Source organism: Marinimicrobium agarilyticum DSM 16975 (genome assembly GCF_000423345.1).
Lineage (GTDB): Bacteria > Pseudomonadota > Gammaproteobacteria > Pseudomonadales > Cellvibrionaceae > Marinimicrobium > Marinimicrobium agarilyticum.
In genome coordinates, this window is the sequence record NZ_AUHU01000005.1 from 115,343 (window position 1) to 230,685 (window position 115,343).

Here is a 115,343-nt window from a genome sequence, read left to right on the forward strand (position 1 = left end):
GCAATCTTCCACAAGAACTTAAGGCGCAGGAAGGTCGCGTGCTGTCGCGCTGGAGGGATGCCGGCTGGGGTACAGCCGTGGCGGATCATAAGCATGCAGGCCACTTTGGTGATGAGCTGGTAATGGCCATGGCCGAAATGATTCAACAGCGCTGGCAGCCAGGCCCAGCCCCAACATGGGTTTGCTGCGTACCATCACGCAACCACACAGAGTTGGTGCCGGACTTTGCCCGCCGAGTGGCGGCACACCTGGGCCTGCCTTTTGTCGATGTGGTCCACAAGGTAAAGGATAATCAACCCCAAAAAGGCCAGCAAAACCGTTATCATCAATGCCGTAACCTCGATGGTGCCTTTGCCATCCAACAACCGGTACCCGAAGGCCCGGTATTGTTGGTGGATGACATAGTTGACTCCGGCTGGACGCTTACTGTCATTGCTGCCCTGTTACAACAAGCGGGTAGCGGCCTTGTTTACCCTGCCGCGCTCGCTTCTTCTTCGGTGAATGACTCATGACTATATCGGCTGCATTATCGGTAAACGCACAGGCGACGCTGCTGCTGACCAGCTATTTCAATAAGGCGGGCAGTGAAGATGCCCGACCACTCAGTACCGGTGAATGGGGGCGTTTCGCCGTCTGGTTAAAAGAGAACTCCATCGCCCCTGCGGATTTACTGGCATCGGAACCAGGGAGCATGCTCAGTAGCTGGCATGACTCACGTATTTCCACAGACCGCATTTTACAATTGTTGAAACGGGGTCACAGCCTGGCACTAGCGGTGGAAAAGTGGCAGCGAGCGGGCTTGTGGGTTATCACCCGTTCTGACCCGGAGTACCCGAAACGGCTGAAATACCGCCTGAAAACTGCTTCACCGCCAGTCTTGTTTGGTTGTGGAGAGAAATCTCTACTTAATGCAGGTGGCTTGGCGGTGGTTGGTTCGCGCAAGGCTAACGAACTGGATTTGGCTTTTACCGAACAAGTAGGCGCTAAAGCCGCCTCGGAAGGTGTTGCAATCGTATCGGGCGGTGCCCGTGGCGTGGATGAAACAGCCATGCAAGGGGCAATAAACAGTGGAGGAGCCGTCATCGGCGTGATGGCCGACAGCCTGTTACGTGCAGCAACCAGTTCAAAATGGCGAAAGGGGCTGATGGACGGTCATGTCGTCCTGGTTTCGCCCTTTTACCCAGAGGCAGGTTTTAATGCGGGCAATGCCATGGCCCGGAATAAATACATCTACTGCTTGGCAGACAGTGCACTGGTAATTCACTCTGGCAAAAAAGGGGGCACCCTCAACGGTGCTGAAGAGAACCTGAAAAAAAGCTGGGTACCACTATGGGTAAAACCAACGGACGACCGTGACGCCGCCAACCATGATCTGGTCGCCAAGGGCGGAAGCTGGTGTGAGGGGGATATTCAGGCGCTGAGCATAAATCATTTATTGACCGCGACCTATCATGCAGACTATGCCATAAAAAAAGAGCAACCAGACTTGTTCTCTGTCGGTGAAGCTGCCCGGCCAGAACCTCAGACAGGCCTGTTTGATACCGTCGCTGAGACTTCCCAGCAGAATATTCCGGACAGCAAAAGCACAACAAAAGAGCCGGTAAACGATGCTCCCCAGGAAGGGACGCCGCCCGATTTTTATCAAACATTTCTGGATGCGTTGCCACAACTGGCTCAATCCCCCGTGACGCTGGAACAATTGCTGAACGACACGGGTTTGCACAAATCGCAATTGAATGACTGGTTAAAACGCGCCTTAAGCGATGGCGTGGTGAAAAAGTTGAACCGACCGGTACGCTATCTGGCCATCAACAAGAAACAAGGAGAAGCGTACAGTGATAAATGACTTGATCCGCAGCAAGGGCGATACAGCGCTATTCGGCAACAGTACCACGGCGATGAAAGCCCAGTGGCGGGTGCCGGGCAGCCGCCCGCTGGCCGACTTTGCCCCGACCATTGTTCTTAAAGCTAAAGATTTCGCCACCGAAATTACCATCCACAATGCCCGCGAACAGGCCATGAGCCGGGAGCAACAAATCTCGCAAGAGCATGTCACCAACAACGAAGCCGTGCGCCAAACACTGCTAAGCCGGGGGATCCGCCCGGAAAGCCTGCCACCCGCCGAGGATGTGAAGAAGGTTGAGCGACGCTTGGACTCGGTGAACAAAAAAGCGCTGAAAAACCCTGACGGGTTGGAAGAGTGATGGACGAGAAACAAGCATTGGTGCCCCGGTTGCGCTTTCCTGAGTTTCGGGAGGAGGGGGAGTGGCAAGAAAGAAAGCTTGGGGAGAAAGATATAGCAAGCTTTGTAAAAAAGCGAGTCTCACGCAGTGACCTCCGGCTTGAAAGCTACATCAGCACCGAGAACTTGCTCCCCAATTTTGGCGGAAAAAAACGTGCATCTAAGTTGCCTCCTTCCGGGTCGTTCACTAGCTTCAAGACGGGGGACATACTTATTGCCAACATTCGTCCCTACTTGAAAAAGGTTTGGGTGGCTGATTTTTATGGAGCCGCATCTAACGATGTAATTGTTATTCGCCCAATGGGTGGCATTCGTGGATCATTTCTATCAGCATTACTTAAAAACGATGCATTTATCGGTTATGTGATGGAAGGGGCAAAAGGCGTAAAAATGCCAAGAGGCGATGTTTCCTTGATGAAGGAATACTCTCTCGCAGTACCTTGCCCCGGAGAACAACAAAAAATCGCCGACTGCCTCTCGTCCCTCGATGCTCTGATCGCCGCACAGGCGGACAAGATCGACGCCCTCAAGATCCATAAAAAAGGCCTGATGCAGCTGCTCTTTCCCCGCGACGGCGAAACCGTCCCCCGCCTGCGCTTTCCCGAGTTTTGGGGTGCGGGTGAGTGGCAATATAGGAAGGCGGGGTTGCTCTTTTCTAATCGAACGGAACAAGGCCAAGATGGACTGCCCATCTACTCCGTCACGATGAACGATGGAGTGGCGAGGCGAGATAGCCTTGATAGGAAAATCGACAATATCTCAGAGTCATCAGGCAACAAGAAGGCTCACAGGCATGACATTATTTACAATATGATGCGGATGTGGCAGGGCGCGTCAGGTGTCGCGGATGAAGATTGCATGGTTAGTCCAGCATATGTTGTCTTGGCACCAAGAGAGTTCGTTAGCTCTGCCTTTTTCGGTTACTTGTTCAAGACTCATCAATTCTTGCATATATTGACCGCCCATTCACAAGGGTTGACCAAAGACAGATTACGTCTCTATTTCAAAGACTTTGCCCAGATTCCATTGCCAATCCCACCCGTGGGAGAGCAGAAGAAAATTGGGGGTTGCCTTTTGTCCCTCGACGAAGCGATCACTGTTCAGACGGAAAAGCTCGGCACTCTCAACGCCCATAAAAAAGGCCTGATGCAGCAGCTCTTTCCAAGTCTGGGATCGCGGGTAGACAACAGTGGGTAAAGGACTGCAAGAACTATCCTCGCCTGACGCACTAGAGTTTATCGGGGGGCTGATTGATAGCGCGACTGATAAGGCGTTGCCCGAGCAAGCACGACAAGCACTTGACCATTGCGATGCCTTGGAGGAGCGCCTTGGTGGGACTCAACGGGTTGAGCTTGACTATTTCCGAGCCAATGCCTGGTCGGTCATTCGACAGGCAAAGCACAGTGACGAATCAGCGGTCTGGGAATGGGATCAACCGGAGATTTTGAACGAGATCTTCTATTTACGGTCCGCAGTTCGCTCTACCCAGTTCTCCTCGCTCGGTACCTTCAGGCAGTGCCAAATGCTTGTCAATCTGGGCAATATACTGAGCCACATAGGGCGCCCAATAGAAGCGATTGAGTATTGGGCACGAGCGCTCACGCGAATGCCAAAATTTGCAATGGCACTTGGAAACCTCGGTTTCGGGCTGGAGACCTTTGCGAAGTATCTTTATGACCCGGGCCATCAGGTTGTGATTCTGAAAGAAGCCTGTGGTTTCCTAAAGTCGGTTGCTGAGCCAGGCGCTGTTTGGGATAGAGAGGATTATCGGACAGTGGCGCAGAGCATGCTGAAGAAGGCTGAAGCCATAGAGGCTCATGTTGATTTCAGCCGCGTGGAGAGTATTTCACTGAGTGAACATTCGCTGGGTCGCTCAAAAATGGAGCGCCAATATCGCGTATGGGCATTAGATAACGGATTATTTCTGTCGCCACTCAATGACCTGGGCGCGTATCCCATTGCCGCGCACGATGTGTTACATCTACCGGCGATGGTTCGACCACTTTCAGAACCACCACATTATATTGGATTTTTTAATCAGCTCAAGCAAGAATATGCAACAGCACGTTTTTTTTGCTGGCAAGGCATAACGTCAACTGAATCCTATAAGAAGCACTATTCAGACAAAGGTGTTTTTCTCCTCGACACGCTGGATTATCCGGTATATTCAAAAGCCTCAGAAGAGATCAAAGTCGCATTTCGGATGGCGTATTCGTTGTTCGATAAAATTGCCTTCTTTATTAACGAGTACTGGACACTGGGTCTGCAGGAGCGCTCGATTAACTTTCAGTCAGTCTGGCTCGAAGGAGGAACTAAAGGGAAACCAAAGCGCCTGCGCGTTAAATTCCAAGGTCACCAGAATCTACCTCTTCGGGGACTTTACTGGCTAAGTAAGGACTTTGTGGAGTCCGGACGGGATACTGATGCTCCAGTATTGGGCGAAACAATGGAGCCGGATGCATACAAGCTTCGATCCACTCGAAACCATTTAGAGCATAAGTACCTCAAGGTTCATGACGATATGTGGGGCTATACGGATCGTTCAGGCAACTCAATGTTTGACGACCAGTGGGCCGCCCACTTGTCGATGCAAGAGCTTCAACAAAAAGCGCTAAGAATATTGAAAATGGCCAGGTGTGGACTGACCTATTTGTCATTGGCGGTACACCGAGAAGAAGGTCTTCGCCGTTCTCAATCGCCAGATGGGATTGCCGTTCCTATGTCGCTGCCGAGATGGGAGTGATTCTGTGATAAACTTTGACACTTTGAACGATATCGCTGAACACCTACGCGAGCGACTGGAGCTGAAGAAGTACATCCTGCTATTCGCCTTCAACGGCACCGGTAAGACGCGTCTGTCCATGGCCTTCAAAGAACTGGGTAAGCAAGGCGGTGGTGACGAAGAAACGCGGGACACTCTCTACTTCAACGCCTTCACCGAAGACCTGTTCTACTGGGATAACGACCTGGAGCATGGCGCCAAGCGGGTGCTGCGGCTGAACCGTGATTCCCACTTTTTTGACGGCTTGCAAGAGCTGGAGATGGAAAACCGCATTGGCCCGCTGCTGGCACGCTATGCGGATTTTGACTTCCTCATCGACTACGAAACCTGGGAAATCAGCTTTTTTCGGGACACAGACTCCGACGGCGCGCCCATCCCCATCAAAGTGTCACGCGGCGAGGAGAATATCTTCGTTTGGTGCTTCTTTCTCGCTGTCGCCCAATTGGCGGTGGACCAGGAGGAAGGCTCACCCTATGCCTGGGTGAGGTACCTCTATATCGACGATCCCATCTCATCGCTGGACGACAATAACGCCATCGCTGTAGCCAGTCATCTGGCGCAACTGCTTAAGAATGCTAATGGGCAGATCAGAACAGTGATCTCCACGCACCATCATCTATTTTTCAACGTGATGTGCAATGAGCTGAGCAAGGCGGTTAAAGGCTTCCTGAGCAAGGAGGCCGACCATTTCCGGCTGGCGGATACCGGCGAGACGCCGCGCTACCATCATGTCGCCCTGCTGAAACATCTGCATGAGGTGGCTGAATCGGGAGAGGTCTATACCCACCACTTCAATATCCTGCGCAACATTCTGGAAAAAACGGCCACCTTCCATGGCTTTCGCAACTTTTCCGCCTGCATCAAGCAGGACAGCAACGACCCGGACGGCATTCTTCATGCCCGGCTGGTCAATGTGCTCAGTCACGGCAATTACTCCCTGTATGAGCCCCAAGAAATGCTGCCGGAGAACAAGGAGTATTTCCGTAAGATTCTACGGGATTTCATGAACAATTATCGCTTTAATCCGGAACTCTTCCCGGAGCTGACTCAAGAGAGTACCAACGCATGACCAAAGACCAACTGAGCCAACTGGGTAAGACCCTCTGGGCCATCGCCGACGACCTGCGCGGGGCGATGAATGCCGACGACTTCCGCGACTATATGCTGTCGTTCCTGTTTTTGCGCTACCTCTCCGATAACTTTGAGACGGCGGCTAAGAAGGAGCTGGGGCCGGACTACCCCAATCTGGAAGAGGAAGACCGGCGCGCGCCGTTGGCGGTCTGGTACGCCGATAACGCCGGGGATGTGCCCGCTTTCGAAAAGCAGATGCGCCGCAAGGTGCACTATGTGATCCACCCGGACTACCTGTGGAGCAGCATCTACGAGCGCGCCCGCACCCAGGACGCCGAGCTTCTGCAAACCCTGGAGAGCGGTTTCAGTTACATTGAGAACCAGTCCTTCGCCAGCACCTTCCAGGGGCTGTTTTCCGAGATCAACCTCAACTCGGAAAAGCTGGGCCGGACGCCCAAGGCACGCAACGATAAGCTCTGCACCATCATTACCAAGATTGCTGAGGGGATCGCGCAGTTCTCCACCGACAGCGATATCTTGGGTGATGCCTACGAGTATTTGATTGGCCAGTTCGCGGCCGGCTCCGGGAAGAAGGCCGGGGAGTTCTACACCCCGCAGAGCGTCTCCACCATCCTCTCGCGCATCGTCACTCTGGACAGCCAGGACCCAAGCACCGGCAAGAAGAAAAAGCTCAACAATGTGCTGGACTTCGCCTGCGGCTCGGGCTCGCTGCTGCTCAATGTGCGCAACCAGATGGGGCCGCACGGCATCGGCAAGATCTACGGCCAGGAAAAGAACATCACCACCTATAACCTGGCGCGCATGAACATGCTGCTGCACGGCGTCAAGGACAGTGAGTTCGAGATCCACCACGGCGACTCCCTGACCAATGACTGGGAGCTGCTCAATGAGATGAACCCGGCTAAAAAGCTCCAGTGCGACGCTGTGGTGGCCAATCCGCCGTTCAGCTACCGTTGGCAGCCCAATGAGGCGCTGGGCGAGGACTTCCGCTTCAAAAATTACGGACTGGCGCCCAAATCAGCCGCCGACTTCGCCTTCCTGCTGCACGGTTTCCACTTCCTCGGCGACGAAGGCACTATGGCCATCATTCTGCCCCACGGCGTGCTGTTCCGGGGCGGCGTGGAGAACCGGATCCGCACCAAGCTGCTCAAGGACGGCCATGTCGACACCGTCATTGGCCTGCCGTCCAACCTGTTTTTCTCCACCGGCATCCCGGTCTGCATCCTGGTACTGAAAAAGTGCAAAAAGCCCGATGATGTGCTCTTTATCAATGCCAGCGAGCATTACAAGAAGGGCAAGCGGCAGAATCAGCTATTGCCGGCGCATATCGACGAGATCATCGATACCTATCAGAAGCGGCCGGAGTCGATCGAGCGCTATGCCCGGCGCGTCAGCATGGAAGAGATCGAGAAGAATGAATACAACCTCAACATCTCCCGCTATGTCAGCACCGCCAAGCCCGAAGAGGAAATCGACTTGGCAGCTGTTCATGCGCAACTGTCGGACATAGAAAAACGCATTGGCGAAGCGTCAGAGAAGCACAATCAATACCTGAAACAGCTCAATTTACCTCCAGTGGGATAGCGGACACTAGACCCAAAGGTACCGGAGCTTTCGACAGCCTGCTAACTCATTTGCCTCGGTTGCTGGGGTAGCAATAAAAATAGGAATGAAAACAATGAACCGATTCACGATTACACTGGCGGCGCTAGCTGTCGCGGGATGTGGAATAACCGATTCTCCCAGCGGCAACTCCATGGTTGCCGAAAGCTCCTGCGCAGCCTTGACCGGGCTTGAAATAGCCAACACCAAAATCACCAGTGCTGAAAGAAAACCGGCCGGTTCATTCAGCTTCGGCTCCGGTCCCGACAGTGCTGGGATAGAGTTGCCCACTCATTGCTATGTCGAAGGCATGAGCAATGAACGCGTGGGTGCGGATGGTAAGACCTATGGTCTCGGTTTCGCGCTGGCCATGCCGGTGGATTGGAACGGGCGCTTCCTGTTTCAGGGCGGCGGTGGGCTGAATGGAACACTGCATCCGCCGCTTGGCGGCAACGCGGCCGGCGACACGCCGGCTCTGGCGCGCGGTTTTGCGGTGATTTCCACCGATGGCGGGCACAAGGGCGAGCACGGTTTCGACGCCTCCTTTATGGCCGATCAGCAGGCCGCGCTAGATTTTGCCGGACAGTCCGTGGCCAAGGTCACCCGGCTGGGCAAGGAGATCCTGAGCGCTCATTACGGGCAGGCGGCGCATCATACCTATATTTCCGGCTGCTCGACCGGTGGGCGCGAGAGCATGCTGGCCGCGCAGCGCTACCCCATGCTGTTCGACGGCGCCGTTGTCGGCGCGCCGGCCATGCGCACGGGGCATTCGAATTTCGCCCTGCGCAAGGCGGTCGTGGCCTTTAACGAGATAGCGCCCCGTGACGAGGAAGGCAATCCGCAGATCGGCCGCGCCTTTTCTCCGGCCGAGCGCCGCGCGGTGCATGACGGGCTTCTGGCGCAATGCGACGGCCTGGATGGCCTTGAAGACGGGGTGGTCGCCAATGTCCGTGGCTGCGACTTCGACCCCGGCCTGCTGGTGTGCGAGGCGGGGGAGGGCGATTCGTGTCTATCCCAGGCGCAGGCCGACGCGATCGACAAGGCATTCGCGCCGCTGGTCAACAGCGCCGGCTACGAGATCTATCCCGCCTTTCCCGTCGACACCGGCATGATCGAAGGGGGTATGACCTTTATCCCGGGTGAGAACTTCTTCTCGCCCGGCGCCAGCGCCGACCAGACCGAGCTCGACATCGACGCTGACGATGCGCGGCTGCGCAATGATCCGATGCAGGCGCGCACCGACAGCTACGGCTGGACCAACTTTTCGACCTTCCTCAATCGCGGTGGGAAGATCCTGTTCTATCACGGGGTCAGCGACGCTTGGTTCTCCGCCTACGACACGCTCGGCTTTTATCAGCGGGCGGACGAAGCCAATGAAGGCTGGAGCGATGCCAGCCGCTACTATCACGTGCCCGGCATGGGCCATTGCGCCGGCGGGGCCAATACCTACGATTCCTTTGACCTGCTGAGCGCGGTCGTCGACTGGGTGGAAAATGGCGAAGCGCCGGGCGATGTCATCGCTTCGCGTACGAATCCTGAGCCCGCCAACACCAAGCTTTGTGCCTATCCGGAGCACCCGCATTATGTTGGTGGGGATGAGGCGTCGGCCGATAGCTATGAGTGCCGATAGAGACTAGCGGTTCCGGGATCAGCCTCCCGGTGACTGTTCAAAGTTGCGAAAATCTGAGCAGGTGCTGACCGACGCGCTCAGAAAAGGTGATTTTTGAGCGTGTTACTGCTGTTACAGTCAGGATCAGGGCGCTGTTTTAGCTACAGCGAACGCGGCCTCTATAGCGGCATCACGAGCGTTCGCTAATACCCCATTATTTGCGGGCTCCCCGGTCACGGCGTTGTCGCTCGCCACCACAATAGCTGAACTGGCCATATTACGCATTCCAGCCACCTGAAATAGCGTTGCGCACTCCATATCGACCCCCAAAGCGCCTGTACTTGCCCAACGATTGATCGCTTCGGACGTTTCAAGCATGATCGCGTCAGTGCTCCACAACGCTGCCCGAATCGGGTTGACTGCCTGCTGCTGCAGCTGATGGTAGAGCTGTTCGGATAACGTTGAGTCAGAACGTATTCCCGAAGCGTCGGCTCCGTAGCGCAGCGGTAGGTGATCGTCCGTGTAACAGTGGGTGGGGACTAGTATGCTGCCTGCGGTACATGTTTTCTTCAGGCTCCCACAGTAGCCAACGCCAATGATTCGGCGTACCCCCATCATCGCCAAACATTCAGTCGCCAGGGCCACTGCCGGGCCACCGAGTTTGCTGCGCATGACACCAACAGTGACCCCGTTCTTGCGGCCTATGGAAATACTGGTAAGGTGTTTGAGCCTACCGCCAAGTTGAGTCATAAAAGATTCGTGGTCGTGAAGATCAGGGTTCTCCAGTGGCAGAATTACCGTTTCCGGGAAACGCTCCGCTGCAGGAAAATCGCCAAATAGCCAATTCCTCGCAATGCTTCTTATGCGGTCATTCCATTCGAAAGACATCAATCTTGCCCGTTGATTAAAGAATGCTGGCCGCCGCGATCAGTTTGCTTGAGGACCGTTCCTCGACAACGGGTGACCTGACTGTAGCCGTACCGAATGCCTTATTGATATGGTGTTCGATGTAGCGTTCGAACCAATACTTTCTGACCTCACAGAATAAGTCTTTCTCATCCATGTGGCCGTACTCCGCATAAGTGTGGCCGGGCGACCCTGATTCACACAACTCTCTCCAGGCACACGCTTTGCACTCGCTAATTTTATCTGAACGCGTGTACATCTGGTATAGCTGTTCGTAGAATTGAGGTTTTCGGAAGCACATGTCCAGCGTCTCGTTCTTGACATTGCCGAGCATCCAGCTCTGATCTACCCACATCTGATCCGCAAGCACGTCCCCTTGTGGGGTAATGCGAGGGAACGCGTTATAGTAATAAACGTGTTTGGGAAACTTTTGGCTGTCCAGGCTAAACCTACCAATCTCGTTGTTTCCCAGATCCCCGTAGAAATTGCCATGGACCTGTAATGTCGGACTACGATAGTTCGCAATAATGTCTCCTGCTCGAACCCAATCCTTGTTTGCCGGCGCTATGGATTCCCAGGGTGTGTCCTCGGCATTGCCCTGGCGCTGCCATTGCGAGAACACAAGCATCCCGGCACTATATTCTTCCGCCAGCGCAATAATCTGCTCTACCTGGTGAATGTTGTGTTTGGTTAGGCAAACGAAAAGGACAACCTGCGGCCCTAGCCCAAGCTCCTGAAACATGGCCAGCGATTCACAGGCATCCTTAAATGAACCCGTTCCCCGAACCAGGTCGTTCGTTATTTCATTAGCGCCTTCAAGGCTGACTTGCAAACGAATCTGCGCCGAATGCCTCTTGTTTAGGTCCGAAATCTGTTCGGCGAATCTCTTTGGAAATTTTCTTCCATTAGTATAGAGGTCTACGTCGTGGCCGCAGTCGCGAACGCAATATTCCACCAAGCTCATACAGCCTTTGCGGACGATGGGTTCGCCCCCCGAGATCGCGATACGCCGCCCGGAGTGTGGTGGAAGCGAGTCCACGGTATCGTAAATGGTATCCCAGTCCATTTCGTTGGCCATCGGCTTACCAGACGATACGTAGCAATGGGTACAGGTCATGTTGCACGCGTTGGTTATCTCAATGTGCAGACCAGTGAAATCGCAGGTATTGTAGACGGGACGGCCACTTAACTTGTGGTCATTTGCATTGCAAAACAGAATTTCTCTTTTGCGTAGCTGAAGCGCAAGTTCGGACAGGTCAAACGATTCGGCATTTTCGTTTTCGTTCTCGAGCTTTCGCATGATTTCGGAAAACCGCCGTTTCCCATTACACATTGCCAAAAGCTCGTCGGCCACAGGTTCAGTAATCACCCAATTTTGCGTCCAGGGGTCGATGATGAAGCGGTAGTGGCACGTATCGGGGCCCGTAAAAGCTCTTGAAATTAAGCCAGGGTTGGCATAAGGCCGCCAGGAATACGCGTATTCCGGTATTGGTTGCATGACTGGCTCCTTTAACGGGGACCGGGGAAAACCACAGGGGGAACAAAAGCAGGATCTATGTAGGTTGGCGTTGGCCTGGCAAAGGCTGTTGGTGTGGGGCGAGCGAACGCCGTGGGTGTGGGCCGGGCGAATGCTGTCGGGGCGGGTGCGGAAAAGTTCGCCGGCATGGGTCCTGAAAAACTCCCCGGCGTGGGGCGGGCAAAGGCCGTAGGAGTCGGGTAAAAACCTGGCATGGTCGGCCAAGAATACATGGGAGGGGGCGCATAATTTTGTGTCGGTGTTGGTCTGGCAAAAGCTGTAGGATATCCGCCTGGCTGTTGCCGAGCTGCTTGTTCCTGAGCTACCTTTTGCTGGCGTTCCGCTTCTGAACCACTGGCTTTGATTAGCGCTTCGACTTCCTCATCGGACATTGCGTACTTCTTTAGCTCTTCAGGAAGAATCTTGTAGTAAACACCCTGGTGGATGATGTAAAGGGCGTCCTTCTTTTCTTGTGTTCTTTCTTCGCCCTCTGCTCGGTTTTTGTCAGTGCGCTTCGTAGCCATGAAATGTCTCCTTATTTATTGGATAACTGCAACTTCAATGTATAGCATATCCTGTCGGACCCTGACTAGAGATTACGACGCCAAGTGCTCGGTAGCAGAATTCTGGTTTAAATGACGAGACTATTCAGACGAAACCTTGTTGAAGGTTTAAGCGACACGGAAAGCGGTGATCGGGTAAAGGGCTCAGAAGCTATCAGGGGCACACAGCTGGATTCACTTTCGACACGGGCCTCCGCCTCAGCGTGGTGTCTTATTACCAGCGGAACTTTTGAACGCCGACGACATTCAAAAATGGCCTATTGGCTGCGTCGAATTTTATATAAAGGTGCTGAAGCACCAGGACCGAAATCACCTGTTCGGCATTGATCGGGGCTGAAACTGCACACACCGAAATTGCCCGCGCTGAGGAAAAACCCGCCGGTTCTTTCAGCGTCGGTGGTGACAATGCCGCTGGTGACACGCCGGCCATGCGTTCGGGGTATTCGAATTTCGGCCAGCGCTAGCGCCGACCAGACCGAGCTCGACATCGACGCCGAGGATGCCCGGCTGCGCAATGACCCGATACAGGCGCGCACCGACAGCTACCGCTGGACCAACTTTTCGACCTTCCTCGATCGCGGCGGGAAGATTCTGTTCTATCACGGGGTCAGCGACGCTCGGTTCTCCGCCTACGACACGCTTGGGTTTTATCTGCGGGCGGGCGAAGCCAATGAAGGCTGGGGCGACGCCAGCCGCTTTTATTTCGTGCCCTGCATGGGCCATTGCGCCGGCGGGGCCAATACCTACCATTCCTTTGACCTGCTGAGCGCGGTCGTCGACTGGGTGGAAAATGGAGAAGCGCCGAGCGCTATAACTGGCAATAGTCGGTAGGCTAGCGGTGACAGGGGGTGTGGGGCATGTTATAACGAATGCCGGAGAAACATAGGAAGCTTTCTTGTTTTAAATAAGGAAAATTTCCTGCTAATAATATTGTTAAGGAGACTCCGTGACAAAAGGACCATCCCAATATCGCCCCGGGAGAGGCACCTTGCTGCGTTTTGGTGTCATTTTTTTAATAATCGTCGCCTACTATCTGGGATGGTTCTGGCTGACTGGCTTTACGAGTGGCCAGGAAGAGCCTGGATTGGTGGATAGGTTGTTGTGTCCACTTACTTTCGTTTGCTCTGACGTTTCCAGTTGGAGGGTGATGTTGGTGGTTAACGGAGTGGTTTTCGTTGTATGGATGCTGTTTCTGATGGGCGCACGGGGTTTCGTTGTGGGGAAATCGTTCGGCGGGAAGCTGTTGGGGCTGTCGGTCAGTTTGTTGGTTCCTTTGGCTATAATAGCGATATTCTTTATGGGGCTCGCAATTTCGAGCATCCATTAACAGAGAGCGTCAATGGGCTTTTTCTTGAAGACAACGTTGGGCCTGGTGCTACTGCTGGGCATAGCCGATTATCGAACTTGGCGAGAAGTTGCCAAGCGGTATGAGTTCCCCCAAGCGGTACTTGATGAGGCGCTCTTGCAGCAAATGTCTGATAGACCGCAGTTTGTGAGGATTCAATCCGTCCAACAGATTCCCGGCAGCGAACCCGATGAACTGGGGCTTCGGTTGGGGGTCAGTACGGTGTTCGATCCTGATAAAGTGCGGACGGTCGAGGTGGACCTGAAAGCCTATCTGGTAGATAACGTAATGACATTCACTCACCCCTGCCTGCGCCCTTCGCCACCCGAACCGGGGACTGTCTATAAAGCTGAATTGCAGGAACAGTTGGTTGGGGCCCGGTACAATATCCCTGTTCCTGGCATGCAGCCAAGGTATGATCATTTTCCGGTCCGGCCGGTCAGGAAAATAGATTGGAGTGCTGACTCTGTCACGCTGCAAGTGGGCCTGGTGACCACATACAACAGAGGGCAGGATATGATAACCGGTCAGGCCTGGCCAGAATGTAAGAGTTAGCCTGGGGCCTTTCAGCCTCGGCCCGAGTGCGTATTTTTTGCACAACCGACCCAGACAAAAAAGTGACGCTGGGTGCAGAAAATAAGGTCCACCTCAAGGGCGCGACAAGATACCGGCGGAAAAATTATTAATTAAACCAGCAAACATAAAAAACCGTGATCCAGTCCACATTTTTATTGAATCCGAAACATACCCGTGTATAAACTCCATTTGGCATGCCGCTCAACACCGAGCTTGGAACAACGCTTCGCGTGCAAGCAACAAGGACCCCAATGGAGAACAACATGGTCAAACTCAAGACTCCCCTTACGTACCTTTCCGTCGCGACACTGGTGGCCCTCGTCGGCTGTGGTGGCAGTTCAGGCGGTGGTGATAACACCCCCCCTCCGACGACTGAACCGCCCGTTACCGAGCCGGGCCCCGTTGATGAAGGCAGTGGCGTCACACTGGCCGGTGTGGCCACCAAAGGGGTCCTGAAAAACGCCCGCGTAACCGCCTACGAGCTGGATGATGCCGGCGAGCGCCTCGAAGGCTCGGTAGGTAGCACCGAGACCGACGGCGAGGGCAGCTATGAGCTGGAGCTGACCAGCGACTACCAAGGCGGCCCGGTTGAAGTGGAAGTGACTGTCGTTGAAGGCACCACCAAAATGGTGTGCGATGCAAGCCGCTGTGGCGATGGCGAACGCTTCTCGGACATCGACCTGCCCGTGGACTTCGTATTAAACGCCATCGTCGACAAGCCCGTTGAAAGCGACCGTATTGAAGCGGCGGTTACCGCCTGGTCCAGCATGGCCGCCAAGCGCGCCAAGGCCCTGATCGCCGAAGGCGGCAAAGACCTGGCCGCCGCTCGCAAGCAGGCCTCGGCCGAAGTCAGCCAACTGGTTGGCTTTGATATTGAGCGCACCGGCTCTAAAGGTCTGTCCCAGATTTCCGGTGCCAGCGCCGAGGAAACCCAGTACGCAGTGATGAACGCCGCCGTGGCCGAGCTTCTGTTCAAAGAAGACGGTGAGGTCAGCCTGGGTGAAAAACTGCAGAAATTCACCGCCGCCCTGCAAGATGGCAGCGCCGGAGACGCCGATGACAGTTTCAACATGGCGAACCTGTCTCAGGCGATCAACGACGTCATCAACAGCTCCGACGGCCTCGACACCGACGCGTTGGATGCGCTGAGCAATCAGTCTGCCCAGTACGATGCGGCGGGCGAAGCAGGGTTCTCACCGGACTACGATGAAGACCTGGTGGTTGATGAAAATACCACCACCGAACAGAAAATTGCCGCTTATAAATCATTCGTTGCCGATGCCCGCACTTGGGTGTCCACGCTCGAAGCCACCGACACCGACAGCATCGCGGCGGCTGCTGAAGTTGATGCTGAAGCCATCAAGGCCAGCGTAGACGGTAAAGTCCAAAGCCAATTCCAGTTTGTTGGTGAAGTGCTGAATCAGGTAGGCCTGTTTGCTGACGCCAACCCGGAGAAACTGGTGGCCCTGTTGAATGACGGCGGCTCCGAGCCAATCACCATCACCAACACCAATGGCGACACCGTGGGCACCGCCCACATTGAAGCCACCTATGATCAGGGCCTGGTTCTGTCTCTGTCCGGCACCGTGGCGGGTGACTCCGGCGATGCTTTCGCACCCTTTGCATTGGCATTGCACACCAGCATCACGAAAGGCGCTCTGGAAGCGTTCGTTACCGATGACGGTCAGGTAAGCGGACTCTTGAACGAACTGGCGCAAAATACTGAGCTCAGCCTGGTCGGGCACGTTGGCGATCTGTCATCCGATCACTTTATCCAGTTGCGCGACCTGTCCGTATCGGTTGAACTCGCGAATGCCCTCCAGGCCTCCGAAGACGGCCTGTTCGACGCAGACGAAGCTGATGCGGCCTTCCGCTCAGCAGCGCTATCGGGTGGTGTGACAGTGTTCAGCGCCGGCAATGAACTCACAGGCGATGTAGAAGCCTCGATGGTTCGCCTGAACGACGACGCGCGCCTTCTGGGCGACTACAACAGCGGCCCGATGAACCTGGAGCGCCTGCGCTTTACTGGTGACCTGCAATCCGCCGACGGTCGCTACGCGGCAGGCGTTACCATTGCTGCTCGGTTGAACAACGCCGCCAGCTTTGATGCGTTTACCTGGTCGGATTACTCCGGGGCACGGCTTGCCGTCAATGGTGAGATGACTTTTTCACCCATTGAGGCGCTGAGCACACCGGTCGCGAGCGACGCGGATGCCACTGTTGTCTACTACAACGACGACTGGGAAGGCAGCTACACTCCCTCTATTCGGGACCTGTATGAGACCGGTGAGCCGACTTCGTACTTCTACGTGTTGGATCAGGAGTCCGCCGATGCCTTGAGGGAAACGTTGGCGGCAAATGTGCGCGATGCATTGCCGGAAGTGGTCACTCTGAGGTACTACGACTACTCCATAAGTGATTATCAAGAGTTTGACTACAATCTTACCGGATTCAAGACTGATGCAGTGCTGAAATCATTGGATACCTTCTGGGTAGAAGGCGATCTTTCCGTATCGCTGAACCTTGCAGAGGTCGTCGACATCCCGGGAAATGATTACCAGTATTACACGGTCGTTCCGTTGTCGGATAATATCTTGTCTGGTTCTCTGGATAAAAATGGCTACGAACGTGGAACGTCTCTCACGTTAGATTTAGCTGATGCCGATCTGTTGAATGACGTGGCTGCGGCCTTTCAGGCTCAAACCAATCGTGTCGGAGACGACCTGCACGCCTTCTACTTGTCGACCAACAACGGCGGCTACTACGACGTCCGTAACATCGACACCGACGAGTACAACCTGTGCCTGGCAGACCGCGAAGCGTATGTGAACCACCGTTACGGAGATACCCAATTTCCTACGGTGATGCCGGGCTGTGCGGAGTTCGCGTTGAAGGGAGAGGGAATCGAAGGTGATCCTCTCGCCGAGGCAGATGCTGAGCTGCTTGAGCAGGGTGTGATCGATGGAATCCAGCAGCGCTTGTCGTTGAATGATACGCAAATGCAGGAGTTGAATGTCACGTCAATCCGTGCGTCAGCCTCGACGGAAGTGAGCGGTGGTGGCTTCTGGGCCGATATGTACCTCCCGGACCTCGAAACCGCTGACAATTTCCTCAAGGGCTCCGTCACCGTCTCGGCGCGCCTGGCTCTACCAGAGCTGCCCGAAGCCCGGCTGACCGCAACCTTCAATCGTTCCGCGTACGAAGGCGGTATGGTGCGCATCAACACCGACTGGGACGGCGGTAACTACACCCTGGAAGCCAGCGGTGATATGGCCGAATCCGAGTCTCTGGACCTGCGCTTGTTCAACCCCCAGGGTTATGAGCTGAAGTTGAACGCCAGCACCAACGAAGCGGGTGAACCCATCATAACCGGCGAGGCGCTGATCGATGGAGAAGTCATCGGCACCGTCGAAAGCCGCGATGGCGTGCCCGTGATTGTTTACCCCAATGGTGATGCCAACGAAGTCGAATCGCTTATTTAATGGAAGAGCGTAATACGCGTCGCGTTAGCACAAGGTTGGGCTCCGGCCTGGCCTTGTTGCTTTTTATTTTTGCACCGCTGCCGACTCTAGCCGACAGCGGTGTTTTTGTATCCGTCACCCTGGATGGGTACAGCGAGCCAGAACCCTTACTGGACACCGTGGAGGAGTGGGGCGAGTCCTTCGATAAAGGCGAGCGCCAATGGCTGCTCAATGAGTTCGAAGTTGGCTACCGGCTGAACAACGGCCTATCCATTGCCGTTGTTCAAAGAGGGCTGGCGTCAACTCGCATCAATGAGCGAGCGGCACAATACTACGGTCGCATCGAGCGCAACGAACCGTTGACTGACGCAAATGTACCCATTGAACTGACCGTCTCTGGCTTTACAGGGCAGGGCGCCAGGCTCGGTTACACTCACCGCCAGGATCGTTGGAGTGCATCGGTCGATGTGTCGGTTTTTGAAGCCCAACACCTGATGGATGGTGGCCTATCCGGAAGCTTGACCACAAATACTGACGGCAGCTACCACATCGCCGCCGATGTGGATTACCATTATTACCGGGACAGCCTGTTCAATCGCCCCAACATCGACCGCCCAACGGGCGTCGGTCACGCGCTGGACCTGAAGCTGGACTATCAAGTCACCGATCGCTGGCAGCTATCCGTGCAGGCTGAGGATGTGTGGGCCGCCGTTGAATGGAATCGAGCCCCTTACACCGTCGCATCCGCCAACAGTCAGCGGCAGACTTATGACGAAGCAGGTTTTGTGTCCTTTAATCCATTATTCGAGGGCACCGAAGGTTATCGGGAGGAGTACCGACAAACCATCGAGCCCCGATACCTCCTCTCCTCCGAATTCAAAAGCGGCCCTTGGTCCTTCAACACCCACCTGAAACACCAGTTCGGCACCTTGATGCCCGTTCTCGGTGTAGCCCGCCGTTGGCGGCCCGATACCGAATGGGGGCTGAGCTATGATCTGGAACGTCGCGTACTTGGCTTGAGTGCCAGCCATCACCGCTGGGTGTTAGCGTTTGCTACTGATGCTCTAGAGCTAGAGAAGGCCAAAGCGCTCTACCTGACACTGAGCTACAACCCCAGCTAAGTAATTCTGCCCCCGGCGCCAGCGCCAACCAGGCCGAGCTCGACACCGAAGAGCTTGCAAGTGTCGGTAGGAAGCTCGTATTTATCGAAGGAATAAATCTCCCGCTAAGACGTTAACTGATTGAAACCCAATCAGTAGGAGGTCTTAGTCATGAAAAAATCAACACTTGTACTCGCCATCGCTTCCGTTCTGGCTCTGCCAAGTTCGGCCCAATCCATCAATGCTGACGCCGAGTCTGATGCTCGCGTTAACGCCAACGCCCAGATGCAGACCTCTGGCGCTCGTGAAGCCAGTGAGCCAACCGACGAACAGGGACAGGGCGCGGCTCAGGCTGCCGTTCAGAGTGGCGTTGAGACTGCTTCGGAGGTTCGCACCCAGGCTGAGTCGCAAGCTGCTGCTGCGGTGGAGTCGGCCAGTGTTGCCGCAGCGACTGGCGCGGATGTGGCCGCCGAAGTCAGCCAGACGGTGAGCAATGAAGTGTCCAATTCCGTGAGCGCGGCAGCGGCGACGGCGGTGGATGCGGAAGTGGCTCAGCAGGTGAGTGCCGCCGTGGCCGACCAGGTGGCCACTGAAGCGGCCGGGGCCGTTGAAGCCTCCGTCAATCAGGCACTCAACGCCAATATCACTCGCTAACATCCCTGTTAATTGACACCGGCGGGCATCAGCCCGACCGGTGTTTTTTTTGGAGTCATTGCCATGAATACACTACCCCGAATTGCGTTAACCCTTGCCGCCGCTTTGTCCAGCGTTGCCACCTTTGCTCAGGAGGGTGGGACGTCGGATAAAAAGGCTGATTTCAATGTGAAACTCCAGGCCGGCGGTGCCTATGATTCGACGCTGTCGGTTGCGTCGCTGGACCAGATATCCAACCAGGGCGACTGGGCGAATGTATTGTACGGCCGGGTCGGTGGTGAGCTTTATCCGACCGAGCGAATCACCTTGAAAGGCAGCTACAGCCTATCCTCGCGCCGCTATCACGAGGTCAGCGAATTCGATCAGGACCTGGGTATCGCGTCGCTGGATGCCGCCATCGACCTGGCGGGCATCACCTGGGGCCTGAGCCGCCATATGGCCGACGCCGAGCTTGCGTCCGAGCCCTTGCTGGATCTGACTCAAAACAGCCTCTACGCCGCTAAATTGTTTAGCTCGGGTGTTTATGTTCGCGGGGCTTACACCGACAGCGAAAAGCGGTTCGAGAACAATCGTGACCGCAATGCCGATGACGAGGAGCTGGCTGCCGATGTGTATTATTTTCTCAATGAGTCACGCACGTTCTGGTCATTGGGTGTGGGTCGTCAGGTGGAGCACGCCCATTCGCCGGCGTTCGATAACACCGCGCTTAAATTGCGTGCTCGCTATTCCCACACCGGTTCGATAGCGGGTCAGGAAAGCAGGATTCAGCTGGGCTGGCGCTATCAGGATCGGGACTACGGCAACGAGGAGTCGCTGCCTGTCACCGACAGCGGAACCGAACAAGGGCTGCCTGGAACCGGTAGCGCCATGTCACCAACCGGCAGGGGCACCCGGCATGACCGCAGTCATGTGGTCGAAGCGATCTGGACACTGAGTTTTCTGGAGTGGCTGGCACTGGAAACCAAAGTGGAGCACGGGAACTACCGCTCGAATTTCGATGCGGCGGATTACCGGGAAACCGGCGTATCGGCGCTATTGAGTGTGGAGTTCTAATTCCTGTTACTGCAGCAGGCCGTGGCCGAAAATCGGGTCGCGGCCCGCCTCTCCAAGGTCTTTCGCTTGCCCGGCCAGATACTGCACCACGTTTTCACTTGAGGCCAGTTGCCTGGCCAATGCACAGGCCACATGGGCGGTCACCGTCGGTGCCGCCATGGAAGTGCCGCTCTCATGACCAAACTCCCCGGTGCCCCGGGTGGTGCGTACCGACACGCCGGGGCCGGCGAAATCGATGTGCTCCCCCCGATTGGCCCAGCGATACACCTGCCCGTCGGCATCCACGGCGGTACTGGCGATCACGCCACTGTAGGCCGCTGGGTAAAGCGGCGGGGCGGCCGGGCCTTCATTACCTGCTGCCGCGACCACGACGGTACCGCCAGCGATAATCCGCTCCATGGCGGTGGCGAGTACGCGATTGTCGGGCCCCGTGAGGCTCATATTGATCACGCTTACGTCCTGCTCGGTCAGCCATTCCAGGCCCGATACTAAATGCATCATGGTGGCGCCCTGGGCGTATTGGTTGCGGCTGTAGAACACCGAGGCGTTATAGAGTGTCGCCCCCGGTAAGCGCGCGGGTACTCCGTCAATAATTCCCAGCATCAGCCCGGCTACGGCCGTGCCATGTCCGGTGGGCGGCCCTGTCTGTGCCGTGCCCTCGGGGTCCGGTAAAAAGTTTCGCTCCACAATGCGGCTGTTGATCAGCCCGGGATGCTCGGTGGCGATGGCGGTATCGATCATGCCCACCTTCACTGCCTGTGCGCACACCGGTTGACGTGGGCGCTCGGCGGATTCCGGCGATGAATTGTCGGCCTGAGGCCTGTAGATGTGATTGCGGTCCAGTCGTTCGGCCAGGTCGGCCGGCAAGGCGCTTTGCAGCGCGGCGTAGGAATCCAGTTGCGGGGGCACCCGGAAGCGCACCATCTCCAGCCCCAGCTTGGGTAGGCGCTTCTGCTCCAGAATCTCGACGTTCAGCGGTTCCAGCAGCGACAGTTCCCCGGGCGCAAGCATCAGCAGCCACTCGTGCTGCACGGCGCGCCAGCCGTCTTCCACCTCCACGTCCATAAACAGCAGGACGCCCCGGGAGTCCAGTATCGGCATACGGCTGGGAAGGGCGCCCAGGGGTTCTGCCGGTGGGCGCAGGGTGTCGGGCAGTTGCTCCGGCAACGGGGCCGTGAGTCGGCGCTCCAGGGCACTGGTGACATCAGGGAGGGAATCCCGGTGCACGCGCTCTATGGAGTCAATAGAGCGGTCCACCCGGTCGGTCACCGCGGAGGGCAAATCCAGTTGCGCCTGGGCGACGGTGCCCAGGCCCAGCAGGCATAGCACCAGCGGGCGCAACCGGGTCAGTCTGGCCGGTCGGGGGTTGGCTTTCATAATGACGTATCCGGTGAGGGTGAGCGCTTGGCCCGAGGGCCACCTGTTACTATAACGGCCTCACCCGATAAAAAATTCCTGGGGTCGGGAATAAAAAAACCGCTGGCCCGTTAACAGGGTACAACAGAAAGGTGCTGTCTATGAAAAGTGATTTGACCGAGGTGTTGCCTCAGCTCAGGCGGTTTGCTTACTCGCTCACCGGGTCGATGGACGATGCCGACGACCTGCTACAGAGCACGGTAGAGCGAGCGCTGAACCGTACTGTACCCGAAGGCGTGGAATTGACGAAGTGGCTGTTCCGGGTCTGCCGGAATTTGTGGATCGACGGTTACCGCTCTCAGAAGGTCCGCCAGGAAGCGACTTTGCAGCCGCAACTGCAGGAGCGCGAAATTGTCGACGGAGAGCGGGCCATGTCGAGCGAAGTCGAGCTCGATCAGGTCAGCCGCGCCATGGATAAACTGCCGGACGACCAGCGTTTGGTGCTGTCGTTGGTGGCCGTCCAGGGCCTGTCCTACAAGGAGGCAGCCGCCACGCTGGAAATACCCCCGGGAACCGTGATGAGCCGCCTGGCTCGCGCCCGAACCGCTCTCATACAAAGCCTGAACTTACCTGTAGCGAGGACCCGCTCATGAACATCAACGATGAAACCCTGTCGGCCTTTCTGGATGGCGAACTGCCCCCGGCCGAAATGGAGCAGGTTCGCGCCCGGCTGGCTGAAGATCCGGCACTGGCGGACCGCCTGGCGGAGCTGAGCGCCGTGGACGAACTGGTCAGCGAACGGGCCCGGGCCATTGATGAAAGGCCACTGCCGAGTGCCGTTCAAAAGATGCTGTCGGAAGAGGATGCCAGGCCTGAATCCGCCCAGGTGATTGCCTTTCCCTTGTGGCGACGCGCCCGTCAGGCCCTGAACGCGCAAACCGGCATTGCGGCCGCTATTGCGTTGGCGTTCGGGTTCGGACTGGCCGAGGTCACCGACAATGCCGGGAGTCCGCAAGTCGACGCTTTTCAGCCGGTCGCCGAGCGTCTGGAAACGCTGCCCAGCGGCACCACCGAAACCCTGCCCGATGGCCGGGAAATTACCCCCCGTCTCACCTTTGTGAATCGGGACGGGCAGCACTGCCGGCAGTACCGGGTAACCGGCGCGGGCGAGCGGTCGGAGAACATCGCCTGCCGCGCCCAACAGACCGAGGCCGGCTGGGAAGAGTTGGCCAGTATTCGGCAGCGGGCCGTGGAGCCCGGCAGCTATCAGACCGCCAGCGGTGGCTCATTGCTGGACAGCGCGCTCGACCAGATGATGGCCGGCGACATCATTGAGCCGGAGCAGGAAAAGCAATTGATTGAGCGCAATTGGCAGCAGTAACCATGCTCAGTCGTTTACCAGACAATCGGGAGGTAACGTATGAAAAAGCCAATAGTCGCCCTGATGATGGTTCTGTTGATCAGCGCCTGTGCGGCACCCAAGGTTTACCAACCCGCCTCAGACGGCGGCTACGGCTACCGGGAAAGTCAGATTGCCGATAACCGGTACCGTGTGTCGTTCAAAATGCGCGGTGACACCCAGTTTGAGGCCATGGATTACGCTCTGCTTCGGGCCGCCGAACTGACGTTGATGGCGGACTACGACTGGTTTGTGGTTGCCGATCGGCACGTCGATGGTGAGAAGCGGGAGCCAAGCACTGGCGTAAACGCGAGCCGCACCCGGGAGGTAGAGCGCCACTGCGGTTTGCTCGGCTGCACCACAAGCTCCCGTCCCTCCACCACTTACGGCGCCGAGATCAGTTCGGGTAACCGGGCCGAGTCGGAAGTGATTCTGGAAATCCGCTTGGGCAAGGGTGTACGCCCCACGGAGGTCGACAGCTATGACGCCCTGGAGGTGCGGAACAATCTGCGAAAGCGTGCGAATTAAAAAAGCGGCGGCTGCAATCCTGGCTTAACAGGGGGGCCGCCGAGTCTGAGGTTGGGCGGAATCGCGAATCGGTTGCTCTTGATCTTTCACATTTCAGCGACTTTTTAGTCACATTGGCGCTGTTAACCTCCCACCGTTTGATCAACTAACTACGGTCGATTCTCGGAGGGATAGCAACATGAGCAGGCGATTTAGCAATATGGGCAGGTATTTGAGGCAGGTATCGTGGTTGACTCTGTCGATACTCCTGATTGGCTTTCCCATTTTCACCCACGCTGCAGAAGCGCCTGGTGCGCTGACTATCGTGGTGAAAGATCAGACTGAACGGCCTCTCTCAAGCGTGCAGATCACGATCACGGAACGGGAAACCAATTCCACGCGATCAGTAGAAACCGACGCCCAAGGTCGCGTCGTCGTTGATCAGCTTGACCCCGGCCTCTACTCGGTGAACATAGCCAAAGATGGGTTCGCTACATCGTATGAGCCAAGCATACGCGTGATTACGCGCAAAAATGTCCAGATTGACTTCGAACTCAGGCCGCAGACCATTGAGGAAGTGCTGGTTCGGGCTCGGCAAGCTGATAGATTTTCAGCGGCATCAGCATCCAGCACCTATCTCGATAGGGAAGCGCTGCGAAGTGCTGTAGGCGGTGGCGCCGATCCACTCCTCTCGCTGGACGGGTTACCTGGCCTGGCATCCACCGGTGAATTCGCAAACTTTAGCGTGCGCGGCCGTGGCCCGAGAGACAATCTGTTATTCGTCGATGACTTTCCCTTTGATAAAGCGGTGCATTTTGATGCATCACTGGGCGAAGAGGAGGATGTCGGTGGCGGCGGTCGCTTCTCGATTTTCGCACCGAACGTTATCAGTGGGGCCGAGTTCTCACCGGGTGGATGGGGTCCGGCTTATGGTGGCCGGGCGGCATCGCTTCTCAAGCTGGAGGTCGCCGATGGCAATCCAAGCCCTTCAGCGAGTCTGCGTCTTGACCTGGCGGGCTATGAAGTGGGCTATGACGGCCCTTCAGGTATCACTGAAGATTCTACGATGCTCGTTTCTGCCCGACGACTGGATTTCGGCGCCTTGTTTGAAACCATCGAAGAGCTGGATATTGGCGAACCTGTTTTAAGAGATATCATCGTGAAGTCGGTTGTACCCATCAACGAGACCCACACGTTCGAAGTCCTACTGATGGATACACACGAAGAGTATACGCGCGGCGTCACTCACGTTTTTGCGTCGCCCAATTTCGAAGATGCGGCACTTCAGGACTCTGAACAAGATAGCGATTTGTACGGGCTGACGTTGCGATCATTGATCGGTGAAGAAGCCGTTTTGACCAACAAGGTTTACTACCGGAAAAGCGACAAGATCAGCTCAGAGGGCGAAGCATTCCCTGATCTCGTACCTGAAGGATCACCCGCGTCCAGCTTTCCAGTGCGGGAGGACATTATTACCATCGGTGAAGATGAAACGGAGATCGGCTGGCGAAGTGATTTTGAGACGATGAATCAATGGGGTGTGTTCAGTGCCGGTGCTCGGTTAACGCAAATGGAACTGGACTACAATACTGTTCTGGATGGTGATTGGAACCGGTTTGTCTACGACAGTGATGATTTCAGACCAGACCCCGAACAGCGTTATATTGTGCTGACTCCCGAGAATATCAACTCTTCAATAAAGCGGAAAGAAACGAGCTATGCGGGCTACGTAGATCAGGTTTTCGAAATCGGCGATTGGGATGTTGGCACCGGATTGCGATTCGAGCGGGACGGCTTTGCCGACGAAAGCTTCGCGTCGCCCCGGTTCAGCGTCAACTGGCAGCCGGGTAAAGCGGTTCGATATTTTGCGACCGCAGGACTCTTTCATCAGTCGCCACGGTTTTTAGAGCTTGCCGCCAACGAGTCGAACGACCTGGAGAACGAAGAAATCACGCATAAAAGTATCGGTTTAAAGTACTTTCTGAACAATAATTGGTCGGTGTTAACGGAGGCCTATCATCAAAATCTCGACAACCTGGTGGTAGACCTTGATCGGACAAGCGGTACTTTTTCCAACATGGGTGACGGCACATCGTACGGTGTCGATTTCGTGGTCAACGGCATGATTCGAGAAGGTCTTTACACTACCGCCACCTACTCCTACAACGATATCGTCATAGATCGGAAGGATGGCCGCGGTGAAGTCGCCGCCAACTTCAGCCGAAAGCATGTCGCGACCCTCGGCCTGACCTGGGAAATCAACGATCGCTGGAAGGTGGCCGGGCGCTACAAATATCTTTCTGGCAGGCCAGACGAAGAATTCATTATTCATTCAGACGTACTGGGACCCGGGGAACCGCTACGGTACTCAAAAGAGATCACTGAGCGTAATATTGGTCGCAAAGACGGTTACAGCCTGGTGAACGTTCGTGTTGACTATCGGCGCGCATTCGGCGCTATAGATGTAACATCCTTTCTCGATGTCATCAACGTAACGGCGGCGGGCTCAAGCGACGACAGTGAGTTTGACTACCGCCGAGGCGTTGAAGTGGAAGACAGTGGCGAAGCCGAACCACTGATTGGCCTGAGACTGGACTACGCTTGGTAAATTGTGCCTGGTAAGGGAGGGCAACGGATGGTACGCAAATTCGGTGACGTGCCGATTAGAGCGTTGATTGTCGAAGACAACCGTGATATTTGCGGGAACATTGCCGCGTACCTTGAAAAGCACAGCTATGTTCTGGATTTTGCTTATGACGGTATTAGAGCCATGCACCTGGCGTTATCGAATAGGTACGACGTTATTGTTCTGGACCTGATGCTTCCGGGGATGGATGGCCTGAGTTTCTGCCGGAAACTGCGAGCGGAGGGCTCAGAAGGTACCCCCGTACTGATGCTGACGGCGCGAGACACGCTTGACGATAAGCTTAAGGGGTTCGAGGCCGGAGCCGATGACTATCTGGTCAAGCCGTTCGCCTTGCAAGAGTTGCATGCGCGACTTCAGGCGCTGTATAAACGCAGTCACCGAAATACTGAGAACCTGCTGACGGTTGGTGACCTGACCATGAACCGGTCCACGCTGCAAGTGTACCGTGCGGGGCAGCGCGTCGACCTCACCCCTGCCGGGATGAGGCTGCTGGAACGACTGATGGAAGAAGCCCCTTCTGTTGTGGCTCGCGAGGATCTCGAAACCTTGTTGTGGGCCGACGAGCGCCCCGATGGTGATGCGCTTCGCTCTCACTTGTACAGGCTTCGGCAGGCTATCGATGGTCCGTTCGATACCCGGCTGGTTCACACGGTGCATCGCATCGGGTACCGAATAGCAGAGGATGATCACTGATGTATCGGCGAAGTTTGCGCAATCGGGTCGCCATTGCATTTGCGATATGTGTAGCGTCGCTCAGCGTGGTCTGGGGGTTGGCTTTCTTCGCGGCGATCAGGTTGAGCGAAGATCGTGTGCTGGTGACTCAGCTCCAGCGTGCCGCCGAACGTTATCCCTCCCTGACGGAGAACCCTCGCGGATACGATGAGGCTGGTAGCTTGCCGGAGCCAATCAGGGCGTGGGGGGAGGCGAACCCCGAAGAGGGGTTGTACGAATTCACTGCCGAGGAGTTGCACGTCGCGGTAGTGCCTCTCGGCGATAAAAAGCAACACGCCTTTGTGGTTTTCGACGTTGCCGGGATTGAGGCTTCATCGTCAGAGGACTGGTGGTTGCTACTCCTTATCACCGGTGTTGTGGGTACGCTCGGTGTTCTTGGTTTCGGGTTGGGAATTATTGTGATGCGTAGGGCTGTCGCTCCTGTTTCGCAACTCGCCAAAATGGTCGAGAACATCGACCTGGAAAATCTATCGGCTGGAGATCATAAACGCATAGAGTCCCGCCGGTTTGGTGATGATGAGGTTGGCATGCTCGCTGAGACCATTGAGAAGACTCTTGAGCGTATCAGCGCCTTTGTGGCGAGGGAGCGATACTTTACCGCTTCGGCCAGCCATGAGTTGCGCACGCCGATCACAGTGATAACAGGAGCACTTGAGCTTCTGGAGCAAAGTGATCTGTCAACGACCGATGTGGAGGTGGTGGATCGAATAAGGCGTGCGACACTCGAGATGAAAACCACGATTGAAATGTTCTTGTGTCTCGCTCGGGAAACCGACGATGGGTTGTGCGAGGAGCAGTTTTTAGTGATGCCGCTGGTAAGGCAAGCGATAGACCAGCAGCGTTACCTGTTAAACGGAAGGTCCGTCGATGTTGAAATCGATTTGATTGATGTTGAAATCGGTGATCGCTCAAAACCCGTAGCCTGCGGACACGCACAGGCTTTTTCTATCGCGGTCAATAATCTGGTGCGTAATGCCTTCGAGCACACGCTCGACGGGCAGGGACCGATCACGATTCACGTCGAAGAGGGGGTGCTGTTTATCACCAATCAGGTGCGCGGTGAAGCTGATGCGCAGTACGAGCCGACCGAGGCGTCGCAGCCAAATGGGTATGGTCTGGGTCTGGGCATCGTTCAACGGCTCTGTGAGCGCAATGGCTGGTCGTTTTCATTGCACGCTGATGAGGCGCGCGTAGCCGCCCGGCTTTCGTGGTGACGATGCTGAGATACTTCACCTTCCTTGCTGGCGGCGGGGTAGCACTCACTCTGGTACCGAGGCTGCTCAATGGTGGCCATATCTCTGCCCCAGGCCAATGTAACCACTGCCACCGGTCAGAAAGTTGTCTTGTTTAGTCGCCCGATTTCATATTATTCAGCTCTTCAGATGATTATTCAGAAATTCGCGAATAACCGGGATGATCACGTTGCCGTGGGTTTCCAGGGCGAAGTGCCCGGTGTCGTAGAAGCGAATATCCGCGTGCGGTATATCCCGCTTCCATGCCTCCGCGCCTGGGGGGAGAAAGAATGGATCGTGTTTCCCCCAGACGGCGAGCAGCGGCGGTTGGTGTTCCCGGAAATATGCCTGAAATTCCGGGTACTGCTCAACATTGCTCGCGTAATCCAGCAACAGGTCAAGCTGGATATCTGCCATGCCGGGACGAGAGATCTGGGCGCCTTCCAGCGTGTAGGCATCCGGCGCGACCAGGCTGGTATCGCTGACCCCCTCTACATATTGCCACTTGATGGATTCTGGCCTCGGGAAGTCGCTGAGTGCGTCGCGGTTCTCTTTAGTGGGATTGTTCCAGTACTTGCGGATCGGTTCCCACCCGTTTGAGAGCCCTTCTTCGTAGGCGTTGCCATTCTGAGAAATGATCGCAGTCACCTTGGAGGGGTGGGCCAGAGCCAAACGCCACCCGACGGGCGCGCCGTAGTCGTGAACCGCAATGGCATAGCGGTTGATCGTTAACTGATGGGTGAATTGATCAATCGTTTCCGTCAGGTTGGCGAATGTGTACTCGTATTCTCCGCGCTCCGGTGACTCCGTATAGCCAAAAGCGGGCAGATCCGGAGCAATCACATGATAGCGGTCTGCAAGGGCGTCGATAACATCCCGCCACATATAGGACGAGGCTGCGAACCCGTGCAGCAGCAAAACCGTTGGTGCTGCCGGATCCCCGGCCTCGCGATAGAAGAGATTGACATCACGGACCTCCTCAAAGCGGTGGTGGATCTGACGCTTTGCCTGTGAGGACGCCTTGGTGGCTGCCTTGCCCTCGGAAAGTGGGGCTTCCGCAGTACTAACCGGTATGTTCGGGTCTTGGTATGTCATAACGAATCTCCTGAGTAACCACTAAAGTTTATTTTTGAAGGTTATCCTTGGTCGTGGTAACCTGTCAACACCAATATTAAAGGTTACTTTTCTATGTCGTCAGAAGTTGCGCCGCCGTTTGTCGCTGGCAACCTCGCTCTCGATTTCATCAACACGCTGTTTGGTACAGGGGCGGATCAGCATGAATGCCTGGAAGAAGACGCCAGTGTGGTTGAGTGGCTCTGCCAGGCGGGTGTGTTGACGGAAGCGGTTACGCCCCCGCCGGCCGGATTGTTACAACGTTCCCGCGCACTTCGTGAGGAGATGAGGCGGCTGGTCATTTCCGCCAAAGACGGGCGGGCTGCCGACCCCGATCTCGTTAACGAGGTACTCGAACGCGGTCATCCCGTGGAGAGGCTTGAATGGGAGCCTGAGAAGGCCGCGTTCAGTAAAAAAGAGGAAAGGCGGGACCTGAGCGCGGAAAGCCTGTTACAGCCAGTGGTGCAGGCTTTGGTCAAGTTGTTGACAGAAGAAAACCTGCCGCTTGTTAAAGAGTGTGAAGCCTGCGACTGCGTCTTATTGTTCCATGACCAAACGAAGTCACACCGCCGTCGCTGGTGCAGCATGGCCTCCTGTGGTAATCGGGCGAAGGCTCTCGCATATCGTGCAAAGAGAAAAGCCAAATAGTTTTTCAAAAGGAGGCGCGCATCCTTTGTGTTGCGTTGGGAACTGGTGCGGAATTCTCCTATTTGGTTGAAAAATTTCCGAGTTGACGATTTGCTGCTTACGACCCAGCAGCCTGTTGGTTAGCGCTAACCTGTCGTCGGATGACGGGGCTTTCGGGACGTGGTATAAACCCGTTCCAGGCATCAAACCTGAAAATATTGATGAATGGTTTTTCTTAGGTGCATCGGTAGGCCACGGATATCCTGCGGAAGGAACTGGAAGCCAGTTTGGTGTGAATAATCCGGGACAAATACAAGTTGTTCAAATGGAGCCAGCTGCGTATGAGTATTTCAAACGGTGGGGGCAGGGTGTTGTGTAAATTCATGCCGAGCATGAAAGACGGTTATGTGTGGTCAATACTTAACTCTGAAAACTCATTGTGGAGGTGGCTAATTGTTTGACACTTGGACGTTAATTCTAGGTCTGATATTTAGCTCCATAGGTTTAGGGTACTTTATATATGGCGGTAAACAAAAAAACGTGGTGATGCGCTATAGTGGCTTAGCGTTAATAATTTATCCTTACTTTATTTACAATGTATACGTAATTTTACTGGTAGGTTTTGTATTAATGGCGCTCCCTAAATTTATCGATTTATAGATAAGGAATCGGTAAAGAGTATTGCTTTTCTGATACATCCGAAAAGAACACATAACAAACAAGGCCACAGAAGTTGTGGGCGGCTTTCCAGTATGTCCGGCGAAAGCGGCGCTGAACCCGCATGCCCGAGCTTTGGCGCAGAAAAACTTGTGAAAATCAGTCCAGCCGCTTACTGAACCGCAGCGTCGCGACGATCATGAAAACCGTAAAGAATACCAGCATCGGCCAGATCTCCGCGTGCAGCTCTCCGAGCTCCGCGCCCCGGACCAGAATCCCCCGCGACAGCCGGACAAAATGAGTCAGCGGAATCGCCTCCCCGATCCATTGCGCCACGCGCGGCATGCCCTCGAATGGAAACATGAACCCCGACAACAGAATCGACGGCAGGAAAGTGAACACCGTGAGCTGGATGGCCTGAAACTGCGTCTTCGCCAGCGTCGACACCGTCAGGCCCAGCGCCAGCGCGGCGAGAATGAAGAAGGCGGACGCCAGGTAGAGATCGAGCACATGGCCCCGCACCGGCACGTCAAACAGCCACTGACTGACCCATAGGATGAGGGTGACTTGAATCAGGCCGATGATGACGTAGGGAATGATCTTGCCGAGCATCAGCTCTGATGATGTTACCGGCGTGGTGATCAGCAGCTCCAGATTGCCGCGCTCGCGCTCGCGCACGATGGCAATGGCCGTAAACAACACCATGGTCAAGTGCAGGATGACGCCGATCAGGGCCGGGACTATGTTGACTGGTGAGCGGCGTTCGGGGTTGTAGTAGGTGCGCGCCTCGAACAGGGGCGGCGGCTGCGCCCGGCCCGGCAGGGGCATCTGTGTGAGCCGCCGGGCAATGCTTTCCACCGTCGGGTCGGAACCGTTGATCAGCAGTTGACCGGCGGGCCGGTCGGCGTCCATCACCCGCCGCTCAAAGTCGTGCGGGATGTAGATGCCGACATCAATCTCGCCCGCATCGAGCAGCGCTTCCAGCTCCTCGGGACCGGCGGCCGATCGGGTTATCCGCACCACCTGGCTGGCTTCGGTTGATGCTACCAACTGCCGGGACAGACTGGTGTTGGCATGGTCTGCCACAGCCGCGCTGACATTGCGCACGTCCAGGTCGATGGCGTAACCAAAGAGCAGTATCTGCAACAACGGCACGCCGACAATCATACCGAAGGTCAGTCGGTCGCGCTTGAGTTGGCGCACTTCCTTGCCGGCGATGGCGAGCAGTCTACGCAGCATGGGTCTCGCGGCCTCCGTGGCGGTTCAGGCGCGTGGCGGCCACAAAGACATCCTCCAGGTTGGCCGTAACGGAGTCGACCTCGCTGTCGATATGTGCTTTCTCCAAGGCTCGGCGGATCAGCCCGGCGGGGTCTTCGACCGCCTTGTCTGTGAGTGCGTGCAGGCGCGTGCCGAGCTGGGCAACGCTCTGTACCCCGTCGGTCGCTTCCAGGCAGTCGCGCGCCGCGCGGGGTGAGGCTGTCTCGATTTCCACGACACCAGCATTGATGTTGCGGATGAGATCACGCGGGCGGCCCTCAGCCACCAGGCGGCCTCGGTCCAGGATGGCCAGATTGTGGCAGCGCTCGGCCTCATCCATGTAGTGAGTGGAAACCAGTACCGTGGTGCCGTGCTCGACCAGTGCGAACAGGATGTCCCAGAAATCGCGGCGGCTCTGTGGGTCGACGGCCGATGTGGGCTCGTCCAGAATCAGCAGGCGAGGGCGGTGGAGAGTGGCGCCCGCCAGGGCCAGACGCTGCTTTTGGCCGCCGCTCATGGTGCCGGCAAATTGCTTTCGCTGCTCGGTCAGCCAGTATTCCTCCAGCGCCCCATCAATGCGCTGTTTCAGGTCGCGCCGCGGCAGACCGTAGACGGCGGCCAGAAAGCGCAGGTTCTCCTCCACAGTGAGGTCTTCATACAGCGAGAACTTCTGCGTCATGTAGCCAATGTGTCGCTTCAGCTCCTCGGCCTGACCCTTGACGCGAAAGCCCAGCACCTCCACCTCGCCGGCGGTGGGTGTGAGCAGGCCACAGAGCATGCGGATGGCGGTGGACTTACCCGAGCCGTTGGGGCCCAGGAAGCCGTAGATGGCCGCCTCGGGAATCTGTAGGTGGAGATCATCGACCGCCGTGAGTGAACCGAAGCGCTTGGTCAGGCCTTTGGCGTCGATAGCGATGGAGTCACTCATCGTTGCCTCCTCCCGATGCATCGGGTGCGACCGCACGCACCGGGATGCCACTGGGCAGCGCTTGCGCATTCTCCAGGTCGATCTCAGCCAGATAGCTGAGTCGGCCGGCGTCGTGTTCGGTCAGGGCAAAGTACGGGGTGTAGGCCGCTTCGCTGGCAATGTAGCGCACCCGGCCCGTCCGGTCGCCGTGGCCGTCGATACGCACTCGTACTCTGACACCCGGCTGGAACTGATGGTGCAATGCGGCTGGCACGTAGACACGGGCATAAGGCGGCTGGTCGGTTGCGCGCAGCAGGACCAGGGCCTCGCCCGGCTGAGGTGTTTCCCCCTGCTCAAACGGTAGCGATTCAACCAGGGCGGCGCGCGGGGCGGTGAGCGTAAGCCGCTCCAGCGTCAGCCGCTGCCCTTCGGCCGCAGCCTTGGCCTCGCGCACGGCGGCCCGGGCCTGTTCCAGTTCCTCAGCGGTGGTGCCCTCGACCAGCGCCGCCAGCGCAGCGCGGGCGGCGTCCACCTCGCCCCGGGCCTGATTCCGGGCATTGCGCGCGGCATCAAGCTGACTGGCGCTGGCCAGGTTGCGGGCCTGGAGGGGGGCGATGCGCTGCAGCTCGTTGCGGGCCGTCTCCAGAGCCGCCTCGGCGGCAATCAGGCGGGCGCGCGCTTCGTCGATGACTTCCTGCCGGGGGCCGCGCAGCAGTTCATCCAGCCGGCGGCGGTTGCGGTCGGTGGCGGCCTCCAGGCGCGCCAATTCGGCTTCAAGGCGCCGGGTGTCCTGTTCCAGCAACAGTGCTCCGGCCTTGACCGTCTGGCCTTCACGCACATGAATGGTGGTGACCGGTTCGGCCCGCTCGGCCGCCAGGGCGACGCGGTCGCGCTCCAGCGTGCCCACCACGGGGTATTCGTCCGTCTCGTTGCAGCCGGCCAGTGCTAACAGCATCAGCAGGACACAGGTTCTGGAAACAGAAGGGGTCATGTGCCGGCTCCGTGATAGAAAAGTTGCAGGGTGTGTTCGGCCAGTTCGTCGATACGCTCGGGCTCGATGTTGTAATCCAGTACCTGCCCGGCCACCGGCCGGCCGACGAAGGGGAAGACGGCCATGCTCAACAGCGACAGCGCGATCAGGTCGGGATCGAGGTCAGTGCGCAGGGTGCCGAGTTTCTGGGCGCTCTGCACCAGCTCGCGCAGCCCACGGCCACCGCGGCCGGCAAAGCCCTGCACAAAAGTGTCGCGCATCTGGCCGCCGGGTGTCAGTACATCACGCACGATCAAGGACGGTACTTGGGGGTTGTCTGCCAGCAGGCGCATGTAATTGTGAACAAAACGCGGCAGCCGATCCTCGCCGTCGGGCGGGTGTCTGGTCGCGGACTCCAACTGGGCCAGGATAGGCCCCAACGCGTGCTGCAGCACGGCCTCATACAGCCCCTGCTTGTTGCCGAAGTAGTAGTGGATCATCGCCGGTGTGGCGCCGGCCTCCTTCGCAATGGCAGTCACCGACACACCGCGGAAACCGTGCGCGGAAAACTCGCGCAGGGCGACATCAAGCATACGATCGCGGATCGCCGGATCGTCGCTGGGCCGGCCGGGGCTGCGCAGCGGAGGAGGTCTTTCGGTTTGCTGCGGTGGTTTTTGAGTGCTCATGCTTTATATTAATAAACCATTTAATTAAATAGTGCAAGGCTGGCTCAGTCGCCAGATTAATCTTAGAGGACACCATTATTGATGCGGAATCTGGAAGTAGGGGACGAACTGGAATGTTTGGTCATGAGGCACCTGTTAATTGCCTCAAAACCTTTGAATACTCCACCTGGCAGTATTATAGTACAAATAATAAACTTACCATCCTGTCCCCACCAACAATAAGTCCCTTTGGAGTCGTCGTGAAAAACCTCTTATTCCTCTGTCTGTGCCTGACGTCCAGCCTCTCTTTTGCCCAAGTTATTGATTCCAAAGTCCTTGATGAGGGCGGTAGTGGCCCCTACAAGGCGATCGCGGCGACTGAGAAGTCTCTGCCTGAGTATGTCGTATACCGTCCGGAGAACCTGGCCCAGGCCGCCAAGAGCGAAGGTCCGCTGCCGGTGGTGGTGTTTGCCAACGGCGGTTGCAACGACACATCCTTCCCATTTGAGCGCATGCTCTCCGAAGTCGCCTCTCATGGTTACGTGGTGATTGCCCTGGGCAAGATGCAGCGCAGCCTGGATGATCGGCCGCTGAAGAAGGCCGGTAACGAGATGATGACCGCCGCGGTCGACTGGGTGACCGCTCAGGCGGCCGCCAAACAGAGCGATTACTACGAGAAAGTGGCGCTGGAGCATATAGCCTCAGCCGGTCAGTCCTGCGGGGGTGCTCAGGTGCTGGCAACGGCGTCCGACCCGCGTTTTACCACCTTCATGATGTTCAACTCCGGCATTGGCGATATGACCATGGCGGAAGCCTCCCGCAGCTCGCTGGCCAATCTTCACGCCCCAGTCATCTACCTGGTGGGCGGGGAGACCGATGTGGCCACTGAAAACGCGATTTTGGATTACGAGCGCATTGACCATGTTCCGGTCGTGCTTGCCAACCACCAGACCGCCGGGCATTCCGGAACGTTTGAGCAGGCGAACGGCGGCTCATTTGCGGCACTGGCGTTGAAGTGGCTGGACTGGCAGTTGAAGGGCCAGAGCGACCAGGCGAAAGTGTTTATGCAGGAAGAGCCCGAAGCCTTCCCCGAATGGAAACTGCGGTCAAAGAATTTCACGATGGACCGGGTAACGGTAGAGCAGGGGACCTTGCAGGGTAAAACCGAAGGCGAGTTAACGGTGTTTAAAGGGGTGCCCTTTGCCAAGCCGCCGGTGGGCGAGCTGCGCTGGAAGGCTCCGCAACCGCCTGAAAGCTGGTCCGGCATCCGCCAGGCGCTGGAATATGCCCCCTCGCCGATACAGGCTGGAGAACCACCGGCCGGTAAGAGTGAAGACAGCCTTTACCTGAATATCTGGACGCCAGCCGATGCCGACACAGACGAGTTGCCCGTGCTGGTGTGGATTTACGGCGGGGGCTTCAGCTTTGGCTCTTCGGCGGACCCTCTGACCGAGGGCTCCACGCTTGCCAAGAAGGGCGTGGTGCTGGTGACCATCAGCTATCGCGTCGGGCCGCTGGGTTTCCTTGCGCATCCGGAGCTGAGCGCCGAAAGCCCGAATAACGTCTCGGGTAACTACGGCCTGTTGGATCAGATTGCGGCGCTGAAGTGGATCAAGAGTAACATTGGCGCCTTCGGCGGTGACCCGGACCAGGTGACCATCTTCGGGGAATCGGCCGGCGGCATCTCCGTCAGTATGCTGACGGCCTCGCCCTTGGCCGAAGGCCTGTTTCAAGGGGCGATCTCGCAAAGCGGCGGTTCGTTCGGCCCGACCCGCAAACCCAATTACCCCGGTGAGAACATGAACACGCTGGCTCAGGCCGAGGCGGACGGCGTGAAGTATGTTGAGAGCTTTGGCGTCTCATCCATTGACGAGTTGCGCGAGATGGACGCCGAAGCGCTTATTCCTCAGCAGTGGTCCATGCCCGGGGGCTGGCCCATTGTGGATGGCCATGTGATACCGGACGACCAGTACAAGCTGTATCAGAAGGGGGACTATAATGATGTGCCGGTCATCGTCGGCTATAACTCCGATGAAGGATTGAGCTTTGTTCGAAGCGACGACCCCAAGGCCTTTGTTGAGGGCATTGAGACCCGTTTTGGCCCCTTCGCTGAACCCTTGATGGATGCTTACGGCATCAGTGAAACGGAGGTGACCCGCAACGCCCGAAACCTGATTCGGGACGCCGCCTTCGGCTGGCATACCTGGAGCTGGGCGCGTTTGCAGGCCCAGCAGGACGGGGCGCCGGCCTATCTGTACTATTTTGATCAGAACCCCTCCTTCCCTGAGGATTCCCCGAGACACAATCACGGCTCTCCTCACGGGCAAGAGATTGCCTATGTATTCCAACGGGTGGACCCCAACAGCCCGGACGCGATGGCGTCGGACCCGGTAATAGCCGAGGCCATGGCGACCTACTGGACCAATTTCGCCAAATCCGGAAACCCCAATGGCGAGGGCCTCCCCAAGTGGCCTGAATTCGAGCCCGGCTCTTCCAGTGTCATGTACTTCCAGCAGGAACCCAAGCTGGGGCCCGTGCCGGATAGAAAGGCGCTGAAAGTACTGAATGAGTATTTCCAATGGCGCCGCACGCCCGAAGGGGAAGAGTGGGCGAATCAATGAGACCGTTTTAGGTGCCGGGCCCCACCCGGTACCGCGATCGAGCGGATGGGTGTTCGTTACGTTGGGTCAAAACTGACGGAGAAATAGGATGGGTAGTCACTCCCCTCACACAGAAATCGACGTTTTGGCGGCTTGACCGCCTATTTGTACCCGGCTTATTCGATGGGGAACATCATTTCATTATTGAGATGATCTCGTGCCACAAAGTCCGATTTGAACAAGGGGAGCGGTTCAGTGGCCTACCGCGTTCCCTTGTTACTTGCTGGCGACGCGAAAGTTCGAGGGGCTATTATTGACGCTAGGCTTTTTAGCTATCTGGGCTGAACCTTGGTTTGCGGGGCTCGTTGCCTATGTTTACTTCTACTAGTAAAGCCGCTTACCAACAAAGGAGAGTCAATTGAGCGCAATCGTAAGAGTCTTTTTGGCAGTGTGCTGCCTGTTTGCCGCTATCGCGTGCTATGCCTTCGGTATTCCCGCGGGAGGGGTTATTTTCCTGATCTTAGGCATATTTCTCGAAGGTCTGTTCTGGTTTGGCCTGTTCGGTCGGAGGAAACGGAAGCATTCTGTAGGCTAGGTTTTTAGTGAGGCCTGTGTGGTTGTATCGAACTTTTTCGGTGTTTGGAAGCGCTGGGCGACCCATGCATGAGGGCACTACGGGATAGGGATCGAACGGGCTATACATAAAAGAAGTGGTACCAGAGGCCGGACTCGAACCGGCACACCCTCGCGGGCGGGGGATTTTGAATCCCCTGCGTCTACCAATTTCGCCACTCTGGCATTGCGGGGCGGGATTATAGCAGCGTGCGAGGGTTCGTCAACCAAGGATTTGTGTTTTATCGGAGCTGGCGGTGGTTTTGGCGGATGCTCTTCGTTTATCCGCCCTACGCGGGCTTGTGCGCTATCTTTTGGGGCTGGTACGGCGCACCGGCGTTGGGGGCGTCTCCGACGCAAAGGCCGCTGATTTGGTGGTCATTTTAGGGGGTTTCGGGTACCCTTGCGGGCTTTTAACCCCCGACCAATTCCGATTTTTATGCGCCGCCAGGATTTTGACTACCATTTACCCGAATCACTGATTGCCCGTGAGCCCGCGTCCGAGCGACGGGGCAGTCGGCTGCTGTGTCTGGACGGGCCCACCGGTGAGCTTGAACACGCCCAGTTTCCCGACATTCTGGACCGGGTTCGGCCCGGGGACCTGATGGTGTTTAATGACACCAAAGTCATCCCTGCGCGCCTGTTCGGTGCCAAAGAGACCGGTGGTCAGGTGGAGATCCTGATTGAGCGCCTGCTGAGTGAACAGCGGGTGTTGGCCCATACCCGGGCCAGTAAGTCCCCCAAAATTGGCAGTTTCATCCTCTTGGAAGACGGTACCCGCCTGGCGGTGACCGGCCGGCGGGATGACCTGTTTGAGCTGAACTTCCCGTCGGATGAGCCCGCCCTCAAGGTTCTGGAGCGGCTCGGCCATATGCCTCTGCCGCCCTATATTGAGCGCGAGGATGAGGAACTTGATCGGGAGCGTTACCAGACCGTTTATGGGCGCCATGCCGGAGCGGTGGCAGCACCGACCGCCGGCCTGCATTTTGATGCGGATTTGCTGGAACAGCTGCAGAAAAAAGGCGTGACCCTGGCGTTCGTGACCCTGCACGTTGGGGCCGGTACCTTTCAGCCGGTGCGGGTGGAGAACATTGCCGAGCATCGCATGCACAGCGAAGTCATGGAAATTGACGAAGAGGTGTGCCGGAAGGTGCGCGCGACCCGCATCGGCGGTGGCCGGGTGATTGCGGTGGGCACCACCAGTGTTCGCTGCCTGGAAACCGCCGCCATGCATGCCCAGGAAGAGGGAATAGAGGAGGGGATTGCTCCGTATCGCGGCGAGACCGATATCTTCATTACCCCGGGCTATGAATTTCGTGCGGTCGATGCCCTGCTGACCAATTTCCACCTGCCCGAATCCACGCTCCTGATGCTGGTGTCCGCCTTTGCCGGTTATCGCCATACGTTGGCGGCCTATCGGGAGGCGGTCGAGCAGGAATACCGCTTTTTCAGCTACGGCGATGCCATGTTCATTACCCGAGACCCCGAGGCTCCGAAGGAGACGGTGGGCGCATCGTCATCCGAGGATTGATCCATGTCTTTTATGCAGTTTGAGCTGGACCGCCAGGACGGCCATGCACGCCGGGGTCGGCTGAAATTCCCGCGCGGCACGGTGGAAACGCCGGCGTTTATGCCGGTGGGCACCTACGGAACCGTCAAAGGCATGCTGCCGAGGGATATTGAAGGCATCGGCGCCCAGATCATTCTGGGTAACACCTTCCACCTGATGCTGCGCCCCGGCACCGAGGTCATCAAGGCGCACGGCGATCTGCACGATTTTATGCAGTGGTCCGGCCCCATCCTCACGGATTCCGGTGGCTTTCAGGTGTTCAGCCTGGGCGATATCCGCAAGATTACCGAGGAGGGCGTCTCCTTTCGTTCGCCCATCGACGGCAGCCCGGTGTTTCTGGGGCCGGAAGAGGCGATGCAGGTGCAGCGGGATCTGGGCTCCGACATCGTGATGATTTTCGATGAGTGCACGCCTTACCCGGCCACCGAAGATGAAGCCCGCAAGTCCATGGAGCTGTCCCTGCGCTGGGCGGCCCGCTCCAAGACCGCTCACGGAGACAGCCCGTCGGCGCTGTTTGGTATTGTGCAGGGCGGCATGTACGAATCCCTGCGGCGGGAGTCGCTCGCCGGGCTTACAGATATCGGTTTTGACGGTTACGCCATCGGCGGTCTGTCGGTCGGTGAGCCGAAGGACGACATGTTGCGGGTTCTGAGCGCGCTTGCGCCGCACATGCCGACGGAAAAGCCCCGCTACCTGATGGGTGTGGGCAAGCCGGAGGACCTGGTGGAGGGCGTGCGTCGTGGCGTGGACATGTTCGACTGCGTCATGCCGACCCGCAATGCCCGCAACGGTCACTTCTTCACCCGTGAAGGCGTGATCAAGATCCGTAACGCCCGGCATCGTCACGATACCGGGCCTCTGGACCCGCATTGTGACTGTTACACCTGCCAGAACTTCAGCCGCAGCTACCTGCACCACCTCGATAAGTGCGGCGAAATGTTGGGCGCTCAGCTCGGCACCATCCATAACCTGCGCCACTATCAATCCTTGATGGCCGGTTTGCGTGCGGCCCTGGATAAGGGTGAACTGGAGTCATTTGTCGCGGATTTTTACCAGGCCAAAGGCCTCCCAGTCCCCGCAGTTGAGGGCTGAGTCACAAAAGGGCGCCCTTGAGCGCCCCTTTCATTGTTGTGCTTTGATTGTTGTCTAGGGGGAAATCGGTATAATCCGGGCCTTCATTTGTATCCGATACCGTCGAATAAGTCACGGAACTGTCTATGCTTAACCGCTACCCGCTTTGGAAGTACCTGCTGATTCTCGTGGTCGTTGCCCTGGGCTTCGTCTACGCCTTGCCCAACCTTTATACCCCGGATCCGGCGGTACAGATCTCCGGCCAGTCCGGCTCCGTTGAAGTGGATCAGGCGCTGGTCGATCGGGTGCGAGAGCAGCTCAATCAGGCCGACATCGATATCAAGAATATCGAACTGGGCGAGAACAACATTCTGGTGCGCCTGCGCCACGAAGACGCTCAAATGCAGGCTCGGCGCAAATTGCAAGAGGCGTTGGGTTTTGATTATGTGGTCGCCCTGAACCTGGCGCCGACCACCCCCGAGTGGTTGGAAGCCCTGGGGGCGTCTCCCATGCGCCTGGGTCTGGACCTGTCCGGCGGTGTGCACTTCCTGATGGAGGTGGATGTCGAGTCGGCGATCGAGACCCGTCAGGAAATCAACGCCGATGAGATGAAAAGCACCCTGCGGGAAGAGGGGCTCCGTTACAGCAGTGTGGACGTCAATGATGAACAGAGCATCGTCGCCCGGTTCCGTTCCGCCGAGCTGCGTGATCAGGCCGTTGAGTTGCTTCAGGACGAGTACAGTACCCTGGTTTTTACCCAAGACCAGAACGAAGAGGGCGATTATCGCTTTGTCGCGAGGCTGAGTGAAACGGCCGTGGCTGAAGTGGAAGATTATGCGCTCGGCCAGAATCTGGTCACGCTGCGCAACCGCGTGAACGAGCTCGGTGTCTCCGAGCCGGTGGTACAGCGTCAGGGGGGCAGTCGGATTATCGTTCAACTGCCCGGCGTGCAGGATACGGCGGAAGCCAAGCGCGTTATCGGTAAGACCGCCAACCTGGAGTTCCGCCTGGAAGCGGGGCCGGACACCATGGTGTCCATGAAAGAGTCGTTTCCCTACCGCAGCGAAACCGATCGGCAACGCTTCGGCTCAGCCGAGCTTGAGCGACAGATCATCCTGACCGGCGATCATGTCGCCAACGCCACCAGCAGTTTTGATGCCGAAACCAATATGCCCCAGGTGAACATCACCCTCGACGGCCTGGGTGGCACCAAAATGCATCGTGCCACTCGGGACAATATCGGCCGTCGCATGGGGGTACTCTTTATCGAGCACAAAACCCGCACCGACTACGAGATCAATGAGGCGGGCGAGCGTGTCGAAGTTCGAGAGAACTATGTCGAGCGTGAGGTAATCAGCCTGGCGACCATTCAGAGCGCCCTGGGCAAACAGTTCCGGATTACTGGCCTGGAGTCCCCGGCCGAGGCCTCGGAGTTGGCGCTGCTGCTGCGCGCGGGTGCCCTGGCCGCGCCCATGTACTTTGTTGAAGAACGCACCATTGGCCCATCGCTCGGCGCTGAAAATATTCAGACCGGTCTGAAATCCGTGGTCATCGGTTTGGGCTTGGTGCTCGCCTTTATGCTGGTGTATTACAAGGTATTCGGCATTTTTGCCAACCTGGCCCTGGCCGCCAACATTCTGTTGCTGGTGGCGGTGATGTCATTGTTGGGCGCGACCCTGACGCTGCCCGGTATTGCCGGTATTGTGTTGACCGTCGGCATGGCGGTGGATGCCAACGTGCTGATTTTCTCGCGCATCCGCGAAGAGCTCAAAGCCGGAATGCCGCCGCAGTCAGCCATCTACAAAGGGTATGAGCAGGCGTTTGTCAGTATTCTCGATGCCAACATCACGACCTTGTTGGTGGCCGTCATTCTGTACGCGATTGGTACCGGCCCGGTACAGGGCTTCGCGGTGACGCTGTCGATTGGTATTCTGACCTCCATGTTTACCGCCATCATGGGCACCCGGGCACTGGCCAATCTGGTCTATGGCCGTCGTCGCAACCTGAAAAAGATCTGGATTTAAGAGAGCAGCCCTATGTCACAGGAAGCGAAAATCATCAATTTCATGGGGTGGCGCAAAACCGCCGCCACCATTTCCATTGTGCTGCTGGTCGGGTCGATCCTTGCCCTGGCGGTGCGCGGTATCGAATTCGGGCTGGATTTTACCGGCGGCTCCCAGATTGAGTTGGGCTTTGATCAGCCCGCTGACTTGGGCACCATTCGCGACGTGCTCTCGGATGAGGGGCTGGAGAATCCGGTAGCGGTGTTTTTTGGCTCCGACTCCGAGGTGCTGATCCGCACCCAGGACGCCTTGAGCGACGGTGTTGTCGAACAATTGGAGGAGGACGTGGCCGCATTGTCCTCCGGAGCCACTCTGGTTGATGTGCGCAACGCGCCCAGCAATGAGGTGCAATTTTCCGAAGTGCTGGTGTTCGCCGGGGTGGATGAGCAGACCCTCAGAAACGCCAACCTGTTTGACGCCGATTACTTCGGCAAGACGCGAATCACCACAGAGGGGGATCAGGTCAAAGTATTTGTTCAGAACGCACTGGACAATGTCTACTCCCGTTACCTGATTCGCTCTCTCGAAGAGGCTACCGGGGCGAGCATTGAGCTGCGCCGCAGCGAGTTTGTCGGCCCGCAAGTGGGTGCCGAGCTGCGTGACCAGGGCGGCCTGGGGATGTTGTTTGCCTTGGCAGTGGTGATGATCTACGTCGCCATTCGTTTCCAGTACAAGTTCTCCATTGGTGCCGTGGCGGCCCTGATTCACGATGTGATCATCGTTCTGGGCTTTTTCGCGCTGCTGGGGCTCGACTTTGACTTGACGGTCCTCGCGGCGGTGCTGGCCGTGATTGGCTACTCGCTCAACGATACCATTGTGGTGTTCGACCGGATTCGCGAGAACTTCCGGAAAATGCGTCGAGGCACGACGAACGAGGTTATCAACACCTCGTTGACCCAGACCCTGGAGCGGACCCTGCTGACTTCATTGACCACCTTGCTGGTTCTGGTGGTTTTGTTTATCTTTGGTGGCGAGCTGATCAGTGGTTTTGCCACGGCGCTGATTGTCGGCGTTGTTGTGGGGACTTACTCGTCCATTTACGTCTCGGCCAATACCCTGGCGGTGATGCACTTGACGAAAGAGGACCTTATGCCCCCACCGAAAGAGGGGGAAGACCAGGAAGAGGTACTGCCGTAGGATTCGGTGCAGACTCAATCAATGAGCGGAATCGGAATGGCCGGTTCCGCATGATCCATGAGCGCACGTTATGTCGAATCGAGTCACCTTTAGCGGGGAAGAAGACCTGGAGTCACTGGATGCTGCGCAACTGCGCGATCTGGTAGCCCGTTACCGCCGGATATTCAACGGCAGTGGCTATGGTTTCTGGGAATGGGACCTCAACTCCCACCGTATCGATTGGTCCGGGGGGTTCTGGGAGTCCCTTGGCTTTGATAATGACGACAAGCTGCGTATCAGTGACGCCCACCAGCTTCCGGACTACATCCATCCCGAAGACCGAGAAGGCATGCTTGAAGCGGTGCGTGAGCACCTGCGCAGCGGCGAGCAGCTGAACACCTCCTACCGAATACTGACCAAAAGCGGCGACTACGTATGGACTCAGGTGCGAGCCAACTCCATCCGTGATGAGTATGGTCGGGCGCTTTATATCTCCGGCGTCAACTTCGATATCACCGAGCTTAAAAACGTCGAAGCGGCCCTGCGTGAGAGTGAAGCCCGCCAGGCACGCATCATTCAGGCCTCTAATGACGGTATCTGGGAGTGGTACTCCGACCGCAAGGGCTTCCACTTTTCAAACCGCTGCTGGGAACACGCCGGCTACGATGAAAAGGACGATGTTGTTATCCGGGGGCAGAACCGCATTTCGGTGTGGCGCTCCCACATTCACCCGCAGGACCTGCCCAAGTTCGACCAGACTCTGGCGGACCACATGGCCGGCCGCGCCCCGTTTGATATCGAGTACCGCATTTTCGGTAAAGACGGAGACATCCGTTGGATTCGCGCTCGCGGTCGCGCCAGCTTTGACCTGGAAGGCAACCCGGTGCGGATGTCTGGCACCAATATGGATATTACCGATATCAAGCGCGCGGAAGAGCGGGTGGTGCAGGCCAAGGAAACCGCGGAAAAGGCCAACCAGGCCAAATCCGATTTCCTCTCCAGCATGAGCCACGAATTGCGCACACCGCTCAATGCCATCCTTGGCTACGCGCAGCTGTTCCAGTACGAAGATAACCTGACCACCAGCCAGGTCGACAACGCCCGGGAAATTCGCAAGGCCGGGGAGCACCTGCTGCAGTTGATCAATGACGTTCTGGACCTGGCCAAGATCGAGTCGGGGCGCATGACGTTCTCCCTCGAGCCAGTGCTGGTTTCGCGCGTGGTGGCGGAGTGCTTTACCCTGATCCAGCCCCAGGCGGATACCATGGGCGTACAGTTCAATGCGGATATGAACCGCCTGGAGAGCACTTACGTTGTCGCCGATAACGTGCGGCTGAAACAGGCGTTGCTCAATCTGATCAGCAACGCGGTCAAATACAACCGGGTCGGGGGCGATGTGGAAGTTCGCCTCACGGAGCAGGAGGGCAACCGTCTGCGCATTACGGTTCGTGATACCGGCGAGGGTATTCCGGCCAGCCGCCAGAGTGAAGTGTTCCAGCCGTTTAACCGACTGAATGCGGAGTACTCGAAGATTGAGGGCTCCGGGGTGGGTCTGGTCATCACCAAGCAGTTGGTGGAGATGATGAATGGCAAGCTGGCCTTCGAGAGCACCGAAGGCGTGGGCACGGAGTTCTGGATGGATTTGCCGCTGTCCAATGAGTGGAATCAGGATCTGGTGGTGGACCGCCACGCCCGTGGCTCTCACTCGGTGGATCAACCGGAGCATTTGGCGGTGCAGCGCCCGTGCAGTATTTTGTATGTGGAGGATAATCCCTCGAATATCCGTCTGATGCAGCAGGTGTTGAGCCGCTATCCGCAGTTGACGCTGGAGGTGGCTGAGGAGGCGTTCCTGGGTATTTATAAGGCTCGAAGCGAGTGTCCGGATGTGATTATTCTGGATATTAATTTGCCGGGGATGGATGGTTACGAGGCGTTGTCGGTGTTGAAGCGTGACCCGGTGACGATGAATATTCCGGTGGTGGGTCTGTCGGCAAATGCGATGCCTTATGATGTGGAGCGCGGCAAGAACGCGGGCTTCTACGATTACCTCACCAAGCCGGTGGAAATTAACCACCTGATGCATACCCTAAACGCGCTTCTTTCTGACTAATTGTTTTTCTGAGAGTCCGGTACACCGGCTCCCCGCACCTCAGTGCCACTCGTGGACATCGAAGTGTAGGGCAGGTAAGCGCAAGCGCCACCTTCCAGAAAAATTATGGGAAGCCGGGGTTGATGGAATGGTAGGTGGCGCTTGCGCTTACCTACCCTACGTCTTTTTTGGCACTGAGGCGGATGCGGCGTGTCCCGGCAGGGGGCACGCCGTAGCCGCCGGACTGGACGTTACTACGAAACCGAAAACCTACTTAACGTGACCGAGGTGCTTCTCAATCACCTGCAAAACAGGCTTGAACACCTTCGGTGTGCCACACACGATATGCCCGGTTTCCATATACGTTGAACCGCCACGGAAATCACTGATCAGGCCGCCGGCCTCCTTCACCAACAACACACCCGCCGCGAAATCCCACTCGTTCAAATGCATTTCCCAAAAGGCGTCGTAACGGCCCGCCGCCACATACGCCAGATCCAACGCGGCCGAACCGGCGCGGCGAATGCCCGAAGTCTGACCGGCCAATTCTGCGACCGATGCCAAAAACGGCTGAATCTTCGCATAGGCGGGACCATCAAAGGGAATGCCAGTGCCAAGCAGGGCGCCTTCCAGGCCGCGACGGCTGGACACCCGAATTCGACGGCCATTCAAAGCCGCTCCACGACCGCGGCTGGCGGTGAATTCTTCGCGTTTGATCGGGTCCAGCACCACGGCGTGCTCTACCTGGCCCTTGTACAGGCAGGCGATGGAGACTGAAAACTGGGGCATGCCGTGGACAAAGTTCGTGGTGCCGTCGAGCGGGTCGATGATCCAGACGTAGTCCGGGTTCTTGCCCTCGATGGTGCCGCCTTCTTCACCGCGGAAGCTGTGGTCCGGGTAAGCCTTGCGCAGGATCTGGATAATCGCCTGCTCCGCGCCGCGGTCGACTTCGGTCACGAAGTCATTGGGGCGTTTGGTCTCGACTTTGATCGTATCCGGGCGCTCGTAGGCGCGTTCAATCAGTTCGCCAGCCTTGCGCGCCGCGCGCAAAGCCATGTTCAGCATGGGTTCCATAGGGCAATCAGTCTTTTCTTGAGAAATGGGAAAGAACGGGGCGAGGGCCAGCCTCGCGAAGGGCGCACAGTATACCGACATGCGCGAGGCCTCGCCAGCCGCGAAGGGGAAATAGCCGCCCCGGGGCGAGGTCACCGGCGGGCCGGGTTCGTGCTAGAATGCGCGCCTTTTCGTCGCGCCAACATCACGAGACATGAGAGACCGCTATGAGCAGCAACCGTTTCGATAACATCCGAATCGTTCTGGTGAACACCTCCCACCCCGGCAATATTGGCGGGGCGGCCCGGGCCATGAAAAACATGGGGTTGTCGCGGCTGTATCTGGTGGCCCCGAAGGAGTACCCCTCGGAGAAGTCCGTCTGGCGCGCGGCCGGGGCGCTCGATGTGCTCGATAACGCCGTGGTGGTTGAAACCCTGGAAGAAGCCATTGAAGGCTGCGGTCTCGTGGTGGGTACCAGCGCCCGGGAGCGCCGGATTCCCTGGCCGCTGGTGGATCCGCGCCAGTGTGGCGAACGCTGCTGGCAGGAGGCGGGCGACCATGAGATCGCGCTGCTGTTCGGTCGCGAGGACCGGGGCCTGACCAATGAAGAGCTGCACAAGTGTCAGTACCACGTGCACATCCCCGCCAACCCGGACTACAGTTCGCTGAACCTGGCCACCGCCGTGCAGGTGCTGTGCTATGAGCTGCGAATGGCCCACCTGTCCGAACAGGAGGGCGGCCCGCTGGGGAAAACCGAATGGGATATGCCTCCCGCCAAGAGCGAAGCGCTGGAGCGGTATTTTGAACATCTGCAGCAAACCCTGGAAACGCTGGGCTTCCTCGAGCCGGATAACCCTCGTCAGACCATGACCCGACTGCGACGGCTGTACCACCGCATTCGCCCGGACGAAATGGAACTGAGTATTCTCAGGGGCGTTTTGACCGCCACCCAGAACTACGTTTACCACACCGATAAGCGCCTCAAAGCCTTACAGGACGCCGCCGACAGGGAAAAGTGAGTGGACAAATGGAAATAGTTGAGTAAAATACTCGGTTATAGGGGCGGGGCTCCGAATTTCGTCGCAGCCCGCCAAAACCGAGGAAAGAGGCGCAAAACCAGCCATGAGACTGACAACCAAAGGTCGATACGCGGTCACCGCGATGCTCGACTTGGCGCTGCACAGTGAGCAGGGGCCGGTCAGCCTTGCGGATATTTCCAATCGGCAGGGCATCTCGCTCTCGTATCTGGAGCAGTTGTTTGCCAAGTTGAGACGGCAACAGCTGGTCAGCAGTGTACGCGGCCCCGGCGGCGGTTACCGCCTGGCCGGTGAGCTGAAGACCATATCCGTGGCCCAGGTGGTCGATGCGGTCAGCGAGTCGCTCGATGCCACCCGCTGCGAGGGAAAAGGCGACTGTCAGCACGGCGAGGTCTGCCTGACGCACCATTTATGGGAAGACCTGAGCGCCCAGATTCATCGGTTTTTGAGCGATATTTCCCTGGCAGACCTTGTCCAGCGCCGCGATATCCAGAGCGTGCGTGACCGCCAGGACAACCAGCAGCGTATAACCGCTGAGCAGATCGCCTGCAGCCAGATTTAACCCGCCCGAGAGATTGAATGACGGAGGTGAAGCCGCCCATGACGCCCGCAGAGAAACCCGGCGCCCCGCGCCAACCGGTTTATCTCGACTATGCCGCCACCACACCGGTCGACCCGGCAGTGGCGGAGCGGATGGCGGCGTGTCTGACCCGGGAGGGTAACTTTGCCAACCCGGCCTCCCGGTCCCACCTTTATGGTTGGCAGGCCGAGGAGGCGGTGGAAACCGCCCGTCAACAGGTGGCGGACCTGATTGGGGCGGACTCGCGGGAAATTGTCTGGACCAGCGGCGCCACAGAGGCCGACAACCTGGCCCTGAAAGGTGCGTGGGACGCCCGCCGCCACGGGGAAAAACGCGGCGGCCACCTGATCGTCTCCTCGATCGAGCACAAAGCGGTGTTGGACCCGGCGAAATGGCTGGCCGACCGGGGCGTGGAGGTCACGTTTCTGGAGCCTGACAGCGCCGGACGAATTCGCCCGGGCGCGCTGGAAGCGGCCCTGCGGGAAGACACCTTTCTGGTCAGCGTCATGCATGTGAACAACGAGCTGGGCAGTATCAATGACATCGGCGCCCTCGGGGCGCTCTGTCGGGAGCGGGGCATTCTGTTTCATGTGGACGCGGCCCAGAGCGCCGGCAAACTGCCGCTGTCCGTCACCGAGCAGTTCGTGGACCTGATGTCCCTGTCCGCCCACAAAATGTATGGCCCCAAAGGCATTGGCGCGCTCTATGTGCGTCGCCACCCGGATGTACGGATCGAATCCCAGATCCACGGCGGCGGCCACGAGCGAGGCATGCGCTCGGGCACCTTGCCCACTCACCAATGCGTGGGCATGGGAGCGGCTGCGGAACTGGCCGCCGAGCGCCTGGAATCTGATACCGCCCGCATTACCGGGCTGCGGGACCGGCTCTGGCAGGGCATCCGCGACTTGCCGGGTATTCAGGTCAACAGTGACCTTGAGCACACGGTAGGCGGCCATTTGAACCTGGCGTTCAGCGGCTGTGATGGCGAAATGCTGCTGTTGTCCCTGCGCCAGATTGCGGTGGCAACCGGTTCGGCCTGCACTTCGGCCAGCCTCGAGCCGAGCTATGTATTGAAGGCAATCGGCCTGAGCGACGATCTGGCCCAGTCCTCCCTGCGTATCAGTTTGGGGCGGCTGACGACGGAAGAAGACGTCGCATTCACGATTCAACACATTCGGGACGTGGTCACCAAGCTGCGGCGCAAAAGCGCATGAACAGCGGGCGCATGATTATTGAAAGTGCCCGGCCAACAGGGCACCCGGTTTCACCGGTATAACGACACGAACACACACTGATTAGCTAACTCACTCCGATAACCGGAGACAGAGGTGAAGTGATGGCAGAGCAACAAGTTGAAAAGATGATCAAGCGGGAGTACGCCGCTGGTTTCCATACCCAGATCGACACGGATACTTTGCCGCCCGGTCTGAACGAAGACGTGGTGCGGTTTATTTCCGCCAAAAAAGGCGAGCCCGAGTGGATGCTGGAGTGGCGTCTGCAGGCCTTTCGCGCCTGGGAGAAAATGGAAGAGCCCAGCTGGGCTCACGTGAATTATCCCAAAGTGGATTTTCAGTCCCTGTCTTACTTTTCTCAGCCGAAAAGTATGGAAGACCGTCCCAAGAGCCTGGACGAAGTTGATCCGGAGCTGTTGCGTACCTATGAAAAGCTGGGCATTCCGGTTCACGAGCAGGAAATGCTCGCCGGCGTGGCCGTGGACATGGTGTTCGATTCGGTCTCGGTCGTGACCACCTTCCGGGAAAAACTGAAAGAAGCCGGCGTGATTTTCTGCTCCATCAGCGAAGCGGTGCACGAGTACCCGGAGCTGATCAAAAAATACCTGGGCACGGTTGTCCCACAGAAAGACAACTACTACGCCGCGCTCAACTCGGCGGTCTTCTCCGACGGCTCCTTCGTGTACATCCCCAAGGGCGTGCGTTGCCCGATGGAGCTGTCCACTTATTTCCGGATCAACGAACAGAACACCGGGCAGTTTGAGCGGACCTTGATTATCGCCGAAGAGGGTTCCCACGTGAGCTACCTCGAAGGCTGCACCGCGCCCATGCGTGATGAAAACCAGCTACACGCGGCGGTGGTGGAGCTGGTGGCACTGGACAATGCGGAGATCAAATACTCCACCGTCCAGAACTGGTACCCCGGCGACGAAGAAGGCAAGGGCGGCATCTTCAACTTCGTCACCAAGCGCGGTATCTGCCACACCAACTCCAAAATCTCCTGGACCCAGGTAGAAACCGGCTCGGCCGTGACCTGGAAGTACCCCAGCTGCATCCTGCGCGGTGATAACAGTGTGGGCGAGTTTTACTCGGTGGCCCTGACCAACAATCATCAGCAGGCCGATACCGGCACCAAGATGATTCACATTGGTAAGAACACCCGCTCGACCATTATTTCCAAGGGGATTTCGGCCGGGCAGAGTTCCAACGCCTATCGCGGCCTGGTGCGGATGAACCCGGGGGCCGAGGGCGCCCGCAACTACACTCAGTGTGATTCGCTGCTGATCGGCGATCGTTGCGGGGCGCACACCTTCCCCTACATCGAAAGCAAAAACCCCTCGGCGGTGATTGAACACGAGGCCACCACCTCCAAGGTGAGTGAGGATCAGATGTTCCTCTGCCAGCAGCGCGGCCTGGATCCGGAGAAAGCCGTTTCCATGATCGTCAACGGCTTCTGCCGGGAAGTGTTCAAAGAGCTGCCCATGGAGTTCGCCGTGGAAGCCGGCAAGCTGCTTGAAGTGAGCCTTGAAGGCTCCGTGGGTTAATCATCGAATTTACGTTTTAAGACATTGGAAACCGACACTATGCTGACCATTAAAGACCTTCGTGCCAGTATCGAAAACGAAGAGATCCTCAAAGGCCTGAGCCTGGACATCAAACCGGGCGAAGTGCACGCCATCATGGGCCCCAACGGTTCCGGTAAAAGCACCCTGGGCAACGTCCTTACCGGCCGTGAAGCCTACAAAGTGACCGGCGGCAGCGTCGACTTCAATGGTAAAAACCTGTTCGACCTTGAGCCGGAAGAGCGCGCCCGGGAAGGACTTTTTCTGGCGTTCCAGTATCCGGTGGAAATTCCCGGCGTCAGCAACATGGAATTCCTGAAAGCGGCGGTGGATGCGCATCGCGAGCACCGCGGGGAAGACGCCATCTCCTCCGTGGACTTTCTCAAGCTCGCGCGGGAAACCTGTAAAGAAGTGGATCTGGACCCGTCGTTCCTCAAGCGCGGCGTCAACGAAGGCTTCTCCGGGGGCGAGAAAAAGCGCAATGAAATTCTGCAGATGATGTTGCTCAAACCTACGCTGTGCATTCTCGATGAAACCGACTCGGGCCTGGATATCGACGCCCTGCAGGTCGTCGCCAAAGGCGTGAACGCCATGCGCGCCGAAGATCGCAGCTTTGTGGTGGTGACTCACTACCAGCGCCTGCTCAACTACATCGTGCCCGATAAGGTCCACGTTCTGGCCGGTGGTCGCATTGTCAAAACCGGTGGTAAGGAACTGGCGGAAGAACTGGAAGCCAAAGGTTATAGTTGGGTTGAAGAGGAGGTGGCCTAAGCCATGAGCGATTTTCAGCAACAGGCACTCCAGTTGGCCGGGCAGCAAGACAACCCGGACTGGTTGGCCCAGGTGCGCAAGACCGGCGCTCAGCAGTGGCTGAAGTCTCCCTGGCCCACCCGCAAAACCGAGAACTGGAAATACACCCCGCTGGCGCCGCTGCAGCGCTCCGAGTTTCAACAGTGGGCGGCGAAAACGTCAGGCTGGCAGGACCGGATTGAATTTCTGGAGCTCGATGCCACGCGCCTGGTTTTCGTCAACGGAGAGTTCGACGCGGACGCCTCGGATTCGGAGTTGCCCGCCGAAGTCGTTCGGTTTGGTGACGCCACGGCAGACCAGCATGCGGTGATCGCCGAGCACCTGGGCCACATTGTCGACAGTGAACAGCACCTGTTTGCGGCCTTGAGCAATGCCTGGGCCTCGGAAGACGGCGTGCTGGTGCATGTGCCCAAGAATGGCGAGCTGAGCAAGCCGTTGTACATTGTTCACGTCTCCACGCCCACCGGCGTGCCCGCGACGGCGAACCAGCGTCTGTTGGTGGTACTTGAGACCGGCGCGCGCGCCAGCGTGATTGAGCATTTCGCCTCGACCGACGATGAGCAGGACGGCTTCGTCAACAGCCTGACCGAAGTCAATGTGGGAGAGAACGCCGAGCTGCGTCACTACCGCATTAACCTGGAAGAGGAAAACCTGCTGCATGTGGGCGGTATCCACGCCAACCTGCAGCGCAGCGCGCGCTTGCGCGGGTTTACCGTTTCCCTGGGCAGCAAACTCAAGCGGATTGACTACCAGATCAATCATTGCGGCGAAGGGGCGCACCTGGATCTGCAGGGCGTGTACCTGCCCAAGAACAAGCAGTTTGTGGACTACCACACCAACGTGCAGCACAAGGTGCCGCACTGCACCAGCAACGAGGTCTTTCGCGGCATTATCAGCGATTCCGCCCACGCGGTATTTAACGGTCGTATCCACATTCACAAGGACGCCCAGAAAACCCTGGCGGAGCTCAGTAACAAGAACCTGCTGACCTCGTCCAAGGCGGAAATAGATACCAAGCCGGAGCTGGAAATTTACGCCGACGATGTGAAGTGTGCCCACGGGGCCACCGTCAGTCAGTTGAACAAAGACGCCATGTATTATCTGCAGGCGCGCGGTATTTCCCGGGATGAAGCCCAGGTGATGCTCAGTTTCGGCTTTATCAACGAGTTGTTGCAGGATGTGGCCGAACCCGCCGTGCGGGATTACCTGGCGCCCCGGTTGGCCGGCCTGTTCAGTTCCAATAAAGAACTGTTGCAACACCTCCAGTACGAATAGGGCCGAGGCCTTAACGTGATGAGACTTGAAGAGAGCTTATGAACAACGCGGAACGCGCAGACCCGACCACGCATTTTGACGTCGAAGCGGTTCGACAGGACTTCCCCATCCTGCACCAGCAGGTGAACGGGCATCCGTTGGTGTATCTGGATAACGCCGCTACGACGCAAAAGCCCCGGGCCGTGATTGACGCCATCAGCGACTATTACCTGTACGACAACAGTAATGTGCATCGCGGTGCGCACGCCTTGGCCGAGCGCGCCACCGCCAAGTTCGAAGGCGCGCGGGAAACTGTCGCCCAGTTTCTGAATGCGCCGGGTCGCGAGCAGATTCTCTGGACGCGCGGCACCACCGAGAGCGTCAACCTGGTGGCCCACAGTTGGGGGCGCACCGAACTCAAGCCCGGTGACCGGATTCTGGTCTCCGCCATGGAGCATCACTCCAACATCGTGCCCTGGCAGATGATCGCCGAGGCGACCGGAGCGCGGGTCGAAGCCATTCCGGTGGACAAGACCGGTACCCTGGATATGGAGGCGTTCGAGTCGAAGCTCAAAGAGGGCAGGGTGCGAATGGTTTCCGTCGGGCATGTGTCCAATGCCCTCGGTACCGTCAACCCGATTGAGCAGATCATTCAAGCCGCTCACGAGGCGGGCGCGCTGGTCATGATCGACGGGGCCCAGGCCGTGAGCCACTGGCCCGTGGATGTTCAGGCGCTCGATTGTGATTTCTATGCGTTTTCCGCTCACAAGCTGTTCGGGCCAACGGGTATCGGTGTTCTCTACGGCCGGCGTGAACTGCTCGAGGCCATGCCACCCTATCAGGGCGGCGGTGAGATGATTCAACACGTCAGCTTCGAGGGCACCTCTTTTGGCCCCTTGCCCTACAAGTTTGAGGCGGGCACGCCGGACATTGCCGGCGCCATCGGCCTGGCTGCCGCCATTGATTATGTCAACGGTCTGGACCGGGCGGCTGCGGTGGCCTATGAGCGCGTGCTGCTGGCCTACGCGGAAGAGAAGGCCCAGGCCACCGAAGGGGTGACGCTGGTGGGCACGGCAGCCCACAAAGTCAGCGTGCTGAGCTTTCTGGTGGAGGGTACCCACCCCAATGACCTCGGCTTTTTGCTGGATCAGCAGGGCGTGGCGGTACGCACTGGGAACCACTGTGCGGAACCCATCATGGAGCAGTACGGAATACCCGGTACCGTCCGGGCCAGTTTCAGTTTTTACAACACCTTTGACGAGGTGGACCGACTGTTCGAGGCGCTGGACAAGGCCCGGCAGTTTTTTTGATGAATACAGGAGCAGAGTGAGATGCCAGTAGAATCCTATGATCCCGCTCGGCAGGCCGTTACGGTCACTCCGGCTGCCGTCGAGCACTTCCGTCGGCAGATCGCTACGAATGACGATGCGACGGCCGTGCGCTTGAGCGTGAAAGAAAGCGGCTGCACCGGTTTTATGTACGTGGTGGATCTGGTTCAGGAGCCCCGCGAGGGGGACGTATACTACGCCCTTGATGAAGACGTGGCACTGTATGTGGACCCGGACAGCCTGACCGTGGTGACCGGCACCGAAATTGACTACGTCGTGGAAGGCGTCAATCGCCAACTCAAATTCCTCAATCCCAACGCCCAGGATTACTGTGGCTGTGGTGAAAGCTTTAGCGTGAACTGACTCCATGATCGAACGACGTATGGTGGTGGCCCAGGCGGACTGTCCCGCCCGCCGGGTGCCGGACGGTACACCATTAACCATCCCCAAAGACACTTTCGTGACGATCACCCAGTCCCTGGGGGGCAATTACACGCTGACCTACCACGGCCAGATGGTGCGGGTCGACGGCACCGACGCCGGCGCCCTCGGGCTGGAAGAGCAGGTGCTCGACTTCCCCGCACCGCCCGACGGCCGCATCCATGAGGAGCAGGTCTGGGAGGCATTGCGCACGGTCTATGACCCGGAAATTCCCGTGGACCTGGTGAACCTGGGGCTCATTTACCGCCTGGATGTCGACCAGCAACGAAAGCGCGTGGAAGTCGAGATGACCTTGACCGCCCCCGCATGCGGCATGGGGCCGGTGTTGGTTGGTGATGTTGAGCGGCGTGTCGCCAAGGTGCCCCATGTTGAGGTCGTGGCCGTCAAGCTGGTGTTTGACCCGCCCTGGCACCGCGAAATGATGAGCGAAGAAGCCCAGCTTGAAACCGGAATGTTCTTTTAGGAAGTTGTATGTCTACGTTTGGTACCGAAATCACCGCCGATGATATCGTCGAGACCCTCAGTTTTTTCGACACCTGGGAGGATCGCTACAAATATATCATTGATCTGGGCAAAGAGGTCCCGTCCCTGGACCCGTCCCAGCAAGTGGAACAGAATCTGGTGCGCGGCTGCCAGAGCCAGGTCTGGCTGGTTCACCGGGAAGAGGGTGGCCGCCTGTACTTTGATGCCGACAGCGATGCCTTTATTGTGCGCGGTCTGTTGGGCGTGGTGTTGGCGGCCTATAACGCCAAGACCCCGAAAGAGGTGCTGGACTTTGATATTGAAGGCTATTTCGATGAGCTCAACCTGCTGAAACACCTCAGTGCCACTCGGGGGAATGGCCTGCGCGCCATGGTCGCGCGCATCCAGGAAATTGCCCGCAACGCCTGACGCCCGCTCCTCGGCCCTCTCGGGGTGCGGCAGAGTGCACAATCAGCGCCGAATCGCGCCATTCCGGGGTGGTTTATGGCCGCAACCCGCGTATAATTCCCGCATTTCTCCGACCCCGCGAGGGCTGGAGCCCTGACAGACGCGATTGGACCATTGGAGCAAGCAATGCCAGAACAACAAACCCTCTCCATCATCAAGCCGGATGCGGTGAAGAAAAACCTGATCGGTGCCATTGAGAGCCGTTTCGAGCAGGCTGGCCTCAAAATCGTGGCACTTAAAATGGTTCACCTGACCCGGGAACAGGCCGAGGGCTTCTACGCCGAGCACAAGGGCAAGCCGTTTTTTGACGGTCTGGTGGACTTTATGACCTCCGGCCCGGTCTGTGTTCAGGTACTCTCCGGTGAAGACGCCATCGCGCGCAACCGGGAGCTGATGGGCGCTACCAATCCCAAGGAAGCCGCCCCCGGCACCATTCGTGCGGACTACGCCGAGAGTGTGGGCGTCAATACCGCTCACGGCTCTGACTCACCGGAGTCGGCGGAGCGGGAAATCGCATACTTTTTTGAACCCGGCGAGATTTTCGTCCGCTGAAACCGCCGGGCTCTGTTTATCCAGGTTATGACCATGACTGCTGCAACTGCTGACAATACCACCGAATCCGCCCCCGAAACGGCGCGGGTGAACCTCCTCGGCATGCCCGAGGCCAAGCTGGTGGCCTTCTTTGAAACCCTGGGCGAGAAACGCTTTCGCGCCACCCAGGTGCTCAAATGGATTCATCAGCGCGGGGCGGACAACTTCGATGAGATGACCAACGTCAGCAAGGCGTTGCGGGAAAAACTCAAGGCCCACGCCGAAATCCGTGCGCCCGAAGTCATCCAGCAGTTGGACTCCACCGATGGCACCCGCAAGTTCCTGATCCGGGTCACCGGTGGCAGTGTCGTGGAAACCGTGTTCATTCCCGAGGGCGACCGGGGGACGCTTTGTGTCTCCTCCCAGGTGGGCTGTTCCCTGGACTGCAGTTTCTGCGCCACGGGCAAGCAGGGCTTTGACCGGGATCTGACCGCGGCGGAAATCATCGGCCAGGTCTGGATTGCGGCGAAATCCTTCGACCAGCTTCAGCCCAACGGGCCGCGTAAAGTGACCAACGTGGTGATGATGGGCATGGGCGAGCCGCTGATGAACTTCGACAACGTGGTCGACGCCATGAACCTCATGATGGAGGACAATGCCTACGGCATCTCCAAGCGTCGGGTAACGCTCAGCACCTCCGGTGTGGTTCCCGCGCTGGATAAACTCGGTCAGTACACCGATGCCTGCCTTGCGATCTCGTTACATGCCCCCAACGATGAATTGCGCAACGAGCTGGTGCCGATCAACAGAAAGTATCCGATCGCCGTCCTGCTGGACTCGGCCAAGCGTTATATCGCGGGCCTGCCGGATACCCACCGGCGCATCACCATTGAGTACACCCTGATTGACCACGTCAATGATCGCCCCGAACACGCTCATCAGCTTGCGGAGCTTTTGAAGGATGTGCCGGTCAAAATCAATCTGATCCCGTTCAATCCGTTCAAACTGTCGAATTACAAGCGGGTCAGCAACAACGCCATGCGACGCTTCCAGACGATTCTGATGGAAGCGGGATTCATCACCACGATTCGAACCACCCGTGGTGAAGATATTGACGCGGCCTGCGGGCAACTGGCGGGCACGGTCAATGATGTGACCAAGCGCAGTGAGCGCTATCGGGCCAAGTTCGATGAACTGCAAACGGTCAAGATTATTGCGCCATCACCCTGAGGTGATGGCCGGGGCAACGAGGGTCACCATGATAAGAACAGCCACCAATTTGCTTACTCTGATTCGGACATTCTGTCTGGCGGTCTTCTGCCTGGGCCTGTTCGGTTGTGTGACCCAGACCACGGGGGGCGACATTGACCGGGAAGCTGCGCTCGAGACCCACTACAAACTTGCGCTGGCCTACCTCGATAATCGCAACCGAGATTCCGCCCGTCACCATATTCAGAAAATTTTCGAGCTGAATGACGACTCAGCCAAAGGCTTTGCCGCCCAGGCGGTTCTATTTCAACTGGAAGGCGAAGTTGAGCTGGCGGAGACCCGTTTCAAGCGGGCCCTGAAGGAGGATCCCAACTTCTCCCAGGCGCGCAACAACTACGCGGCGTTTCTGTATCAGCAGGGGCGCTACGAAGACGCCTTCGAGCAATTTGCAATTGTCAGTCGGGACCTCAACTACGACAATCGCGCCCGGGCGCTATTGAGCCTGGGCCGCGCCGCGCTGGAGCTGGGCCGGGACGAGAGAGCCAAGGCCGCCTTTGAACATGCCTACAACCTGGACCCCAAAATGGCAGCGGTGTTAGTGGAGTTGGCCGCAATCAGTTTCCAGGAGCAGGAATACTCCAAGACTAAGGAATACCTGGATCAGTATTCGCAGATCGCTCGACAGTCCGCGAGAACACTGTTACTCGGTATCAAAATCGAACGCATTTTTGGCAACAAGGACAAAGAGGCCAGCTATGCCAATGCGTTAAAAAACCGCTTCCCGTATTCCGATGAGTATCTGGAATACAAGCGTGAATTGAGTCAATGAGGTCCCGATGTCAGCCGACGAACCATTAGAGAACAACGAGCCGGCCAGCGCCCCTGGCGAACGCCCCGGCGCGTTGCTGAAGTCCGCTCGCGAACAGGCGAAACTGAGCGAGGAAGACGTTGCCCGCGAACTGCGGATGACCGTCACCAAGGTTCGTGCCCTGGAAGCGGACGAGTACGAGAAACTGCACTCGGATACGTTTATCCGTGGCTATCTGCGCACCTATTCCAAGCTGCTGAACCTCGACCCGAACACCATACTCGATGCCTACAAACAGACGCGCCGCGAGGCGGGCCTGGGGGACGAGCCGGAAGAGAGTCCGCTGCAGATCAACGTGCCCGCTCCGGCCCGGTCAATGGGCAAGTTCATTATCTGGATTATTGTGCTCTTGGCGGGCATCTGGGCGCTGTCGGTCTGGTTTTTGGGGAACCGGCAGGACACTGTCGAGCCAGCGCCGGTAATGGACCCGGTCTCGGACGTGGCGCCCAATGGCCCGGCGAACGATGGTGAGCCGACGCAAACCGGTGCTTTTCAGGATACGCCGGCCGACCCGGTTGCCACCCAGAGTGAGTCGCCCGGAAATGCGCCGGTCGGAAGTAGCGCCGAAGGCCCTGACGCCGCATTGGCACAGCCCACACCTGGCGCCGGCGACACTCAAGCCCCGCAAACCCAGGCCTCTGTGGCGGCTGCTGAATCGGGGAATTCCCTGGAAGAAGCCGCCTCCCTCAATGAGCCCGAGGCCGGGACCGAGAACGACAATCTCGACCAGATGCGGCTGAGTTTTACCGAAGAGTGTTGGCTCGAAGTGACCGACAGCCGCGGCGATGTGCTCGAAACCGATCTGATGCAGCCCGGCCAGACGCTGGAGCTGCAGGGCGAGGCCCCGTTTACCGTCAAGCTGGGTAATGCTGCTGGCGCAAACATCCAGCTCAATGGCGAGCCATTCGAGTTTGATCGTCCGCCCAGCGGCCGCTACATGGCCGTGACCGTCAATTAATGTTTTTGTACTGACAACTCCGACAGGATCGCATCATGCACACCGAGTCACCGATTAAACGCCGTCAATCCCGCCAGATTATGGTCGGCCAGGTGCCTGTGGGCGGAGGGGCTCCCATCTCCGTGCAGAGCATGACCAACACCGACACCAATGATGTGGCGGCGACTGTTGAACAGATTCAACGTCTGCAACTCGCCGGCGCTGACATTGTGCGAGTGTCCGTCCCCACCATGGACGCCGCCGAAGCCTTCGGAGAAATCCGGAAGCAGGTCGATCTGCCGCTGGTGGCGGATATCCATTTTGATTACCGCATCGCCCTGCGCGTCGCCGACCTGGGCGTAGACTGCCTGCGCATCAACCCGGGCAATATCGGCCGGGAAAAGCGCATCCGCGCGGTGGTGGACAAGGCGCGCGACCTCAATATTCCGATCCGCATCGGCGTCAACGCCGGCTCTCTGGAAAAAGACCTGCAGAAAAAATACGGCGAGCCCACCCCCGATGCGTTGGTCGAATCCGCCCTGCGCCACGTCGAGATTCTGGACCGGCTCAACTTTTACGACTTCAAGGTCAGCGTCAAGGCCTCGGACGTTTTCATGGCGGTTGCGGCCTATCGCAAACTGGCCGCCCAGATTGACCAACCGCTGCACCTCGGTATCACCGAGGCCGGCGGCCTGCGCTCGGGCACCGTCAAATCCTCCGTCGGGTTGGGCGCTCTGCTCATGGACGGCATCGGCGATACCATCCGCATCTCCCTGGCGGCTGATCCGGTGGAAGAAGTCAAAGTCGCGTGGGACCTGCTCAAGAGTCTGAAGCTTCGCAACAAAGGCGTGAACTTCATCGCCTGCCCGAGTTGCTCGCGGCAGAACTTTGATGTGATCAAAACCATGAATGAACTGGAACAGCGGGTAGAGGACATCACCGTGCCGCTGGATGTCGCCGTCATCGGCTGCGTGGTCAACGGCCCGGGCGAAGCGAAAGAAGCGGACCTGGGCCTCGCGGGCGGAACGCCCAACAACCTGATCTACATCGACGGCAAGCCCAGCCAGAAGCTGAACAACGACACCCTGGTTGATGACCTTGAGCGGTTGATCCGGGAAAAAGCTGAGCAGAAAAAGGCGCTTCTCGCCAAAGAAGAAGAGAACATGATTATCCGGGCCTGATGGCAAACCGGGCAATTTTATTGGCACAGTAGATTACGAGAAAAGAGACTTAGGATAGCCCCTTGAAAAAACTCCAAGCCATACGAGGAATGAACGACCTGCTGCCGGACGACTCCGGCCAGTGGCAATACCTGGAGAGCACCCTCAAACGCATTCTCCAGCAATACAGCTACCGGGAAATACGCTTCCCCATCCTCGAAAACACCGAACTGTTCAAGCGCTCCATCGGCGAAGTGACCGACATTGTCGAAAAAGAAATGTACACCTTCGATGACCGCAACGGCGATAGCCTCACCCTGCGGCCCGAAGGCACCGCCTCCTGCGTGCGCGCCTGCGAACAGCACGGCCTGCTCTACAATCAGACCCAACGGTTGTGGTACATGGGCCCCATGTTCCGCCACGAACGTCCGCAGAAAGGCCGTTATCGTCAGTTCCACCAGGTAGGCGTGGAAGTGTTCGGCATGACCGGCCCCGACATCGACGCCGAAGTACTGTTGCTGAGCGCGCGTATTCTGCGTGAGCTGGGTGTGGCTGACAGAGTGACGCTGCAACTGAACAGCCTGGGCAGCGCCGAGGCCCGGGCCAACTACAAGAGCGCCCTGGTTGACTACCTGAGCCAGTACAAGGAGCAGTTGGACGAAGACAGCCAACGGCGTCTCGGTAGTAACCCGCTACGCATCCTCGACAGTAAAAGCCCGGATACCCAAAAACTGCTCGATGGCGCGCCGATGCTGATAGATCACCTGGATGACGAATCCCGCGAGCACTTCGAGCGGTTGCAGGATATTCTGAACGCCGCCGGCGTTCCGTTTGAGGTCAACCCCCGGCTGGTGCGCGGCCTGGACTACTATGGCAAGACCGCGTTCGAGTGGGTCACCGACGCCCTGGGCGCCCAGGGCACCATCTGCGCCGGAGGCCGCTACGACGGCCTGGTCGAACAACTGGGCGGCAAGCCCACCCCCGCGATCGGCTTTGGAATCGGGCTGGAGCGGCTGCTGTTGTTGCTCCAGGCCACAGAACAGTTACCCGCAGGGCTGGATCGACACACACAGGTCTATCTTGTGGCGGTGGGTGAGGTACAATCCACCGCACTGTCGCTGGCGGAGCAGCTGCGCGATGCCTTGCCGGGGCTTCAGTTGCTGAGCCACTGCGGCGGCGGCAGCCTCAAGAGTCAAATGAAAAAAGCGGATAAGAGCGGGGCCGAAGTGGCGCTGATCCTCGGTGAGGACGAAGCCCAGTCCGGGTTGCTGAGCGTGAAATACCTGCGCGAGGATCAGCCCCAGGAAACGCTGTCCGTGCCCGAGGTGGCTGACCGGCTTCGGTCTCGTTGGCCGGCACTGAATACCCAGAACTGAGTTTTATACGACAAGATCGACAATAACAGGAGCACATCGTGAGTGATTTGACCGAAGAAGAACAGCTTGAGGCACTCAAACGCTGGTGGAAAGAAAACGGCAAATGGGTCGTCACCGCCGTCGTGGTTGCGGTGGGGGGCTATTTTGGCTGGACCACCTATCAGGACCAACAACTGGCCAAAGCCACCTCCGGTTCCGCGCTTTATTCGGAACTGTTGGACACTTTGCGGGTCCAGAGTGGCGAGGCGATTTCGGACGAAGCGCGTGCCGAAGTCGCCGAGCTGGTCAGCCAGCTCAAGGAGAACCACGCCGACAGCGCTTACGGTATTAACGCGGCTCTGATTCATGCCGGCCAAGCCGTGAAGGACGGGGACCTCGAAACCGCCGAGAGCGAGCTGCGTTGGGTGCTGGATCAACAGCCCAGCGAAGAAACCCGGCAGCTGGCTCAGGTACGGCTGGCGCGGGTCATCGCCGCGCAGGGTGAGCTTGACGATGCGTTGGCGGCACTGGAGGCGGGTAACCCGTCCAAGGCCATGCAAGCCGAATACGCCGAAGTGAGAGGCGATATTCTCAGTCAGCAGGGCAACACCGATGGGGCAATTGAAGCCTATCAGTCCGCGTTGGAATCACTGGATATGCAGCAGCAAAATCGTCAGCGGTTGCTGCAGATGAAACTCGACAATTTGCAACCGGCCACCGCGAATGACAGCGAAGCGCCGGGCCCCGAGGAGAATGCTTCATGAGGTTATGCGCACTGGCGCTATGTAGTTTGTTATTTTCCGGCTGTGCCCTGTTTTCCAAGGACGACGGGACCGAGCCGGTTGAATTGGTGGAATTCGAGCCGACCGTCGAGCTCGATGTCCGCTGGAAAACCGGTGTCGGGGATGGCACCGAGGGCAAAGTGGTCAAACTGAGCCCGAGCCTTCAGGACGGCGCGCTTTATGCGGCCAGTTTTGACGGTGTGGTGGTTGCCGTTGATACCGAGTCCGGTGATCGCCTTTGGCGGCGGAAAACTGACGACGCCATTTCCGGCGGCGTAGGAACCGGTGCTGAACGGGTGCTGTACGGCACTCGTAGTGGTGAAGTGGTGGCCCTGTCCCGGGATAACGGGGAAGAGCTCTGGCGACAGCAGTTGACGAGTGAGGTTGTCTCCTCGCCACAAACCGACGGCGAGCGGGTGGCGGTGCAGTCCATCGATGGCAAGCTCTTTGCGCTGAACGCTCAGAGCGGTGAGATCCTCTGGCAGTACGAAAACCAGCCTCCGGTGCTGACTCTGCGCGGTACGGCGTCGCCCCTGATGACGGGCTCTGCCGTTATCGCGGCATTTGCCAATGGCAAGGTAATGGCGTTCGATCCAGACAACGGGTTGACGTTGTGGGAACGCCGGGTAGCGCTGCCACAGGGGCGCTCGGAAATCGAACGCATGGTTGACGTGGACGCCACGCCTGTCCTGGTCAACTCCACGGTTTACCTGGCTTCCTATCAGGGCAATGTCATGGCGGTCAGCGCCTCCAGTGGCCGGCCCTTGTGGAGTCAGGAAGCCTCCACCCACAATGACGTCGCGGTGGCCGACCGGACCCTGTTCCTGTCCCAGGCGGACAGCGTGGTCCGTGCACTGAGTACCACTACCGGCGAAACCCGTTGGGAGAACGACCAGTTGCTGCGCCGTCACATCAATGGCCCGCAGGTTATGGGCGACTACATCGCCGTGGGCGACTACGATGGTTACCTGCACCTGCTGAACCAGTCCGACGGTGCCTTTGCGGCCCGGGATCGCCTGGATCGTGGCGGTATTTCCGGCCAGATGGTCACCGACGGCTCGGCCCTGTATGTGCAGACCGACGACGGCGACCTTTTTGCGCTGGAAATCAAACCCCTGGACTGACATTTCGTTGGCGGCTGGTTTGTCAGCCGCCCGAGGCAAAACCGCCGGAGCGACGACCCACAGGGTCGCCATTCCGGCGGTTTTTCGTTTCAGGCACTTTTTAGGTAGTATAAAAGCGTGGCCAGGTGGCATAAAATGCGGCCAGGCTGTTTAAAAGGGCCGCAATCCGCTATCCTAGGCGCCTTCGCGTTGCCCGCAACGCCTCTTAATCCTCTGCACCCGTGATACCGTCGTTATGATTCCAGTCATCGCCCTGGTGGGCCGCCCCAATGTGGGCAAATCCACGCTGTTCAACCGCCTGACGCGCAGCCGCGACGCCCTGGTAGCCAACTACCCGGGCCTGACGCGGGACCGCAAGTACGGCGAGGCCGAAGTGGAAGGCCGCCGGGTTATGCTCATCGACACCGGGGGCATCAGCGGAGAAGAAGAGGGCATCGATAGTGCCATGGCGGGCCAGTCCCTGCTGGCCATTCAGGAGGCCGATGTGGTGCTGTTCATCCTTGATGCGCGTGTTGGCCTGACCGCCGCCGATGAGATGATCGCCCGCCACCTGCGGGTGGAAAACAAGAAAACCTACCTGGTCGCCAACAAGATCGACGGCGTCGACCCGGACCTGGCACTGTCGCCCTTCTACGAGCTGGGGCTGGGGGAAATTTTCCCGACTACGGCCACCCACGGCCGGGGTGTGAAAACCATGATGTCCGAGGTGGTGGAGCAGTTGCCACCGCCAGAGGAAGAAGCGCCACCCCTCATCGCCCAGGGCATCAAGATTGCCGTGGTGGGTCGCCCCAACGTGGGCAAGTCCACCCTGGTGAACCGCATGCTCGGGGAAGAGCGGGTAGTGGTCTACGACCAGCCCGGCACGACCCGGGACAGCGTTTACATTCACTACGAGCGGTTCGAGAAACCCTACACCCTGATCGATACCGCCGGGGTGCGTCGCCGGAAGAACGTCTCTGAATCGGTGGAGAAGTTTTCCATCGTCAAGACCCTGCAGGCCATCGACGATGCCCATGTGGCGATCCTGGTGATGGATGCGAGCGAGGGCGTGGTGGACCAGGACCTGCACCTGATGGGCAGCGTGCTGGACGCCGGTCGCGGGCTGGTGATCGCGCTCAATAAATGGGATGGCCTGGAAGACGGCCACAAGCAGTATGTGCGCAATGAGCTGGAGCGCCGCCTGCGGTTTGTCGACTTTGCCAAGATTCATTTTATCTCGGCGCTTCATGGCACGGGCGTGGGGCATCTGTACGAGTCCGTGGAAGGCGCCTATCGCTCGGCCACGGACAAGTTCTCCACCAACTTCCTGACCCGGGTGTTGCAGGACGCGGTGCGCGAACACCAGCCCCCGATGATCAATGGCCGTCGCATCAAACTGCGATACGCTCACCCTGGTGGCCACAACCCGCCCATCATTGTGATTCACGGCAACCAGACCGCCGCCGTGCCCAATCACTACGCGCGCTATCTGGAAAAAACGTTCCGACAGGTGCTGGACCTGGAAGGCACGCCGGTGCGCATCGAATTCAAGTCCAGTGAAAACCCGTTCGCCGGTCGGAAAAAACCGAAAGAGCAGGGCGGGCGTGGGAAAACTCAACGCAAAGGGGCCGCCAAGGGAACGAGCAAAAAGCCGGGAGGAGCCTCGGGTAAAAAGCCGGCGGGTGCACCCGGGAAAGACTCCGGTGGCCGCGGAAGGAATGACAAAAGCGGACGCCGCTCCTAAGGTCGGTTCATGAGCCACCTGTTCCTGATTGTCGCCTGCCTCGGAATTGGCCTGCTGCTGCAGCGGGTCAAACGGATGCCGGCGGACGCCGGAACGGCTCTCAATATTTATGTACTTTACGTCGCCTTGCCGGCGATGATTCTTACCGAAATTCCCAAGCTCACTCTGGATCAGCGCGCCCTCTTGCCGGTGATCAGCACCTGGGTCGTGATGACCTTCACCGCGCTGTTGGTCTGGGTCACCGCCCGTTGGCTACACTGGTCGCGGTCAGTGACCGGTGCGCTGATGCTGATCATCGTTCTGGGCAATACTTCTTTTGTTGGCATTCCCCTGATTCAGGCATTACTGCCGCCGGAAGCGCTGGCCTATGCCTTGCTTTACGATCAGACCGGAACGGTGATCGCGCTCAATACATATGCTGTAGTGGTGGCAGCCTGGTACAGCGGTCAAGACATGTCGTTGAAGCAGGTGGGCAAAGCCATCGTTACCTTTCCACCGTTGGTGGTGTTGGCGATAGCCTTTCTGACCTATCCGTTGGAGTATCCCGAGTGGTTAAGTTACACCACGGCCCGTATCAGTGAGAGTCTGGTGCCGGTCGTGATGGTGGCTGTGGGGCTGCAGTGGCAGTTGAAACTTGATCGCGAACACATGGTGCCCCTGGGCGTGGGGCTTGGGTACAAGCTGGTACTGATTCCGGCGGTGGTTTTCGGCGTGTTTGCCCTGGTCGGGTTGGACTCCATTGCCGCCGATGCGGTTGCCCTCCAGACGGCGATGCCGTCCATGATTTCCGCCGGGGTGGTGGCCATGGCCCACGGCCTGGCGCCGCGGCTGGTGTCGACGGTAGTGGGTTACGGCCTGTTGCTTTCCCTGGTGACAGTTCCTCTCTGGAGCCAGTTGCTTTAATGGCGGGTGCGCTTCGCTTACCACGCCCTACGTGCTGCTTATGGCCCGGTCACGCGTAGGGCACGGTAAGCCGAAGGCGCCACCTGCCGTGAATGACCGGATGAACGCTCCTTTGGTGATAGCGAGGCGGGTGCGCCGCGCCCTACGCGGCATTGAGCTTCACTCTCCGCCAACCACGCTCTAGGACTGATGCCAGAACGGTTGGCCGATGGTCGGCGTACTCGGACTCGCCGTCTGGCGCCGCTCCATCAATCCGGCGTGGTAGGCTTTGCGTCCGGCATCAATGGCATCGGCAAAGGCTTCGGCCATTAACGGCGGTTGGTGCGCCTTGGCCACCGCGGTGTTCAACAGAATGCCGTCGAATCCCATTTCCATCGCTTCCGCCGCTTGCGACGGAGCCCCCAGGCCCGCATCGATGATCATCGGTATGTTCGGCAGACGTTCCCGTAACGTGCGCAGGTTGTAGCGATTCAACAACCCCTGACCGGTGCCGATGGGGGAGCCCCAGGGCATCAAGACTTCGCAACCCACATCGACCAGGCGCTGACCCACAATCAAGTCATCGGTGCAGTAGGGTAGAACCTTGAACCCTTTTTTCGTCAGCTCATCGGCGGCCTCCACCAAACCGAAGGGGTCCGGCTGCAGATTGTAATCATCGCCCACCACTTCGAGTTTCACCCAGGGGGTGTCGAACATTTCCCGGGACATTTCTGCGAGGGTCACGGCTTCCTTCACTGATTTGCAACCGGCGGTATTGGGGAGCAGCTTACAACCGCTGTCCTTGATGTATTGCCAGAAGGCATCGCCGCTGCGATCCCCGGGGTTCTGTCGGCGCAGTCCCAGCGTGACAATGTCGCAGCGCGAGGCTCGAAGGGCGTCGCGCATAATGGTGGGCGAGGTGTACAACGCCGTTCCTAAAAGAAAACGGCTGTCGAATGTTTCGCCGTAAAGCGTTAACGGATCCGGGTGCATTTAACCTCCTCCCACCGGTTTGACGATGTCCAGGCGATCGCCTTCTCGCAAAGCGACCTCACCGTAGCGGGAGCGGGGCACGAATTCCCCGTTGATGGCCACGGCCAGTTTCTGCTCGCCGTAGTCCCATTGCGCCAGGGCCTCGCTCAGGAGGGTCTGGTCGGGGATTTCAGCGGCCTCGTTGTTCAGGCTGACGTTAATCATAGACGGGCTTCTATGGTGAATGTCTGAATGGATGTTCTGGGGCGGACGACATCTCCGGCAGGGGGCGTTGCAGGAACGGCGCAAACGGCGTGCCTTCGGCGCCTTCAACGTCGGCCAGAACCTGCTTGACCACTGCCGGCGCCAACAGGTAACCGTGGCGGAACAGACCATTGACGCGGATCAATCCGTCCGAGGTCTGGATGTGCGGATTGTTGTCGAGGTAGGTGGGTCGCAGATTGACCGACTGCTCCACAATGCGCGCTTCGGCAAACGCCGGTGACAGGGTGTAAAGCGCACTACTCAGCTCCAGCGATGACTGCAATGACATGGGCGAGCGGTCCTCGCTTTCAATCTGGGTGGCACCTATGACAAAGCGGTGGTCGGGCTTGGGTACGATGTACAACTGATAACGCGGATGCATCAGCCGCACCGGTCGGTGCAGGGCGAGCTCTCGCGTTCGCACATGAAGGACTTCCCCGCGCACACCGCGCACCGCTGGCTGTTGGGGTTTCGCCCCTACGCCGCGACAGTCGATCACTCGATCAAAACGGTAGCGTCGCTCAGCGTTGTAGAGCGTATTGGGTTCGACATCCACCGGGCACTCGAAGTGGCACTCGCCGCCGAGCCGCTCGATGGTCGCCAACAGTTGGTTCAACAGCTCGCGATTATTGAGGAAGCCTTCGGTTTCCAGCAGCAGGCCGCGTTGGAAGCGGTCACTCAGGTCCGGCTCCAGGTTTTGCAGTGCCGGGCGGTCCAGCCATTGATAACCGTCGGCGCTGCCGATGATGTATTGCAACTCCCGGTGGAACTGGGCCAGCTCCGCCTCGTCCTGCGGGTGGGAGACCACCAGGCTGCCTTGCTGATGCCACAGGGTCCGCTCGCTCTCCAGTTGGTTGATCCACAGCGGCCACTGGGTGAGGGCAAACAGTCCCATATCGTAGATCGGGCGTTCGGAGACCACCGCTTCGCTGAGCGGAGCCACCATGCCCGCAGCGGTCCAGGCCGCGGAGTCGATGCCTTCGCGCGTGCCCGCGTCAAACAGGCTGACGCGGTGGCCCCGCAGCAGCAATTGCCAGGCGAGCAGTCGCCCGAGCAGGCCGGCGCCGGCAATACCGATGGATTCAGTGTGATTTCCCATAGGACCTTATTCCCCCGCTTGTGAGCAGCGTGCCAGGGTTTGCGGGATCAGGCGATGGGGGAAGCGGGAAGGGTGCCAAAGCGTGGCTTTCATGGCTTTCATGCTTGTTTCCTCCGCAGGCATCAACCTGATCAGGTTCAACGGGTTTCGGATGTTCCGATCTCAGCCTCTACGCACATGACGCAAGGCACCCCGACAAGTGGCCCCAATAGTAACGAGAGCGGATGATAGAATCAATGGCATTGCGCAGAGATTAAGGAGTACCCCATGGCGAAACCGAGAATTGAAATCGAATTTTGTACCCAGTGCCGTTGGCTGTTACGAGCGGCCTGGCTTGCCCAGGAATTGTTGAGCACCTTTGATGGTGGCGAGCTGAGTGAGGTCGCGTTGGTGCCCGGCACCGGTGGTATTTTCGAGATCCGGTGCGACGGCGAATTGTTGTGGTCACGCAAGGCCGAAGGGCGATTTCCCGAGGCGAAGGAGGTCAAGCAGTTGGTGCGGGATAAGGTGGAGCCGGGCAGGGACCTTGGGCACAGTGACCGGTGATGCAATATTGGTAGGTGGCGCTTCGCTTACCTACCCTACGCAATCCGTCACAGCCCCGTAGGGTAGGTAAGCGAAGCGCCACCTACCATTAAAGAAAGCGCCATTAACCCTCCACCCGGCTCAAAATTTCTCCCTTTGCCACCCGAGTGCGAATCCTATCTCCGGCCTTCACCTGCGCCGCGTCCCGAACCACCTCGCCAGCCTCGCCATGCACAATCGCATAGCCGCGCTCCAGGGTGTTCAACGGGCTCACGCTGTGCAACAACCGTCCCGCCTCACCCAGGCGCTGGCGCTGCTGCTTGATGATCTGTTGCATCTGCCGGTTCAGGCGCTCGCGATGTTGTTCGACCTGAAGCCGCCATTGACGCAGGCGGGGCTCGGGCCGCTGTGCCTTTTGCCGGGCCGCCAGGTTATCCAACCGCTGGCGGGCGGTGGTCAGGCGCTGGCGCATCACTTGATTGAGGCGCAACTCCAGGCCGTCCAGGCGCTGGCTTTGCTGCTGCAGGCGCTCGCCGGGATGGCGAAGCCGCTTCCCGAGGTGCTGTACGTGCTGCTGTTCGGCCCGAAGACGGCGTTGCATTAATTGCGTCAAGCGCTGGGCATAGCCCCGGAACTGAGTCAGCCAGTCGCTGGCGTCCGGCACCACCAGCTCGGCTGCGGCGGACGGCGTGGGCGCGCGCAAGTCCGCGACGAAATCGGCGATGGTGAAATCCACTTCGTGCCCGACCGCGCTCACCACCGGCACTTCGCTGCCGGCAATGGCGCGGGCCACCATTTCCTCGTTAAAGGGCCACAGGTCTTCCAGCGAGCCACCGCCGCGCCCGACAATCAGTACATCGAACAATTCTGCCCGGTTGGCCAGATCGAGGGCGCGAACAATCGCGGGCGCCGCCTCTTTGCCCTGTACGGGCACCGGGATCAAGGTCACGGGGATGCTCGGGAAGCGGCGTTGGAGCACGGTCAGAATATCGCGGATGGCGGCGCCGGTGCCGGAGGTGATCACCCCGATGTGCTGGGGCAGGGCGGGCAGGGGACGTTTGCGGGCTTCATCGAACAGTCCTTCCTGAAGCAGCTTCTCCTTCAACGCCTCGAAAGCCCGCTGCAGGGCGCCGTGCCCGGCCTCTTCCATATGCTCGGCAATCAGTTGATAATCGCCGCGGTTTTCATACAGGCTCACCCGGGCCCGCACCAGCACCTGCTGGCCCTGTTGCGGCTGAAAACGCACCTGTTGGTTGCGCCCGCGAAACATGGCACAGCGTACCTGGGCGTTGTCGTCCTTCAGGGTGAAGTACCAGTGACCGGAGGAGGGGCGGGCCAGGTTGGATATTTCGCCCTCCACCCAGATCAATGGCAGGTGGGTTTCCAGCAGTTGCTTGGCGCGCCGGTTCAGTTGGCTGACGCTGAGCACCTGGCGCTCTCGGCTCGGGGAATTGAAGTCATCGTTAAACATGGCGGCATTATACTCCGCCCGAACGCCGTTTTGGTGGGCGTTTGGCAGTTTACCCACACGCCCCCTAGCGGTTATAATTGACGGTTTACTTTAAGACCCTCCTATTGATGCCTTGGTGATGCCTTGGCGCCAGTCGCGGCATTGAGCAAAGGGTCCTTACTCAGGATGGAAGGTTGGCTGTATGTTGCGTATTGCTGAAGAAGCCCTCACGTTCGACGACGTTTTGCTCCTCCCGGGCTATTCTGACGTCACGCCGAAAGACGTCTCACTCAAGACCCGGTTGACCCGCGGCATTCAACTGAATATCCCGCTGATTTCCTCTGCCATGGATACCGTGACCGAAGCCCGCCTGGCCATTGCCATGGCGCAGGAGGGCGGTATCGGGATCATCCATAAAAGCATGAGCATCGAAAAGCAGGCCCAAGAGGTCCGCCAGGTGAAAAAATTCGAAGCCGGTGTGGTCAAAGATCCCATCACCATCGAATCCACCGCCACCATCAGCGACCTGCTGGCGCTCACTCGCCTGAACAACTTCTCAGGCCTCCCCGTGCTGGATAACGGCGACCTCGTGGGCATCGTCACTGGCCGCGACGTGCGTTTTGAAACCAACCAGAACGCCAAAGTCTCCAGCATCATGACTCCGAAAGACAAACTGGTTACCGTCAAAGAGGGCGCCAGTAACGACGAAGTGCGTCGCCTGCTGCACAAGCACCGCATCGAGAAAGTCCTGGTGGTGAACGACAACTTCGAGCTGAAAGGCCTGATCACCGTCAAGGACATCAACAAAGCCGAGAAATACCCCAACGCCTGTAAAGACCCGGAAGGCCGCCTGCGCGTGGGCGCCAGCGTCGGTACCAGCCCGGACACCGATCAGCGCGTGGAAGCCCTGGTCCAGGCCGGCGTTGACGTCATCGTCGTCGACACCGCCCACGGTCACTCCCGCAACGTGCTCGAGCGGGTCAAGCGCATGAAGTCCCAATACCCTGAGCTGCAAGTGATCGGCGGCAACATCGCCACAGGCGACGCCGCCCTGGCCCTGGTTGAAGCCGGCGCTGACGGCGTCAAAGTCGGCATCGGCCCCGGCTCCATCTGCACCACCCGCATCGTCAGTGGCGTGGGCGTTCCCCAGGTCAGCGCCATCGCCAACGTCGTCGCCGCCCTGAAAGACAGCGACGTCCCCGTCATCGCCGACGGCGGCGTCCGCTTCTCCGGCGACCTGGCAAAAGCCATCGTGGCCGGCGCCCACACCGTCATGATGGGCTCCATGTTCGCCGGCACCGAAGAAGCCCCCGGCGAAGTCGAACTGTTCCAGGGCCGCACCTACAAAGCCTACCGCGGCATGGGCTCCATGGGCGCCATGTCCCAGACCCAGGGCTCCAGCGACCGCTACTTCCAGGACGCCAGCCAGGGCGCCGAAAAACTCGTCCCGGAAGGCATCGAAGGGCGTGTTCCCTACAAAGGCCCCCTAAACGCCATCGTCCACCAGATGATGGGCGGCCTGCGCGCGGCCATGGGCTACACTGGCAGCCACAGCATCGACGAAATGCGCACCCAACCGCACTTCGTCCGCGTCACCTCCGCCGGCATGGGTGAAAGCCACGTCCACGACGTACAAATCACCAAAGAAGCCCCCAACTATCCGGTAGGGCGCTAACGCACAAAACGCAGGGCTCTTAGGCAGCTGCTTGGAGCCCACTAGAGGAAGGGCTGGAACGGGGTATGCCCTTCAAAGACTCTCTGAGGCATGGATGCCGATGAGAAGCCCCCACGGATGGGTTCACGGCGGGTCTTTGAAGGGCATACCCCGTTCCAGACCGGCTACGAAGCTCCAACACCTGAACGCAAGAGCCCCCATGACCCAAGACATTCACGCCCAACGAATCCTCATCCTCGACTTCGGCTCCCAATACACCCAACTCATCGCCCGAAGAGTGCGAGAAATCGGCGTCTTCTCCGAAATCCGCGCCTTCGACATGAGCGACGACGAAATCCGGGACTACAACCCCAACGGCATCATCCTCGCCGGCGGCCCCGAATCCGTCCACGCCGAAGGCAGCCCGAGAGCCCCCCAAGCCGTATTCGAACTCGGCGTCCCCGTGCTCGGCATCTGCTACGGCATGCAGACCATGGCCGAACAACTGGGTGGCTCCGTACAAGGCTCCAAAGTCCAGGAGTTCGGCTACGCCCAGGTCAAGGTTCACGGCCAGACCAAACTCCTGCACGACATCAAAGACCACCTCGACCACAACGGCGACTCCCTGCTCGACGTCTGGATGAGCCACGGCGACAAAGTCATCAAACTGCCGCCGAACTTTGAAATCATGGCCTCCACCCCGAGCTGCCCCATTGCCGGCATGGCCTGTGAAGACAAACACTTCTACGGCGTACAGTTCCACCCGGAAGTCACCCACACCCTGCAGGGCAAACGCATCCTCGAACACTTCGTGTTCGAACTGTGCGGCTGCGAAGCACTGTGGACCCCCGCCAAAATCGTCGACGATGCGATTGAAAAAGTGCGCGAACAAGTGGGTAAAGACAAAGTCCTGCTCGGCCTTTCGGGCGGTGTCGACTCCTCTGTGGTGGCGGCATTGCTGCACAAAGCCATCGGCGACCAACTGACCTGCGTATTTGTCGACAACGGCCTGCTGCGCAAGGAAGAAGGCGATCAGGTCATGGAAATGTTCGCTCGGAACATGGGTGTGAAAGTCATCCGCGTGGATGCCGAAGACCAGTTCCTGGGCAAGCTTCACGGCGTGGACGATCCCGAAGCCAAGCGCAAGATCATCGGCAACACCTTCATCGATGTATTCGATGATGAAGCCACCAAACTCAAAGACGTCAACTGGCTGGCCCAGGGCACCATCTACCCGGACGTGATCGAATCCGCCGCCGCCAAAACCGGCAAGGCCCATGTGATCAAATCCCACCACAACGTGGGCGGCCTGCCCGAAACCATGAAAATGCAGTTGGTCGAACCGCTGCGCGAACTGTTCAAGGACGAGGTGCGCAAAATCGGCCTGGAACTCGGCTTGCCCTACGACATGGTCTACCGCCACCCCTTCCCGGGGCCGGGGCTGGGCGTGCGCATTCTCGGTGAAGTGAAAAAAGAGTACGCCGACATCCTGCGCGAAGCCGATGCGATTTTTATCGAAGAGCTACACAACGCGGACTGGTACCACAAAACCAGCCAGGCCTTCGCCGTCTTCCTGCCGGTAAAATCCGTGGGTGTGGTGGGGGACGCTCGTCGCTACGAATGGGTGATCGCCCTGCGCGCTGTAGAAACCATCGACTTCATGACGGCCCGCTGGGCACATCTGCCCTACGAACTGCTGGAGAAAGTATCCAACCGCATCATCAACGAAATTTCAGGTGTGTCTCGGGTGACCTACGACGTGTCCAGTAAGCCACCAGCGACCATTGAATGGGAATAGGCCGTCAGTTGACGGCCGTGCATCAATAACGAACCCGGTAATCACCCATGGGCAGAGCCTACCAGAACCGCAAAGAATCCATGTCCAAAACGTCGGACATGAAAGCCAAAATTTATAGCCGTTACAGCCGCGAAATTTATATGTGTGCCAAATCCGGCGGCACCGAGCCGACCGGTAACCTGGCACTGGCGTCTCTGTTGGAGCGCGCCAAAAAAGAGCAGGTGCCCGGCCACGTCATTGACAAGGCGATCAGCAAGGCGGCCGGCGGCGGTGGAGAAGATTTTGCGGTGGCGCGTTATGAGGGCTTCGGGCCGGGTAACACCATGATCATTGTGGACTGCCTGACCGACAACCCGAACCGGACCTATGGTGATGTGCGCACCTGCTTCAACAAGGTGAAAGCCAAACTGGGCGCCTCGGGCGCGGTCAGTCATTTGTTCGACCACAGCGCAATTTTCAGCTTTTCCGGTACGGATGAAGACGCTGTATTGGAAGCCCTGGCTGAGGCGGATGTCGATGTCACCGATATCGAAGCCGAAGACGGCGTGATTACCGTGTTTGCTCCACAGACCGAATACGCCAAAACGCGCAATGCGCTCAAAGGCGCCTTCGAAGGGATTGAGTTTGACGTCGAGGACGTTCAGTTTATCCCCCAGGTAACGACAGCGATTGAAGGCGAGGACGTTGAACAGTTCGAGAAGATGCTCGACCTGTTGAACTATCTGGATGACGTCCAACACGTTTATCACAACGCTGAGTATTGAGAAACGATGTAGTTCTTTGGGCAGGGAACTGTACGACGCCGACTGGTGCCGCAAGACCAGCCAAGTCTCGAACCGGATCATCAAGGAGAACTCCGGGAGGTGGGTGGCCGACGATGTCTCCGGCGCCATGATTGAGTGGGAGTAGAGCGTTACCCTCTGATGTGAGGGAACCTGCGAGGAAGGAGGAGGGCCCGACGCGCCGCCTAAGCCCACGAAGCGGTTCGCCGCCATAAGGGAGCAATTGTGAAAACACTGTGAAAGTGGCCACTGGCGGTGGGCCGAAGGCTGTCATTCCGAGACCCGGCCCATTACCATAGAGGCCGATTCGCTCCCGGAATGGCCCCGTCATGCGCCTCAATCTCAGTCGAAAGCTTTGGCTCGCCTTTTTCTGCACGCTTGCCCTCTGCGTGCTGACGATGTACCTGTTGCTGCACAACACACTCAAGCGCGGCTTTTTGGATTACACCTCCCAGCAGGCGGTGCAGCGGCTGGAAATCCTTCAGGAGGCGCTGATCAACGTTCACCGGGAAGACGGTTCTTTCACCGAACTGACCCGAGACCCGCAGCGCTGGCTGGAATTGAAGTCCATTATTTTTCCCGACCGCAGTCCTTCCGCCCTCACCAACGGGCACACTGAAGGAGCTGGCACTGGTAAGTCGCCGCGAGATTACTACCGAGAGTTCGTTACCAGTATCAGTCTGTATGACGCTGATAAGAACCTGCTAATGGGCGTGCCCAAGGCGGATCAGACTATTAGCTGGGTACCGCTGATTCAGGAACAGGCAACCATCGGTTACCTGGGCTTCGTGAAGCCGGGTATCGTGGTCCGGGAGGCGGACCGACGCTTTATGGCTCACATCCTTCGAGTCTTCGGCATCATCAGCGTGGTCATTCTGGTGATCTCTCTTGGCGTTGCCACGTTTTTCGCCCGTCGGATCAGCAAGCCGATAGTGGACTTATCGGAACACACCCAGGCGCTGGCCTCCGGCGACTACAGCCGACGGATCGAAAACCAAAGCCGGGATGAGATCGGGCGGCTTTGCCGCCACTTCAATCAGCTGGCCCAGACACTTCAGGCCAACGAACACTCCCGCGCTCACTGGATTGCCGACATTTCCCACGAAATGCGCACCCCGGTCTCGGTGCTGCAGGCGCAGATCGAAGCCCTGCAGGACGGTGTCAGGCCGCTTGATCGCGAGTGCCTGGCGCTGCTGCACCGCAAAGTATCGGGCCTCAGTGCGTTGGTCGACGACCTGTTCGAGCTCACGCTCTCTGACATTGGTGCGCTGAGCTATCAGAAGAGGGAGCTTTCGCTCACCCAACTGGTGTCGAACTGTGTGGAGCACTACCGGGATAAGGCCAGTGCGGCTGGCCTGGCCCTTGCCGCGACGCCCCCGGCGGGGGCGTCGATCTCGGTGTACGGCGATCCCAAGCGCCTGGAGCAGCTGGTCAACAATCTGTTGGAGAACTCGGTTCGCTATACCAATGCCGGGGGTCGGATAGAAGTCCAGCTCGAGCAGGACGCCAATACCGCAACCTTGCGGGTTCGGGACAGCGCGCCCTCGGTCGCGCTACAGGACCGGGATAAAATCTTTGAGCGCCTGCATCGCCTGGAGGCTTCCCGGAACCGCGATACCGGCGGTGCCGGTCTGGGGCTGGCAATCTGTAAAAACATCGTTGCCGCCCATCAAGGACAGATCCGTGCCGAAGATTCACCACTGGGCGGGTTGACCCTTCGCGTACAGCTACCAAAAGACGGCCGTTAGCAAACCATGACCACTCCCTTAATTTGCATTGTCGAAGATGAACCCGAACTGGCTCAACTGGTGGATGATTACCTCTGCGCCAGTGGTTACCGAACGCAGCAATGTCACCGCGGCGATGACGCTGAAGCCTGGCTCAAAGACCATCAGCCGGATCTGATCCTGTTGGATTTGATGCTGCCCGGCATGGATGGTCTGCAGGTATGCAAGAACCAACGGGCCCGAAGCGATACGCCTATCATTATGATGACCGCCAAGGTGGAGGAGATTGACCGGCTGTTAGGGTTGGAGCTGGGGGCTGACGATTATGTATGCAAGCCGTTCAGCCCAAGGGAGCTGGTGGCTCGGGTGAAAGCGGTTCTGCGGCGCACACAGAGCGAACCGGACTCGACCACCCCCGGAAAGGCAGAAATGGTATCGCTGGATGAACAGTCGCTCAGCGTGACCCTGTTTGGCGAAACGGTGGCACTTACCACCATCGAGTTCAAGCTGTTTTCGCTGCTATTCTCTCACCCTGGGCGAATTTTTCCCCGTCAGTACATTCTGGACAATATCTATCAGGACTATCGTGTGGTCGGTGACCGGACGGTGGACAGTCACATCAAGAAGCTGCGAAAGAAACTGGTTACCCCGGACGATCAGATCGACCTGATTCGTTCCGTGTATGGCAGCGGCTACAAATACGAAGCACCGCCACAATAACTCCGGTCAAGCGTTGCCTGCTCCCTCCCGAATATCGCCTTTTCAAGGTGGTTCTCCATCCGGCCGTTGAAGAACGGTCGCCTTGCACATTTCTTTCACAGTTCGGCCACTTTTCTTCCCCAGTGTTAATGCATTCTATACCTGTTCCCGGCGAAAACCCTTCGGGGGTCGGACGGGAAACCAACTCACACTATTAAGGAATGCATTATGAACGTTATGAAAAAGCGAATTTTGGCCGGCGTGGCAATCATTGGTATCAGCGGTTTGGCTTACGCCTCCTCGGGAGACGGTTGCGAGGGAGCGAGCCGCCTGACTGACAATCTTAACCTGGACGAAGCCCGGGCCTACGAAGTGGAGCAGATTCTCAGTTCCTATAAACAGGTGAAAGAGCTCGCCATGAGTGGCCAGCATGAGCAGATTCCTGTGTTTATTGAGGAGAAGAATACTCAGCTTTCCGAGGTGTTGACCGAGAAGGAGATGCAGCAGTTCAAGGAAAATGTGGGCGAATGGACGGAAGGGAAGGACTTCTCAAAGTATCAGAAGTTCTCCGGAATGGACGTTGGCGCACACGAGTAGTGAGCTGAAAAGCCGGCCGCTCTGGGTTTGAATAACGCAGAGAGGCCGGTCATAAGGACTTAAAAGAAAGCTCTTTCGAAGGCGAAAAAATGAACCTCAGAATTGCGACCACCGTTACCATTTCCATGGTATTTGTGACACTGATGACCACGGGCATATTGCTCTATTCCATGCCCTGGAATTATTTTGTCGGAGCCATTCATATCTGGGCTTCGATTTTCTTCATTATCGGTACCTTTCTCCATTTCAAAAACAACTTTAGGAGTTACCTGAGCCATATCAAGCGAAAAATCGGTAAAAGATCACTTGCCTTTTCCGGTCTGGGCTTTTTGGTGCTGCTGGGCGGACTGATGTTCGGCGCGGCGCCTTTCGCGTCAGTGATGGAGTTTGGCGAAGCGCTTCGCACCGCCAACCAACCGGCCACCCACGAATACACTTTGCTGGACCTGACCGCCGACATGGATCGTCCCGCCATGAACCTGTTCATCAAGGCGGGCAGTGCCTACGAGTCCGAACCGCAGCCGGCCGTGCTTGGTTTCACCTATACCAGCGTGCCCCAGATCGCCGTATGGATGGAAACCCTGGAGGGCGAGTACATTGATACGCTGTACGTGACGGGCAAGGCCGCCAGTTCCGGCTATGGCGAGACGGACTCCGGAGCCACCCGCCGACCGGAAGCATTGCCTTACTGGAGCCATAGCCGGGGCATTCGGGAGGCCGACGGCTATTTTGCGCCTCACCAGAATAACTCGGATCTGGACGGTGTCAGCGGCGCAACACCCAAAAGTGACTACCAGATCGCGCTGTCGGCGCCGCGCATGGGCCGGTACCGTTTGCTGTTGGAGGTGAATCGCAGTTACGACTTCAACGGCTACTACAGCCGGGACCGCTTCCCGGAGGATCCCGTCTACAGCGGTGACGGTTCCTCCGGTCAACCGTCACTCATCTATGAGGCGGTTATCGACTCGCAAGTGCCAGGGCAGTATTTATTGTCATTGATTGGCCACGGCCATCACTCGGGAGCCGACGGCGAGCTGTACCCCACTCTCGATGAAATCACCTCTGCCAAAGATATTCTGGCCTTTATTGTCGCTGATGTGGAGTAAGGGCGGGACGACGACTACAAGAACCCGTCAGTGTCCTCTATAGTTAGGGAAACGCACCGACATAGTGATGCGATTGAGCGCCTGTAGCGAGACGCATTGGCCTGAGTGGCCGCCACTAAGGAGGACGGACGCGATGAATGATCAAACGCAGAAGGTAACGATTGAGTGTATTACCGGTGATATCGTCAAGCAATCGGATTTGGACGCGGTGGTGAACGCAGCGAACGCTGAACTGCAGTCAGGCGGCGGTGTCGCGGGCGCGATCCATCGGGCCGCCGGTCCGGGCCTGGCGCAAGAGTGTCGGCCGATGGCGCCGATTGCACCCGGTGAGGCGGTGCTCAGTTCCGGTCACAAGCTGCCGAATGCCCGGGTCATTCACTGCCTGGGGCCGGTCTACGGTAAGGACGAGCCCTCCGACCAGCTGTTGGCGGATTGCTATCGTAACGCATTGCGTCTGGCGGAGGAGAAGGGCATCGCCCGTATCGGGTTTCCCGCCATCTCCACAGGCGCTTTCGGTTACCCCTTGGAAGAAGCGGCTCGGGTCTGCGCCGAGACCGTCAAAGCGTCCCTGCCGACGTTGCGGCAGGTCGAGTGCATCCGCTTCGTTCTGTTCAACAACGAGGCAAGAGCCGAGTTGCAGGCAGCGCTGGAGCGGGCCGGCCTCGCGGTCTCCTCACTGTCGCAATAGCCGATGCCCTGGCATGTAAATAAACTGACGACTTCCCTGACTGCCAAAAGCGCTTAAAGCCGACTAGAGATCAGCTCGCTCACCTGCATGCCATTGCCGGGATCGACTCTAAGATAGTCACAGTTATGTTTGTCACCTTAGGAATGTTTGTGGATGCTTTCTTGCTGGGAAAGAAGCGCGCCAAAACTCAATGTGATAAGCGGTTTGAGTAAAGCATAAAAAGCCACTAAATGTATTTTGTTTATACAGATATCCTATGAGTCGTAGACGTTGGTGGGGCAAACGCCTTTTTTAGTGCGATGATGACAGCCCACAGCCCACAGCCCACCCTTATTACATTGATTTGCGGTGGCCGGAACTAATACGCTGGAATTTGTCGGAAGAAGGGAGAAAAAAGGAATCTGTTGAGCTGCCCAGACAATAGCTCCCTAAGAGGTTTCCCAGCGCTGCTCCTAGACTGCTGATCGTTAGAGAAAGTGCCGGTTTTTCTCTACAGCAGCGGTTGCGGTTGCCGTTTATACACACTGCTAAATCCAAAAAGGAGGTTTTCAATGCTACCTGCGTGGTTAACCATTCTCAGTTGGGTGTCCGTCCTTCTAGGTATAGTCAGTTCTGCTTTTATTATCCAAGACCTGAGGCAGCATCCTCAGCACATGAAGATCATGAATTTTGTATGGCCGCTTTGTGCGCTGTTCGGCCATGTATTGCTCGTGCCTTTTTATTTGAGGTATGGCCCTCTGGCCGCGCATGAAGTCGCCCACCCCGCGATGAAAAACGATGAAACTCCGCCGCACATCAAGGAAACCCCATTTCCGATGAAGGTGGTCAAAGGCACCCTTCACTGCGGCAGCGGCTGTTCTTTAGGCGACATTCTGGCCGAATCCCTGGCACTGTTTTTTCCTGTCATTGCGGTATGGCTGGGTTGGCAAACGCTGTTTGCCGAGAAAATTTTCGCTGTATGGGTTTTTGACTATCTATTGGCGCTCGGTTTTGGCATCGCGTTCCAGTACTACAGTATCGTGCCGATGCAAAACCTCAATTTTCGTGAAGGTATAAAGCAATCCTTCAAAGCGGATATCCTGTCGTTGTCCGCATGGCAGGTGGGCATGTATGGGTTTATGGCCTTTGCACATTTCTACATCTTTGCTGTGTTGCTCAATCAGAAGCTTCATGTCGCTTCCATCGAGTTCTGGTTCATGATGCAAATCGCGATGCTGGCTGGGTTCGTTACCTCATACCCGGTCAATTGGTGGTTGATTCGGAAGGGTATCAAAGAAGCCATGTGATTCCGGGCCAGTCCGCTGACCTTCTGTCCGCACTAAAACTGGATATGCAGGTCCACGTCCTTTGCGTCTCGTGGCAGCTTCCTCTTGGCTGGGTCTAGCCTTGGATGGGGGAGGGGCCAAAGCCTATCCAATGTCGCTCCACAGGTTACATGCGGGAATGAAGGTTCCAGAGGATCCAGATCGTCCCGCCGACCATCAAGAGTATTATCAGGCCAGTGAAGAGGATCAGCTGGAGTTCGTCGCGATGTGAACGATGTATATCAATATGCAGGAAGTAGCGAAACTGTACCAGCATCTGAGCTAACGCGAGCCCGGAAAGAGTGATGAGGCAAGCGGTTGTGCCCAACCACTGCGAGGCGACAAGGGCGAAGGCTAAACAGGTGAGCAGGAGGGCCAGCGCGCCACCGATACAATATTCACGAAACTCCCGGCGTGGGTCTCCAGCTTCACTTTCCGGCAGTGGATCACGTGCTTTTTCCATTAGGCGGCCCCGAATAGATAGACAAATGTAAAAATCCCGATCCAGACCACATCAAGCATGTGCCAGAAGATAGCGAGACGCATTAGGCGAGTTTTAACGTCCCTCTCAAGACCAAAAACAAAGACTTGCACCATCATAACAATCAGCCAAATAAGTCCGCTGCATACGTGGATGCCGTGCATTCCTACCAGTAAAAAGAATGCTGAGAGGAACCCGCTCGTCTGAGGTCCATGGCCTTTTGATGTCATATCGACGAAATCGTGGACTTCCAGATAGATAAATCCGGTGCCGAGGACGAACGTTACTGCCAGCCAAAACACAAGCCGGGCGCGGTCCTGACGATACTTCAATGCCAGTGCCGCCAAGCCAATCGTAAAGCTACTTGCCAGCAGAAGCATGGTTTCAATAAAGGGGTTTTTCAACTCGAACAGGCTGCTCGGCGTAGGGCCTCCGGCGGTGCCATGTTGGCTTTGAGCGGCATAGTTGGCGAACAGCAGCGCGAATAGCACCAGGTCGCTCATCAAGAAGATCCAGAACCCGAATAGCAGGGATTCGGCAGCCTCGTCGGTAGCGGAATCGATATGCCCCATATTGATACCCGGATGGCGTAGGCGATTGCTTCTCTGATTCATGATGCAACCTCCGCCAAGCCCTGATTTTCTGAGGTTGTTTCATCAGCTCGTGCTGTCGGTATCAGCCCCTTTACCCTGGCCAGCCATTGCTCATGTTCTTGGCGTACTTGGCTTGCAGGAATAATTTTCTCTGTATCTCGACAGAAGCTGCGGGCAATGACGGTACCCAAAATGACGAGAAATGAAACGATCGTCAGCCACCAGATATGCCAGGTGAGGGCAAACCCCAACATGGTCGCGAGGAAGCCGATTAACGGTGCGACGACGCTATTTTTGGGCATGGGGATATCCTGGTACTCGTTCGGAGCGGTATAGCTGATTCCATGCTGTTTCATCCAGGTAAAGGCATCCCGGTCGTGCACCTCGGGAATAACAGCGAAATTGTATTCAGGCGGTGGTGCGCTAACAGACCACTCAAGACTGCGGCCATCCCAGGGGTCACCCCCCGGAGCTCGGAGATCGTCACGGTTGCGGATGCTTACCCAAAGCTGAATGACCTGACTGATCAGGCCAAGCGAAATCAGCACTGCCCCGGAAAAGGCAACCAGTAGCCAAGGCAGGTATTGGGGCTCAAACCATTGCACCGTGCGGCGCATTGCGCCCATCAGCCCCAGTGCGTACAGCGGCATAAATGCGAGATAGAAACCAAATGACCAGAACCAGAACGAGATACGCCCCCATTTTTCCGAGAGCCGAAAGCCGAACATTTTAGGGAACCACACATTGTAAGCGGCGAACATGCCGAACAGAGTCCCAGGAATAAGCATGTTGTGGAAATGGGCAACCAGGAACAGCGAATTATGCACCGCGAAGTCAATCGGAGGATTCGCCAGAAGTACGCCGCTCAACCCGCCTATGACAAACGTAATGGCAAACATGATTGAAAACAGCATGGGAGTCGTGAACCGCACGCGGCCGCGAACCATGGTAAGCAACCAGTCGTAGACCTTCACGCCCGTCGGTACACCAATAAGCATTGTGGCGATGCCAAACGCAGCATTGAGGTTTGCAGACTGGCCCATCGTGAAGAAATGATGCAGCCAGACACCAAAAGACAATACAGTAATCGCTATGGTCGCAAACACCAGTGAATGGTACCCATACAGACGCTTCCCGGAGAAGGTGCTGAACACTTCTGAGAATACGCCGAAAGCAGGCAGGATAACGATGTAGACTTCGGGATGACCAAACAGCCAGAACAGGTTGGCGTAGTTCATCATGTTGCCGCCGAGCGCGTTGGTGAAGAAATGAAACCCCGCGTAGCGATCAAGTGCGAGCATTAGCGTGGCCACCGTAAGCGGCATCATGGCAAATATTATGAGTATGCTAGTACAGAGCGCCGTCCAGCTGAAAAGCGGCATCCGAAACCATGTCATGCCCGGTGCGCGCAATTTGTAAATTGTGACGGCAAAGTTGATACCGGTCAGCGTGTTCCCGATGGAACTTAAGGTTACGGCCCAGATCCAATAGTCCACGCCCGCGCCCGGGTTAAACGCCAGCTCCGTAAAAGGCGGATAACCACTCCAGCCTCCGGTGGAGAACTCGCCAATCACCAAAGATATCATGACCAACACCGCTCCAGCCGCCGTCAGAGCGAGACTGATGGCGTTGAGTAAGGGGAATTTCACGTCCCTGGCGCCTATCTGTAGCGGCATGACCACATTGATCAGGCCGATGAGAAAGGGCATGGCCATAAAGAAAATCATGATTGTCCCGTGAGTGGTGAATAGTTCACCAAAATGCTCAGCGGACAAGGGTCCTTCCCGATTCACCGCAAGCATCTGCTGGGCCCGCATGAAAGCCGCTTCAATAACGGCCCGGATCAGCATCACCAGGGCGAGGACGATATACATGATGCCGATTTTCTTGGCATCAAGCGTGGTTAGCCACTCACGCCAGAACACCCGCCATTTGCCGAAGAGGGTTAGGAGGACGACGATTCCTATTGCCCCACCGATGACTGCCGCCGCGGCGAAGGCAGCGATGGCAGTGCTTGAATTGGGGGTCTTGATAAACTCTACGAATGGAAGCGATTCGAGGCTGAGCTTGCCAAGCCAAAAATAGTTGAGGGGCTCCCCTGTCACAGCATTAGCCTCCTTTCCCGGTAGCTTTGGCCGCACCCGGGAGGTCAGCGGCAGGCGTGGTTTTAACTCGTTCGACTATTTGGTTGAAGAGCTCCTGCGTTACCGAACCGAAGAACTCCGGCTCACTCAGAATTGAACGCTGGGCCAGCCGGCTGTAGGCGCGCATATCGAGTGGAGGATGCGACTGTTTCTGCTTGATCCAGCGCTTGAATTCGGAATCACTGATCGCTCGTGCCGTAAATTTCTGTTCGGCGTAGAACTTGCCGTTGTACTGGGTATTCTGACCCCGGTACTCGCCAGGTTTCGAAGCCAACAGGTGCAACTGGGTTACCATGCCCGGCATTGTGTAAATCTGGCTGCCGAGGCGGGGAATCATGAATGACTGCATCACCGTTTCGCTCGTCAGCTCGAAATGAACCGGGCGGCCCACCGGGAACGCCACGACGTTTACTGATGCAATCTTTTGTTCTGGATAGATAAAAAGCCACTTCCAGTCGAGGCTTACCACTTGGATATGCAGTGCAGGCTTATCACCGGCAATCGGTCGATAGGGGTCTAATGTATGGGTCGCCTTCCAGACGTTCCAGCTCAATATGGAGACGATCACCAACGGAACGCCCCAAATCAGGCTCTCAAGCAGCCATGAAAACGTCCAGTTGGGTCTGTATACGGCATTTTTTCTACTACGTCGGTACTTCCAGAGTACGATCGGCATTGCAACAAAAAACGGTAAAATTACGACCATTGTCCAGCATGTAACCAGCCAAAACTGATCACGCTGAGCCTCCGCTATGGGGCCTGCAGGCGCCAGAAAGCCGTAATCAAGAAAACCACAGGAGGACAGTAGTAATGTCGCGAGTATCAGACAGCACAGTAGAAGATGTTTCATTAGCTGAATTCCGCCCTCTTTGACTTCTTTAACCAAAGGCTCTCTGGAGGCGATCGAGTCCGTCCCTTAACGTGTCGCTGTCTGCAGCGAATGACAACCGCATATGTCCCGGTGCGTTGAATGCAGATCCCGGTACCATGGCGATACCCAGTTCCTCCAGTAGCCAGTCTCCGAGCTGTTGATCGTCTTCGACATCATCGAGAGAATCGATTACCCGTTCAAAATTGGGCAAACAATAAAAGCTACCCTGCGCTGGATGACAGTCGATGTTCTCTATCTTCGAGAGTCCGTCAGCGACGAGTTCAGCGCGCGCGCGGAAGGTGTTGACCATATTCTGGACGTCATCACGACTGCCTCTTAAGGCTGTTTCCGCTGCTTTTTGAGAGATGGCGGCTGTATGGGAAGTACTCTGGCCCTGGAGCTTTTCCATTTCAGCAATAAGAGTAGCCGGCCCAGCGGCGAAGCCCACCCGCCAGCCGGTCATCGCGTAGGCTTTAGAAACGCCGTTGATGAGCAGGGTTCTATTTTTGAGTGAGGGGCACACGCTCAGAATGTTGGCGTAAGGTTCATCAGTAAAAATAAGGTGTTCATAAATATCATCGGAGAGCACGAACACATTCGGGTATTTGAGTAGTACGTTGCCCAGCGCGGATAGCGCCTCGCGGGAGTATACCTGGCCGGTCGGATTATTTGGCGTGTTGAGGATTACAATGCGGGTCCGTTCGCTCAAGCACTGCTCAAGTGTCTCGGGTTGCAGGATGAAACCGTCTTCGTACCGGGTGGGAGCCTCCACAACACGAGCCCTGGAAATTTTTGCAATTGACGGATAGGTGCCCCAGTTCGGGGTTGGAATAACAATTTCATCCTTGGGGTTGAGCAAAGTCATGCAGGCGTTGAAGAGCGCCTGCTTCGCTCCACAGGTACTCAAAATCTCGTCACTATTGTAATGAAGATTGTTGTCGCGTTTCAGTTTTAGTTGAACGGCTTCTTTCAGGCTTGCCAATCCGCCAATGGGAGTGTAACGGGTAAAACCATCGTCCAATGCCTGTTTGGCTGCGTCAATAATGGGTTTGGGGGTATCGAAGTCAGGTTCACCTGCATCCAGACGAAGAATGTTCCGACCTTGTTCTGTCAATGCCTGGGCTTTTGAGTTGATCCGGAAAATGGATGACTCTGATAAGTCATCGACCCTCGGGGCAACGCGCAGGTGGGGATTTGCATGGCGAATGGTTCTGTTACCTGTATTCATCGTTTCAGCACCTTACCGTCATCATCCAGAAGTGGATAGCTACCTTGCTCGTCGTGGTCTTCAGGGCCCACTAGTGACGGGCTGAAACAGCACAGTACTGTCATGCCGCTCTTGCTGGAGAGAATATGCTGTTGGTGGTTGTCCAGCGCATAGAGAACCCCGGGTGTCAGAGCCCATTTACCGCCTTCTGTCAGATCTTCGATTTGGCCTTCACCCTCGATACAAATAACGGTTTCCTTGTGGTTTTTGTACCACATATGCAGTTCGCACCCGGGCTTTATAACCGTTTCATGGAACGAGTGGCCCATACCATCGGCGCGCAGGGTGTATCGCCGGCTGATGAATTTCTTTTCGTTGATTTCGGTTTTTTGGGCGTCTCGGTGGTTGCGGACTATCATCTTGGTCCTCTCCTTGCTGGAGGCTCGAAGACACCGAGGTTGGCAGCGATGTGCGACGAGCTTTAGGTAAGCAGAAGCGAGCCTAACCGTAATTGGCTATCAGAATTTCGCCGTCATCTGCTTGATCGACTGTTTGATCATTCGAAAGGCGTCTGGGTCGCCCTTGAGAATTGAGGACATAAAGCTCTTTGCCTGCTCAGAGTTGATATGAGGGGGCAGGGGGCCAATTTCCGGATCGACATAGGCATTGATCACTACCGGACGGTCTGCCGCCAAGGCCTCATCCCAGACGCGGTCAACATCGTCAATGCTTTCCATACGCAGGCCTTTGAGGCCGAGAATCTCAGCATAATGGTCATACGCGACATCAGGCAGGTCCTGAGAGGTCTCAAATTTGGGATCTCCCTCCATTGCGCGCTGTTCCCAGCTGACCTGGTTGAGGTCACGATTGTTAAGGACCAATACGATACAGCGGGGGTCAGACCATTCCCGCCAATATTTGGCGATGCCAATCACACCCTGATTTCCCAGCATTTGCATGGCACCATCGCCGACCATGGCGATACCTGGTCGGTCTGGATAAGCGAGTTTGGCGGCGAGTAGATAGGGGACACCGTTTCCCATGGAAGCGAGCCCACCCGAGACTGAGCCCAACATGCCCCGGCGTATTTTGAGGTAACGGGCGTACCAGTTGGTTGAGGAGCCCACGTCGCATGCCAGCATCACGTTGTTCGGTAGGCGTTGGTTGAGCGACCAGAATACCCGTTGCGGGTTCACGGGGTTGCCCGATACCTTTGCACGCTCGTCCATAAGCTTCCACCAGTCGCGGGTGTTTTCGATGATTTTGTGCTGCCATTGGCGATCGTTCTTTCGTGTCACTCGTTCCGTCAGGGCCGCGACGGTTGCCCGGGCATCGCCGTGAAGGTTGATTTCCGTGGGATAGCGCAGGCCCAGTGACTCGGCATCGAGATCAATCTGCACGGCTCTGGCCTGGCCTGAAGCCGGCAGGAACTCCGCATAGGGAAATCGTGTGCCCACCATCAGCAGGGTGTCGCAGTCATCCATCATTTCCTGACTGGGGCGGGTGCCAAGAAGACCCATGGTACCGGTGACAAATTCCTCCTCATCCGGGATCATGGTTTTGGCCAGAATGGCTTTTGCAACACCTGCGCCGAGCTTGTCAGCCAATTCCAGAACCTCATCTACGGCGTTCTTGCAGCCAGCGCCAGCGAGCACAGCAACCTTTTCCCCCTCATCAAGCAGCTTGGCCGCCGCATCGAGATCGTCGTTGTGGGGTCGAAGCTCACCCGTGCGATAACCGATACCGGAGAAGACCGCGCCGTGCTCGGCCGGCGGCTGCTCCATCGGTAGATCCTGAACGTCGTTTGGAATGATAATGGCCGTCACTGTGCGTCTCGCGATGGCGATACGCAGAGCCTGGTCAATCAAATGCCGTGCCTGTGGCGCGTCAGACACCATATGCACGTAATCACCCGCGACGTCTTTATAAAGCGAGGTTAGGTCAATCTCCTGTTGATAATCTGTCCCCAGGCTCATTCGCGCCTGCTGTCCGACGATTGCGACAGCGGGCATGTGATCCTTTTTGGCGTCGTATAGTCCATTCAGCAAGTGGACCGCCCCGGGACCTGAGGTGGAAATGCAAACACCAGGCTTGCCGGTAAACTTCGCGTGGGCGCTTGCCATAAACGCCCCCAACTCTTCGTGTTGCGGCTGAATCATTCGAATCTTGCCTTCAGCCTTGCGCAATGCCGACATTACCCCGTTTATGCCGTCACCGGAGTAGCCGTAAACTCTCTCAATACCCCACGCGCCGAGGCGTTCAATAATGAAATCGCTTACCGTATAGGCCATGTCAATGTCTCCCTTGCTAGCGTTTCTGCGAATATTTTCCTTTGGTTTACAACCACGATAGCCGATATGACCACGTTAATAATTGCAGGTTCAGAATCTGCTGGCGTCGGCTTTGTTCCAATCCCCACTGTAAGCAGCAGGGACCTTTCCTTTAAGAAAATCTCCAGACTGAACGTTAGGGTGCATCTCCCGGTAAGTGTTGGCAGGGCCATATTTCTGGCGATGAAAAATGTGTTCGGGAGTGAGTCGGTCCGGGGAGTCGAGCCCTAGCGCTCCGGTAATATCCAGAAAAGACCTCACGGTTGCGTGGTGAAAATTGCGCACGCGAATCGCTTTGGAGGGCACGTCAAGTGATTTTGTGCGGGCTGGGTTTTGAGTGGCAACGCCCGTTGGGCAAGTGTTCGTGTGACAGCGTTGGGCTTGAATACATCCCACTGAAAACATAAAAGCTCGAGCTGCGTTGCACATGTCGGCGCCCAGAGCCACCTTGGTGACCATATCGAACCCCATTGCGACCTTACCGCTGGCGATGATTACGATTTCGTCGCGCTTACCAATACCAGTCAGACAATTGTCTACAAACGGTAACGCTTCGTTGATGTAGGTGCCGATAAAATCCTCGAATTCGGCGGGCGCGGCACCGGTGCCACCTTCTGCGCCATCAACGGTAATAAAATCCGGTTGAATGCCGGTTTCAAGCATGGCCTTGCAGATGCCCATAAACTCGTCGCGCTTTCCCAAGCACAGCTTAAAGCCAACCGGTTTTCCCCCGCACAACTCGCGTAGGCGGTCCACAAACTGAAGGAGCCCGTATGGCGTATGGAACTCTGGGTGCTGGGCGGGCGAGAGGCAGTCCTTTCCTTGCTCTATTTCACGGGTCCTTGCTATTTCGGCATTCACTTTCGAACCCGGCAACAGACCCCCGTGAGCGGGCTTGGCACCCTGGGAGACCTTGATTTCGATCATTTTTACTTGTTCGGACGTTGCCTTTTTCCGGAATTCATCAGGGTCGAAGTTCCCGTCGCGAGTACGGCAACCAAAATATCCGCTGGCAATTTCCCATATGAGATCGCCCTCGTATACGGTGTGGTAGGGACTGATCGCGCCTTCGCCTGTATCTTGGGCAAAATTGCCAAGTTTTGCGCCTTTATTCATGGCCAGTACTGCATGAGAGGACAGGGCGCCGAAGCTCATTGCTGAAATGTTGAGTCGAGAGGAGTGGTACGGCTTTAGGCATTGGGGGCCGCCGATCCAGAGGCGTCCGAAGCTATCGTCGATTTTTTGAGGGGTAATTGAGTGCTGGGCGAAATCGGCCCCCGCGCCTTCCGCATCACGCCGGGTACCAAAGGGCTCAGTATCCGGCTGGCCGTCGGCCCGTTTATTCACGATTTCCCGTTGTTCGCGATTAAATGGTCGTCCGCTTTGCTCTGATTCAAAAAAGTATTGACGTAATTCGGGGCGAACAAACTCAAGCAAATACCGTATGTGCCCCAGGATAGGGTAGTTTCGTAAAACGTTGTGGGTGGACCTCAGGTCCCATGCCCCCAACAAGGCCAATAGTGGGAGAATAGCCCAAACCCAAAGCCAGACAGGGTTCCGCTTGAAGAGGACGGCGCCCAGAAGGATCGTGGTCGTCACGAACAACGTGTAAAGTAATCGGGGCGATCCCCACATGCCTTACTCCTTATCTCATCCCTCTTCAGTGTGGATACAGAAGCCAGCACTCCTCTCCCCGGTCTCCCCGGCACTTCTCCGAATGGTCACAGGCTATGCTGTTAATCACTGTCTGGTCAACAGCTCCCAGATAGGGGTGTTTTGATTTCACTGATCGATATTTGTTCCCCACAATACTGAAAGGTACCCGGATTCCTGGTTCCTGGGTCTTAAGGGTCGGTTGTCTGGTAGGCGCCCGTTCCAACGGTCTGCTGCGACGGTCATGTTCTTTGGGCGTTCTTTGGGTTATCTTGTGCGTAGTGGCAGAGGAGACCACATGATGGCCCAATCACCTTTATTGAGCAGGGATCGACTGCGCTTCGTTTTCAGTCGAATTAACCAACACTTGTGGATCAAACCCTTGGTGCTATGCGTGCTGTCCGTTGGCGGCACCTTTCTGGCTCTCTTGGCGGATGATATCGGTCTTTCCCGGGTACTGCCCGAGGTTAGCCTAAAATCCGTCGAGTCCTTACTGTCCATCATGGCCTCCAGTATGCTGGTCATTGCGACCTTTGCTGTGGGTTCCATGGTCGCGGCCTATGCTTCCGCCAGTGCTGGCGCGACGCCCCGTTCCATACCGCTGGTTATTGCGGATGACGTGACCCAGAATGCGCTGTCTGCGTTTATTGGTGCCTTCATCTTCAGTATTGTCTCTCTGATTTCCCTTCAGAATGAGCTGTTCGGCTCCGCCGGCCGGTTTGCTATCTTCGCGCTGACGCTTCTGGTGTTTGCTATTGTCATTATCACGTTCGTTCGCTGGGTGGACCGAATCGCGCGGCTGGGACGCGTGGTCAACACCATTGAGAAGGCGGAGAACGCGACCGGTGCGGCTCTGGATCGTCGCCGCCGAGCGCCCACGCTCGGGGCATTGTGCGCCTCAAGCACGATCGCGATGGATGACGGTGTATCGGTGTACTCGCCCACCGTGGGTTATGTTCAGCATATCGATCTGGAACCGTTGCAGGCTCTCGCTGACGCGCTTGTTTGTCATGTCGTGGTGGAGGCGCTTCCCGGCACATTTGTCACCCGCGACCGCCCACTGCTTCGCGTACACGGGTTGGACAAAGGGCAAGAGGCGTTCAAGCCAGAAGAATTTTCCTGCGCCTTTGCAATCGGTTCCAGTCGTACGTTTGAGGATGATCCCCGTTTCGGGCTCCTGGCGTTATCCGAAATCGCCGACAAAGCGCTGTCGCCGGGTATCAATGATCCGGGAACGGCCATCAATGTTATTGGTACGATGGTGCGGTTGTTTACCCTCTGGCAAACTCCGGTTGAAGAGGATCAGTTGTCAAAGACACTCTATGATCGGGTATCGGTTCCGGCGTTAGAGCTGGATGATCTGTTCGATGACGCCTTTACCGCCATTGCCCGAGACGGTGCGAGCATGGTTGAGGTTTCCATCCGACTGCAGAAAGCCTTCGACGCCTTGGCCGAAATCGGTGACGAAACAATGCGCGCTGCCGCCAAAAAGCATTCTCGCCAGGCACTGCACCGTTCGGAGTCTGCCATGTCACTGCCAGATGATATCGAGGTGGTGCGCAGAGCGGCCGAATTCTCGGCCGCTTAGGTGCGCTTGTGGCAATCCGTTTTTAATACTTAACGCTGCATCCGTACGCCTGACTTGAAGCGGTTTCCACTGGCTTGCCGGCCATGGCCTGGTCCAGCGCCGCCGCTACATAGTTGTGCGAATCGGGAATCACCGCCGGGTTGGCTGAATCGTTGTCGTCAATGGCACCGGCATAAACCACGTCGCCGTCGGGATTGATGATGTACATATGCGGTGTGGTCTTGGCGCCGTAGGCGCGGCCCATATCGCCGTTCGGGTCGAGCAGGAAGGGCGCCGAGGCGTTGAGGTTGTGGGCTTTGGCTTCCTTCTGGGCTTCATCGGGCTCAAGGTAGCCCTGTTTGCCTTCGGCGGAGGAGATCACCGTCAGCCAATTCACGTCTTTCTCGGTGTACTCTTCTTGCAGAGATTGCATGTTGCCGCTGCCGTAATGCTTGCGGACGTAGGGGCAGTCCTTGTTGAACCACTCCAGCACCAGCCATTCGCCTTCGTAATCGGAGAGGCTGTGGGTATTGCCTTGGGCGTCAGTTTCGGAAAACGCTGGCGCCGGTTCGCCGGGTGTGGCGACGGCCAAAGCGAGCGCGGGCAGGGCAAGCAGAGAAGCGAATAACGTACCTTTCAACACGTTCATGGTGAGCCTCCTTCGTTTGTGGGGAAGAGCGCGCTTATCATGCGCTGTTGCAACAGCTGGGGCAATAGTTCCGGTTGGTCAGCCCCCGAGGCGTACCAGGCGTAAACGGGTACCGAATTGCGGCCCAGCGCTTCCAGCGCCCGGGTGATCTCAGCGTTGTGGTCGGTCCAGTCCGCGCGGATCGCCAAGACATTGTGACGTTTGAACAGCTCAGTGGTCTGCGACGTGGTTAACACCAGCTTTTTATTCACCTGGCAGGTAATGCACCAGGCGGCGGTATAGTCAATAAACACCGGTCGATCCTCCGCCAGCGCTGCGGCGATGGCGTCGCGGTCATAGGGTTGCCAGAAGCCGGAGGCCTCGGCCGCACCCGGTTTCAGGTGGGTGACCGAGCTGAAGGCGCTCACCAACGCCGCCAGTGCCAGAGCCGTGGCCAGGGTGCGGCGCACTTTTCCGCCGCCGGAGCCCAGCCAGAGGCTGAATGTCAGGGCGAGCAGCAGGGTGCTCACAATCAGCCAGCCCGCCGAGCCGGTCAGCTCCGCCATCACCCATGCCAGCCAGATAACGGTCGCATAGAGGGGGAAAGCGAAAAACTGCTTGAGGGTCTCCATCCAGGGGCCGGGTCTGGGGAGCTTTTTGATCAACGCCGGTGTGGCTGCCAGCACCAGAAACGGCGCCGCCAGGCCGATGCCCAGTCCGATGAAAATTGCCATGGCGGAGATTGCTGGCAGCACAGTGGCCGCCCCGAGCGCGGCCCCCATAAACGGGCCGGTGCAGGGCGCCGCGACAAAGACCGCCAACACGCCGGTCACAAAGGAGCCACCGTTGGCCCGCCCGGCCAGGTTCATCAGTTTGTGTCCAAATTCAAAAACGCCGCTGAAGGCAAGCCCCATCAGCCAGAACAACACAATCAACGCCAACACCACGATGGGCGACTGCAACTGAAAACCCCAGCCCACCGCCGAGCCACCGGCACGCAATGCCAGCAGCAAACCGCCCAGCGCAGCAAAGGTAACCAGCACCCCGGCGCTGTAGATCAGCCCCTCGCGCAAATGGCTTTGGCCGCTGCCGGACTGAACCAGAGAAAACAGCTTGATCGAAAGCACCGGAAAGACGCAGGGCATCAAGTTGAGAATGACACCGCCGGCAATGGCGGCCAACACCAGCAACCACAACGGCTGAGGGGAATCGCCGGTCGGGTTCTGGCTGCCCAGAGAGACCTTGTCCAGACGCCAGGACTGCTTCCCGTCGGTGATTACAAAATCCGTGGAGGGTGGCAACTCGGCGCCGGGTTGGCGGGTAAAGCGAAAGCGGTAGCCACCATCCACCGCTTCGATGGCTGGTGCGGCGGCGGTGATCACGCTGCCATCGACCGGGAACACCGTCGGGGCGTTTGCCCCCGCCGCTTTCTCGTCTTCGACGGAGCCTTCCAGTGTCAGGACCAGTTGATCTTCCGCGCCGGTCAGCAGGGCGCGAGGCTGCCAGGGGCTTTGCTCGCCCGGTTGAGGGACGCGCGCCGCAAAACGTTCGACCAGGCGTTTGTCCGCCGGCGCCCACTCGGTGGCCTCGCCCACAGGGCGCTCCAGCGTCATGGTGGCGAAGCCCGGAATGCAGTTGATCTTGCAGACCAGCCACTCGAGGTTCACCTGCAGAGAGACCGAGTTGGCTCCCGGTTCGGGTGTCAGCTCGAACAGGTAGGCGACGTTGCCCTCGTAGCCGAGGTTGGTCAGGTGCTCAATGGGCAGCCGGTGCGGGAAGGGCCATTGAATGTCGCCGACCGAAGCGCCCGTCGTGGTCATATCAAAACGGGGAGCTGCGCCGGAGTCACCGGCGTTTTGCCAGTAGACGTGCCACTTTGGGTCTACCTCAAAGTAAAACCCCAGCGTGGCGCTTTGACCGGCGGCCAACTCCGTGGGCGCCAGCCAGCGCACCTGTACGTGATCACCGCTGGCGGTAGGCTGGGCCGCTGCGCTCAGGGCCCAGGCGCTGAGAATGACAAAACACGTCGCGATAGTGCGTTTCACAGAAACCCCTCTCGTTGACCCAACTCAGTCGGTTGTGGTCATCGGATTATACGCACCTGAGAGTGAATGAACATCGCTCGCGAACGTCAGCAGATCGCCCACCAAACCTTGCTCCGGTCGGCTGGGGTGGCGAACCAGGGACAGGGTTTGTGAACAGCCGGGAGTCAGGTCAAGCTGCTTGCAGCCCGACGCTTTGGCCATCCGTTGGACCGCCGTCATTGGAAGCACGGCGATGCCCATGTTCAGTCGAACCGCATCAATGACCGCATCCAAACTGCCGAAGTTGGATCGAATCCTTAAATGGGGGGCGGCTGGATGATTCCAGTGACTGTGCCCCAGCAATTGGTCATGCAGATAGTCTCCCTCATCCCGACAGATCAGTGGAAAGGGAAGCAGCTCCTCAACGCTCACGGTGGAGGATTGGGATAGTGGGTGATCCTCTGCCACAAAAACCACCAACGGATCCTGCCAGGATCTTTCGATCGTGTACTCCGAACTCCTGTGAAGGGTGCTTTCCAATAAGCCCAGGTCGAGCCGGCGCGTTCCAAGCAAATGAATGATGCGCTCATAGTCCTCCACATTGACTTCAACGTTCACATCGAGATGTTCGGCGCAAAACCCTTTTACCAGTATGTGCATTAAAAAATCACTGGCGCCCGGTGTGGCGGCCAGCCGCAGGGCGGCGGGGTAGTCTCCGTCACGGAACGTTTTCAGGCGTCGGTCCATCGCTTCCTGCAAAACGCAAATGGAGGAAGCGTAATAATACACCTCGTTTCCAATGTCGGTCAGTGACACGCCATCGGTGTGTCGATGCAGCAGTTGGACCCCGTAGTAGTGTTCAAAGCGTTGAATTTGAGAGGAAACGGCGGGTTGAGTCATGTTCAGGATGTGGGCGGCTCGGGTAATATTTCCCGTTCGGGCGACGGTATAGAATATTTGTAGCCTGCGGTCCGTCATGCTGTGATCCCCGAGGTCGGCCAATACGGTTTTGTGTGTGACCTGCCTGTAAAAACTGAACAATCGCTGGCGTTGCGGACTAATACTACCGGGAGTATCGAATCAAATCGATAGCCGAAAGTACATAGTTTTTACCCAAAAGTACAAAAATGCATAAAGGTTTATTTCCGTGTCATCTGCTATCCCCTTTAACCATTGTTTTTCCTGGCAACGACTATTAAGCAGGAAATTTTCTGCGACAAAATTACTCGCTTGCCCAGTCAGTATGGCGGTATAAGGCCCTCCTATGGTCCGGAATAACAAAAAGCCATTAGCCGCACGCCGGTAAGTTTGTTGCACTGACCTCAGCGGTTCAATCGCCGATTGGAAGTAACCGCGCTACGATCTGAATGATATTTCAATCATGTTTTAGTAGGAGGTTAAGACGTTATGAAACGCTTGATGTTAAAACTCGTTACCGTCTCAGCGACACTGTTTGCTCTTTCCGTGCCGGCCTATGCGGCGCAAACCGCGACTGGTCCTGTGACCCTGTGGTCGATATCGGAAACCCCCGGATTTTCCCTGATATCGGTCGGCGCCGCGGGGGATGGGGGCGGTGCCTCCGTGCTTTGCACCGTGGACGCGACAACGGTCTTTGGTGCCGCGCTGATGGGCGCGGCGGCCACCGCCGCCATTCAGGTTGCCGATGTGACCTTGACCTGTAGTGACACGGGGCGGGTTCAACAGCTGCAATTGGTTGCCGGCAGTGATTAGTTGACCGTGAGGCAGGCGCTTTGGGTTGAATGCGCAAAGCGCCTTGCCTTCGCGACGAATGCAGGAGGATGAACTTATGCACTCAAAAGCGCTTTTACCCATCGCCGCGTTATGCATCGGGGTTGCCTCAGGTTTCTGGCTGGATGCCGACAGTGAACGTCCGAGAAGCCATGGCGCCACCGCCGTGGCGAAACAGAACAATCAGTTGCTGCACTCAATTGAGGAAACGTTGGGCCGAGCCTCGTTTCAGCAAACGTTTGCGTCGGGGGGGGACTGTCGCGACGTCTCCACGCTGCTGCCGGAGCTGAAGGCCACCATTGATGAATCCATTCAGTCCATTGCTGCCCAACACCCGGCGGCTCCGGGCAAGGTGGCTCAGCTAGCTGAAACAACGACTTCGACGACCGAGCAGAAAGCGCTGTACCGCTCCGTCGAACAGCGCATATATGCCTACGCCTCATCGGGCGAGCCGTTGCTCCAGGCCATGGGTAACGACCAGGACTTTCAGCGACTGAGCGCCTCCCAGAAAAAGCGATTGGCACGAGAGGTGGCACAGCGTTTTAATCAGGGTGAAATCTCCCTGGCTCAACTGCGGGGCCTTTAGTGGCCCCTGTTTCCTCCTTGTTTTACCGATTCAGGCCGACGAGCCGGTTTCGAATCCGCAAGAGGAGAAAGGCGTCACACCCTTGACCGCCCAGCTGTGCTACGCTCTCCGGCTCGACCGGCACAGAAGGGGGCCCTATGCCGTACATTCACCACCAGCTCAACGGCGCCAGCATTGGCTTCTATGAGCTATCCAACGAGACGCTGACCATCGGGCGCAGCCCTGATAACCACCTGGTTGTCGATGATCCCACCGTGAGCGGTCACCACGCCGTGATCGAATCCACCCGGTCCGGGCACCGCATCCGTGACCTGGGTAGCACCAACGGCGTCTGGGTCAATGGCCAGCGCCTGCCTGAGGTGCAGCTGTCAGCGGACGACACCGTACGCATTGGTACGCACGACTTGCAGTTCACCGAGCAGATCTCTGATGACCTTCAGCGCACGCTGAAAATCAAGAAAAGCTGGATTCCCGGTGTCTACTACACCGCTGAAAAATAACCGACTTCATGAATTCCACGCTCACGGAACGACTCGCCGATTGGTTCAGCCTGCGCACCCTGATCCTGGTGCTGGGCGTCTGGCTGGCGTTTGCGCCGCCGCAGGCAACGCCCCTGTTCTGGCTGGACCAGTCGCTGTTCCAGGTCGCCGTGAGCCTGACCCCGGCGCGGGTTCGCTATGACGAATCCGCCCAGATTCCTGCGGTGGGTTGGCAGCCGTTCTGGCCGCAGGTGACAGGGCACTGGGCCGAACGTCAGAAGACCCGCTTCGCGACGACTCTCAATGCCACCAACGGCTATCACACCCCCTGGTGGTTTTACCCCGGCTTTTCCGCGTTGACCGTGATGTTTGCGTTGTACCTGCTGTGGCTGGTGCCGGGCATTGGCCGCACGGCGGCAATCTTGACCACGGTGCTGCTGACCGTGGCCCTGGTGGCGGCGCAGTTGGGGGCGCAAATCAGCCGGGGCTACTGGCTACCGATGGGGTTGGCGCTGCAGTATCTTTGGGCGGGTTTGTTGTTGGCGGGCGCGCACTGGGCGCAACGGCGCTGGTATCGCCAAACCCACTTTCTCTGGCGCCAACTGGGAGCGGAACGCTTTCAGAACGGCTATTGGTTGAAAGCGTTGGAGGCCCTCAAGCGTTGCCCGACCTCGGACTCGCTGCTGGATCAGCTCTACCATTATGCCCGTGAACACGAACGCCGCCACCGCTGGGCCGAAGCCCAGGTTTACTACCGGGAAATCAGCCAACGCCAGTCGGGTTATCGCGATGTGCAAAAACGTCTGGAAGCGTTGCGGTTGCGTCGGGAGCAGAGCGGCTCCCAGCCCCTGGCCCAGACGCAGCCCCTGGAAGAACTCGCCGTTCCCAAGAAACTCGGGCGCTATGAAATCGAGCGCGAACTGGGGCGCGGCGCCATGGGCGTCGTGTACCTGGGCCGGGACCCGCATATCGCCCGCCAACTGGCGGTCAAAACCCTGAACGTGGCGCCTGTCGAGGCGAGCGAGCGGGACAGCGTCAAGGCCCGCTTCTTCCGGGAGGCCGAGGCGGCGGGGCGCCTTCGCCACCCCAACATCGTGACGGTTTACGATGTGGGCGAGGAGGGCGACCTGGCCTTTATCGCGATGGACTACATCGGCGGCGAGCCCTTGAGCCGCCACTCGGCCAAAGGGCGACTCCTCACCCCGAAACGGGTTTACGAGCTGATGGCAAAAGTGGCCGATGCGTTGGCCTATGCCCACAAACAGGAAGTGGTGCACCGGGACATCAAACCGGGCAACATTCTCTACGCCCCCCGTGAGGGGCGGGTGGTGGTCACAGATTTCGGGATTGCCCGCGTGGCAAACAGCGCGCGCACCCAGACCGGTGAGATCATGGGCAGCCCCTTGTACATGTCACCGGAGCAGCTGAAGGGCGTGCGGGTCGGGCCCTCCAGTGATATTTTCAGCCTGGGGGTTACGCTCTATCAGTTGCTGACCGGTGAACTGCCGTTTCGCGGCGACACCATTGCAGAACTGAGTTACCAGATCGTGCAGAGTCGCCACCGACCCTTGAGGGAAGCGCGCAAGGATCTGCCGCGAAGCGCCACCCGGATTGTGAACAAAACACTACAGAAAGACCCACAAAAACGTTATGCAAACGCCGGCGAACTCGCGAAAGCGCTGAAGTCGGCACTGGAAAAAGAGTTCTAGGTGCCAGAAGGGATGTAGGGTAGGTAAGCGAAGCGCCACCTACCATTTTAATGATTTTCAACCCCCAACAATGAATACAGACAACGAACACAATTCAAAAAGGTAACCAAAAATGGCCTGGCTAATCCAACTCGTAGATGATGTTGCCGTCCACAAATTCGAACTGGCCCGCGGCGAATTAACACTCGGCCGCCACCCCGAGTGCGACGTACTGATTGACGACAGCGCCGTCAGCGCCAAACACGCCCGCCTCTCCGCCAAACCTAATCCGGACTTCCCCCAATACCGGGAATACTTCCTCGAAGACCTCGGCAGCACCAACGGCACCTTCGTCAACGACCAACGCCTGGCGAAACGACACAAACTCCACGACGGCGACAAAATCCGCCTCGCATGGAACCAATTCAAATTCGTCGATAACGAGGAAAGGGACCTGGAACAGACACGTCATATGGTCTCCAGTTGAGCGCGGTGGTGGGCCGGGGTGGGATAGACCACTCGAGACACGCCGTAAACCCATCCATGGGGGCTCGAATCGCGGGTCCCCCGCTCCACGGTCTCGAGTGGTCTATCCCACCCCGGCCGGAAAGCGCTCAACGCCCATCAAGTCTGGATTCTCCATCTCTAATTGTATTATGATAATCCCAATACAAGCGATTTCATAACAATTCAAGCAGGAGAACAGCAATGCCCACTTCCTTCAAGCGCACACTGGGCGCGACTCTGGTCGGCCTGACCTGTGCCGCCGGAGCTCAGGCCGATAACCCGATCATTGAAGAACGCTTCAGCGCCGACCCCGCCGCGCTCGTGCATGATGGCAAAGTTTACCTCTACGTCGGCCACGACGAAGCCACCGAAGAAGGCGACTTCTTCGTCTTGAAAGAGTGGAACATCTATTCCTCCACCGACCTGGACAACTGGACCCTCGAAGGCGCCGTGCCGCGCACCATCTTCGACTGGGCCGAACACGACTCCGCCTGGGCCTCGCAGGCCATTGAGCACGATGGCAAATTCTATTGGTACACCACCGTGCGTATGCCCGTCCCCGAAGACGGCGAAGGCATGGGTGGCTACACTCTGGGCGTGGCGGTCTCCGACAACCCGGTCACCGGCTGGGAAGACGCCCTGGGCAAACCGCTGATCGACCCCAACGAGACCGAGCCGGCCCCGCACATGCTTGAGCACAACCACAGCTGGGACGATATCGACCCGAGCGTGTTTGTCGACCATGACGGCCAGGCCTACCTTTACTGGGGCAACTCCCACCTTTACTACGCCAAACTCAAAGACAACATGATCGAGTTCGACGGCGAGGTGCACAAAGTCGAGATCCAGAATATGCCCGGTACTTTCACCGAAGCTCCCTGGGTGCACGAAAAGAACGGCAAATACTATCTCACCTTCGCCATGAACTACCCGGAAGAACTGGCCTACGCCATGAGCGACAGCCCCACCGGCCCCTGGGAATACCAAGGCAAACTGATGGAGGTGCTCGAAGACAGCGGCACCAGCCACCAGGCCATTCTGGAGTATGAAGGTGACGACTACTTCATCTACCACACCGCCGCGCTGCCCACCGGGGGTAACTTCCGTCGTTCCGTCTCCATGGAGTTCCTGGAATACAACGCCAACGGCACCATCCAGAAAATCACCCCGACCGCCTCCGGCATCACCCACGTCGCCCAGGCCCTGCAAAGCCATGCCGACGTGGATGACTACGTTCGTTACGGCGATGACGAAGACGTTACCGTCACCGAGCTTAACGCCAACGAACACTGGCACTTCAAGTGGCACGTCAAACCCCTGGTAGAGCAGGGCGGCAACAATGTCTCCTTCCAGCCGGAAACCCGCATGGGCTACTACCTGGTCGCGCAAGACGGCGACGTCGCCATCGTCGAACACGACGGCACCGACGCCTTCGCCCGCAACGCCACCTTCGAAAAAGTCAGCGGCCTGGCTGACAGCAACTGGTCCTCGTTCCGCTCCATCGACAACAAAGACCACTACCTGATGGTGAAAAACGGCGAATTGACCCTGGGTAACCCGAGCACCGCAGCCCAGCGCGATGCAGCGACGTTTCAGGTCAACCCGACGGAGTAATTCAACGTTTGTGGCGTTTGTGTCAGGTGGCGCGCTTCGCGCTTACCGTGACCTACGCATGATTGTTGTGTGGCACTCAGGCCGGGAGAGGGGGCAATCCCTTTCAAGACCGTGGAGCGGGGGACCCGCGATTCGAGCCCCCAGGGATGGGTTTACGGCGTGTCTTGAAAGGGATTGCCCCCTCTCCCGGCCGGACTCCCCAACCACTACCATCCCTCAAGACCCCAACTTCAAAATGTACTTCCACTCATTCGGGGTGACCGGCTGAACCGACAACCGCCCCTGCTTTAACAGCACCATCTCACTCAACGGCTCCTGCTCCTTAATCACCTTCAACGGCACCACCGACTCAAACTCCGACTCAAACGCCACATCCACACAAAACCACCGAGGCTTATCACGAGTCGCCTTCGGATCAAAATAATCGCTTTCAGGATCAAACTGCCCCGGATCCGCATACGCCGCCTTCACCACCCGCGCCGTCCCCGCTACCCCGGGCACCTTCGTCTGACTGTGATACACCAACACCCCATCCCCCACAGCCACCTCATCCCGCAGAAAATTGCGCGCCTGATAATTGCGGATACCGTCCCAACGGCCAAAACCCTTCGCCTCAGCCCTCAAATCCGCAATTCCATACACATCCGGTTCCGACTTAAACAGCCAGTAATTTGCCATGCTGCTCAATACCTCTTTATAATCGCCCGTTAAACGCAGTCCCGGCGCCCCCTCTATCCTGAGACGCCGGAGCCAAACTCACGTGGCCTTTGGTAGGGGTCACCACTGATAAAGGATACACCATGCCTGTTATCACACTGCCCGACGGTTCCAAACGCGAATTCTCCCAACCGGTCAGCCTCATGCAGGTGGCCGAAGACATCGGCCCCGGCCTGGCCAAGGCCACTGTCTGTGGCCGCATCAATGGCCGGCTGGTCGACGCCTGCGAAGTTATTGAAGACGATGCCGAGGTGACCCTCATCACCGGTCGCGACCCGGAAGGGCTGGAAGTCATCCGCCACTCCTTTGCGCACCTGGTGGGCCACGCCGTCAAGCAGCTGTTCCCCGAGGCCAAAATGGCCATCGGCCCCGTGATTGAAGACGGTTTCTACTACGATATCGACGCGCCGCACCCGATCACCACCGAAGACCTGGAAGCCATCGAGAAGCGCATTCAGGAGCTGATCAAAAAAGACTACGACGTCAAAAAAGAGATGACGCCGGTCGATGTCGCCCGCGACACCTTCGCCCAGCGTGGGGAAGACTACAAAGTCGAACTGATCGATGACATCAAAAAGGCGGGCGAGGAAAAAGTCGGCCTGTACCACCACGAAGAATACGTCGACATGTGTCGCGGCCCCCATGTGCCCAACACGCGGGTCATGCGCCACTTCAAGCTGATGCGGGTATCCGGTGCCTACTGGCGCGGGGATGCCAGCAACAAGCAGCTGCAGCGCATCTACGGCACCGCCTGGAACGACAAGAAAGAACTGAAGGCCCACCTGCACCGCCTGGAAGAGGCCGAAAAGCGGGATCACCGCAAGCTGGCGAAGAAACACAACTTCTTCCATACCCAGGAAGAGGCGCCGGGTATGGTCTTCTGGCACCCCAAGGGCTGGACCATCTACAAAACGCTGGAAGACTACATGCGCTACCAGCAGAACCGGCACGGGTACCAGGAAATCCGCACCCCCCAGATCGTGGATATGACCCTGTGGCAGAAATCCGGCCATGCGGACAAGTTCGGCGACGGTATGTTTACCCTCAAGTCCGAAGAGCGGGACTTCGCGGTCAAGCCCATGAACTGCCCCTGCCACGTGCAGGTGTTCAACCAGGGCCTGAAAAGCTACCGGGACCTGCCCCTGCGCCTGGCCGAGTTCGGCTCCTGCCACCGCAATGAGCCCTCCGGCTCCCTGCACGGCATCATGCGGGTGCGCGGCTTTACCCAGGATGACGCCCACGTTTTCTGCGCCGAGGAGCAGATCCAGCCGGAAGTGTCCGACTTTATCGACTTCCTGCACGAGGTCTACCGGGATTTCGGCTTCGACGAGATCATCTATCGCCTGTCCACCCGCCCGGCAGAGCGAGTGGGGAGTGACGAGAGCTGGGACAAGGCCGAAAAGGCGCTTGCCGATGCCCTGAACGCCAAAAAACTGGACTGGGAAGAACTCCCGGGCGAGGGCGCCTTCTACGGGCCCAAGATCGAATTCTCTCTGAAAGACTGTATTGGCCGGGTCTGGCAGCTGGGCACCATTCAGGTGGATTTCTCCATGCCGGGCCGGCTGGACGCCCAATATGTGTCCGAAGACGGCTCCCGCAAGGTGCCGGTGATGCTTCACCGGGCCATTTTGGGCTCATTTGAACGATTTATCGGCATTTTGATCGAACATTACGAGGGAATCTTCCCGCCCTGGCTCGCTCCCGAGCAGGCGGTTGTGATGAATATCACGGACAATCAGGCCGAATATACGCAAAAAGTCGAAAAAACCTTGCGAGATAAAGGGTTTAGGGCCATTTCGGACTTGAGAAACGAGAAGATCGGCTTTAAAATCCGCGAGCACACCCTTCAGCGTATTCCGTACTTGCTTGTCATTGGTGACAAGGAGATGGAATCCGGCAACGTCGCCGTGCGCACGCGCGATGGCCGAGATCTGGGGGTAATGAGTCTGGACGACTTCGCTGAACACCTGGCCGCAGATGTGGCCCAGCGTGGGCGAGTAGAGGCGAAGTCGCAGTCGGAAGAATCCCAGTAAGAGTAGGGCACAGGCCCTTCCCAACGTGATTCGGACGGGCCAGCTCAGATTTTCAACAAACAGGAGACAACAGCTATCAAACGACCAGCGCCTAAAGGCAAGTCCAAAAAAGCTCGGATTAATGATCAGATCGAAGCCAGTGAGGTACGCCTGATCGGCCCCAACGGTGACCAAATCGGGATCGTGCCTCTGTCGGAGGCCCTGGAAGCGGCGCAATCCGCGGATCTGGATTTGGTGGAAATCGCCTCCGATAGCGATCCCATCGTCTGTAAGGTGATGGACTACGGCAAGCACCTGTTTGAGATCAAGAAGACCAAAGCCGCTGCCAAGAAGAAACAGAAGCAGCAGCAGATCAAAGAAATGAAATTCCGTCCAGGGACGGAGGAGGGTGACTACGAGGTCAAACTACGCAACCTCGTGCGTTTCCTTGAAAACGGGGACAAGGCCAAGGTAACCCTACGGTTCCGCGGCCGGGAAATGGCTCACCAGGAACTCGGGATGGATGTTATGCATCGCATCGAAGAGGATCTGATTGAGCTGGGCACCGTTGAGCAGAAGCCGAAGATGGAAGGCCGGCAGCTCACCATGGTGATCGCCCCGAAAAAGAAGAAGTAGCTGGGCTTTTTAGCTGCCTGAGTTACTGTTTATTTACCTATGAATGCGGAGTTTTAATCCCATGGCAACAAAAGCTAAAGTACACAGTGGCGCCGCCAAGCGCTTCAAGAAGACCGCGGCTGGTTTTAAGCACAAGCACGCTTTCAAAAGCCACATCCTCACCAAAATGACCACCAAGCGTAAGCGTCAGCTGCGTGGCACCAGCGTTCTGAACGCTGCTGATGTCCCGGCCGTCAAGCGCATGTTGCGTTCCAACTGATCGGTTGCAACCGGAAATTTTTGAGGAGTAAATAATGGCTCGAGTAAAACGTGGTGTGGAAGCACGCCGTCGTCACAAGAAAGTTCTTAAGGCTGCAAAAGGTTATTACGGCGCCCGGTCCCGGGTATTCCGCGTAGCCAAGCAAGCGGTTATCAAGGCCGGTCAGTACGCTTATCGCGACCGTCGCAATAAGAAGCGTAACTTCCGTCAGCTGTGGATCGCGCGTATTAACGCCCAGTCTCGTGCTGAAGGTATGACTTACAGCAAACTGATCGCTGGCTTGAAAAAAGCCAACATCGTTCTCGACCGTCGCGTACTGGCCGATCTGGCCGTTCACGACAAAGCCGCTTTTGCGGCCGTTGTTGCACAGGCTAAATCAGCTCTGGCTGCTTAATCGTCAACAACGTCTGACACGGTAACGTGTCTGAATGAGCGCGATAAAAGGAGGGGCTGATAGCAGTCCCTCCTTTTTTTTATTTTTAGACGACCGTGAACAACTTTTTGGGTTTGACTGATGGAAAATCTTAACGCGCTGACCGAAGCGGCGCTCAAGCAGGTACAAGAAGCCGACGACCTGGCCAGCCTGGATAAAGTCCGGGTCGAGTATCTGGGCAAGAAAGGCAGTATCAGTGCCCAGATGAAAAGCCTGGGTCAGCTCTCTGCCGAAGAGCGGCCCGCGGCCGGTGCCAAGATTAACGAAGCCAAGAACCAGGTCCAGGACGCACTCAATGCGCGCAAGGCCGAGCTGGAAAAAGCCGCCATTAACGCCCAGCTTGCGGCCGAAACCCTGGATGTGACCTTGCCGGGGCGCGCCAACCAGACCGGTGGCCTCCACCCGGTGACCCGCACGCTCGAGCGGATTGAAGCCATCTTCGCCGCCGTGGGCTACACGGTGGAAGAAGGCCCGGAAATCGAAGACGATTACCACAACTTCGAAGCGCTCAATATTCCGTCGCATCACCCCGCGCGGGCAATGCACGACACCTTCTACGTGGACGACAGCCACGTATTGCGCACCCATACCTCGCCGGTCCAGGTGCGCACCATGGAAAATCAGAAGCCGCCCATTCGCATTATCTGCCCGGGGCGGGTTTACCGGTGTGATTCGGATCTGACCCACACACCCATGTTCCACCAGATCGAAGGCCTGGTGGTGGACAAAGGCATCAGCTTTGCCGACCTGAAAGGCACCATGGACGAATTTCTCAAAGCCTTCTTTGAAGCCGACGTGCCCGTGCGCTTCCGGCCTTCCTACTTCCCGTTTACCGAACCCTCGGCGGAAGTGGACATCGGCTGTACCCACTGCGAAGGCAAAGGCTGCCGGGTGTGCAAACAGTCTGGCTGGATCGAAATTCTCGGCTGCGGCATGGTGCACCCGAACGTGCTTAAGGCCTCCGGCGTAGACCCGGAAGTCTACAGCGGCTTTGCTTTTGGCATTGGCGTTGAGCGTATGGCCATGCTCCGCTACGGCGTCAACGACCTGCGCCTGTTCTTCGAAAACGACCTGCGTTTCCTGAAACAGTTTTAAGAGTCCGATTATGAAAGTAAGTGAATCCTGGTTGCGCGAGTGGGTAAACCCGGCCATCGCCACCGATGAACTGGCCGCACAGATCACCATGGCGGGCCTGGAAGTGGACGCCATCGAGCCGGTGGCGGGCGCCTTTAGCGGCGTGGTCGTCGGTGAGATCGTCTCGGTCGAACAACACCCGGACGCGGACAAGCTGCGCGTGTGCCAAGTGGCGGGCGAGGGCGATGAACTCAAGCAGGTCGTCTGCGGCGCACCCAATACCCGGGTCGGTATCAAGGTGCCGTTTGCCACGGTAGGCGCGAAGCTTCCCGGCGACTTCAAGATCAAAAAAGCCAAGCTTCGCGGTGTGGAATCTTTCGGCATGCTCTGTGCCCAGACCGAACTGGAAGCCGGCGATGACGACGACGGCCTCTGGGAGCTGCCCGCCGATGCCCCCACGGGCACCGACCTGCGCGAGTACCTGAGCCTCAATGACCAGATCATTGACGTAGACCTGACCCCCAACCGCAGTGACTGCCTGAGCATCAAGGGCATCGCCCGGGAAGTGGGCGTGCTCAACCGCGTGGCGGTCACCGAACCGGACATTGTGCCGGTCAAGCCGCTGATCGACGACACCTTTCCAGTAACCCTGAGTGCGCCCGAGGGTTGCAGCCGTTACGTGGGCCGGGTGGTTCGCGGTATCGACATCAGCCAGCCCAGCCCTCTCTGGTTGCAGGAAAAGCTGCGCCGTGCGGGCCTGCGCAGCATTGACGCCGTGGTGGATGTCACCAACTACGTGCTGCTTGAACTGGGCCAGCCCATGCACGCCTTTGACCTGAACCGCTTGAGCGGGGGCATCGACGTGCGCCTGGCCAACGCCGGGGAAAAGCTCGTCCTGCTGGACGACCAGGAAGTCACCCTCACCGAGGGCACCCTGGTCATCGCCGATCAGGACAAGCCGCTGGCCATGGCAGGCGTCATGGGCGGAAAAGACAGCGCCGTCGGCCCCGAGACCCGGGACATCTTCCTGGAAAGCGCATTCTTCAACCCGATCACCATCGCCGGCAAGGCTCGCAGTTATGGCCTGCACACCGATTCCTCGCACCGCTTCGAGCGGGGCGTGGACTACCAGCTACAGGAACTGGCCATGGAGCGCGCCACCGAGCTGTTGCTGACCATTGTCGGCGGCGAGCCCGGCCCCTTGGTCAAAGCCTGGGATGAGAAGCACCTGCCGGATGCCCGTACCGTCACCCTGCGCCGCGAGCGCGTGGCGAGCGGCCTGGGTCTGGAGCTGCCAGCGGAAGAAGTGGAAGCCATTCTGACGGGTCTCGGCCTGGAGCTGACCGACCAGAGCGACGCCAGCTGGACCTTCGCCATCCCCAGCTACCGCTTTGACCTGGAAATCGAAGCGGATCTGTTGGAAGAACTGGCCCGCATTTACGGCTACAACAACCTGCCGACCCGCAGTCTGTCCGCCGCGCTGCCCATACCGGCCCGCTCGGAAGGGCGCCTGTCGATCGAACGCATCCGCCGGGAACTGGTCGCGCGGGACTATCAGGAAGCCATCACCTACAGCTTCATCGAGCCCAAACTCAGCAAGCTGTTCGCCCCGGACGTGGAGCCGGTGCCGCTGCGCAACCCCATCAGTGCGGATATGAGCGTCATGCGGCCCACCTTGCTACCCGGCCTGGTCAGCACGCTGCAACACAACCTCAACCGCCAGCAGGAGCGTGTGCGCCTGTTTGAGAGTGGTCAGCGCTTCGTGCCGGGCAAAGACGGCAAGCTGAGCCAGCAGCCCATGCTCGCCGGCCTGATCTACGGCCCGCGCCAGCCCGAGTCCTGGGCCAACGGCAAGGACAAAGTCGACTTCTACGACCTCAAAGGCGACCTGGAGGCCGTACTGGCCCTGACCGGCGCCGCCGACGAGTTCCGGGTCCAGCCCGGTGCCCATCCGGCCCTGCACCCCGGCCAGTGCGCCGCTTTCTATCGGGGTGAGGAAGAAGTGGGTGTGCTGGGGACCCTCCACCCGCAGCTTCAGCGGGAACTGGACATCCCCGGCGATGTCTTTGTATTCGAGGTGGCGCTCTCGGCGCTCAAGTCGGCCCGCAAGCCGGTGTTCGAGCCGCTGTCCCGTTTCCCCTCGGTACGGCGCGATCTGGCCCTGCTGGTGGACCGGGGCGTGGCCGCTCAAAGCCTGCTCGATTGCGTCAAAAACAACGCCGGAGAGCAGCTTCGGGACTTAAAGGTCTTTGACCTCTACATGGGCAAAGGTATTGATCCGCAACGAAAAAGTGTGGCGCTGGGCTTGACCTTTCAAGATCCTTCCCGCACTCTTAACGAAGAAGAGATCAACGCCTCCATCGAGCGGGTTGTCAAGCGCCTTGAGGAGGAGTTTAGTGCCACCCTCAGATAGGGATAAGAACTATGTCGGGCGGGGCTCTTACAAAAGCCGATCTAGCCGAAAAATTGCACACCGAGCTTGGCCTCAATAAACGTGAGGCCAAAGAGCTCGTAGAGCTGTTTTTTGAGGAAATCCGACGCTCGCTGGAAAGCAACGAGCAGGTGAAGCTGTCCGGTTTCGGCAACTTTGACCTGCGAGATAAAAGCCAGCGGCCGGGGCGTAATCCCAAGACCGGGGAAGAAATTCCTATCAGTGCCCGACGGGTGGTCACTTTCAGACCAGGACAAAAATTAAAGGCAAAAGTGGAAGCCTATGCTGGAACCAAGCCATAACGACGAACTGCCGGTCATCCCCGGCAAGCGCTATTTCACCATCGGAGAGGTGAGCGAGCTGTGCGCCGTAAAGCCGCACGTGCTGCGCTATTGGGAGCAAGAATTCCCCCAGCTCAAACCGGTCAAGCGCCGGGGCAATCGTCGTTACTATCAGCGCCAGGACGTGCTCACCATCCGCCAGATCCGGGCCCTGCTGTACGACCAGGGCTTCACCATCGGCGGCGCCCGCCAGCAGATGGAAGGGGAGACAGCCCAGCAGGACGCCAGCCAATTCAGCCAACTCGTCGGCCAGATGATCGCCGAGCTGGAAGAAGTCCTGGAAGTGCTCAAAACCCGTTAAATCAGACACTTGCAAAAACCAGATTTTGAGGTATCATGCCCATCCCTGTGACGGACAGCCCACATGGCACCGCTCACAGTGACCAAAATCGGAGCGTAGCGCAGTTTGGTAGCGCACTACACTGGGGGTGTAGGGGTCGCAGGTTCAAATCCTGCCGTTCCGACCAAATACCTCTGTCTAAGCCCTTGAATTTCCTAGTGATTTTCAGGGGCTTTTTCGTTTCAGCCCCTTAATTTGCCCCTTTTTTGCCCCTCCGTTATTTCTTGAGTTTTGGACGGTATTGAACCGCCTCTTGCAGGTGCTCCGGTGCTAGGTGCGAATACCGCATTGTGAGTGTCACGCTGCTGTGGCCGAGTATCCGTTGTAAGCTCAAAATGTCCCCACCGTTCATCATGAAATGGCTCGCGTAGGTATGCCTGAGCACATGAGCGGCTTGCCCTTTGGGCAGTTTGAAGGAGCATTTTTTCAGGATGGCATAGAAGGCTTTGTCGGCTCTGGCAAACAATCGCCCTTGGCCGGTGGGAGTGTAGTCCCTGATATCCTGCTCAAGCTCTTCACTGATGGGGACAGTGCGGTTTTTGCCGGATTTCGTATCGGTGAAGGTGATCCGACGTGTCCCGATCTGGGTGAGGCGCAGGGATTGGGCTTCATTCCAGCGACAACCGGTCTCAAGGCAAATACGCACCAGCATGTAGACGCTTCGACTTCCGGCGGCTTTGCAACGCTCCAGCAGCTCTTGGCACTGATCCAGGGTTAGGAACGACAGCTCACGCTCTTTGAGCTTGATTGGTTGAACCTTGGCCAACGGGGGAGGGTAGGCGACCTGATCGGTTTTATACAGATATGAATACATGGCGTTGAGATAGCCAAGTTCATTATTCAGCGTTTTGGCTGAAATGCCGTTTTGAAAGCGCTGGTGACGGTATCGCAAATAGGTATTGGCGGTCAGTCGTTTCGCTACCGGGTTCTTCATCGTTTGGCACATACGAAGCAGGGTATTACGTCGGTCTTTCGGGTCAGCCAAGTGGGCGCCATGTTGCATAAACCAAACATCAATCAGTTCAGATAGCCGTCGTTTGTCGTCTTTGGTGGGGTTCCAGTCAGCTACTGACCCCTCAGCATGTTTGGCCCTAACGTGGGCTTCAAAGCGGGTGGCTTCTGCTCTTGTTTTAAAGCACTTCCTAAACCGGGTGATCGCATCAAGACGAACGTCAGCCATCCAGGTTCCGTTTTTTTGTTTTCGTATTGCCATTAGATTGCTTTCCCCCATCTTAGATAACGCTCTTTGAGCAGTTTCTCAATGTGGTGGTAGAACTCGCCCTGAGACATGCCTTTGTCCTGGTAGAAGTTCTTTATCGTTGGCCAGAATGGGAGCGTCTGGAGCGCATTTAATAGCTGTGCGATCGTCAGTCGTTCCCGTGCTGCTAAGCTGATCGCGTTACCTAACAGCAGCTCGATGTTTTTTCCCGAAAACCCCGTACTGGTTTTGTAATAGCGCTTGTAGTCGGTTTTTTCGAGCAGGGATTTCACCTGTGTCTGAACTTTCACGTCCTGGGCTAGCAGGGTCCAGAACGGGTGGAAGAAGCCGGGGCGGTGGAGAAACTTGAAGGAGTCCAGGCCGTACTTCCAAAGGCCGTCCAGATGGGGTGCTAGGCCCGCGTAGGACTTAAACACGACCGGTTGGCCTGCCATGGTGGTCCCTTCTGAGAACTGCTGGACGACGGAGTGGTGATAGCGCAGCTCAATGCGCCAGACCGGTTTTTCTGGATCGTAGTTATACGGGGCGTCTTCAAAGGGGTTGTCTTGACGCTTCCAGACGCTTTCCCAGTAGTCGAGCTTATCAACGGCTTTGGCCTGGATGGATTTGTTGTAGATGGCGAGCTGGACACCGGAGGCGGTGCCGAACAGGTAGGACTGGCCCCGGTTGTAGGTGGCCGAGTGGCTGGCAAATTCAATACTGTCCATGGAATCGAACTGGCGGACGTGATTCGACCGGCAGTGCATACGGGCCACGATATCGGAAGGGGGTTCCCAGCCTTGCACGTCAACGGCAATGTGGACCGCAGATTGATTGAAGTCGAAATCGTCTAAGACTTCGTTGGCCAGATCGTTCATGATCCCTTGCAGTTCATAGGGGGTGTGTTCGTCGATCAGGTGGGGCGACGCTTCAATCTTGAGGTGTGGTCCGTTGTTGTCGATTTTGACGTTAAAGTTCTTGATCAGCAGGATTAGGCCCAGATCGGCATTTTGGAGCTTGTACTGATAGCCGGAGTCCCGACCGATTCTCCCCGCTACCCACTCATAGCCCCCTAGCATCATGAAGCCGCTATAGTCTTCCAGTCGTTCCATGAGGTCGGTTTTCAGATAACCCCGGTAGAGCTGGCGGACGGTGTCCACACCAGAGTGCAGGATATTGACTTCTGAGAGGTCGCAAAACTGGTTTTTGTCGAAAAAGAGACGGCCTTTGGCATCGGGTGCCAATTCGAGATTATGACGGGGTAAATGCTGGGGTTTGGCCATTTTTCGTTTTCTCCTAATGTGGTGTTATGTGGTGTAACGAGATGCTTATTATTGGTTTATAAGACGTGCTACAGGGACGTCTCCGCGCCGAACCCGGCGCCGCCGTCGATCCTCGATACTTCGTCCTCCGGCGGCGCCGGTTTCGGACGCGGTTGTTCATGGACGACCTGTTGTGTTTGTCCGTAATGGATGCGAACAAAGGCATGTTGACGGGGGTCGAGTTCATAGCCCATGGCTTTTAGGTCTTCATCGGTGAGGGTGATGTATTGGGTCTCTGTCTCGTAGGCGTGGAACAGGAGGCGGTCATTGATGGAGCCCACCCAGTACAGCCGGTAGCCGCTTAAAGGAGCGTGAGCCGGATAAGACCTTTGACCGCGAGGCTTACCAGCACCATGCACAGAATCATTGCTGTGAGGCGTATCAGGCCCCGCCCGATCCATTTCAAGGTTTTGCGTAAGGCTTTCCCGAGGGTCTTCTGTGAACTTCGCCAGTACCGTCGATACTTGCGTCGCCATCCAGACAAGCGCCCCGATGACCAGGACGATTGCCAGTTGTAGCTTGCGATCTCGCAGTACAGAGATATTTTCGTTAGAGGATTTTGCTTTTCCGGTTTTCGTGGATTGGTAGCACTCGAAGACCTGGGGGTTGACCTTGTAAGTCTTCGGGGTGCCGAAGTAGTGACTAACGGATTTGCCGTTGGCTTCTGCGTCATGTTTGAACTCCCGCCATCTCGGTTTTTTGTTCCAGGGTAAAAGGCCGGTCATGTCCCGGTGTCTGAATGCCCACTCAACAACGCCCCGGATTTCCTTATGCACCTTGGCGATGTTGGGAGTGCAAATGTAAATGTCCCAGTTGCAATGCCGGTGTTGATCAAACGCGTTTTCGACGGTGGCCGGGCGGTTCATGGGCTCGCCGGTTTCGGCGTCGGTTAAGACGGTCCCGTCCGAGTAGGTCAAGGGGATATCGTCGGCTTGATCGAACTGGGAGAAGCTTCTGAGGCGCGTTGGGTAGGCGCGCTGGCCTTCGTCGATGACGATGAGCGCCCCGGCAGGCGCCCAGTGGAAGAACTTGGCGATGTGGTCGAAGCCTTCTTCACTGTCGGCGTGCACTTGGTGGATTTTGGCCGTGTCCGGGATATCGACTTTCATCACCTCGGCGATCCGGTCGATATCGTTGAAGCCGCGTATGTTGGTGACCAATTCCCGGCCTTCGATCAGCGCGGGAATCATCACGCGCTGAACGATGGAGAAGGACTTAAACGAGCCGGGGGGACCGTGGTGGATGACGGCGGTCATGGCATCAGGTCCATAACAAAGCGGGTCACAGCGGCGGACAGGATCGCGTTCAGGCCCTCCGGTATTCTCAGGTAGGTAAAGACCGAGAGGATGGTGCCGTCAAGGGCATTCCAGGCGTTTTCCAGGTACTCAGAGATGCCGAGGGATTCCAGCAGGCCGCTGGCGATGGAGTACGCGAACTCAAGCATGGTCAGTTTGATTTCCAGGTAGGCGACCAATGACCAGAGGGTGGCGCGGTCGGCCCAGCTGTCGAACTGGTCCCCGGAGTTTTCAACGGCCTCAATGGCCATGTTCAGAACGTCGATGATGCTTTCCACGGTTAGGCCCTCATGATGATGTAAAAGGCGTACAGCAGGCAGCCGAAGTAAACGAGGTTGCGGATCATGTCGAAGAAGTCACCTCGGGCGGCAATGCCGATTTCGATTTCTTGGCCGTGAACGGTGTGCTTGTTGGAGGGAATACCGGCCTCACCGCCGCCCAGGTGCGCGCCGATGGTGTCTTGAAAGTCGCCCTTGATTTGGTTGAAACGCTGTTCGTACTCGTCCAGGGCTTCCTGTATTTTTTGGTCCATGTCGAGTTCGTGCTCGATGCCCTCGAACTCTTCCAGGCCGGTAGCGGGGCAGCGTTGGAGCCACTGTTGTTTGATCATGGCGCACTCAGCGGAGCTGTCGGGGCAGACCGGGGGCGAACCGCAGTCTTCACCGCCCGAGACTTCCCCGTCACACTCTTGGGTCTCGGGGTCGCATTCGTCGATCAGTTCATCGGAGTAGCAGCCAAAGACGCCGTTCACGGAGCCGTAGGCTTGGCCGTCGGGGCATTCGGCCCGACAGATCACTTCCCCGTTCACGGTGCCTTGCTGAACCCAGCCATCGGGGCATTCTTGGCCGTTGCCACTGGAGGAACTGGACGAGCTGGAGTTGTTGGCATCATCCCCGTCGCTGCTATCGCCATCCCCGTTGCCATCGTCGTTATCATCGCCCCCGGTGGAAGAGTTGCTGTCGCTGGAGGACTGGTCACTGCTGGACGAGTCGTCGTCACCGGTCCAGCCGTCGTTACAGGTGTTCACGGTGGTGTCTGTGTCGGCGTTGTAGGCGGTGCCGGGGTCAAAGCCGCTGGCGCATTCATCCCCCGCCGCGCCGCACATATACTGGCCTTCGACACTCACAGCGGTATCAAAAACCGGGGAGTCGGCGCACTCGGTGGGGTCCTCGACAATATCGGTGCACTCGAGGCTGTCTTTGCCGAAGCCGTTGGCCGGTTCCATCATGCCGGGAGGACATTCACAGGTGGGGGGAGTCCCAATCTTAGGGGGAGGACAAGACGGCGGTTCGTAATAACAGGTGCCGCCTGCTATGTATCCATCGCCGGTGCCACCGGAATAGTTATAGGTATTACCAAGATGAGAGAAAGGCTGACCGTCTAACTCAGAAGGACAGGTCAAGTAATAGACACGACCGGAAGAGGACCCTTCTACGGCCGGTTTATTCTGAGACTCAGCGAGGATATGACCGTCGGGGACAATTGGCGCATCGCCGTCACAGCAAATAACATGAGAAGAGGCGTCAGTCGTGTTGCTTTGAGCGTACACATCCGTCGCGAAATACATATAGAACAGGAAAACGGCCAGGGGAATGTAGATACACCGACAAATGAACTGATGTCGTTTCACGTCTGCTTTCGATCTGGGGAGTTGCATAGGCGCCACCGACAAAAACGCCCCCGCAGGGGCGTGGTTCAACTGATGCGGCCGGTGTAGAAGCCGTAGATGAAAGACAGCCAAAACACCGCCGCAATGATCACGGTCACTAACATGACCGAGTCAGCCTTAACGGCCGATCAGGCGGGTCACGATGGCCACGCCCATGACAACAGCGGCAATGGCAATTACACCGCCGACGGCCAGCTGAACAAGGCTGGTGCCGCCGTCGATGGCATCAGTCACGGCCTGTTCATTGGCCCCGGCTTCCTGGGCGGAGGCCATGGCGGAGAACACCGTCATAGTGCCGACCGAGGCGATTTTTCCGGGGGTGGACTTGGCGAAGTGGGCGA

At 57.6% G+C, this 115,343-nt stretch carries 105 protein-coding genes, 2 tRNA genes and 1 riboswitch (2 of these 108 running past the window's edge); of the genes, 74 read left to right on the forward strand and 33 right to left on the reverse strand.

The features are described from left to right. The 8 genes from G547_RS0105715 to G547_RS0105750 form a co-directional block, all read left to right on the forward strand. On the forward strand, positions 1-512 hold the final stretch of the coding sequence (locus G547_RS0105715) for a RecQ family ATP-dependent DNA helicase (RefSeq protein WP_027329013.1). 1,588 nt of this gene lie to the left of the window's left edge; the window shows 512 of its 2,100 coding nt (coding positions 1,589-2,100); the start codon falls outside the window, past its left edge; the stop codon is at positions 510-512. Next, the gene (locus G547_RS0105720) at positions 509-1,846 is read left to right on the forward strand and encodes a DNA-processing protein DprA (RefSeq protein WP_027329014.1); all 1,338 of its coding nucleotides are present in this window, start codon (positions 509-511) and stop codon (positions 1,844-1,846) included. The genes G547_RS0105715 and G547_RS0105720 overlap by 4 nt, the downstream gene beginning before the upstream one ends. Then, entirely contained in the window at positions 1,836-2,204 is a 369-nt protein-coding gene (locus G547_RS20335; RefSeq protein ID WP_211224509.1) for a hypothetical protein, read from the forward strand. The genes G547_RS0105720 and G547_RS20335 overlap by 11 nt, the downstream gene beginning before the upstream one ends. Next, the gene (locus G547_RS0105730; protein ID WP_036187383.1) at positions 2,204-3,439 is read left to right on the forward strand and encodes a restriction endonuclease subunit S; all 1,236 of its coding nucleotides are present in this window, start codon (positions 2,204-2,206) and stop codon (positions 3,437-3,439) included. The genes G547_RS20335 and G547_RS0105730 overlap by 1 nt, the downstream gene beginning before the upstream one ends. Continuing rightward, positions 3,432-4,985: an LA2681 family HEPN domain-containing protein gene (locus tag G547_RS0105735; RefSeq protein ID WP_051234909.1), complete on the forward strand. Its 1,554-nt coding sequence runs from the start codon at positions 3,432-3,434 to the stop codon at positions 4,983-4,985. Before G547_RS0105730 ends, G547_RS0105735 begins: the two co-directional genes overlap by 8 nt. A gap of 4 nt (positions 4,986-4,989) precedes the next feature. Beyond that, positions 4,990-6,093 (forward strand): AAA family ATPase, encoded by a 1,104-nt coding sequence (locus G547_RS0105740; RefSeq protein ID WP_245573374.1) that lies wholly within the window; start codon positions 4,990-4,992, stop codon positions 6,091-6,093. Next, the gene (locus tag G547_RS0105745) at positions 6,090-7,700 is read left to right on the forward strand and encodes a type I restriction-modification system subunit M (protein ID WP_027329018.1); all 1,611 of its coding nucleotides are present in this window, start codon (positions 6,090-6,092) and stop codon (positions 7,698-7,700) included. Before G547_RS0105740 ends, G547_RS0105745 begins: the two co-directional genes overlap by 4 nt. A 94-nt stretch (positions 7,701-7,794) precedes the next feature. Next, positions 7,795-9,348 carry a DUF6351 family protein gene (locus G547_RS0105750; protein WP_084645717.1) on the forward strand — a complete coding sequence of 518 codons (1,554 nt, stop codon included), beginning with the start codon at positions 7,795-7,797 and terminating at the stop codon, positions 9,346-9,348. Positions 9,349-9,471: 123 nt separating this feature from the next. Here the strand turns inward: G547_RS0105750 and G547_RS0105755 are convergent, their stop codons facing one another. Genes G547_RS0105755 through G547_RS0105765 form a run of 3 tightly spaced genes read right to left on the reverse strand, consistent with a single transcriptional unit; the run spans position 9,472 to position 12,273 of the window. Beyond that, on the reverse strand, positions 9,472-10,215 hold the full coding sequence (locus G547_RS0105755; protein WP_027329020.1) for a phosphorylase family protein: 744 nt from the start codon (positions 10,213-10,215) through the stop codon (positions 9,472-9,474). Positions 10,216-10,231: 16 nt separating this feature from the next. Then, positions 10,232-11,731 (reverse strand): radical SAM/SPASM domain-containing protein, encoded by a 1,500-nt coding sequence (locus tag G547_RS0105760; protein ID WP_027329021.1) that lies wholly within the window; start codon positions 11,729-11,731, stop codon positions 10,232-10,234. Positions 11,732-11,742: 11 nt separating this feature from the next. Then, on the reverse strand, positions 11,743-12,273 hold the full coding sequence (locus G547_RS0105765; protein ID WP_027329022.1) for a hypothetical protein: 531 nt from the start codon (positions 12,271-12,273) through the stop codon (positions 11,743-11,745). A 444-nt stretch (positions 12,274-12,717) separates the two neighbouring features. On the opposite strand from G547_RS0105765, the gene G547_RS0105770 reads away from it, so the two are divergent. From G547_RS0105770 to G547_RS0105800, 6 genes are all read left to right on the forward strand, one after another. Next, entirely contained in the window at positions 12,718-13,143 is a 426-nt protein-coding gene (locus G547_RS0105770) for a tannase/feruloyl esterase family alpha/beta hydrolase (protein WP_027329023.1), read from the forward strand. A 508-nt stretch (positions 13,144-13,651) separates the two neighbouring features. Then, positions 13,652-14,212: a hypothetical protein gene (locus G547_RS0105780; RefSeq protein ID WP_027329025.1), complete on the forward strand. Its 561-nt coding sequence runs from the start codon at positions 13,652-13,654 to the stop codon at positions 14,210-14,212. 284 nt (positions 14,213-14,496) lie between these two features. After that, positions 14,497-17,715, forward strand: a complete 3,219-nt coding sequence (locus G547_RS0105785; protein WP_157209803.1) for a hypothetical protein — start codon at positions 14,497-14,499, stop codon at positions 17,713-17,715. 53 nt (positions 17,716-17,768) lie between these two features. Further along, positions 17,769-18,815: a hypothetical protein gene (locus tag G547_RS0105790; RefSeq protein ID WP_157209804.1), complete on the forward strand. Its 1,047-nt coding sequence runs from the start codon at positions 17,769-17,771 to the stop codon at positions 18,813-18,815. A 150-nt stretch (positions 18,816-18,965) separates the two neighbouring features. Continuing rightward, on the forward strand, positions 18,966-19,448 hold the full coding sequence (locus G547_RS0105795; RefSeq protein WP_027329028.1) for a hypothetical protein: 483 nt from the start codon (positions 18,966-18,968) through the stop codon (positions 19,446-19,448). 63 nt (positions 19,449-19,511) lie between these two features. Continuing rightward, positions 19,512-20,501, forward strand: coding sequence for a hypothetical protein (locus G547_RS0105800; RefSeq protein WP_027329029.1), 990 nt, complete (start codon positions 19,512-19,514; stop codon positions 20,499-20,501). Positions 20,502-20,507: 6 nt separating this feature from the next. Here G547_RS0105800 and G547_RS20340 read toward each other — a convergent pair whose 3' ends face one another. Beyond that, the gene (locus G547_RS20340; RefSeq protein ID WP_051234911.1) at positions 20,508-21,878 is read right to left on the reverse strand and encodes a S8 family serine peptidase; all 1,371 of its coding nucleotides are present in this window, start codon (positions 21,876-21,878) and stop codon (positions 20,508-20,510) included. A 140-nt stretch (positions 21,879-22,018) separates the two neighbouring features. Between G547_RS20340 and G547_RS0105810 the strand changes: the two genes are divergently transcribed. The 6 genes from G547_RS0105810 (at position 22,019) to G547_RS0105835 (ending at position 28,356) form a co-directional block, all read left to right on the forward strand. Further along, positions 22,019-22,510 (forward strand): RNA polymerase sigma factor, encoded by a 492-nt coding sequence (locus G547_RS0105810; RefSeq protein ID WP_027329030.1) that lies wholly within the window; start codon positions 22,019-22,021, stop codon positions 22,508-22,510. After that, positions 22,507-23,238 carry an anti-sigma factor family protein gene (locus tag G547_RS22530; protein WP_027329031.1) on the forward strand — a complete coding sequence of 244 codons (732 nt, stop codon included), beginning with the start codon at positions 22,507-22,509 and terminating at the stop codon, positions 23,236-23,238. Before G547_RS0105810 ends, G547_RS22530 begins: the two co-directional genes overlap by 4 nt. Positions 23,239-23,277: 39 nt before the next feature. Next, entirely contained in the window at positions 23,278-23,784 is a 507-nt protein-coding gene (locus G547_RS0105820) for a CC0125/CC1285 family lipoprotein (protein WP_027329032.1), read from the forward strand. Between the two features lie 229 nt (positions 23,785-24,013). Continuing rightward, on the forward strand, positions 24,014-26,371 hold the full coding sequence (locus tag G547_RS0105825) for a TonB-dependent receptor (RefSeq protein WP_211224510.1): 2,358 nt from the start codon (positions 24,014-24,016) through the stop codon (positions 26,369-26,371). A 27-nt stretch (positions 26,372-26,398) separates the two neighbouring features. Then, entirely contained in the window at positions 26,399-27,103 is a 705-nt protein-coding gene (locus G547_RS0105830) for a response regulator transcription factor (protein ID WP_051234913.1), read from the forward strand. Next, positions 27,103-28,356, forward strand: coding sequence for a sensor histidine kinase (locus G547_RS0105835; protein ID WP_211224511.1), 1,254 nt, complete (start codon positions 27,103-27,105; stop codon positions 28,354-28,356). Before G547_RS0105830 ends, G547_RS0105835 begins: the two co-directional genes overlap by 1 nt. A gap of 156 nt (positions 28,357-28,512) precedes the next feature. Here the strand turns inward: G547_RS0105835 and G547_RS0105840 are convergent, their stop codons facing one another. Next, the gene (locus G547_RS0105840) at positions 28,513-29,469 is read right to left on the reverse strand and encodes an alpha/beta fold hydrolase (RefSeq protein WP_027329036.1); all 957 of its coding nucleotides are present in this window, start codon (positions 29,467-29,469) and stop codon (positions 28,513-28,515) included. Positions 29,470-29,562: 93 nt separating this feature from the next. Here G547_RS0105840 and G547_RS0105845 point away from each other — a divergent pair, with 93 nt between their 5' ends. Next, positions 29,563-30,135 (forward strand): CGNR zinc finger domain-containing protein, encoded by a 573-nt coding sequence (locus G547_RS0105845; protein ID WP_027329037.1) that lies wholly within the window; start codon positions 29,563-29,565, stop codon positions 30,133-30,135. A gap of 795 nt (positions 30,136-30,930) precedes the next feature. Here the strand turns inward: G547_RS0105845 and G547_RS0105850 are convergent. The 4 genes from G547_RS0105850 to G547_RS22535 are packed head-to-tail and all read right to left on the reverse strand — an operon-like array spanning position 30,931 to position 34,591. Next, positions 30,931-32,010, reverse strand: coding sequence for an ABC transporter permease (locus G547_RS0105850; protein ID WP_027329038.1), 1,080 nt, complete (start codon positions 32,008-32,010; stop codon positions 30,931-30,933). Then, positions 32,000-32,956: an ABC transporter ATP-binding protein gene (locus G547_RS0105855; RefSeq protein ID WP_211224512.1), complete on the reverse strand. Its 957-nt coding sequence runs from the start codon at positions 32,954-32,956 to the stop codon at positions 32,000-32,002. Before G547_RS0105855 ends, G547_RS0105850 begins: the two co-directional genes overlap by 11 nt. Beyond that, complete coding sequence (locus G547_RS0105860) at positions 32,949-33,926, reverse strand: HlyD family secretion protein (protein ID WP_027329040.1); 978 nt, start codon at positions 33,924-33,926, stop codon at positions 32,949-32,951. Before G547_RS0105860 ends, G547_RS0105855 begins: the two co-directional genes overlap by 8 nt. Continuing rightward, positions 33,923-34,591, reverse strand: coding sequence for a CerR family C-terminal domain-containing protein (locus tag G547_RS22535; protein WP_051234915.1), 669 nt, complete (start codon positions 34,589-34,591; stop codon positions 33,923-33,925). The genes G547_RS0105860 and G547_RS22535 overlap by 4 nt, the downstream gene beginning before the upstream one ends. Positions 34,592-34,830: 239 nt before the next feature. Between G547_RS22535 and G547_RS23355 the strand changes: the two genes are divergently transcribed. Then, a complete protein-coding gene (locus G547_RS23355) occupies positions 34,831-37,191 on the forward strand; it encodes a carboxylesterase family protein (RefSeq protein ID WP_211224513.1) in 2,361 nt (786 codons plus the stop codon). Between the two features lie 690 nt (positions 37,192-37,881). On the opposite strand, the gene G547_RS0105880 is transcribed toward G547_RS23355, so the two are convergent. Then, a tRNA-Leu gene (locus G547_RS0105880) sits at positions 37,882-37,968 on the reverse strand. 253 nt (positions 37,969-38,221) lie between these two features. On the opposite strand from G547_RS0105880, the gene queA reads away from it, so the two are divergent. The 5 genes from queA (at position 38,222) to G547_RS0105905 (ending at position 45,712) form a co-directional block, all read left to right on the forward strand. After that, positions 38,222-39,313 (forward strand): tRNA preQ1(34) S-adenosylmethionine ribosyltransferase-isomerase QueA, encoded by a 1,092-nt coding sequence (gene queA / locus G547_RS0105885; RefSeq protein WP_027329042.1) that lies wholly within the window; start codon positions 38,222-38,224, stop codon positions 39,311-39,313. Between the two features lie 12 nt (positions 39,314-39,325). Next, positions 39,326-40,444: a tRNA guanosine(34) transglycosylase Tgt gene (tgt, locus tag G547_RS0105890; RefSeq protein ID WP_157209809.1), complete on the forward strand. Its 1,119-nt coding sequence runs from the start codon at positions 39,326-39,328 to the stop codon at positions 40,442-40,444. A 125-nt stretch (positions 40,445-40,569) separates the two neighbouring features. Then, on the forward strand, positions 40,570-42,447 hold the full coding sequence (secD, locus tag G547_RS0105895) for a protein translocase subunit SecD (RefSeq protein ID WP_027329044.1): 1,878 nt from the start codon (positions 40,570-40,572) through the stop codon (positions 42,445-42,447). A gap of 12 nt (positions 42,448-42,459) precedes the next feature. Then, positions 42,460-43,623 (forward strand): protein translocase subunit SecF, encoded by a 1,164-nt coding sequence (secF, locus tag G547_RS0105900; protein ID WP_027329045.1) that lies wholly within the window; start codon positions 42,460-42,462, stop codon positions 43,621-43,623. Positions 43,624-43,693: 70 nt separating this feature from the next. Further along, complete coding sequence (locus G547_RS0105905) at positions 43,694-45,712, forward strand: hybrid sensor histidine kinase/response regulator (protein WP_027329046.1); 2,019 nt, start codon at positions 43,694-43,696, stop codon at positions 45,710-45,712. A gap of 249 nt (positions 45,713-45,961) precedes the next feature. Here G547_RS0105905 and G547_RS0105910 read toward each other — a convergent pair whose 3' ends face one another. Next, positions 45,962-46,765, reverse strand: coding sequence for an inositol monophosphatase family protein (locus tag G547_RS0105910; protein WP_027329047.1), 804 nt, complete (start codon positions 46,763-46,765; stop codon positions 45,962-45,964). A 206-nt stretch (positions 46,766-46,971) separates the two neighbouring features. Here G547_RS0105910 and trmJ point away from each other — a divergent pair, with 206 nt between their 5' ends. From trmJ to G547_RS0106010, 20 genes are all read left to right on the forward strand, one after another. Then, positions 46,972-47,763 carry a tRNA (cytosine(32)/uridine(32)-2'-O)-methyltransferase TrmJ gene (gene trmJ / locus G547_RS0105915; protein WP_027329048.1) on the forward strand — a complete coding sequence of 264 codons (792 nt, stop codon included), beginning with the start codon at positions 46,972-46,974 and terminating at the stop codon, positions 47,761-47,763. Positions 47,764-47,866: 103 nt separating this feature from the next. Further along, positions 47,867-48,343, forward strand: coding sequence for a Fe-S cluster assembly transcriptional regulator IscR (gene iscR, locus G547_RS0105920; protein ID WP_027329049.1), 477 nt, complete (start codon positions 47,867-47,869; stop codon positions 48,341-48,343). 17 nt (positions 48,344-48,360) lie between these two features. Next, positions 48,361-49,575, forward strand: coding sequence for an IscS subfamily cysteine desulfurase (locus G547_RS0105925; RefSeq protein ID WP_245573376.1), 1,215 nt, complete (start codon positions 48,361-48,363; stop codon positions 49,573-49,575). Between the two features lie 122 nt (positions 49,576-49,697). Next, entirely contained in the window at positions 49,698-51,137 is a 1,440-nt protein-coding gene (gene sufB / locus G547_RS0105930) for a Fe-S cluster assembly protein SufB (RefSeq protein WP_027329051.1), read from the forward strand. A gap of 39 nt (positions 51,138-51,176) precedes the next feature. Next, on the forward strand, positions 51,177-51,926 hold the full coding sequence (gene sufC / locus G547_RS0105935; RefSeq protein ID WP_027329052.1) for a Fe-S cluster assembly ATPase SufC: 750 nt from the start codon (positions 51,177-51,179) through the stop codon (positions 51,924-51,926). A 3-nt stretch (positions 51,927-51,929) separates the two neighbouring features. Continuing rightward, positions 51,930-53,240, forward strand: coding sequence for a Fe-S cluster assembly protein SufD (sufD, locus tag G547_RS0105940; RefSeq protein ID WP_027329053.1), 1,311 nt, complete (start codon positions 51,930-51,932; stop codon positions 53,238-53,240). A 38-nt stretch (positions 53,241-53,278) separates the two neighbouring features. Then, positions 53,279-54,529, forward strand: a complete 1,251-nt coding sequence (locus G547_RS0105945) for an aminotransferase class V-fold PLP-dependent enzyme (RefSeq protein WP_027329054.1) — start codon at positions 53,279-53,281, stop codon at positions 54,527-54,529. A gap of 21 nt (positions 54,530-54,550) precedes the next feature. Further along, the gene (locus tag G547_RS0105950; protein WP_027329055.1) at positions 54,551-54,910 is read left to right on the forward strand and encodes a HesB/IscA family protein; all 360 of its coding nucleotides are present in this window, start codon (positions 54,551-54,553) and stop codon (positions 54,908-54,910) included. A 4-nt stretch (positions 54,911-54,914) separates the two neighbouring features. Further along, a complete protein-coding gene (sufT, locus tag G547_RS0105955; RefSeq protein WP_027329056.1) occupies positions 54,915-55,451 on the forward strand; it encodes a putative Fe-S cluster assembly protein SufT in 537 nt (178 codons plus the stop codon). An 8-nt stretch (positions 55,452-55,459) separates the two neighbouring features. After that, positions 55,460-55,879, forward strand: a complete 420-nt coding sequence (locus G547_RS0105960) for a SufE family protein (RefSeq protein WP_027329057.1) — start codon at positions 55,460-55,462, stop codon at positions 55,877-55,879. A 165-nt stretch (positions 55,880-56,044) separates the two neighbouring features. Next, positions 56,045-56,470: a nucleoside-diphosphate kinase gene (gene ndk / locus G547_RS0105965; protein WP_027329058.1), complete on the forward strand. Its 426-nt coding sequence runs from the start codon at positions 56,045-56,047 to the stop codon at positions 56,468-56,470. A gap of 33 nt (positions 56,471-56,503) precedes the next feature. Next, positions 56,504-57,679: a dual-specificity RNA methyltransferase RlmN gene (gene rlmN, locus G547_RS0105970; protein WP_036187386.1), complete on the forward strand. Its 1,176-nt coding sequence runs from the start codon at positions 56,504-56,506 to the stop codon at positions 57,677-57,679. Between the two features lie 28 nt (positions 57,680-57,707). Next, positions 57,708-58,487 (forward strand): type IV pilus biogenesis/stability protein PilW, encoded by a 780-nt coding sequence (pilW, locus tag G547_RS0105975; RefSeq protein ID WP_051234918.1) that lies wholly within the window; start codon positions 57,708-57,710, stop codon positions 58,485-58,487. 7 nt (positions 58,488-58,494) lie between these two features. Next, on the forward strand, positions 58,495-59,484 hold the full coding sequence (locus G547_RS0105980) for a RodZ domain-containing protein (RefSeq protein ID WP_027329061.1): 990 nt from the start codon (positions 58,495-58,497) through the stop codon (positions 59,482-59,484). Between the two features lie 35 nt (positions 59,485-59,519). Next, a complete protein-coding gene (ispG, locus tag G547_RS0105985; protein WP_027329062.1) occupies positions 59,520-60,644 on the forward strand; it encodes a flavodoxin-dependent (E)-4-hydroxy-3-methylbut-2-enyl-diphosphate synthase in 1,125 nt (374 codons plus the stop codon). Positions 60,645-60,706: 62 nt separating this feature from the next. Then, positions 60,707-61,999, forward strand: a complete 1,293-nt coding sequence (gene hisS / locus G547_RS0105990; RefSeq protein WP_027329063.1) for a histidine--tRNA ligase — start codon at positions 60,707-60,709, stop codon at positions 61,997-61,999. 38 nt (positions 62,000-62,037) lie between these two features. Beyond that, positions 62,038-62,742 (forward strand): YfgM family protein, encoded by a 705-nt coding sequence (locus tag G547_RS20350; protein WP_051234920.1) that lies wholly within the window; start codon positions 62,038-62,040, stop codon positions 62,740-62,742. Next, positions 62,739-63,884, forward strand: a complete 1,146-nt coding sequence (gene bamB / locus G547_RS0106000) for an outer membrane protein assembly factor BamB (protein WP_027329064.1) — start codon at positions 62,739-62,741, stop codon at positions 63,882-63,884. The genes G547_RS20350 and bamB overlap by 4 nt, the downstream gene beginning before the upstream one ends. A 235-nt stretch (positions 63,885-64,119) precedes the next feature. Then, a complete protein-coding gene (der, locus tag G547_RS20355; protein WP_084645723.1) occupies positions 64,120-65,607 on the forward strand; it encodes a ribosome biogenesis GTPase Der in 1,488 nt (495 codons plus the stop codon). Positions 65,608-65,616: 9 nt separating this feature from the next. Further along, positions 65,617-66,510 (forward strand): AEC family transporter, encoded by an 894-nt coding sequence (locus G547_RS0106010; protein ID WP_027329065.1) that lies wholly within the window; start codon positions 65,617-65,619, stop codon positions 66,508-66,510. Between the two features lie 180 nt (positions 66,511-66,690). Here G547_RS0106010 and G547_RS0106015 read toward each other — a convergent pair whose 3' ends face one another. The 3 genes from G547_RS0106015 to thiO are packed head-to-tail and all read right to left on the reverse strand — an operon-like array spanning position 66,691 to position 68,824. Beyond that, complete coding sequence (locus G547_RS0106015) at positions 66,691-67,482, reverse strand: thiazole synthase (RefSeq protein ID WP_027329066.1); 792 nt, start codon at positions 67,480-67,482, stop codon at positions 66,691-66,693. Continuing rightward, positions 67,483-67,686, reverse strand: coding sequence for a sulfur carrier protein ThiS (gene thiS, locus G547_RS0106020; protein ID WP_027329067.1), 204 nt, complete (start codon positions 67,684-67,686; stop codon positions 67,483-67,485). Positions 67,687-67,696: 10 nt separating this feature from the next. After that, a complete protein-coding gene (gene thiO, locus G547_RS20360; protein WP_036187391.1) occupies positions 67,697-68,824 on the reverse strand; it encodes a glycine oxidase ThiO in 1,128 nt (375 codons plus the stop codon). Between the two features lie 91 nt (positions 68,825-68,915). Beyond that, positions 68,916-69,029: riboswitch (TPP riboswitch) on the reverse strand. A gap of 62 nt (positions 69,030-69,091) precedes the next feature. Here thiO and G547_RS0106030 point away from each other — a divergent pair. Next, entirely contained in the window at positions 69,092-69,370 is a 279-nt protein-coding gene (locus G547_RS0106030; RefSeq protein WP_027329068.1) for an Rdx family protein, read from the forward strand. 103 nt (positions 69,371-69,473) lie between these two features. On the opposite strand, the gene xseA is transcribed toward G547_RS0106030, so the two are convergent. Further along, positions 69,474-70,820 carry an exodeoxyribonuclease VII large subunit gene (gene xseA / locus G547_RS0106035; protein ID WP_027329069.1) on the reverse strand — a complete coding sequence of 449 codons (1,347 nt, stop codon included), beginning with the start codon at positions 70,818-70,820 and terminating at the stop codon, positions 69,474-69,476. A 181-nt stretch (positions 70,821-71,001) separates the two neighbouring features. Here xseA and guaB point away from each other — a divergent pair, with 181 nt between their 5' ends. The 10 genes from guaB (at position 71,002) to G547_RS0106085 (ending at position 81,136) form a co-directional block, all read left to right on the forward strand. Continuing rightward, complete coding sequence (gene guaB, locus G547_RS0106040; protein ID WP_027329070.1) at positions 71,002-72,474, forward strand: IMP dehydrogenase; 1,473 nt, start codon at positions 71,002-71,004, stop codon at positions 72,472-72,474. 199 nt (positions 72,475-72,673) lie between these two features. Further along, on the forward strand, positions 72,674-74,251 hold the full coding sequence (gene guaA / locus G547_RS0106045; RefSeq protein ID WP_027329071.1) for a glutamine-hydrolyzing GMP synthase: 1,578 nt from the start codon (positions 72,674-72,676) through the stop codon (positions 74,249-74,251). A 47-nt stretch (positions 74,252-74,298) separates the two neighbouring features. Continuing rightward, on the forward strand, positions 74,299-75,015 hold the full coding sequence (locus G547_RS0106050; RefSeq protein ID WP_027329072.1) for a YebC/PmpR family DNA-binding transcriptional regulator: 717 nt from the start codon (positions 74,299-74,301) through the stop codon (positions 75,013-75,015). 16 nt (positions 75,016-75,031) lie between these two features. After that, a complete protein-coding gene (locus G547_RS23945) occupies positions 75,032-75,160 on the forward strand; it encodes a hypothetical protein (RefSeq protein WP_281167753.1) in 129 nt (42 codons plus the stop codon). A gap of 202 nt (positions 75,161-75,362) precedes the next feature. Then, a complete protein-coding gene (locus tag G547_RS0106060; RefSeq protein WP_027329073.1) occupies positions 75,363-76,781 on the forward strand; it encodes an ATP-binding protein in 1,419 nt (472 codons plus the stop codon). 6 nt (positions 76,782-76,787) lie between these two features. After that, positions 76,788-77,480, forward strand: coding sequence for a response regulator (locus G547_RS0106065; RefSeq protein ID WP_027329074.1), 693 nt, complete (start codon positions 76,788-76,790; stop codon positions 77,478-77,480). A 207-nt stretch (positions 77,481-77,687) separates the two neighbouring features. Further along, positions 77,688-78,056, forward strand: a complete 369-nt coding sequence (locus G547_RS0106070) for a hypothetical protein (protein WP_027329075.1) — start codon at positions 77,688-77,690, stop codon at positions 78,054-78,056. 89 nt (positions 78,057-78,145) lie between these two features. Then, positions 78,146-79,162: a DUF4405 domain-containing protein gene (locus G547_RS0106075; protein ID WP_027329076.1), complete on the forward strand. Its 1,017-nt coding sequence runs from the start codon at positions 78,146-78,148 to the stop codon at positions 79,160-79,162. A gap of 133 nt (positions 79,163-79,295) precedes the next feature. Beyond that, a complete protein-coding gene (locus G547_RS0106080; protein ID WP_027329077.1) occupies positions 79,296-79,850 on the forward strand; it encodes a macro domain-containing protein in 555 nt (184 codons plus the stop codon). Positions 79,851-80,503: 653 nt separating this feature from the next. Then, positions 80,504-81,136: a DUF4396 domain-containing protein gene (locus tag G547_RS0106085; protein ID WP_211224514.1), complete on the forward strand. Its 633-nt coding sequence runs from the start codon at positions 80,504-80,506 to the stop codon at positions 81,134-81,136. 145 nt (positions 81,137-81,281) lie between these two features. On the opposite strand, the gene cyoD is transcribed toward G547_RS0106085, so the two are convergent. The 8 genes from cyoD to G547_RS0106125 form a co-directional block, all read right to left on the reverse strand. Further along, a complete protein-coding gene (cyoD, locus tag G547_RS0106090; protein ID WP_051234924.1) occupies positions 81,282-81,617 on the reverse strand; it encodes a cytochrome o ubiquinol oxidase subunit IV in 336 nt (111 codons plus the stop codon). Then, positions 81,617-82,249, reverse strand: a complete 633-nt coding sequence (locus G547_RS0106095) for a cytochrome (ubi)quinol oxidase subunit III (RefSeq protein WP_027329080.1) — start codon at positions 82,247-82,249, stop codon at positions 81,617-81,619. The genes cyoD and G547_RS0106095 overlap by 1 nt, the downstream gene beginning before the upstream one ends. Further along, the gene (locus G547_RS20365; protein ID WP_084645726.1) at positions 82,246-84,333 is read right to left on the reverse strand and encodes a cbb3-type cytochrome c oxidase subunit I; all 2,088 of its coding nucleotides are present in this window, start codon (positions 84,331-84,333) and stop codon (positions 82,246-82,248) included. Before G547_RS20365 ends, G547_RS0106095 begins: the two co-directional genes overlap by 4 nt. A gap of 4 nt (positions 84,334-84,337) precedes the next feature. Beyond that, positions 84,338-85,258: a COX aromatic rich motif-containing protein gene (locus G547_RS20370; RefSeq protein ID WP_051234926.1), complete on the reverse strand. Its 921-nt coding sequence runs from the start codon at positions 85,256-85,258 to the stop codon at positions 84,338-84,340. Further along, positions 85,251-86,471: a pyridoxal phosphate-dependent aminotransferase gene (locus tag G547_RS0106110; RefSeq protein WP_051234929.1), complete on the reverse strand. Its 1,221-nt coding sequence runs from the start codon at positions 86,469-86,471 to the stop codon at positions 85,251-85,253. The genes G547_RS20370 and G547_RS0106110 overlap by 8 nt, the downstream gene beginning before the upstream one ends. Next, positions 86,468-86,869 carry an ectoine synthase gene (locus G547_RS0106115; RefSeq protein ID WP_027329082.1) on the reverse strand — a complete coding sequence of 134 codons (402 nt, stop codon included), beginning with the start codon at positions 86,867-86,869 and terminating at the stop codon, positions 86,468-86,470. The genes G547_RS0106110 and G547_RS0106115 overlap by 4 nt, the downstream gene beginning before the upstream one ends. Before the next feature lie 99 nt (positions 86,870-86,968). After that, positions 86,969-88,741: a thiamine pyrophosphate-requiring protein gene (locus tag G547_RS0106120; RefSeq protein ID WP_027329083.1), complete on the reverse strand. Its 1,773-nt coding sequence runs from the start codon at positions 88,739-88,741 to the stop codon at positions 86,969-86,971. Between the two features lie 90 nt (positions 88,742-88,831). Then, positions 88,832-90,415 (reverse strand): FMN-binding glutamate synthase family protein, encoded by a 1,584-nt coding sequence (locus G547_RS0106125; protein ID WP_027329084.1) that lies wholly within the window; start codon positions 90,413-90,415, stop codon positions 88,832-88,834. 316 nt (positions 90,416-90,731) lie between these two features. On the opposite strand from G547_RS0106125, the gene G547_RS0106130 reads away from it, so the two are divergent. After that, positions 90,732-92,021 (forward strand): DUF2254 domain-containing protein, encoded by a 1,290-nt coding sequence (locus G547_RS0106130; RefSeq protein ID WP_245573377.1) that lies wholly within the window; start codon positions 90,732-90,734, stop codon positions 92,019-92,021. Positions 92,022-92,043: 22 nt separating this feature from the next. Here the strand turns inward: G547_RS0106130 and G547_RS0106135 are convergent, their stop codons facing one another. Genes G547_RS0106135 through G547_RS0106145 form a run of 3 tightly spaced genes read right to left on the reverse strand, consistent with a single transcriptional unit; the run spans position 92,044 to position 95,630 of the window. Further along, positions 92,044-92,649 (reverse strand): thioredoxin family protein, encoded by a 606-nt coding sequence (locus tag G547_RS0106135; RefSeq protein WP_027329086.1) that lies wholly within the window; start codon positions 92,647-92,649, stop codon positions 92,044-92,046. After that, positions 92,646-94,673 (reverse strand): protein-disulfide reductase DsbD family protein, encoded by a 2,028-nt coding sequence (locus tag G547_RS0106140; RefSeq protein ID WP_027329087.1) that lies wholly within the window; start codon positions 94,671-94,673, stop codon positions 92,646-92,648. Before G547_RS0106140 ends, G547_RS0106135 begins: the two co-directional genes overlap by 4 nt. 24 nt (positions 94,674-94,697) lie before the next feature. Continuing rightward, positions 94,698-95,630, reverse strand: coding sequence for a LysR family transcriptional regulator (locus G547_RS0106145; protein WP_157209805.1), 933 nt, complete (start codon positions 95,628-95,630; stop codon positions 94,698-94,700). 429 nt (positions 95,631-96,059) lie between these two features. On the opposite strand from G547_RS0106145, the gene G547_RS0106150 reads away from it, so the two are divergent. The 6 genes from G547_RS0106150 (at position 96,060) to G547_RS0106175 (ending at position 101,275) form a co-directional block, all read left to right on the forward strand. Then, complete coding sequence (locus G547_RS0106150) at positions 96,060-96,383, forward strand: hypothetical protein (protein ID WP_027329089.1); 324 nt, start codon at positions 96,060-96,062, stop codon at positions 96,381-96,383. 76 nt (positions 96,384-96,459) lie between these two features. Next, positions 96,460-96,987, forward strand: coding sequence for a hypothetical protein (locus tag G547_RS0106155; protein WP_027329090.1), 528 nt, complete (start codon positions 96,460-96,462; stop codon positions 96,985-96,987). Between the two features lie 137 nt (positions 96,988-97,124). Continuing rightward, positions 97,125-97,487: an FHA domain-containing protein gene (locus tag G547_RS0106160; RefSeq protein ID WP_027329091.1), complete on the forward strand. Its 363-nt coding sequence runs from the start codon at positions 97,125-97,127 to the stop codon at positions 97,485-97,487. Positions 97,488-97,495: 8 nt separating this feature from the next. Further along, positions 97,496-99,175 carry a serine/threonine-protein kinase gene (locus G547_RS0106165; RefSeq protein ID WP_027329092.1) on the forward strand — a complete coding sequence of 560 codons (1,680 nt, stop codon included), beginning with the start codon at positions 97,496-97,498 and terminating at the stop codon, positions 99,173-99,175. Positions 99,176-99,287: 112 nt separating this feature from the next. Further along, complete coding sequence (locus G547_RS0106170) at positions 99,288-99,641, forward strand: FHA domain-containing protein (RefSeq protein WP_027329093.1); 354 nt, start codon at positions 99,288-99,290, stop codon at positions 99,639-99,641. Between the two features lie 221 nt (positions 99,642-99,862). Continuing rightward, positions 99,863-101,275 (forward strand): family 43 glycosylhydrolase, encoded by a 1,413-nt coding sequence (locus tag G547_RS0106175; protein ID WP_036187396.1) that lies wholly within the window; start codon positions 99,863-99,865, stop codon positions 101,273-101,275. Between the two features lie 216 nt (positions 101,276-101,491). Here G547_RS0106175 and G547_RS0106180 read toward each other — a convergent pair whose 3' ends face one another. Next, on the reverse strand, positions 101,492-101,953 hold the full coding sequence (locus G547_RS0106180) for an EVE domain-containing protein (RefSeq protein ID WP_027329095.1): 462 nt from the start codon (positions 101,951-101,953) through the stop codon (positions 101,492-101,494). Between the two features lie 122 nt (positions 101,954-102,075). Here G547_RS0106180 and thrS point away from each other — a divergent pair, with 122 nt between their 5' ends. The 9 genes from thrS (at position 102,076) to G547_RS0106225 (ending at position 109,645) form a co-directional block, all read left to right on the forward strand. Then, positions 102,076-104,025 (forward strand): threonine--tRNA ligase, encoded by a 1,950-nt coding sequence (thrS, locus tag G547_RS0106185; protein WP_027329096.1) that lies wholly within the window; start codon positions 102,076-102,078, stop codon positions 104,023-104,025. A 75-nt stretch (positions 104,026-104,100) separates the two neighbouring features. After that, positions 104,101-104,640 (forward strand): translation initiation factor IF-3, encoded by a 540-nt coding sequence (infC, locus tag G547_RS0106190; protein WP_084645728.1) that lies wholly within the window; start codon positions 104,101-104,103, stop codon positions 104,638-104,640. 61 nt (positions 104,641-104,701) lie between these two features. Next, on the forward strand, positions 104,702-104,899 hold the full coding sequence (gene rpmI, locus G547_RS0106195; protein ID WP_027329098.1) for a 50S ribosomal protein L35: 198 nt from the start codon (positions 104,702-104,704) through the stop codon (positions 104,897-104,899). 34 nt (positions 104,900-104,933) lie between these two features. Further along, entirely contained in the window at positions 104,934-105,293 is a 360-nt protein-coding gene (gene rplT / locus G547_RS0106200) for a 50S ribosomal protein L20 (RefSeq protein WP_027329099.1), read from the forward strand. Positions 105,294-105,413: 120 nt separating this feature from the next. Beyond that, a complete protein-coding gene (pheS, locus tag G547_RS0106205; protein ID WP_027329100.1) occupies positions 105,414-106,427 on the forward strand; it encodes a phenylalanine--tRNA ligase subunit alpha in 1,014 nt (337 codons plus the stop codon). Positions 106,428-106,437: 10 nt separating this feature from the next. Further along, a complete protein-coding gene (gene pheT, locus G547_RS0106210) occupies positions 106,438-108,819 on the forward strand; it encodes a phenylalanine--tRNA ligase subunit beta (RefSeq protein ID WP_027329101.1) in 2,382 nt (793 codons plus the stop codon). 11 nt (positions 108,820-108,830) lie between these two features. Beyond that, positions 108,831-109,139, forward strand: coding sequence for an integration host factor subunit alpha (gene ihfA, locus G547_RS0106215; protein ID WP_027329102.1), 309 nt, complete (start codon positions 108,831-108,833; stop codon positions 109,137-109,139). Further along, positions 109,120-109,479, forward strand: coding sequence for a MerR family transcriptional regulator (locus tag G547_RS0106220; protein WP_024459888.1), 360 nt, complete (start codon positions 109,120-109,122; stop codon positions 109,477-109,479). The genes ihfA and G547_RS0106220 overlap by 20 nt, the downstream gene beginning before the upstream one ends. A gap of 89 nt (positions 109,480-109,568) precedes the next feature. Next, positions 109,569-109,645, forward strand: a tRNA-Pro gene (locus G547_RS0106225). A gap of 90 nt (positions 109,646-109,735) precedes the next feature. On the opposite strand, the gene G547_RS0106230 is transcribed toward G547_RS0106225, so the two are convergent. The 6 genes from G547_RS0106230 to G547_RS20380 form a co-directional block, all read right to left on the reverse strand. Further along, a complete protein-coding gene (locus G547_RS0106230; protein WP_027329103.1) occupies positions 109,736-110,731 on the reverse strand; it encodes a phage integrase in 996 nt (331 codons plus the stop codon). After that, complete coding sequence (locus G547_RS0106235) at positions 110,731-111,999, reverse strand: hypothetical protein (RefSeq protein ID WP_027329104.1); 1,269 nt, start codon at positions 111,997-111,999, stop codon at positions 110,731-110,733. Before G547_RS0106235 ends, G547_RS0106230 begins: the two co-directional genes overlap by 1 nt. Positions 112,000-112,067: 68 nt before the next feature. Continuing rightward, positions 112,068-113,294, reverse strand: coding sequence for a zonular occludens toxin family protein (locus G547_RS0106240; protein ID WP_027329105.1), 1,227 nt, complete (start codon positions 113,292-113,294; stop codon positions 112,068-112,070). Next, positions 113,291-113,611, reverse strand: coding sequence for a DUF2523 family protein (locus G547_RS20375; protein WP_051234931.1), 321 nt, complete (start codon positions 113,609-113,611; stop codon positions 113,291-113,293). The genes G547_RS0106240 and G547_RS20375 overlap by 4 nt, the downstream gene beginning before the upstream one ends. 2 nt (positions 113,612-113,613) lie before the next feature. After that, a complete protein-coding gene (locus tag G547_RS0106250) occupies positions 113,614-114,561 on the reverse strand; it encodes a hypothetical protein (RefSeq protein WP_027329106.1) in 948 nt (315 codons plus the stop codon). A 558-nt stretch (positions 114,562-115,119) separates the two neighbouring features. Further along, positions 115,120-115,343, reverse strand: partial view of a hypothetical protein gene (locus tag G547_RS20380; RefSeq protein WP_036187401.1) — the 3' portion only. It continues 25 nt past the right edge of the window; the window shows 224 of its 249 coding nt (coding positions 26-249); its start codon lies off the right edge, out of view; its stop codon occupies positions 115,120-115,122.

Coding starts and splice junctions, on each gene's coding strand:
- G547_RS0106130 (WP_245573377.1), top strand. CDS start 90,732: ATGATGGCCCAATCACCTTTATTGAGCAGGGATCGACTGCGCTTCGTT.
- G547_RS0105860 (WP_027329040.1), bottom strand. CDS start 33,926: ATGACCCCTTCTGTTTCCAGAACCTGTGTCCTGCTGATGCTGTTAGCA.
- cyoD (WP_051234924.1), bottom strand. CDS start 81,617: ATGGAAAAAGCACGTGATCCACTGCCGGAAAGTGAAGCTGGAGACCCA.
- ispG (WP_027329062.1), top strand. CDS start 59,520: ATGCACACCGAGTCACCGATTAAACGCCGTCAATCCCGCCAGATTATG.
- pilW (WP_051234918.1), top strand. CDS start 57,708: ATGATAAGAACAGCCACCAATTTGCTTACTCTGATTCGGACATTCTGT.
- G547_RS22530 (WP_027329031.1), top strand. CDS start 22,507: ATGAACATCAACGATGAAACCCTGTCGGCCTTTCTGGATGGCGAACTG.
- G547_RS0105835 (WP_211224511.1), top strand. CDS start 27,103: ATGTATCGGCGAAGTTTGCGCAATCGGGTCGCCATTGCATTTGCGATA.
- trmJ (WP_027329048.1), top strand. CDS start 46,972: ATGAGCAGCAACCGTTTCGATAACATCCGAATCGTTCTGGTGAACACC.
- secF (WP_027329045.1), top strand. CDS start 42,460: ATGTCACAGGAAGCGAAAATCATCAATTTCATGGGGTGGCGCAAAACC.
- pheS (WP_027329100.1), top strand. CDS start 105,414: ATGGAAAATCTTAACGCGCTGACCGAAGCGGCGCTCAAGCAGGTACAA.
- der (WP_084645723.1), top strand. CDS start 64,120: ATGATTCCAGTCATCGCCCTGGTGGGCCGCCCCAATGTGGGCAAATCC.
- G547_RS0105810 (WP_027329030.1), top strand. CDS start 22,019: ATGAAAAGTGATTTGACCGAGGTGTTGCCTCAGCTCAGGCGGTTTGCT.
- G547_RS0105795 (WP_027329028.1), top strand. CDS start 18,966: ATGAAAAAATCAACACTTGTACTCGCCATCGCTTCCGTTCTGGCTCTG.
- iscR (WP_027329049.1), top strand. CDS start 47,867: ATGAGACTGACAACCAAAGGTCGATACGCGGTCACCGCGATGCTCGAC.
- G547_RS0105765 (WP_027329022.1), bottom strand. CDS start 12,273: ATGGCTACGAAGCGCACTGACAAAAACCGAGCAGAGGGCGAAGAAAGA.
- G547_RS0106180 (WP_027329095.1), bottom strand. CDS start 101,953: ATGGCAAATTACTGGCTGTTTAAGTCGGAACCGGATGTGTATGGAATT.
- thrS (WP_027329096.1), top strand. CDS start 102,076: ATGCCTGTTATCACACTGCCCGACGGTTCCAAACGCGAATTCTCCCAA.
- G547_RS0105745 (WP_027329018.1), top strand. CDS start 6,090: ATGACCAAAGACCAACTGAGCCAACTGGGTAAGACCCTCTGGGCCATC.
- G547_RS0105820 (WP_027329032.1), top strand. CDS start 23,278: ATGAAAAAGCCAATAGTCGCCCTGATGATGGTTCTGTTGATCAGCGCC.
- sufC (WP_027329052.1), top strand. CDS start 51,177: ATGCTGACCATTAAAGACCTTCGTGCCAGTATCGAAAACGAAGAGATC.
- G547_RS0105800 (WP_027329029.1), top strand. CDS start 19,512: ATGAATACACTACCCCGAATTGCGTTAACCCTTGCCGCCGCTTTGTCC.
- bamB (WP_027329064.1), top strand. CDS start 62,739: ATGAGGTTATGCGCACTGGCGCTATGTAGTTTGTTATTTTCCGGCTGT.
- G547_RS0106135 (WP_027329086.1), bottom strand. CDS start 92,649: ATGAACGTGTTGAAAGGTACGTTATTCGCTTCTCTGCTTGCCCTGCCC.
- G547_RS0105840 (WP_027329036.1), bottom strand. CDS start 29,469: ATGACATACCAAGACCCGAACATACCGGTTAGTACTGCGGAAGCCCCA.
- G547_RS0106050 (WP_027329072.1), top strand. CDS start 74,299: ATGGGCAGAGCCTACCAGAACCGCAAAGAATCCATGTCCAAAACGTCG.
- G547_RS0106155 (WP_027329090.1), top strand. CDS start 96,460: ATGCACTCAAAAGCGCTTTTACCCATCGCCGCGTTATGCATCGGGGTT.
- G547_RS0106160 (WP_027329091.1), top strand. CDS start 97,125: ATGCCGTACATTCACCACCAGCTCAACGGCGCCAGCATTGGCTTCTAT.
- G547_RS0106220 (WP_024459888.1), top strand. CDS start 109,120: ATGCTGGAACCAAGCCATAACGACGAACTGCCGGTCATCCCCGGCAAG.
- guaA (WP_027329071.1), top strand. CDS start 72,674: ATGACCCAAGACATTCACGCCCAACGAATCCTCATCCTCGACTTCGGC.
- tgt (WP_157209809.1), top strand. CDS start 39,326: ATGCAGTTTGAGCTGGACCGCCAGGACGGCCATGCACGCCGGGGTCGG.
- secD (WP_027329044.1), top strand. CDS start 40,570: ATGCTTAACCGCTACCCGCTTTGGAAGTACCTGCTGATTCTCGTGGTC.
- thiS (WP_027329067.1), bottom strand. CDS start 67,686: ATGATTAACGTCAGCCTGAACAACGAGGCCGCTGAAATCCCCGACCAG.
- G547_RS0106010 (WP_027329065.1), top strand. CDS start 65,617: ATGAGCCACCTGTTCCTGATTGTCGCCTGCCTCGGAATTGGCCTGCTG.
- G547_RS0106060 (WP_027329073.1), top strand. CDS start 75,363: ATGCGCCTCAATCTCAGTCGAAAGCTTTGGCTCGCCTTTTTCTGCACG.
- G547_RS0105960 (WP_027329057.1), top strand. CDS start 55,460: ATGTCTACGTTTGGTACCGAAATCACCGCCGATGATATCGTCGAGACC.
- G547_RS0106250 (WP_027329106.1), bottom strand. CDS start 114,561: ATGATGGAACCGGCCAACGGCTTCGGCAAAGACAGCCTCGAGTGCACC.
- ihfA (WP_027329102.1), top strand. CDS start 108,831: ATGTCGGGCGGGGCTCTTACAAAAGCCGATCTAGCCGAAAAATTGCAC.
- G547_RS0105750 (WP_084645717.1), top strand. CDS start 7,795: ATGAACCGATTCACGATTACACTGGCGGCGCTAGCTGTCGCGGGATGT.
- G547_RS0106065 (WP_027329074.1), top strand. CDS start 76,788: ATGACCACTCCCTTAATTTGCATTGTCGAAGATGAACCCGAACTGGCT.
- G547_RS0106075 (WP_027329076.1), top strand. CDS start 78,146: ATGAACCTCAGAATTGCGACCACCGTTACCATTTCCATGGTATTTGTG.
- G547_RS0106165 (WP_027329092.1), top strand. CDS start 97,496: ATGAATTCCACGCTCACGGAACGACTCGCCGATTGGTTCAGCCTGCGC.
- G547_RS0106170 (WP_027329093.1), top strand. CDS start 99,288: ATGGCCTGGCTAATCCAACTCGTAGATGATGTTGCCGTCCACAAATTC.
- G547_RS0106110 (WP_051234929.1), bottom strand. CDS start 86,471: ATGAATACAGGTAACAGAACCATTCGCCATGCAAATCCCCACCTGCGC.
- rpmI (WP_027329098.1), top strand. CDS start 104,702: ATGGCAACAAAAGCTAAAGTACACAGTGGCGCCGCCAAGCGCTTCAAG.
- G547_RS0106095 (WP_027329080.1), bottom strand. CDS start 82,249: ATGAATCAGAGAAGCAATCGCCTACGCCATCCGGGTATCAATATGGGG.
- rlmN (WP_036187386.1), top strand. CDS start 56,504: ATGACTGCTGCAACTGCTGACAATACCACCGAATCCGCCCCCGAAACG.
- sufD (WP_027329053.1), top strand. CDS start 51,930: ATGAGCGATTTTCAGCAACAGGCACTCCAGTTGGCCGGGCAGCAAGAC.
- G547_RS0105730 (WP_036187383.1), top strand. CDS start 2,204: ATGGACGAGAAACAAGCATTGGTGCCCCGGTTGCGCTTTCCTGAGTTT.
- G547_RS0106015 (WP_027329066.1), bottom strand. CDS start 67,482: ATGCACCCGGATCCGTTAACGCTTTACGGCGAAACATTCGACAGCCGT.
- thiO (WP_036187391.1), bottom strand. CDS start 68,824: ATGGGAAATCACACTGAATCCATCGGTATTGCCGGCGCCGGCCTGCTC.
- xseA (WP_027329069.1), bottom strand. CDS start 70,820: ATGTTTAACGATGACTTCAATTCCCCGAGCCGAGAGCGCCAGGTGCTC.
- G547_RS0105755 (WP_027329020.1), bottom strand. CDS start 10,215: ATGTCTTTCGAATGGAATGACCGCATAAGAAGCATTGCGAGGAATTGG.
- G547_RS0105830 (WP_051234913.1), top strand. CDS start 26,399: ATGGTACGCAAATTCGGTGACGTGCCGATTAGAGCGTTGATTGTCGAA.
- G547_RS0106240 (WP_027329105.1), bottom strand. CDS start 113,294: ATGACCGCCGTCATCCACCACGGTCCCCCCGGCTCGTTTAAGTCCTTC.
- G547_RS0105925 (WP_245573376.1), top strand. CDS start 48,361: ATGACGGAGGTGAAGCCGCCCATGACGCCCGCAGAGAAACCCGGCGCC.
- G547_RS22535 (WP_051234915.1), bottom strand. CDS start 34,591: ATGAGCACTCAAAAACCACCGCAGCAAACCGAAAGACCTCCTCCGCTG.
- G547_RS0105850 (WP_027329038.1), bottom strand. CDS start 32,010: ATGCTGCGTAGACTGCTCGCCATCGCCGGCAAGGAAGTGCGCCAACTC.
- G547_RS0105770 (WP_027329023.1), top strand. CDS start 12,718: ATGCCGCTGGTGACACGCCGGCCATGCGTTCGGGGTATTCGAATTTCG.
- G547_RS0106125 (WP_027329084.1), bottom strand. CDS start 90,415: ATGTGGGGATCGCCCCGATTACTTTACACGTTGTTCGTGACGACCACG.
- G547_RS20340 (WP_051234911.1), bottom strand. CDS start 21,878: ATGAAAGCCAACCCCCGACCGGCCAGACTGACCCGGTTGCGCCCGCTG.
- rplT (WP_027329099.1), top strand. CDS start 104,934: ATGGCTCGAGTAAAACGTGGTGTGGAAGCACGCCGTCGTCACAAGAAA.
- G547_RS0105945 (WP_027329054.1), top strand. CDS start 53,279: ATGAACAACGCGGAACGCGCAGACCCGACCACGCATTTTGACGTCGAA.
- ndk (WP_027329058.1), top strand. CDS start 56,045: ATGCCAGAACAACAAACCCTCTCCATCATCAAGCCGGATGCGGTGAAG.
- G547_RS0106070 (WP_027329075.1), top strand. CDS start 77,688: ATGAACGTTATGAAAAAGCGAATTTTGGCCGGCGTGGCAATCATTGGT.
- queA (WP_027329042.1), top strand. CDS start 38,222: ATGCGCCGCCAGGATTTTGACTACCATTTACCCGAATCACTGATTGCC.
- G547_RS0105785 (WP_157209803.1), top strand. CDS start 14,497: ATGGTCAAACTCAAGACTCCCCTTACGTACCTTTCCGTCGCGACACTG.
- guaB (WP_027329070.1), top strand. CDS start 71,002: ATGTTGCGTATTGCTGAAGAAGCCCTCACGTTCGACGACGTTTTGCTC.
- G547_RS0106120 (WP_027329083.1), bottom strand. CDS start 88,741: ATGGCCTATACGGTAAGCGATTTCATTATTGAACGCCTCGGCGCGTGG.
- G547_RS0106115 (WP_027329082.1), bottom strand. CDS start 86,869: ATGATAGTCCGCAACCACCGAGACGCCCAAAAAACCGAAATCAACGAA.
- G547_RS0105780 (WP_027329025.1), top strand. CDS start 13,652: ATGGGCTTTTTCTTGAAGACAACGTTGGGCCTGGTGCTACTGCTGGGC.
- G547_RS0106030 (WP_027329068.1), top strand. CDS start 69,092: ATGGCGAAACCGAGAATTGAAATCGAATTTTGTACCCAGTGCCGTTGG.
- pheT (WP_027329101.1), top strand. CDS start 106,438: ATGAAAGTAAGTGAATCCTGGTTGCGCGAGTGGGTAAACCCGGCCATC.
- G547_RS0105980 (WP_027329061.1), top strand. CDS start 58,495: ATGTCAGCCGACGAACCATTAGAGAACAACGAGCCGGCCAGCGCCCCT.
- G547_RS0105905 (WP_027329046.1), top strand. CDS start 43,694: ATGTCGAATCGAGTCACCTTTAGCGGGGAAGAAGACCTGGAGTCACTG.
- G547_RS0106235 (WP_027329104.1), bottom strand. CDS start 111,999: ATGGCCAAACCCCAGCATTTACCCCGTCATAATCTCGAATTGGCACCC.
- G547_RS0105760 (WP_027329021.1), bottom strand. CDS start 11,731: ATGCAACCAATACCGGAATACGCGTATTCCTGGCGGCCTTATGCCAAC.
- G547_RS0105910 (WP_027329047.1), bottom strand. CDS start 46,765: ATGGAACCCATGCTGAACATGGCTTTGCGCGCGGCGCGCAAGGCTGGC.
- G547_RS0105845 (WP_027329037.1), top strand. CDS start 29,563: ATGTCGTCAGAAGTTGCGCCGCCGTTTGTCGCTGGCAACCTCGCTCTC.
- sufB (WP_027329051.1), top strand. CDS start 49,698: ATGGCAGAGCAACAAGTTGAAAAGATGATCAAGCGGGAGTACGCCGCT.
- G547_RS0106085 (WP_211224514.1), top strand. CDS start 80,504: ATGAAGATCATGAATTTTGTATGGCCGCTTTGTGCGCTGTTCGGCCAT.
- G547_RS0106080 (WP_027329077.1), top strand. CDS start 79,296: ATGAATGATCAAACGCAGAAGGTAACGATTGAGTGTATTACCGGTGAT.
- G547_RS0105720 (WP_027329014.1), top strand. CDS start 509: ATGACTATATCGGCTGCATTATCGGTAAACGCACAGGCGACGCTGCTG.
- G547_RS0106150 (WP_027329089.1), top strand. CDS start 96,060: ATGAAACGCTTGATGTTAAAACTCGTTACCGTCTCAGCGACACTGTTT.
- G547_RS0105855 (WP_211224512.1), bottom strand. CDS start 32,956: ATGAGTGACTCCATCGCTATCGACGCCAAAGGCCTGACCAAGCGCTTC.
- G547_RS0106145 (WP_157209805.1), bottom strand. CDS start 95,630: ATGACGGACCGCAGGCTACAAATATTCTATACCGTCGCCCGAACGGGA.
- G547_RS0105950 (WP_027329055.1), top strand. CDS start 54,551: ATGCCAGTAGAATCCTATGATCCCGCTCGGCAGGCCGTTACGGTCACT.
- sufT (WP_027329056.1), top strand. CDS start 54,915: ATGATCGAACGACGTATGGTGGTGGCCCAGGCGGACTGTCCCGCCCGC.
- G547_RS0106175 (WP_036187396.1), top strand. CDS start 99,863: ATGCCCACTTCCTTCAAGCGCACACTGGGCGCGACTCTGGTCGGCCTG.
- G547_RS0106230 (WP_027329103.1), bottom strand. CDS start 110,731: ATGGCAATACGAAAACAAAAAAACGGAACCTGGATGGCTGACGTTCGT.